At 72.5% G+C, this 112,203-nt stretch carries 83 protein-coding genes, 1 tRNA gene, 1 rRNA gene and 1 other RNA gene (1 of these 86 only partly in view); 54 read left to right on the top strand and 32 right to left on the bottom strand.

Annotated features, from left to right (window positions below; all coding sequences use genetic code 11):
- Positions 1 to 93, top strand: a 5S ribosomal RNA gene (gene rrf / locus ACIPPM_RS12640); the annotation flags it as partial.
- A gap of 93 nt (positions 94 to 186) precedes the next feature.
- Here the strand turns inward: rrf and ACIPPM_RS12635 are convergent.
- The 5 genes from ACIPPM_RS12635 to ACIPPM_RS12615 are packed head-to-tail and all read right to left on the bottom strand — an operon-like array spanning position 187 to position 5,722.
- Complete coding sequence (locus ACIPPM_RS12635; protein WP_401446350.1) at positions 187 to 1,497, bottom strand: DUF58 domain-containing protein; 1,311 nt, start codon at positions 1,495 to 1,497, stop codon at positions 187 to 189.
- Positions 1,497 to 2,486, bottom strand: a complete 990-nt coding sequence (locus ACIPPM_RS12630) for an AAA family ATPase (protein ID WP_401446347.1) — start codon at positions 2,484 to 2,486, stop codon at positions 1,497 to 1,499. Before ACIPPM_RS12630 ends, ACIPPM_RS12635 begins: the two co-directional genes overlap by 1 nt.
- A complete protein-coding gene (locus ACIPPM_RS12625) occupies positions 2,486 to 3,664 on the bottom strand; it encodes a DUF4350 domain-containing protein (RefSeq protein WP_401446344.1) in 1,179 nt (392 codons plus the stop codon). The genes ACIPPM_RS12630 and ACIPPM_RS12625 overlap by 1 nt, the downstream gene beginning before the upstream one ends.
- Positions 3,661 to 4,401 (bottom strand): DUF4129 domain-containing protein, encoded by a 741-nt coding sequence (locus ACIPPM_RS12620; protein WP_401446341.1) that lies wholly within the window; start codon positions 4,399 to 4,401, stop codon positions 3,661 to 3,663. The genes ACIPPM_RS12625 and ACIPPM_RS12620 overlap by 4 nt, the downstream gene beginning before the upstream one ends.
- A 4-nt stretch (positions 4,402 to 4,405) precedes the next feature.
- Complete coding sequence (locus tag ACIPPM_RS12615) at positions 4,406 to 5,722, bottom strand: hypothetical protein (RefSeq protein WP_401446338.1); 1,317 nt, start codon at positions 5,720 to 5,722, stop codon at positions 4,406 to 4,408.
- Positions 5,723 to 5,862: 140 nt separating this feature from the next.
- On the opposite strand from ACIPPM_RS12615, the gene mtnA reads away from it, so the two are divergent.
- From mtnA to ACIPPM_RS12580, 7 genes are all read left to right on the top strand, one after another.
- Positions 5,863 to 7,008, top strand: coding sequence for an S-methyl-5-thioribose-1-phosphate isomerase (gene mtnA, locus ACIPPM_RS12610; RefSeq protein WP_401446335.1), 1,146 nt, complete (start codon positions 5,863 to 5,865; stop codon positions 7,006 to 7,008).
- A 153-nt stretch (positions 7,009 to 7,161) separates the two neighbouring features.
- Positions 7,162 to 7,851, top strand: coding sequence for a two-component system response regulator MtrA (gene mtrA / locus ACIPPM_RS12605; protein WP_202449105.1), 690 nt, complete (start codon positions 7,162 to 7,164; stop codon positions 7,849 to 7,851).
- A 1-nt stretch (position 7,852) separates the two neighbouring features.
- The gene (gene mtrB / locus ACIPPM_RS12600) at positions 7,853 to 9,934 is read left to right on the top strand and encodes an MtrAB system histidine kinase MtrB (RefSeq protein WP_401446331.1); all 2,082 of its coding nucleotides are present in this window, start codon (positions 7,853 to 7,855) and stop codon (positions 9,932 to 9,934) included.
- The gene (locus ACIPPM_RS12595; RefSeq protein WP_401446328.1) at positions 9,924 to 11,813 is read left to right on the top strand and encodes an LpqB family beta-propeller domain-containing protein; all 1,890 of its coding nucleotides are present in this window, start codon (positions 9,924 to 9,926) and stop codon (positions 11,811 to 11,813) included. Before mtrB ends, ACIPPM_RS12595 begins: the two co-directional genes overlap by 11 nt.
- A 140-nt stretch (positions 11,814 to 11,953) precedes the next feature.
- A complete protein-coding gene (locus tag ACIPPM_RS12590; protein WP_401446325.1) occupies positions 11,954 to 12,817 on the top strand; it encodes a ComF family protein in 864 nt (287 codons plus the stop codon).
- A gap of 326 nt (positions 12,818 to 13,143) precedes the next feature.
- Positions 13,144 to 13,836 (top strand): ribosome hibernation-promoting factor, HPF/YfiA family, encoded by a 693-nt coding sequence (hpf, locus tag ACIPPM_RS12585; protein WP_401446480.1) that lies wholly within the window; start codon positions 13,144 to 13,146, stop codon positions 13,834 to 13,836.
- A 203-nt stretch (positions 13,837 to 14,039) separates the two neighbouring features.
- Positions 14,040 to 14,786: a response regulator gene (locus ACIPPM_RS12580; protein ID WP_393596581.1), complete on the top strand. Its 747-nt coding sequence runs from the start codon at positions 14,040 to 14,042 to the stop codon at positions 14,784 to 14,786.
- Between the two features lie 30 nt (positions 14,787 to 14,816).
- Here the strand turns inward: ACIPPM_RS12580 and ACIPPM_RS12575 are convergent, their stop codons facing one another.
- Complete coding sequence (locus ACIPPM_RS12575) at positions 14,817 to 16,007, bottom strand: winged helix-turn-helix domain-containing protein (RefSeq protein WP_401446322.1); 1,191 nt, start codon at positions 16,005 to 16,007, stop codon at positions 14,817 to 14,819.
- Between the two features lie 78 nt (positions 16,008 to 16,085).
- A complete protein-coding gene (locus ACIPPM_RS12570; protein ID WP_401446319.1) occupies positions 16,086 to 16,664 on the bottom strand; it encodes a GNAT family N-acetyltransferase in 579 nt (192 codons plus the stop codon).
- A gap of 253 nt (positions 16,665 to 16,917) precedes the next feature.
- On the opposite strand from ACIPPM_RS12570, the gene secA reads away from it, so the two are divergent.
- Positions 16,918 to 19,767, top strand: coding sequence for a preprotein translocase subunit SecA (secA, locus tag ACIPPM_RS12565; RefSeq protein ID WP_401446316.1), 2,850 nt, complete (start codon positions 16,918 to 16,920; stop codon positions 19,765 to 19,767).
- Between the two features lie 96 nt (positions 19,768 to 19,863).
- Here the strand turns inward: secA and ACIPPM_RS12560 are convergent, their stop codons facing one another.
- Positions 19,864 to 20,346 carry an Rv3235 family protein gene (locus ACIPPM_RS12560; protein ID WP_401446313.1) on the bottom strand — a complete coding sequence of 161 codons (483 nt, stop codon included), beginning with the start codon at positions 20,344 to 20,346 and terminating at the stop codon, positions 19,864 to 19,866.
- Positions 20,347 to 20,635: 289 nt separating this feature from the next.
- On the opposite strand from ACIPPM_RS12560, the gene ACIPPM_RS12555 reads away from it, so the two are divergent.
- The 4 genes from ACIPPM_RS12555 to ACIPPM_RS12540 all read left to right on the top strand — a co-directional run bounded on the left by ACIPPM_RS12555 (position 20,636) and on the right by ACIPPM_RS12540 (position 28,978).
- Positions 20,636 to 21,130, top strand: coding sequence for a DUF6912 family protein (locus ACIPPM_RS12555; protein ID WP_401446310.1), 495 nt, complete (start codon positions 20,636 to 20,638; stop codon positions 21,128 to 21,130).
- Between the two features lie 58 nt (positions 21,131 to 21,188).
- Positions 21,189 to 21,857, top strand: a complete 669-nt coding sequence (locus tag ACIPPM_RS12550; RefSeq protein ID WP_401446307.1) for an HAD family hydrolase — start codon at positions 21,189 to 21,191, stop codon at positions 21,855 to 21,857.
- A gap of 573 nt (positions 21,858 to 22,430) precedes the next feature.
- Positions 22,431 to 27,371, top strand: a complete 4,941-nt coding sequence (locus ACIPPM_RS12545; RefSeq protein WP_401446304.1) for an NAD-glutamate dehydrogenase — start codon at positions 22,431 to 22,433, stop codon at positions 27,369 to 27,371.
- 158 nt (positions 27,372 to 27,529) lie between these two features.
- Positions 27,530 to 28,978 carry a hypothetical protein gene (locus ACIPPM_RS12540; RefSeq protein WP_401446477.1) on the top strand — a complete coding sequence of 483 codons (1,449 nt, stop codon included), beginning with the start codon at positions 27,530 to 27,532 and terminating at the stop codon, positions 28,976 to 28,978.
- Positions 28,979 to 28,985: 7 nt separating this feature from the next.
- Here ACIPPM_RS12540 and ACIPPM_RS12535 read toward each other — a convergent pair whose 3' ends face one another.
- The 4 genes from ACIPPM_RS12535 to ACIPPM_RS12520 form a co-directional block, all read right to left on the bottom strand.
- Positions 28,986 to 30,644, bottom strand: a complete 1,659-nt coding sequence (locus ACIPPM_RS12535; protein WP_401446301.1) for a glycosyltransferase family 2 protein — start codon at positions 30,642 to 30,644, stop codon at positions 28,986 to 28,988.
- Positions 30,641 to 32,839, bottom strand: coding sequence for a CDP-glycerol glycerophosphotransferase family protein (locus ACIPPM_RS12530; RefSeq protein WP_401446298.1), 2,199 nt, complete (start codon positions 32,837 to 32,839; stop codon positions 30,641 to 30,643). Before ACIPPM_RS12530 ends, ACIPPM_RS12535 begins: the two co-directional genes overlap by 4 nt.
- Positions 32,840 to 32,943: 104 nt before the next feature.
- Positions 32,944 to 33,777 (bottom strand): ABC transporter ATP-binding protein, encoded by an 834-nt coding sequence (locus ACIPPM_RS12525; RefSeq protein ID WP_401446295.1) that lies wholly within the window; start codon positions 33,775 to 33,777, stop codon positions 32,944 to 32,946.
- On the bottom strand, positions 33,770 to 34,678 hold the full coding sequence (locus tag ACIPPM_RS12520; RefSeq protein ID WP_401446292.1) for an ABC transporter permease: 909 nt from the start codon (positions 34,676 to 34,678) through the stop codon (positions 33,770 to 33,772). Before ACIPPM_RS12520 ends, ACIPPM_RS12525 begins: the two co-directional genes overlap by 8 nt.
- A gap of 177 nt (positions 34,679 to 34,855) precedes the next feature.
- Between ACIPPM_RS12520 and ACIPPM_RS12515 the strand changes: the two genes are divergently transcribed.
- Positions 34,856 to 35,479, top strand: a complete 624-nt coding sequence (locus ACIPPM_RS12515) for a TetR/AcrR family transcriptional regulator (RefSeq protein WP_401446289.1) — start codon at positions 34,856 to 34,858, stop codon at positions 35,477 to 35,479.
- 7 nt (positions 35,480 to 35,486) lie between these two features.
- Here ACIPPM_RS12515 and ACIPPM_RS12510 read toward each other — a convergent pair whose 3' ends face one another.
- A complete protein-coding gene (locus tag ACIPPM_RS12510; RefSeq protein ID WP_401446286.1) occupies positions 35,487 to 37,082 on the bottom strand; it encodes a glycosyltransferase family 2 protein in 1,596 nt (531 codons plus the stop codon).
- 25 nt (positions 37,083 to 37,107) lie between these two features.
- Positions 37,108 to 38,373 (bottom strand): glycosyltransferase 87 family protein, encoded by a 1,266-nt coding sequence (locus ACIPPM_RS12505; RefSeq protein ID WP_401446283.1) that lies wholly within the window; start codon positions 38,371 to 38,373, stop codon positions 37,108 to 37,110.
- Positions 38,374 to 38,503: 130 nt separating this feature from the next.
- Here ACIPPM_RS12505 and ACIPPM_RS12500 point away from each other — a divergent pair, with 130 nt between their 5' ends.
- Positions 38,504 to 40,096, top strand: a complete 1,593-nt coding sequence (locus ACIPPM_RS12500; protein ID WP_401446280.1) for a hypothetical protein — start codon at positions 38,504 to 38,506, stop codon at positions 40,094 to 40,096.
- Here the strand turns inward: ACIPPM_RS12500 and ACIPPM_RS12495 are convergent.
- Positions 40,038 to 40,562, bottom strand: a complete 525-nt coding sequence (locus ACIPPM_RS12495) for a MarR family winged helix-turn-helix transcriptional regulator (RefSeq protein ID WP_401446277.1) — start codon at positions 40,560 to 40,562, stop codon at positions 40,038 to 40,040. The two genes, ACIPPM_RS12500 and ACIPPM_RS12495, sit on opposite strands and share 59 nt — an antisense overlap.
- Before the next feature lie 128 nt (positions 40,563 to 40,690).
- Here ACIPPM_RS12495 and ACIPPM_RS12490 point away from each other — a divergent pair, with 128 nt between their 5' ends.
- Positions 40,691 to 41,104 carry an organic hydroperoxide resistance protein gene (locus ACIPPM_RS12490; RefSeq protein ID WP_401446274.1) on the top strand — a complete coding sequence of 138 codons (414 nt, stop codon included), beginning with the start codon at positions 40,691 to 40,693 and terminating at the stop codon, positions 41,102 to 41,104.
- A 9-nt stretch (positions 41,105 to 41,113) separates the two neighbouring features.
- Here the strand turns inward: ACIPPM_RS12490 and ACIPPM_RS12485 are convergent, their stop codons facing one another.
- The 7 genes from ACIPPM_RS12485 to ACIPPM_RS12455 form a co-directional block, all read right to left on the bottom strand.
- Complete coding sequence (locus ACIPPM_RS12485; RefSeq protein ID WP_401446271.1) at positions 41,114 to 43,330, bottom strand: CDP-glycerol glycerophosphotransferase family protein; 2,217 nt, start codon at positions 43,328 to 43,330, stop codon at positions 41,114 to 41,116.
- A gap of 6 nt (positions 43,331 to 43,336) precedes the next feature.
- A complete protein-coding gene (locus ACIPPM_RS12480) occupies positions 43,337 to 45,538 on the bottom strand; it encodes a CDP-glycerol glycerophosphotransferase family protein (RefSeq protein WP_401446268.1) in 2,202 nt (733 codons plus the stop codon).
- A gap of 125 nt (positions 45,539 to 45,663) precedes the next feature.
- A complete protein-coding gene (locus tag ACIPPM_RS12475; protein ID WP_401446265.1) occupies positions 45,664 to 47,871 on the bottom strand; it encodes a CDP-glycerol glycerophosphotransferase family protein in 2,208 nt (735 codons plus the stop codon).
- A gap of 140 nt (positions 47,872 to 48,011) precedes the next feature.
- Positions 48,012 to 48,929 (bottom strand): carbohydrate ABC transporter permease, encoded by a 918-nt coding sequence (locus ACIPPM_RS12470; RefSeq protein ID WP_401446262.1) that lies wholly within the window; start codon positions 48,927 to 48,929, stop codon positions 48,012 to 48,014.
- A complete protein-coding gene (locus tag ACIPPM_RS12465) occupies positions 48,926 to 50,269 on the bottom strand; it encodes a carbohydrate ABC transporter permease (protein WP_401446259.1) in 1,344 nt (447 codons plus the stop codon). The genes ACIPPM_RS12470 and ACIPPM_RS12465 overlap by 4 nt, the downstream gene beginning before the upstream one ends.
- Positions 50,270 to 50,276: 7 nt before the next feature.
- A complete protein-coding gene (locus ACIPPM_RS12460) occupies positions 50,277 to 51,653 on the bottom strand; it encodes an ABC transporter substrate-binding protein (protein WP_401446256.1) in 1,377 nt (458 codons plus the stop codon).
- A gap of 174 nt (positions 51,654 to 51,827) precedes the next feature.
- A complete protein-coding gene (locus tag ACIPPM_RS12455; RefSeq protein ID WP_401446253.1) occupies positions 51,828 to 55,004 on the bottom strand; it encodes an FtsK/SpoIIIE domain-containing protein in 3,177 nt (1,058 codons plus the stop codon).
- Positions 55,005 to 55,378: 374 nt separating this feature from the next.
- On the opposite strand from ACIPPM_RS12455, the gene ACIPPM_RS12450 reads away from it, so the two are divergent.
- The 4 genes from ACIPPM_RS12450 (at position 55,379) to ACIPPM_RS12435 (ending at position 60,947) form a co-directional block, all read left to right on the top strand.
- On the top strand, positions 55,379 to 57,094 hold the full coding sequence (locus ACIPPM_RS12450) for a serine/threonine-protein kinase (RefSeq protein ID WP_401446250.1): 1,716 nt from the start codon (positions 55,379 to 55,381) through the stop codon (positions 57,092 to 57,094).
- 131 nt (positions 57,095 to 57,225) lie between these two features.
- Positions 57,226 to 58,446 carry a serine/threonine-protein kinase gene (locus ACIPPM_RS12445; RefSeq protein ID WP_401446247.1) on the top strand — a complete coding sequence of 407 codons (1,221 nt, stop codon included), beginning with the start codon at positions 57,226 to 57,228 and terminating at the stop codon, positions 58,444 to 58,446.
- Between the two features lie 180 nt (positions 58,447 to 58,626).
- Positions 58,627 to 59,733 (top strand): peptide chain release factor 2, encoded by a 1,107-nt coding sequence (prfB, locus tag ACIPPM_RS12440; protein WP_401446244.1) that lies wholly within the window; start codon positions 58,627 to 58,629, stop codon positions 59,731 to 59,733.
- A 329-nt stretch (positions 59,734 to 60,062) separates the two neighbouring features.
- Positions 60,063 to 60,947 (top strand): LPXTG cell wall anchor domain-containing protein, encoded by an 885-nt coding sequence (locus tag ACIPPM_RS12435; protein ID WP_401446241.1) that lies wholly within the window; start codon positions 60,063 to 60,065, stop codon positions 60,945 to 60,947.
- Positions 60,948 to 61,060: 113 nt separating this feature from the next.
- On the opposite strand, the gene ACIPPM_RS12430 is transcribed toward ACIPPM_RS12435, so the two are convergent.
- Positions 61,061 to 61,255: a hypothetical protein gene (locus tag ACIPPM_RS12430; protein WP_030810994.1), complete on the bottom strand. Its 195-nt coding sequence runs from the start codon at positions 61,253 to 61,255 to the stop codon at positions 61,061 to 61,063.
- A gap of 234 nt (positions 61,256 to 61,489) precedes the next feature.
- On the opposite strand from ACIPPM_RS12430, the gene ftsE reads away from it, so the two are divergent.
- The 5 genes from ftsE (at position 61,490) to ssrA (ending at position 65,489) form a co-directional block, all read left to right on the top strand.
- Positions 61,490 to 62,179 (top strand): cell division ATP-binding protein FtsE, encoded by a 690-nt coding sequence (gene ftsE, locus ACIPPM_RS12425; protein WP_388994276.1) that lies wholly within the window; start codon positions 61,490 to 61,492, stop codon positions 62,177 to 62,179.
- A 35-nt stretch (positions 62,180 to 62,214) separates the two neighbouring features.
- A complete protein-coding gene (ftsX, locus tag ACIPPM_RS12420) occupies positions 62,215 to 63,135 on the top strand; it encodes a permease-like cell division protein FtsX (protein ID WP_030810990.1) in 921 nt (306 codons plus the stop codon).
- Between the two features lie 67 nt (positions 63,136 to 63,202).
- The gene (locus tag ACIPPM_RS12415) at positions 63,203 to 64,408 is read left to right on the top strand and encodes a S41 family peptidase (RefSeq protein ID WP_401446235.1); all 1,206 of its coding nucleotides are present in this window, start codon (positions 63,203 to 63,205) and stop codon (positions 64,406 to 64,408) included.
- 57 nt (positions 64,409 to 64,465) lie between these two features.
- Entirely contained in the window at positions 64,466 to 65,029 is a 564-nt protein-coding gene (smpB, locus tag ACIPPM_RS12410) for an SsrA-binding protein SmpB (RefSeq protein ID WP_388994270.1), read from the top strand.
- A 91-nt stretch (positions 65,030 to 65,120) separates the two neighbouring features.
- Positions 65,121 to 65,489, top strand: a transfer-messenger RNA (tmRNA) gene (gene ssrA / locus ACIPPM_RS12405).
- Here the strand turns inward: ssrA and ACIPPM_RS12400 are convergent.
- On the bottom strand, positions 65,490 to 66,764 hold the full coding sequence (locus ACIPPM_RS12400; protein ID WP_401446232.1) for an MFS transporter: 1,275 nt from the start codon (positions 66,762 to 66,764) through the stop codon (positions 65,490 to 65,492). It abuts the tmRNA gene before it with no gap.
- A gap of 85 nt (positions 66,765 to 66,849) precedes the next feature.
- On the opposite strand from ACIPPM_RS12400, the gene ACIPPM_RS12395 reads away from it, so the two are divergent.
- The 10 genes from ACIPPM_RS12395 to ACIPPM_RS12350 all read left to right on the top strand — a co-directional run bounded on the left by ACIPPM_RS12395 (position 66,850) and on the right by ACIPPM_RS12350 (position 79,431).
- Positions 66,850 to 67,845, top strand: coding sequence for a LysR family transcriptional regulator (locus tag ACIPPM_RS12395; RefSeq protein WP_401446229.1), 996 nt, complete (start codon positions 66,850 to 66,852; stop codon positions 67,843 to 67,845).
- A 202-nt stretch (positions 67,846 to 68,047) separates the two neighbouring features.
- Positions 68,048 to 69,004, top strand: a complete 957-nt coding sequence (locus tag ACIPPM_RS12390; RefSeq protein ID WP_401446226.1) for a hypothetical protein — start codon at positions 68,048 to 68,050, stop codon at positions 69,002 to 69,004.
- 49 nt (positions 69,005 to 69,053) lie between these two features.
- Positions 69,054 to 71,201, top strand: a complete 2,148-nt coding sequence (locus ACIPPM_RS12385; RefSeq protein ID WP_401446223.1) for a bifunctional polysaccharide deacetylase/glycosyltransferase family 2 protein — start codon at positions 69,054 to 69,056, stop codon at positions 71,199 to 71,201.
- The gene (locus tag ACIPPM_RS12380) at positions 71,198 to 72,382 is read left to right on the top strand and encodes an acyltransferase (RefSeq protein ID WP_401446220.1); all 1,185 of its coding nucleotides are present in this window, start codon (positions 71,198 to 71,200) and stop codon (positions 72,380 to 72,382) included. The genes ACIPPM_RS12385 and ACIPPM_RS12380 overlap by 4 nt, the downstream gene beginning before the upstream one ends.
- A 97-nt stretch (positions 72,383 to 72,479) precedes the next feature.
- A complete protein-coding gene (locus ACIPPM_RS12375; protein ID WP_401446217.1) occupies positions 72,480 to 73,046 on the top strand; it encodes a CGNR zinc finger domain-containing protein in 567 nt (188 codons plus the stop codon).
- A gap of 270 nt (positions 73,047 to 73,316) precedes the next feature.
- Entirely contained in the window at positions 73,317 to 73,910 is a 594-nt protein-coding gene (locus tag ACIPPM_RS12370; protein WP_393596616.1) for a sigma-70 family RNA polymerase sigma factor, read from the top strand.
- Complete coding sequence (locus ACIPPM_RS12365) at positions 73,910 to 74,731, top strand: anti-sigma factor family protein (protein ID WP_401446214.1); 822 nt, start codon at positions 73,910 to 73,912, stop codon at positions 74,729 to 74,731. Before ACIPPM_RS12370 ends, ACIPPM_RS12365 begins: the two co-directional genes overlap by 1 nt.
- Before the next feature lie 87 nt (positions 74,732 to 74,818).
- Entirely contained in the window at positions 74,819 to 77,134 is a 2,316-nt protein-coding gene (locus tag ACIPPM_RS12360) for a HelD family protein (protein WP_401446211.1), read from the top strand.
- A gap of 323 nt (positions 77,135 to 77,457) precedes the next feature.
- A complete protein-coding gene (locus tag ACIPPM_RS12355; RefSeq protein ID WP_401446208.1) occupies positions 77,458 to 78,882 on the top strand; it encodes an NAD-dependent malic enzyme in 1,425 nt (474 codons plus the stop codon).
- Between the two features lie 267 nt (positions 78,883 to 79,149).
- The gene (locus ACIPPM_RS12350; protein ID WP_018549700.1) at positions 79,150 to 79,431 is read left to right on the top strand and encodes an HU family DNA-binding protein; all 282 of its coding nucleotides are present in this window, start codon (positions 79,150 to 79,152) and stop codon (positions 79,429 to 79,431) included.
- 65 nt (positions 79,432 to 79,496) lie between these two features.
- Here ACIPPM_RS12350 and murA read toward each other — a convergent pair whose 3' ends face one another.
- A complete protein-coding gene (gene murA / locus ACIPPM_RS12345; protein ID WP_031182632.1) occupies positions 79,497 to 80,837 on the bottom strand; it encodes a UDP-N-acetylglucosamine 1-carboxyvinyltransferase in 1,341 nt (446 codons plus the stop codon).
- Positions 80,838 to 81,083: 246 nt separating this feature from the next.
- Between murA and ACIPPM_RS12340 the strand changes: the two genes are divergently transcribed.
- The 7 genes from ACIPPM_RS12340 to ACIPPM_RS12310 all read left to right on the top strand — a co-directional run bounded on the left by ACIPPM_RS12340 (position 81,084) and on the right by ACIPPM_RS12310 (position 90,017).
- Positions 81,084 to 81,659: a YqgE/AlgH family protein gene (locus ACIPPM_RS12340; protein WP_388994241.1), complete on the top strand. Its 576-nt coding sequence runs from the start codon at positions 81,084 to 81,086 to the stop codon at positions 81,657 to 81,659.
- Positions 81,660 to 81,688: 29 nt separating this feature from the next.
- Positions 81,689 to 81,973 carry a DUF3039 domain-containing protein gene (locus ACIPPM_RS12335; protein WP_030810948.1) on the top strand — a complete coding sequence of 95 codons (285 nt, stop codon included), beginning with the start codon at positions 81,689 to 81,691 and terminating at the stop codon, positions 81,971 to 81,973.
- A 151-nt stretch (positions 81,974 to 82,124) separates the two neighbouring features.
- The gene (locus ACIPPM_RS12330) at positions 82,125 to 83,783 is read left to right on the top strand and encodes a beta-N-acetylhexosaminidase (protein ID WP_401446474.1); all 1,659 of its coding nucleotides are present in this window, start codon (positions 82,125 to 82,127) and stop codon (positions 83,781 to 83,783) included.
- 225 nt (positions 83,784 to 84,008) lie between these two features.
- Complete coding sequence (locus ACIPPM_RS12325; RefSeq protein ID WP_401446201.1) at positions 84,009 to 84,902, top strand: FAD binding domain-containing protein; 894 nt, start codon at positions 84,009 to 84,011, stop codon at positions 84,900 to 84,902.
- Entirely contained in the window at positions 84,899 to 86,404 is a 1,506-nt protein-coding gene (locus tag ACIPPM_RS12320; RefSeq protein ID WP_401446198.1) for a 2Fe-2S iron-sulfur cluster-binding protein, read from the top strand. The genes ACIPPM_RS12325 and ACIPPM_RS12320 overlap by 4 nt, the downstream gene beginning before the upstream one ends.
- The gene (locus ACIPPM_RS12315; RefSeq protein WP_401446195.1) at positions 86,401 to 88,707 is read left to right on the top strand and encodes a xanthine dehydrogenase family protein molybdopterin-binding subunit; all 2,307 of its coding nucleotides are present in this window, start codon (positions 86,401 to 86,403) and stop codon (positions 88,705 to 88,707) included. The genes ACIPPM_RS12320 and ACIPPM_RS12315 overlap by 4 nt, the downstream gene beginning before the upstream one ends.
- A 188-nt stretch (positions 88,708 to 88,895) precedes the next feature.
- Positions 88,896 to 90,017, top strand: a complete 1,122-nt coding sequence (locus tag ACIPPM_RS12310; RefSeq protein WP_401446192.1) for an SUKH-4 family immunity protein — start codon at positions 88,896 to 88,898, stop codon at positions 90,015 to 90,017.
- 110 nt (positions 90,018 to 90,127) lie between these two features.
- Here the strand turns inward: ACIPPM_RS12310 and ACIPPM_RS12305 are convergent, their stop codons facing one another.
- The 3 genes from ACIPPM_RS12305 to ACIPPM_RS12295 form a co-directional block, all read right to left on the bottom strand.
- Entirely contained in the window at positions 90,128 to 90,577 is a 450-nt protein-coding gene (locus ACIPPM_RS12305) for a hypothetical protein (RefSeq protein WP_401446189.1), read from the bottom strand.
- Position 90,578: 1 nt separating this feature from the next.
- Positions 90,579 to 95,195, bottom strand: coding sequence for a DNRLRE domain-containing protein (locus ACIPPM_RS12300; protein WP_401446186.1), 4,617 nt, complete (start codon positions 95,193 to 95,195; stop codon positions 90,579 to 90,581).
- A 224-nt stretch (positions 95,196 to 95,419) separates the two neighbouring features.
- A tRNA-Cys gene (locus ACIPPM_RS12295) sits at positions 95,420 to 95,491 on the bottom strand.
- Between the two features lie 177 nt (positions 95,492 to 95,668).
- Here ACIPPM_RS12295 and ACIPPM_RS12290 point away from each other — a divergent pair.
- From ACIPPM_RS12290 to ACIPPM_RS12265, 6 genes are all read left to right on the top strand, one after another.
- Positions 95,669 to 97,072: an MFS transporter gene (locus tag ACIPPM_RS12290; RefSeq protein WP_401446183.1), complete on the top strand. Its 1,404-nt coding sequence runs from the start codon at positions 95,669 to 95,671 to the stop codon at positions 97,070 to 97,072.
- Between the two features lie 41 nt (positions 97,073 to 97,113).
- Positions 97,114 to 97,314: a ribbon-helix-helix protein, CopG family gene (locus ACIPPM_RS12285; protein WP_016826066.1), complete on the top strand. Its 201-nt coding sequence runs from the start codon at positions 97,114 to 97,116 to the stop codon at positions 97,312 to 97,314.
- Complete coding sequence (locus ACIPPM_RS12280; RefSeq protein ID WP_401446180.1) at positions 97,311 to 97,700, top strand: type II toxin-antitoxin system death-on-curing family toxin; 390 nt, start codon at positions 97,311 to 97,313, stop codon at positions 97,698 to 97,700. Before ACIPPM_RS12285 ends, ACIPPM_RS12280 begins: the two co-directional genes overlap by 4 nt.
- A 120-nt stretch (positions 97,701 to 97,820) precedes the next feature.
- The gene (locus ACIPPM_RS12275; RefSeq protein WP_401446177.1) at positions 97,821 to 99,614 is read left to right on the top strand and encodes a DEAD/DEAH box helicase; all 1,794 of its coding nucleotides are present in this window, start codon (positions 97,821 to 97,823) and stop codon (positions 99,612 to 99,614) included.
- Between the two features lie 280 nt (positions 99,615 to 99,894).
- Positions 99,895 to 100,536 (top strand): IclR family transcriptional regulator, encoded by a 642-nt coding sequence (locus tag ACIPPM_RS12270; protein ID WP_401446174.1) that lies wholly within the window; start codon positions 99,895 to 99,897, stop codon positions 100,534 to 100,536.
- A gap of 48 nt (positions 100,537 to 100,584) precedes the next feature.
- Positions 100,585 to 101,376: a S16 family serine protease gene (locus ACIPPM_RS12265; protein ID WP_401446171.1), complete on the top strand. Its 792-nt coding sequence runs from the start codon at positions 100,585 to 100,587 to the stop codon at positions 101,374 to 101,376.
- On the opposite strand, the gene ACIPPM_RS12260 is transcribed toward ACIPPM_RS12265, so the two are convergent.
- Positions 101,373 to 101,849, bottom strand: coding sequence for an Lrp/AsnC family transcriptional regulator (locus tag ACIPPM_RS12260; protein WP_401446168.1), 477 nt, complete (start codon positions 101,847 to 101,849; stop codon positions 101,373 to 101,375). The genes ACIPPM_RS12265 and ACIPPM_RS12260 overlap by 4 nt on opposite strands.
- Before the next feature lie 123 nt (positions 101,850 to 101,972).
- On the opposite strand from ACIPPM_RS12260, the gene hppD reads away from it, so the two are divergent.
- Complete coding sequence (gene hppD, locus ACIPPM_RS12255) at positions 101,973 to 103,118, top strand: 4-hydroxyphenylpyruvate dioxygenase (RefSeq protein WP_401446164.1); 1,146 nt, start codon at positions 101,973 to 101,975, stop codon at positions 103,116 to 103,118.
- A 53-nt stretch (positions 103,119 to 103,171) separates the two neighbouring features.
- Here the strand turns inward: hppD and ACIPPM_RS12250 are convergent, their stop codons facing one another.
- Positions 103,172 to 104,650: a tetratricopeptide repeat protein gene (locus ACIPPM_RS12250; RefSeq protein ID WP_401446161.1), complete on the bottom strand. Its 1,479-nt coding sequence runs from the start codon at positions 104,648 to 104,650 to the stop codon at positions 103,172 to 103,174.
- Between the two features lie 92 nt (positions 104,651 to 104,742).
- On the opposite strand from ACIPPM_RS12250, the gene ACIPPM_RS12245 reads away from it, so the two are divergent.
- The gene (locus ACIPPM_RS12245) at positions 104,743 to 106,158 is read left to right on the top strand and encodes an FAD-binding oxidoreductase (RefSeq protein WP_401446471.1); all 1,416 of its coding nucleotides are present in this window, start codon (positions 104,743 to 104,745) and stop codon (positions 106,156 to 106,158) included.
- A 26-nt stretch (positions 106,159 to 106,184) separates the two neighbouring features.
- Here the strand turns inward: ACIPPM_RS12245 and ACIPPM_RS12240 are convergent, their stop codons facing one another.
- On the bottom strand, positions 106,185 to 106,598 hold the full coding sequence (locus ACIPPM_RS12240) for an SsgA family sporulation/cell division regulator (protein WP_401446158.1): 414 nt from the start codon (positions 106,596 to 106,598) through the stop codon (positions 106,185 to 106,187).
- 234 nt (positions 106,599 to 106,832) lie between these two features.
- Here ACIPPM_RS12240 and ACIPPM_RS12235 point away from each other — a divergent pair, with 234 nt between their 5' ends.
- Together ACIPPM_RS12235 and ACIPPM_RS12230 are read left to right on the top strand one after the other, a co-directional pair.
- Entirely contained in the window at positions 106,833 to 108,089 is a 1,257-nt protein-coding gene (locus tag ACIPPM_RS12235) for an RDD family protein (protein ID WP_401446155.1), read from the top strand.
- Positions 108,090 to 108,150: 61 nt separating this feature from the next.
- Entirely contained in the window at positions 108,151 to 108,894 is a 744-nt protein-coding gene (locus ACIPPM_RS12230; protein ID WP_401446152.1) for an RDD family protein, read from the top strand.
- Between the two features lie 82 nt (positions 108,895 to 108,976).
- On the opposite strand, the gene ACIPPM_RS12225 is transcribed toward ACIPPM_RS12230, so the two are convergent.
- Complete coding sequence (locus ACIPPM_RS12225) at positions 108,977 to 109,267, bottom strand: hypothetical protein (RefSeq protein ID WP_401446149.1); 291 nt, start codon at positions 109,265 to 109,267, stop codon at positions 108,977 to 108,979.
- A 373-nt stretch (positions 109,268 to 109,640) separates the two neighbouring features.
- Here ACIPPM_RS12225 and ACIPPM_RS12220 point away from each other — a divergent pair, with 373 nt between their 5' ends.
- Together ACIPPM_RS12220 and ACIPPM_RS12215 are read left to right on the top strand one after the other, a co-directional pair.
- The gene (locus tag ACIPPM_RS12220) at positions 109,641 to 111,998 is read left to right on the top strand and encodes an immune inhibitor A domain-containing protein (protein ID WP_401446146.1); all 2,358 of its coding nucleotides are present in this window, start codon (positions 109,641 to 109,643) and stop codon (positions 111,996 to 111,998) included.
- Positions 111,999 to 112,119: 121 nt separating this feature from the next.
- A protein-coding gene (locus ACIPPM_RS12215; RefSeq protein ID WP_401446144.1) for a hypothetical protein crosses the window boundary here: on the top strand, positions 112,120 to 112,203 show its start. Its footprint extends 222 nt past the window's final position; only the first 84 of its 306 coding nucleotides appear in the window; its start codon is at positions 112,120 to 112,122; the stop codon falls past the right edge of the window.

Genomic DNA, 112,203 nt, shown 5'->3' with positions numbered 1-112,203 from the left:
ACGCCCGGTTACATATCGAACCCGGAAGCTAAGCCTCACAGCGCCGATGGTACTGCAGGGGGGACCCTGTGGGAGAGTAGGACGCCGCCGAACAATTTTTAGGGAAAACCCCCGCACCATTGGTGCGGGGGTTTTCTGCGTTCCGGGCAGGTTTTCCCTCCGAAGGGTTCCGGACGGATATCTGCCTCAAAGACGCCCCGCCGCCTTCAGCGCCAGATAGGCGTCCGCCAATGCTGGGGCCAGTTCCTCCGGCGTCGCGTCCACCACTGTTACTCCATGACGGCGGAGCTGCTCGGCGGTGTGCTGCCGTTCGTGCTGGGCCTGGGCCGCCGCCGCAGCCCCATAGACCGCGTCGATGTCCCCTCTGCCCCGAGCCATGCGTGCGATGTGCGGGTCGGCCACGGAGGCCACGAGCACCGTGTGGCGTTGGGTGAGCTGAGGGAGCATCGGCAGCAGGCCCTCCTCCACCGGTGCGGCGTCGAGCGAGGTGAGAAGGACGATCAGCGAGCGGCGCGGTGCCGTGCGCAGAGCGGCCGCCGTGAGGCCGCGAGCATCGGTCTCGACGAGCTCTGGCTCCAGCATGGCCAGGGCGTTGACGAGGGACGGCAGGAGCTGTCCTGCGGACTTCCCCTGGACCAGGGCGCGTACCTGCCGGTCGTAGGCGAGCAGGTCCACGCGGTCACCGGCGCGGGAGGCGAGGACCGCCATGAGGAGCGCCGCGTCCATGGCGGCGTCCAGGCGGGGCACATCGTCCACGCGGCCGGCCGAGGTACGGCCGGTGTCGAGGACCAGGAGAATGCGCCGGTCGCGTTCCGGGCGCCAGGTGCGTACGGCTACCGCGGACTGCCTCGCGGTGGCTCGCCAGTCGATCGAGCGGGTGTCGTCGCCGGGGACGTACTCCCGCAGGCTGTCGAACTCGGTGCCCTCACCTCGGGTCAGAACACTGGTCCGGCCGTCGAGTTCACGCAATCGAGCGAGTTTTGACGGGAGATGCTTTCGGCTGGTGAAAGGGGGCAAAACCCGTAGTGTCCAGGGCACTCGGTGGGTGCCCTGACGGGAGAACAGGCCGAGGGGGCCGTAGGAACGGATCGTGATGCGGTCGGCCTGGTGGTCGCCGCGGCGGGTTGGGGTCAACCGGGTCGTTGTACGGCGGCGTTCACCGGGCGGGATGTCCAGGTGGTGCCGTGACTCCTCGACCTCGCTGCCCGGTTCCCAACTGCTGGGTGGCCAGGCGTCCCGCAGCCGCGCTCGCAGCGGGCGGCGGGAGGGATTGGCGACGGTCAAGGTGATGTCGGCGGATTCGCCGAGACGAGTGGAGGTGTCGCCGGAGCGAGTCAGGACCAGGCGTCGTACGGGCGCCGCGAGCGCGAAGTCACAGGCGCAGGCCAGTGCCAGGGAGCCGTTGACCGCGAGGACGCCCGTCCAGCCGGGCTCCAACAGGCCGACGGGGAGGGAGCCGAGGGCCGCGATGAGGGCGGTGCGTCCAGTGAGCGGCATCAGCGGGGTACCGGGACCTGGGCCAGGACGGAGTTGATGACCGAGTCGGCGGTCACGCCCTCCATCTCCGCCTCCGGGCGCAGTTGGACCCGGTGCCGCAGGGCGGGCAGCGCCAGGGCCTTCACGTCGTCAGGGGTGACATAGTCACGGCCCGTCAGCCACGCCCAGGCGCGGGCGGTGCTGAGCAGGGCGGTGGCGCCTCGGGGAGAGACGCCCAGGGTGAGCGAGGGGGACTGACGGGTGGCACGACAGATATCCACGACGTAGGCCGTGATCTCGGGGGAGACGGTCGTTTTGGCCACGGCGGCGCGGGCGGTCTCCAGGTCGGCCGGCCCGGCGACGGGGCGTACGCCTGCGGCGCGCAGATCGCGGGGGTCGAAGCCCGCGGCATGGCGGGTGAGGACGTCGATCTCGTCCTCACGGGTGGGCAGCGGGATCGTCAGCTTGAGCAGGAAGCGGTCCAGTTGGGCCTCGGGCAGGGGATAGGTGCCCTCGTACTCGACCGGGTTCTGGGTGGCCGCGACCAGGAATGGTTCGGGGAGGGGGCGTGGGGTGCCGTCGACCGTGACCTGGCGTTCCTCCATGGCCTCGAGCAGGGAGGACTGGGTCTTCGGTGGGGTGCGGTTGATCTCGTCCGCGAGAAGGAGGTTGGTGAAGACAGGACCGGGCTGGAAGGAGAACTCCGCGGTGCGGGTGTCGTAGACGAGGGAGCCGGTGACATCGCTCGGCATCAGGTCGGGCGTGAACTGGACGCGCTTGGTGTCGAGTTCGAGTGCCGATGCCAGGGTGCGGACCAAGAGGGTCTTAGCGACTCCGGGGACTCCCTCGAGGAGGACGTGGCCTCGGCACAGCAGGGCGACGACGAGGCCGGTCACGGCGGGGTCCTGGCCGACCACGGCTTTGGCGATCTCGGTGCGCAGGGTCTCCAGGGAGGCACGGGCGGCGGCCGCGTCCTCGGTGTTCCCGGCGCTGTCAGTGGTCGGGGCCATCATGAACGGCGTACCTCTCTTTCGAGGGCGTCGAGTCGGTCGGTGAGTGCGATGAGGGCCGCGTCGTCGCGGGGCGGCGCTCCGAAGAGGAGGGCGTGCAGGTCCTGTTCGCCGCTGTCGGGGAGACGGGCGGACAGGGCGGGGAGCAGGGCTTCCGGGGTGTGTGCCTGGGCGGCGGGGACACCGACGAGCGGGGCCAGGCGGGTTCTGGTCGTGGAGCGCAGGCCGGTGGCGGCGCGGTCGCGGGCGTCGGCCTTGCGGTAGAGGCGGGCGCGGCCCTCGGTCGTCTCGGAGGCGCGAATGGCGACGGGCAGCCTTTCCGGCACCAGTGGGCCGAACCGGCGGCCGCGCCAGAAGGCGGCCACGAGCGCTGCGGCGAAGAGTTGGAGGGTGGCCCAGAGCCAGCCCGAGGGGAGCAGGTCCAAGAGGCTTCGGCGGCCGTCGGTGTCGGCGGCGGAGGAGTCGGCGAGCGAGGGGAGGTACCAGACCAGATGAGGCCGGGAGCCGAGGAGTTGCAGGGCGAGCGAGGCGTTGCCCTGCTTGTCGAGACGGTTGTTCAGGAGGATGTCGGGCGCGCCCAGGACGACGGTGTCGCCCCTGCCCGAGGCTGCCGGGACGCGGAGCAGGGTGGCGCGCCGCTCGCTGGGGTAGCAGGACTCGGCGTCGCGGGCGGTGGTGCGGTAGCGGATGCCGCCGGTCTCGGCGCTGCCCGCCCGCCGGGCCTCGGGGAGCGCGCAGTCGGGATCGAGCGTGGAGTCGACGCTGTTGACCGGGCTCGCGCTGACACCGGGGACGAGGCGTTCGACGGACCAGCCGCTCGGGGCGACGAGCACGGTGCGGCCGCCGGAGGACACCGTGGCCGCGGCGATCCGGGTCTGCTGTCGGTGGGTCAGCAGGTCCGGTACGGCGACCAAGAGGGTGGTGTCCGGGCCGGTGGCCGCGCGCGCGGCGTCGAATGTGCTGACCACGCGGGTGTCGACCCCGCGGTCGGCGAGGAGTTCGGCGACGGCGCGGCTGCCGCTGGGATCGGCGGAACGCGGGTCCAGGTCGCCGTGCTTGGTCTGGGAGCGGACGACGGCGATGGCGACGGCGCCGATCAGCAGCAGGACGACGGCGAGGGCGATGCCCCGGGTGCGGGTCCACAGCTGACGGGTGGTGAGTGCGGACGACGTCGTCATCCGGCCTTCCCGTCACGGGCGGTGTCGGCGGCGCTGGTCACCAGGGCGGGGCGGGCGCGTTCGAGGTCGCTGTCGAGTTGGGCGATGCGTTGGTACGTCCGCTGGTCGGCGGTGCGGCCGCCGTACGTGACGTCGTCGAAGTGGCGGGCGGCGGTGCGCAGTCCGTCCGCGTGTCCGGGGAGGGTGCGGCCCGCTTCGGCGGCGGCTTCGTCGGCGGTACGGCCGGGGCGGACGTCGAGCAGGGCCCGCTCCTCCAGCGCGCGAACGATGGCTCGCATGCGTTCCTGGACCGCCTGGCTCCAGTGGCCCTGGGCGGCGTGCGCCTCGGCGGCGGACCGGTGTTCGGCGGCGGTGTGCGGCCGCTCGTCGAACAACGGTGCGGCCGAGACGGGGCTGCGGCGTGGGGAGCCCAGCCGCCACCACAGGGCGGCCAGTACGGCGATGACGCACAGGATCACGACGAGGAGGCCGAGCGAGCCGCCCGGTGCCGTCGAGGCGGCCTTGGCGAGGAGTCGGCCGAGCCACTCCCAGAACGTGTTGAGGGCGCGTTGGAGCAGGCTGGGGTCGTTCTCGTGGTACATCCGCTTGGCCAGTTCACGGCGTGCCGCCTCGCGCGCGGGATCGCGCGGGACGGTCACGGGCGGCTCGTCGCCGGAGCTGCCCAGCGCGAAAGCCGTGCGGCGGGCGGCGCCGGACAATCCCGACGCCGCCGTGAGAACTCCCCCCGTCATGCTCACCGCATCAGCTTCCCGGCACCGGGCCGGGCGTGGCGCCGTGGGCGTGGCCCTGGACACCGGCGGCGCGGGCCAGTTCGAGGTCGAGGGCCTCGCGGCGGATGCGCTGGTCGATGTAGAGGAGCACGGTGACACCGGCCTTGACCGGCAGGGTGAGCATGCCGCCGATCACCGAGCCGATGCCGGTGATGAGCAGGAACGACCAGCCGGTCGGCTGGGCGCTGGTGCCGATCAGGGAGGTCATGTTCTCGCCGCTCACGACGAACGCGATCATGGTGAAGGGGATCACCGTCATCCAGGAGACCACGTTGGCAATGATCCCGGCGAGCAACTGCACGCCGAGGACGCGCCACCAGGAGCCCTGGACCAGCTTGGCCGAGCGGGTCATCGACTTCCAGACGCCCTGCCGCTCAAGCATCAGCGCGGGCGAGGCGAGGGAGAAGCGGATCGTCAGCCAGATCACGACGACGACGGCCGCCAGGAGGCCCAGGACGATCAGGGCGACGGCCGGTGCGTCGAAGCCCGTGACGGCCCCCAGTACGAGACCCGGCAGCAGCCCGGCGAGCAGGACGCCGACGGTGATGAGGGCCAGCAGCATGAGGAGGCCGAGCAGCTTGAGGAGCTGGCCGCGGGATTCGCGCCAAGCCTCACCGATGCCCACCGGCTTGCCGAGGACGGCGCGGCTGGTCACGGTCGTCAGCAGCGCGGTGGCCACGATGGTGCCGATCACGGAGACCAGGCCGACGAGCAGCGCCCCGGCGGAGACCGAGCCGAGGGAGCGGAGCACCTCGCTCGGGGACACATCGGGATCGCTGAGCGTACTGGCCGTGTCCTTCAGGATGACGCCCTGGAGGAGGAGCGCGCACAGCTGGATGACGACCGACACCGTCAGCGAGATCCCGAGGACGGTGCGCCAGTAGGCGCGCATGGTGGAGATGGCGCCGTCGAGTATCTCGCCGATGCCGAGCGGGCGCAGCGGGATCACGCCGGGCTTGGCGGCGGGCGGGGGACCGCCCCAGCCGTTGCCCCAGCCCGCGGGGCCCCCGTGAGCGCCGGGTCCGCTCCAGCCCGCGCCCGAGGGCGGGGGCGGAGGTGCCTGGCCCGGGGCGGGCGCGCCGGTGGGCGCCGACCACTGTCCGGGAGGCGGCTGACCCTTGGCCCACTTCGTGTCGGGGCCCTGCGGAGCGTCGTCCGGCTGTGCGCCCGGCTCGGCGGGAGCGGGCGGGTCGGCGGGGGTGGGCTCGGCGGCGCCGGCCGCGCCGGTCTTCCGTTCCTCGGACGACGGGTCGGGTCCGGGCGAAGCCCAGCCCGGCGAGTCACTCATCGAAGCTCCTTCACGGTGCCCGTCCGCGGTCGCGGCGGCAGCTTGGCAGCCATCGTGCCATGGCCGGGTCACCGTGTGACCTGGCGCGGTGGACGCCGTACTCCATCAATTCTCCGGCGGATACGGGGCAGACTCACCGCATGGCTGATCAGCAGGCGCGACCTGGCGAGGACAAGCGGCCGACCGGGATACCGGTGATCCGATGGGAGGAACCGCCCGAAGGGCCCGTACTCATCCTTCTCGACCAGACGAGGCTTCCGTCCGAGGAAGTCGAGCTGGTGTGCACGGACGCGTCGGCGCTGGTGGAGGCGATCCGTTCGCTCGCCGTGCGCGGGGCGCCGGTGCTCGGTGTGGCGGGCGCGTACGGCGTCGCCCTGGCCGCGGCGCGGGGCTTCGACGTGGACGAGGCCGCCGACGCACTGGAGAGCGCCCGGCCCACCGCGGTGAACCTGTCCGTCGGGGTCCGCCGGGCCCTGGCCGCGTACCGGGAGGAGCTGGCCGCGACCGGCGACCCCACGGCGGCGGCGACGGCGACGCTCGCGGCGGCGCGGGCACTGCACCAGGAGGACGCGGAGGCGAGCTCCCGGATGGCCGCGCACGGTCTGGCGCTGCTGGACGAGCTGATGCCGGGCGGCAGCCACCGGGTCCTGACCCACTGCAACACCGGTTCGCTGGTGTCGGGCGGGGAGGGGACCGCGTTCGCGGTGGCACTGGCCGCGCACCGGGTGGGGCGGCTGCGGCGGCTCTGGGTGGACGAGACGCGCCCGCTGTTGCAGGGGGCGCGGCTGACGGCGTACGAGGCGGCGCGCAGCGGGATGGCGTACACGCTGCTGACCGACAGCGCGGCCGGTTCGCTGTTCGCGGCCGGAGAGGTGGACGCGGTGCTGATCGGCGCGGACCGGATCGCGGCCGACGGCTCGGTGGCGAACAAGGTGGGCAGCTATCCGCTGGCGGTGCTGGCGCGCTACCACCATGTGCCGTTCATCGTGGTGGCGCCGGTGACGACGGTGGACCTGGAGACCCCGGACGGCGCGTCGATCGAGGTCGAGCAGCGTCCGGGCTTCGAGGTGACCGAGATCGTCACGCCCCAGGCGTCGGCGGCGGGCGGAGGTGGCGGGGTCCCGCTGGCTCCGCTGGGCACGCAGGCGTACAACCCGGCGTTCGACGTGACGCCGCCCGAACTGGTGACGGCGATCGTCACCGAGGAGGGCGTCGTCTCCCCGGTGACCCCCGAGGCGCTGGCGGCCCTGTGCACGGGGGCCGGGACCGCGTCGATCACCGGCTGACACCCGCACCCCTGCCGGGGCCGCCCGCCCGACCGGCCCCGGCAGGCGTTCCTTCCCCGTGTGCCGGGGGCAGACAGTGACCGGTCGGTACGACTATCGTCACAGGCCAGTGACGTGCCTCACCTGCGGCTCTGTCGTCGTTATGAGAATGGGATGATGTCGTTTATGAAGGGACGAGTCCTTGTCGTCGACGACGACACCGCACTGGCCGAGATGCTCGGCATCGTGCTGCGTGGTGAAGGTTTTGAGCCGTCTTTCGTAGCCGACGGGGACAAGGCGCTGGCCGCTTTCCGGGAGGCCAAGCCCGATCTGGTGCTGCTGGACCTGATGCTGCCCGGCCGGGACGGCATCGAGGTGTGCCGCCTGATCAGGGCGGAGTCCGGTGTGCCCATCGTGATGCTCACGGCCAAGAGCGACACCGTGGATGTCGTGGTGGGCCTGGAGTCGGGCGCGGACGACTACATCGTGAAGCCGTTCAAGCCGAAGGAGCTGGTGGCCCGTATCCGGGCGCGGCTGCGGAGGTCGGAGGAGCCGGCGCCGGAGCAGCTCACCATCGGTGACCTGGTGATCGACGTGGCCGGGCACTCCGTGAAGCGGAACGGGCAGTCGATCGCGCTGACCCCGCTGGAGTTCGATCTGCTCGTCGCGCTCGCGCGCAAGCCGTGGCAGGTGTTCACCCGCGAGGTGCTGCTGGAGCAGGTCTGGGGTTACCGGCACGCCGCCGACACCCGGCTGGTCAACGTGCATGTGCAGCGGCTGCGTTCCAAGGTCGAGAAGGACCCGGAGCGGCCGGAGATCGTGGTGACCGTCCGAGGCGTCGGCTACAAGGCCGGACCGAGCTGACATGTCCGGGGACAGCGCCGCTTCGGCTCCCGGCCGGCCCGGCGCCGGTCCGGCACACGCGTCCGGCCCCGGTGCGGGGACCCCGCGCCGGGGCCGCCTCTTCACCGTCGCCCTGCTGAGCGGCGGTGTCCAGGGCAGTCCGGTCGTCCGGCTGTTCATCCGCTGGGTGCGCCGTCCGCTGCTGCCCGTCATGCGGCTGTGGCGGCGCAACATCCAGCTGCGGGTCGTCGCCACCACCCTGCTGATGTCGCTGGGCGTCGTCCTGCTGCTGGGCTTCGTCGTCATCGGCCAGGTGCGCAACGGGCTGCTGGACGCGAAGGTGAAGGCGTCGCAGAGCCAGGCCACCGGCGGTTTCGCCGTGGCCCGGCAGAGCGCCGACGAGACCGCGGCCGCCACCCACGGCACCACGGGCGTCAACGGCTCCGACGGCCAGCGGTCCCAGAACGTCATCCAGTGGATGAGCGACCTCGTGGAGTCGCTCTCCAGCGGCGGTTCGGGCGCCTTCGACGTGGTCACGCTGCCCGTCGGCGACGACAGCGGCGAGGGCCGCAGCCCGCGTGGTTCCGGGTACGTCAGCCCGGCCGACAGCGTGCCCGCGAGCCTGCGCGACCGGGTCAACAGCAGCACCAGCACCGCCGCCGCCCAGAGCTACACCCGCATCGTCTACAGCAACCGCAAGGAATCCCAGCCCGCGCTGGTCATCGGCAAGCAGGTCAACGACCCCAACGGCCACCCCTACGAGCTGTACTACCTCTTCCCGCTCACGCAGGAGGAGAAGTCGCTGAGCCTGGTCAAGGGCACCCTGGCGACGGCCGGCCTGTTCGTCGTCGTACTCCTCGGGGCCATCGCCTGGCTCGTGGTGCGGCAGGTCGTCACACCGGTGCGGATGGCGGCCGGGATCGCCGAACGGCTGTCCGCCGGTCGCCTCCAGGAGCGGATGAAGGTCACCGGCGAGGACGACATCGCGCGCCTCGGTGAAGCGTTCAACAAGATGGCGCAGAACCTCCAGCTCAAGATCCAGCAGCTCGAGGACCTCTCGCGGATGCAGCGGCGGTTCGTCTCCGACGTCTCGCACGAGCTGCGCACCCCGCTGACCACCGTACGGATGGCCGCGGACGTCATCCACGACGCCCGCGTGGACTTCGACCCGATGACCGCGCGGTCCGCGGAACTCCTCGCGGACCAGCTCGACCGGTTCGAGTCGCTGCTCGCCGACCTGCTGGAGATCAGCCGGTTCGACGCGGGCGCGGCCGCGCTGGAGGCCGAGCCGATCGATCTGCGAGAGGTCGTACGGCGGGTCGTCGGCGGTGCCGAGCCGCTCGCCGAGCGCAAGGGCAGCCGTATCCGCGTGGTCGGCGATCTGCAGCCCGTCGTCGCCGAGGCGGACGCCCGGCGGGTGGAGCGGGTGCTGCGCAACCTCGTCGTCAACGCCGTCGAGCACGGCGACGGCAAGGACGTCGTGGTCAAGCTCGCCAGTGCGGGCGGCGCCGTCGCCGTCGCGGTGCGCGACTACGGCGTCGGGCTCAAGCCCGGCGAGGCGACCCGGGTCTTCAGCCGCTTCTGGCGTGCCGACCCGGCACGCGCGCGTACTACCGGCGGCACCGGACTCGGGCTGTCGATCGCGCTGGAGGACGCCCGGCTGCACGGCGGCTGGCTCCAGGCGTGGGGCGAGCCGGGCGGCGGTTCGCAGTTCCGGCTGACCCTGCCGCGCACCGCCGACGAGCCGCTGCGGGGCTCGCCGATACCGCTGGAGCCCAAGGACTCGCGTCGCAACCGGGGCCTGGACGTCGGCGGGACGCCGCGCGGGGGAGCGGAGAAGCTGGCTACGGTCCCGGTGCAGCCGAACGGTGGCAACGCGTCCCCGCTTCCGCCGCGTCAGGGTGCCGCGTCGGCGGTGGCCGACCCGACGGCGCTGCCCGGCAACGGAAACGGCGGCGCGCGGGTCGTGCCTCGGCCGGCGAACGGTGGACGGCGGCCCGACGACAGAACCGGCACCCAGGTACCCGAACCGCGAGCGGCGGCTCGCCCGGAACCGGCCGGACAGGAATCGACCGAGGCAGGGGAGGCGTTCCGTGGTCGCTGACCGCGAGGGGGGCGCCCGGCGTACGCCGGGGCGCGCGGTGACATACGCGGTCTGCGGGGCCGTACTGCTCGGCGGATGCGCCTCGATGCCCGACAGCGGGGATCTGCGCAATGTGGAGTCCACGCCGCGCCAGGACACGGGGGTACGGGTCTTCGCCGTGCCGCCCGCCGAGGGCGCCACGGTCAACGACATCATGCAGGGCTTCCTGGAGGCGCTGACCAGCGACGATCCGCACTACGACACGGCGCGCAAGTACCTGACCGCCGAGGCGGCGCGTGCGTGGCGGCCGGAGGATTCGGCCACCGTCCTCGCCGACAGCCCCGGCGCCCTCCCCGATACCCCGCCGCCCGGCCGGGAACCGAACCCGGGACGCACCTATGTCCTGTCGGGCAGCCGGGTGGCCACGGTCGACGCGCGGCAGGCGTACGCCCCGGCGCACGGCGACTTCCGGGCCAAGGTGCATCTGACGCAGGACGCCAAGAGCAGGCAGTGGCGGATCGACGCGCCGCCCGAGGGTGTCGTGATGGGTAAGTCGGATTTCCAGCGCAATTACACGTCCGTCGACAAGTACTACTTCGCCACCCGCACCAGGGCCGGGACGTCGGAGGACCCGGTGGCGGTCGCCGACCCGGTGTTCGTGCGCAGCAAGGTCGACCCGATGACCCAGCTGGTGCGGTCGCTGCTGATCGGGCCGACCCGCTGGCTCGGCCCGGTGGTCAGGTCCAGCTTCCCGACCGGTACGGCGCTGCGGAACGGCACGACCGGGCTGGCCCCGGACGACAAGAACCGGCTGACCGTGCCGCTGAACGCCAAGGCGGCCCGCGTCGGTCGGGCCCGGTGCAGGGAGATGGCGACCCAGTTGCTGTTCACGCTGCGGAACCTGGCGCCGACCTTGGAGTCGGTCGACCTGCGCGGACCCGGCGACGACCAGCTGTGCGACCTGACCGAGAGCAGCGCGGACTCGGTCGCCTGGCGCGCCTCCGCCCAGAGCCCGGACTACCTCTACTTCCTGGACGGCAAGCACCGGCTGATCCGGCTGCCCGCCGCGGGCGCGGGCACCGGCGGCACCCCGGTGCCGGGCGCGTTCGGCGAGGGCGTCAGGCAGTTCGGTTCGGTCGCCGTCTCGCGGGACGAGCGCACGGCGGCCGGAGTCGGCGCGGACGGCAGGTCGCTGTACGTGACCCCGCTGGCCGCCGACGCGCCGCTGGAGCAGCCCGTGCTGACCAGCCAGGGCCCCACCGAGGACACCCGGCTGACCCGGCCCGGCTGGGACGCCCGGGGTGATCTGTGGGTGGCCGACATGAACCCGGCCCGGCCGCGGCTGTACGTCGTCCCGCGGGGCACCGGCAAGCCGGTGGCGGTGACGCTGCCGGAGCTGCCCGGCCCGATCCGGGACGTGCGGGTGGCCGCGGACGGGGCGCGGGTCGCGCTGGTCGTGGCGGTCGAGGGTGGCAAGCAGTCTCTGCTGATCGGCAGGATCGAGGGTGGCGACAGCGTGAGCGCAGACGGGAACGACGGCACCGGTGGGAACGGCGGGAGCGGGGACGGCTCGGCCGAGGCCCCCGCCGTCGTCGCCGCTCGTCCGGCGGCGCCCGACATGGAGCTGGTCACCGCGATGTCCTGGGCCGGTGACAGCCGCCTCGTCGTGGTCGGTCGTGAGCAGGGCGGTGTGCACCAGATGCGCTATGTGCAGGTGGACGGCTCGGTGCTGGAGGGACCGGCGCCGGCCGCGCTCTCCCGGGTGAAGGCGATCGCCTCCGCCGAGGACGACCGGGTGCCGCTGGTGGCTTGCTCGGAGGACGGGATCGTCCGGCTGCCGTCCGGCGCGCAGTGGCAGAAGGTGGACAAGGACGGTACGGCGCCGGTCTATCCGGGATAACCGTCGACCCGCCTGACCTGCGGTTTCCCGGCCGCGCTCACTCGTGCGGGTGAGCGGCGCCGGACGTCTGCCGGGGTTGTCCACAGGGGCGTTGTCCACAGGGGTGGCCGGGCCGCCCGGGCCTGGGCACAGTGGTGGACATGCGGGGATGGTGGCAGGACCTCACCGACCTGGCGCTGCCGACCGAGTGCGGCGGTTGCGGGTCACCACCGGCGGTGCTCTGCGCACGGTGCCGGACGTCACTGGAGCGTGCGGAGCCGCGCCGGGTGCGGCCGGTGCCCGAGCCACCGGGGCTTCCGGCGGTGTACGCCGCCGCTCCTTACGCACGGGAGGTCCGGGCACTCCTCCTCGCGCATAAGGAGCGGGGCGCGCTGGCGCTCACCGGGGCGCTGGGCGCGGCCCTGGCGGGAGCCGTGCGCGCCGGGCTCGGACCGGAACCCGGCCGGGCCGGGGCGGAGCCGGACGGCGGGCCGGTGATCCTCGTGCCCGTCCCCTCCGCCCGCTGGGCCGTGCGGCGGCGCGGGCACGACCCGGTGCGGCGGATGGCGCTCGTGGCGGCCGGGCGGCTGCGGCGCACCGGCACCCCGGCGCGGGTGGCCGCCGTGCTGCGGCAGCGGCGACCCGTGGTCGACCAGGCGGGGCTGGACGCGCGGCGCCGCCGGGAGAACCTGGCGGGCGCGCTGGAGGTGCGGGCGGGCGGCGCGCGTCTGCTCGCCGGGGGCCGGGTCGTGCTCGTGGACGACCTGATCACCACCGGCGCGAGCCTGGCCGAGGCGGCGCGCGCCGTGCGCGCGTCGGCCGGAACCCGGTGCGAGGCAGACAGGGCTGTGTATCGCGCCGCAACTCGGGAAGGTAGGGAGGAACGACGGATCGGGCCGAGATCACGGACGAGATCACAGGAAGGAAAGTCGGTGCATGGGGCACTGGAAAAGGAGCCGGTGAACATCACCGGAGAAGCCGTCCGGGCAGCGGTGATCGCCGCACCCCGTGATTCCTTCGAATAAACAGGGAACCGACCAAGAACTTGCGTCGTTGCAGGTAGCGAGGGGAGTAATTCACCTGAACGGAGGTACGCCTCAGTAGAGGGTGACGACATCCGTCCGGGCGAGATATGTTCGGTTGTGAGGAAAGGCCCAGGCCACACCTCTCATATCCGATTGCCGCGCCGTGGGTTTTGCACAATCACCCGCGCGTGACGGGATGGAGATCTCGCCCATGGGGGAGGAGGAGGTGGGAGTCACCGAGTCCGAGGTTCCGGGGCTCACCGGGACCTGGTGCGAAAGGGAGACGCTCCGCCTAGGGCGTGAGCGATCCGGGAACGGAGTTCTGCGTGGACATCGTCGTCAAGGGCCGCAAGACCGAAGTACCTGAGCGGTTCCGCAAGCACGTGGCCGAGAAGCTGAAGCTGGAGAAGATCCAGAAGCTCGACGGCAAGGTGATCAGCCTCGACGTCGAGGTGTCCAAGGAGCCCAACCCCCGACAGGCCGACCGCTGTGACCGGGTGGAGATCACGCTCCACTCCCGCGGTCCGGTGATCCGGGCGGAGGCATCGGCCAGCGACCCGTACGCGGCCCTCGACATGGCCGCGGAGAAGCTGGACGCCCGGCTGCGCAAGCAGCACGACAAGCGAGTCGTGCGCCGGGGCGCACGACGCACCCCGGCCGCCGAAGTACCCGACGTCGTCCCCGGCGTGGCGACGCTCTACCCCGACGGTGAGCCCGTCCCGACCGCCGAGTCCGACGGAGTGCCCACCAGGAAGATCGGCTCGCTGGAGGTCAAGGGCGACGGCCCGCTGATCGTCCGCGAGAAGACCCACGTCGCCTCCCCGATGAGCCTCGACCAGGCCCTCTACGAGATGGAACTGGTCGGCCACGACTTCTACTTGTTCGTCGACTCCGAGACCAAGGAGCCGAGCGTCGTCTACCGGCGACACGCATACGACTACGGCGTCATCCACCTCAACACGGACCCGATGGTGGCGGAGGCGCAGCCGCCCGCGGCGGGTGACACGCTGGGCGGCTGACCTGCCCGGCGGGAGCGGAGACGGTGCCCCTGGGACGCGCGTGCGCCCCCAGGGGCACCGGTGTGCGACCACTTCGCCCCCTGTGCGTCACCGTTCGGGCGCCGGAGCATGAAATCATGACCGCAGCGGCCCAACCGGTGGGCCGCTGCCTTGGGTTGGCGATGGCACGGAATCACGGGCCACGGCCTTCAGGGGGAGGAACGATGGCGGACACCTTCGGACCGATGCGCGACGCGGGCGCCGACGACGGCGTCATCGGCGCGGACCCGGACCTGGACCCTCCACGCGACGAGCCGATCCGGGTGCTGGTGGTGGACGACCACGCGCTCTTCCGCCGCGGCCTGGAGATCGTGCTCGCCGCCGAGGAGGACATCCAGGTCGTCGGCGAGGCGGGCGACGGCGCCGAGGCGGTGGACAAGGCGGCCGATCTGCTGCCCGACATCGTGCTGATGGACGTGCGGATGCCCAGACGGGGCGGGATCGAGGCATGCACCTCCATCAAGGAGGTCGCTCCCAGCGCGAAGATCATCATGCTGACGATCAGCGACGAGGAGGCCGACCTCTACGACGCCATCAAGGCGGGCGCGACCGGCTACCTCCTCAAGGAGATCTCCACGGACGAGGTGGCCACCGCCATCCGTGCCGTCGCGGACGGACAGTCGCAGATCAGCCCCTCCATGGCGTCCAAGCTCCTCACCGAGTTCAAGTCGATGATCCAGCGCACCGACGAGCGGCGGCTCGTGCCCGCCCCCCGGCTGACCGACCGGGAGCTGGAGGTGCTCAAGCTCGTCGCCACCGGGATGAACAACCGGGACATCGCCAAGGAGTTGTTCATCTCCGAGAACACCGTGAAGAACCACGTCCGCAACATCCTGGAGAAGCTGCAGCTGCACTCCCGGATGGAGGCGGTCGTCTACGCGATGCGCGAGAAGATCCTGGAGATCCGCTAGCGGCATCCCGACGCCCGCCCCCCCCAGCGGCTAGGAGAGGACGCGGGCGAGTTCCAGCGTGAGCGGGACGCGGAGTTCGGGGGCGTCCACCCGTTCCACGCGCACGTCCGTGCAGCCCACCCAGGACGCCGCCTCCACCAGGGCCTGCGCCACCCCCGGCACCGCCTTCGGACCGTCCAGCGTGACCTGCCTGGCCACCAGCGTGACGCCCTCGCGCGCGGGGTCGACCCGGCCGATCAGCCGCCCGCCGGACAGCACCGGCATGGCGAAGTAGCCGTACACCCGTTTCGGCTTGGGGACGTAAGCCTCCAGGCGGTGGGTGAAGCCGAAGATCCGCTCCGTGCGCGCCCGTTCCCAGATCAGCGAGTCGAACGGGGAGAGCAGCGTGGTGCGGTGCCGTCCGCGCGGGGGCGCCGCCAGCGCGGTCGGGTCCGCCCAGGCGGGCCTGCCCCAGCCCTCGACCTCGACCGGCACCAGCCCCGACTCGGCGATCACCGCGTCGACCTGCTCGCCCCGGAGACGGTGGTAGTCGGCGATGTCCGCGCGGGTGCCCACGCCCAGCGCCTCACCGGCCAGCCGGACCAGGCGGCGCAGGCACTCGGCGTCGTCCAGGTCGTCGTGCAGCAGGTCGGCCGGGATGGCGCGCTCGGCGAGGTCGTAGACCCGCTTCCAGCCGCGGCGCTCCACACAGACCACCTCGCCATACATCAGCGCGCGCTCCACGGCGACCTTGGCGCCGGACCAGTCCCACCAGTCGCTGGTGCGCTTCGCGCCGCCCAACTCCGTCGCGGTGAGCGGGCCTTCGGTGCGGAGCTGCTTGATCACCTGGTCGTAGGCGCCCTCGGGCAGCTGGTGGTTCCAGTGCGGGCGGTCGCGGTAGGCGCGGCGGCGGAAGGCGAAGTGCGGCCACTCCTCGACCGGGAGGATGCACGCGGCGTGCGACCAGTACTCGAAGGCGTGGGGCGCGCCGGAGGACGGGGTGTGCCAGTAGGCCGACTCCACGTCTTTGCGGCCGACCGCGCCCAGGCGCGCGTACGGGATCAGCTCATGGGACCGGGCCAGTACGGAGATGGTGTCGAGCTGGACCGCGCCGAGTGCCCGGAGCACCCCGCGCGCGCCGGAGCGGCGGTCGGGCGCGCCGAGGAAGCCCTGGGCCCGCAGGGCGAGGCGGCGGGCGTCGTCCGCGGTGAGGACGAGAGCGGGGCGCGGCAGGGTCGTCATGCCGGGGACGATAGAGGGTGCCACTGACAGCCCCCGCCGACCTGCGCATTCGTCACCCGCAGGTCCCCCGCGGGTCGCCTAGGGCCGGGCGGGGGCGGGCAGATAGGGCGCCGTCGACGGCAGTCCGAGGTCCGAGGGGAGCAGCGATCCCACCCAGGAGTCCCGTCGCACCCCCCTGCTGTCCACGCCCGCGCGCAGGACGCCCTCGACGGTGAAGCCGACCCGTTCGGCCACCGCGCGGGAGGCGGCGTTGCCGACCTCGGCGCGCCACTCCAGCCGGTCCATCGCGAGCGCCGTGAAGGCCCACCGGGCGACGGCCGAGACGGCCTCGGTGACGTATCCCCGGCCGCGGTGCTCCCTGGCGGCCCAGTAGCCGATCTCGCCGTGGCCGGGCCCGTGCGGCACGACGCTGAGCATGCCCGCCAGTCGTCCCGAGGGCGGGAAGGCGCCGAAGGTGTACATCGAGTCGGCCGCCCAGCCCTCGGGGACCGTGCCGCCGACGAACGTCTCGGCGTGCTCGCGCAGGTAGGGCGACGGGAAGGAGGAGATCCAGCGCTGGATGGCGGGGTCCTGGGCCGCCGCGAGCACCGCCTCGGTGTCGTCCGGGCGGACGGCGCGCAGCCGCAGGCGTTCGGTGGTCAGAACGACGGGGTCCATCCGGCGAGTGTGCGCGGACCGGACATCACGTGCCAAGGTATTTCGCCCTGCGTGAGCGACGTATCACCATTCGCGCAAATCATCGGCGTGGCGCGGCACCATCCGTGGTCCCCGGACGTTGTCCGGAGTGAAGGGACCACTGCGCCGCCGGGCCTCCCGGCGCGGCGGGGTCCTCGCATACGATGGCCGTTGCTTCATCAAGTCACATGGAAACCGACCGTCCCAGGCCCGACCGGCAAGGAGACCACCCCCCGTGTCCGTCCTCTCGAAGATCATGCGTGCAGGCGAAGGCAAGATCCTGCGCAAGCTGCACCGCATCGCGGACCAGGTCAACTCCATCGAAGAGGACTTCGCCGACCTCTCCGACGCCGAGCTGCGGGCTCTCACCGAGGAGTACAAGCAGCGGTACGCGGACGGCGAGAGCCTGGACGACCTGCTCCCCGAGGCGTTCGCCACCGTTCGCGAGGCCGCCAAGCGCGTCCTCGGCCAGCGTCACTACGACGTGCAGATCATGGGCGGCGCCGCGCTCCACCTCGGCTACGTGGCCGAGATGAAGACCGGTGAGGGCAAGACCCTCGTCGGCACCCTGCCCGCGTACCTGAACGCCCTCTCCGGTGACGGCGTCCACCTGATCACGGTCAACGACTACCTGGCCGAGCGCGACTCCGAGATGATGGGCCGCGTCCACAAGTTCCTCGGCCTCGAAGTCGGCTGCATCCTGGCCAACATGACGCCGGCCGAGCGCCGCGAGCAGTACGCGTGCGACATCACCTACGGCACGAACAACGAGTTCGGCTTCGACTACCTCCGCGACAACATGGCGTGGTCGCGGGACGAGCTGGTGCAGCGCGGCCACAACTTCGCCATCGTCGACGAGGTGGACTCCATCCTCGTCGACGAGGCCCGTACGCCGCTGATCATCTCCGGCCCCGCCGACCAGGCCACCAAGTGGTACGGCGACTTCTCCAAGCTGGTCACCCGCCTCAAGCGCGGCGAGGCCGGCAACCCCCTCAAGGGCATCGAGGAGACCGGTGACTACGAGGTCGACGAGAAGAAGCGCACCGTCGCCATCCACGAGACCGGTGTCTCCAAGGTCGAGGACTGGCTGGGCATCGAGAACCTCTACGAGTCGGTGAACACCCCGCTCGTCGGCTACCTGAACAACGCCATCAAGGCGAAGGAGTTGTTCAAGAAGGACAAGGACTACGTCGTCATGGACGGCGAAGTCATGATCGTCGACGAGCACACCGGCCGTATCCTCGCCGGTCGCCGCTACAACGAGGGCATGCACCAGGCGATCGAGGCGAAGGAAGGGGTGGACATCAAGGACGAGAACCAGACGCTCGCCACGATCACCCTGCAGAACTTCTTCCGCCTCTACAAGCGGCACGACCACGACGGCAAGGACGTGCCCGGTCTCTCCGGCATGACCGGTACGGCGATGACCGAGGCCGCCGAGTTCCACCAGATCTACAAGCTCGGCGTCGTCCCGATCCCGACCAACCGGCCGATGGTCCGCAAGGACCAGTCGGACCTGATCTACCGCACCGAGGTCGCCAAGTTCGAGGCGGTCGTCGACGACATCGCCGAGAAGCACGAGAAGGGCCAGCCGATCCTGGTCGGCACCACCTCGGTGGAGAAGTCGGAGTACCTCTCCCAGCAGCTCAGCAAGCGCGGCATCCAGCACGAGGTGCTGAACGCCAAGCACCACGAGCGTGAGGCGTCGATCGTCGCGCAGGCGGGCCGCAAGGGCGCCGTGACGGTGGCCACCAACATGGCCGGCCGCGGTACGGACATCAAGCTCGGCGGCAACCCCGAGGACCTCGCCGAGGCGGAGCTGCGTCAGCACGGCCTCGACCCCGAGGAGCACATCGAGGAGTGGGCGGCCGCGCTGCCCGCCGCGCTGGGCCGGGCCGAGCAGGCGGTGAAGGCCGAGAAGGAGGAGGTCGAGGTCAGCGGCGGCCTCTACGTCCTCGGCACCGAGCGGCACGAGTCGCGCCGTATCGACAACCAGCTGCGCGGTCGTTCCGGCCGTCAGGGCGACCCCGGCGAGTCCCGGTTCTACCTCTCGCTCGGTGACGACCTGATGCGGCTGTTCAAGGCGCAGATGGTCGAGCGCGTGATGGCGATGGCCAACGTCCCCGACGACGTGCCGATCGAGAACAAGATGGTCACCCGCGCGATCGCGTCCGCGCAGTCGCAGGTCGAGACCCAGAACTTCGAGACGCGCAAGAACGTCCTGAAGTACGACGAGGTGCTCAACCGGCAGCGCGAGGTCATCTACGGCGAGCGCCGTCGCGTCCTGGAGGGCGAGGACCTGCAGGAGCAGGTGCAGCACTTCATGAACGACACGATCGACGAGTACATCGCCGCCGAGACCGCCGACGGCTTCCCCGAGGACTGGGACCTGGACCGTCTGTGGGGCGCCTTCCGGCAGCTCTACCCGGTGAAGGTCACCATCGAGGAGCTGGAGGACGCCGCGGGCGACCGGGCCGGTCTGACCGCGGAGTTCATCTCCGAGTCCATCAAGGACGACATCTACGAGCAGTACGCGGCGCGCGAGACGCAGCTCGGCTCCGAGATCATGCGTGAGCTGGAGCGCCGGGTCGTGCTGTCGGTGCTGGACCGCAAGTGGCGCGAGCACCTCTACGAGATGGACTACCTCCAGGAGGGCATCGGCCTGCGCGCGATGGCGCAGAAGGACCCGCTGGTGGAGTACCAGCGCGAGGGCTTCGACATGTTCACCGCCATGATGGAGGGCATCAAGGAGGAGTCCGTCGGCTACCTGTTCAACCTGGAGGTCCAGGTCGAGCAGCAGGTCGAGGAGGTTCCGGTCGAGGCCGGGCCGCTCGGCGAGGGTCCGCAGGACATGGTGCCCGCGCAGGTTCCCGCCGGGCCGCGTCCGGAGATCCGGGCCAAGGGCCTGGACGTGCCGCAGCGCCGGGAGCTCCACTTCTCCGCGCCCACCGTGGACGGCGAGGGCGGGGTCATCGAGCGCGACCTGGAGGACGAGGAGCCCATGCGCTACGAGTCCGAGTCCGACGGTCTGACCCGCGCGGAGCGCCGCCGCCAGGCCAAGGGCGGCCGACGCCGTAAGAAGTAACGCCCGCGCGGTGTGCGCGGTGACTCGGGGCCGGACCTCCTTCGCGGGGGACCGGCCCCGAGCCGTGTCCGGGGCCCAGACCCCCTCAGTCGCCGCTCAGGGCCCTGCTGGGCGGCGGCCCGGGGGAGTGGCCAGCTCCACCGCCGTGCAGCGCCAGCGGAGGTCCTCGGACTGTTCCAGCCGGAACGCCAGGGCGCGCAGGTGGTCGCCCGCGGCGATGCGGGCGAAGACCTCCAGGGCGCCGGCGCGGGGGACGAACCAGCCGAGGTCGTGGACGGTGGGACGGGCGCCCCGGGCGCGGAGCGGGGCGCGTTCGGCGAGGCGGACCAGGTCGTCGTAGGCGGCGCCCGCGGTGTGGCGGAGCATCCAGTGGACGGGGCGCTGGCCGCTCAGCACGGCCAGCAGGCGGTCCGCGAAGAGATCCGTGGGGCGCGCCGTGCCGCTGGGATGCGCCGTGCCGGTGGGGCGTGCCGTGCCGGTGCGGCCGCGTGCGGGGGTGCCGGGGCGGCGGGTGTCGTGGCGGGTCGGCGGGCGGTGGTGCGGCCGTGTCTGCGGCTTACGGCTCATGACCTTGTTCATGGAAGTCCCCGTTCTCACCGCCCGGCGGATACCGGGCGGTAACTCAAGTCGGTGGGGACCTTGTACGGGGGCGGGGGCAGGCCCGGCAAGGACGTCCGGCCGGTGTCGCGGGCCACGCGGGCTTCACTTATCCGGATGACGGAGGGCCCCGGAAGCCTTGTGGCCCCGTGTGCGGTGGGGTGAGATCCGGTGCGCGGGGTGGACGCCGTACGGGGGTCGGGTGGGGACTCGAAAGGGGACGGCCGCACGTATTCTGGAGGCCCTCCTCTGACCAGGAAAGAGCGGCCCGATGCGCGTCTACGTACCCCTGACCCTCCCCGGTCTCGCCGAGGCCCATGAGACGGGCGTGCTGGCAGCGGAACCGTTCGCCGCCTACGCCGTGACGCCCGCGCTGCGCGAGTGGTGCGGCACCGACGACCTGGAGGAGCTGGAGTACGCGGCGCTCGGCGAGGCCGCGCACGCCTCGCTGCGGCTGCTGGCCGGTGACTCCGGCGCGGCCCCGCGCCGGATCGTCGTCGCGCTCGACGTCGCGGACGGCGCCGTCACCCCGGACGCGGACGGCCTCGGCGAGGTGACCGTCGCCGCGTCGGCCCGGCTCGCCAAGGCCGCGGCGGTGCACGCCGACGCCGACGACGCCGAGGCGGACGTGACGGCGGCGGCGCGGGCGCTGAAGGCCGCCGACGGCGGGGACGAGGCGGCCGGCGCCACCGTGGACGGCGCCGAGCACCACGAGCTGCTGTGGTTCGCCACGCAGGAGATCCCCACTCTGCTCGCACCCCGCTGACCTGCGCAGATCCCCTCGCCCCCGGTGATTGTCAGTGGTGCCGGGTACGGTTTTCGGCATGGGGAATCAGCACAGCGCGCACATCGTCTGGGACTGGAACGGCACCCTGTTCCACGACAACGACGCGATCATCGGGGCGACCAACGCGGCCTTCGCCGAGCTGGGCCTGGAGCCGATCACGCTCGAGCGGTACCGCGCGCTGTACTGCGTCCCCGTGCCGAGGTTCTACGAGCGCCTGATCGGCCGGATGCCCAGTGACCTCGAGTGGGAGGTCATGGACGGCGCCTTCCACCGGCACTACCTCGAGCACCGCGCCCGCTGCGGGCTGACCGAGGGCGCGGCCGAGCTGCTGGCCGACTGGGGGACGGCCGGGCACAGCCAGTCCCTGCTGAGCATGTACGGCCACGAGGACCTGGTCCCGCTGGTGCGCGGCTTCGGCATCGAGTCGCACTTCCTGCGCGTCGACGGGCGCACCGGCCCCTCGGGCGGCAGCAAGGCCGAGCACATGGTCCGCCACCTTCAGGCGCTGAACACCCTGGTCGACCCCGAGCGGACCGTGGTCATCGGCGACGCGGCCGACGACGCGCTGGCCGCCCACCACGTCGGCGCCCACGCCGTGCTCTACACGGGCGGCTCGCACGGCCCGGAGAGCCTGCGCGGGACCGGCGCCCCGGTGGTGGACAGCCTGGCCGAGGCGGTCGCCGAGGCCCGCCGAATAGCGGCCTAGCCGCAGCACACCCATCCCACCCGGGCCGCAGCACACCACCCCACCCGAGGGGAACGCCCGCACGGCCGTGCGCCGGACGTGCGAGCCGGAGCCGCCCGGCGCGTTCCGGGAGCGCGTCCGGATACGGCACCGGGCGCCCCGCCGCCGCTGTGCAGAACGTCAAACTTCACCCCCCGGTTTTGTACACATACGGCTCATGACGGGGCCCCCGTCGGGAGCGATAGCCTTGTGGCGTGATCAGCGCGATAGCTCGCGGGGACGAGACCGTCCCTGCCCCGCGCCCGGGCCGCACGGACAACCTCCGTGACCGGGCGGCGGTCGCTGGTCCGCTCGGGCGGGACAGGGGCGCCATGCCGCCCCGGACCCCGGGGACGGCCTCCGGCACGACGGTGCGGAGAGCAGCGTCGCTTCCGACAAGTCTGTCGACAATGGCCGAAATCCCTCCGCCCATCTCACCTCGCGGCATAGCGTCGGAACGGACCGGACACCTCGGGCCGTGGCGTCATGCCGGAGGGGGAGAGACCGTACTTCCTTCTACGTCACGCAACGGCGCGCGACAGGAGCCAGAGGACAATGCAGACCAAGCTGGACGAAGCCAAGGCCGAGCTGCTCGATCGGGCCGCCCGGGTAGCTGAGAACAGCCCGGCCGGGGGGCACCTACCGACCGGGACCACGAACGAGGGCACCCCCGGCACCCCGGACAGCGAAGCCGTGCTCGCGTTCCTCCAGCGCTACTACCTGCACACCGCCCCGGAAGACCTCGCCGACCGCGACCCGGTCGACGTCTTCGGTGCCGCGGTCTCGCACTACCGCCTCGCCGAGACGCGCCCCCAGGGCACGGCCAACGTGCGGGTGCACACCCCCTCCGTGGAGGAGAACGGGTGGACGTGCAGCCACACCGTGGTGGAGGTCGTCACCGACGACATGCCCTTCCTGGTCGACTCGGTGACCAACGAGCTGACCCGCCAGGGACGCGGCATCCACGTCGTGATCCACCCGCAGGTCGTCGTCCGCCGGGACCTGACCGGCAAGCTGATCGAGGTCCTGCCCACCGGCCCGCACGGCGAGCTTCCGCACGACGGGCACGTCGAGTCCTGGATCCACGTCGAGATCGACCGCGAGACCGACCGCGCCGACCTCAAGCAGATCTCCGCCGACCTGCTGCGCGTCCTGTCCGACGCCCGCGAGGCCGTCGAGGACTGGGAGAAGATGCGCGACGCGGCCGTCCGGATCGCGGACGGCCTGGCGGACGAGCCCCGCCCCGCCGACCTGCCCGCCGCCGAGGTGGAGGAGGCCCGCGAGCTGCTGCGCTGGCTCTCCGCCGACCACTTCACCTTCCTCGGCTACCGCGAGTACGAGCTGCGCGGTGACGACTCCCTGAGCGCCAAGGCGGGCACCGGTCTCGGCATACTGCGCTCCGACCCGCACCACACCGAGGACGACGAGCACCCCGTCAGCCCCTCCTTCGAGCGGCTCCCGGCCGACGCCCGCGCCAAGGCCCGCGAGCACAAGCTGCTGGTGCTGACCAAGGCCAACAGCCGGTCCACCGTGCACCGGCCGTCGTACCTGGACTACATCGGCGTCAAGAAGTTCGACGCGGACGGCAACGTCGTCGGTGAGCGCCGCTTCCTCGGGCTGTTCTCCTCCGCCGCGTACACCGAGTCGGTGCGCCGGGTCCCGGTGATCCGCCGCAAGGTCGCCGAGGTGCTGGAGCGCGCCGGGTTCTCGCCCAACAGCCACGACGGCCGCGACCTGCTCCAGATCCTGGAGACCTACCCGCGCGACGAGCTGTTCCAGACGCCGCCCGCCGAGCTCCAGTCGATCGCCACCAGCGTCCTCTACCTCCAGGAACGCCGACGGCTCCGGCTCTACCTCCGCCAGGACGAGTACGGCCGCTACTACTCGGCCCTCGTCTACCTGCCGCGCGACCGGTACACCACCGGGGTCCGGCTGCGGATCATCGACATCCTCAAGGAGGAACTGGGCGGCACCAGCGTCGACTTCACCGCCTGGAACACCGAGTCGATCCTGTCCCGGCTGCACTTCGTCGTCCGCGTCCAGCCCGGCACCGAGCTGCCCCAGCTGTCCGACGCCGACAAGGAGCGCATCGAGGCCCGCCTGGTCGAGGCCACCCGCTCCTGGTCCGACGGCTTCGCCGAGGCGCTCAACGCCGAGTGCGGCGAGGAGCGCGCCGCCGAGCTGCTGCGCCGTTACAGCAACGCCTTCACCGAGGGCTACAAGGCCGACCACTCCCCGCGCGCGGCCGTCGCCGACCTGGTCCACCTGGAGCGGCTCAGCAACGACAAGGGCAACGACTTCTCGCTCAGCCTGTACGAGCCGGTCGGCGCCGCCCCCGGCGAGCGCCGGTTCAAGATCTACCGCAAGGGCGACGCGGTCTCCCTCTCCGCCGTGCTGCCGGTCCTCAACCGGCTCGGCGTCGAGGTCGTCGACGAGCGCCCCTACGAGCTGCGCCGCACCGACCGCAGCGCCGCCTGGATCTACGACTTCGGCCTCCGGCTGCCCCAGACGGCCGGCGGCGACCACCTCGGCGAGGACGGCCGCGAGCGGTTCCAGGAGGCGTTCGCCGCGACCTGGACCGGCCAGGCGGAGAACGACGGCTTCAACGCCCTCGTGCTGAGCGCCGGTCTCACCTGGCGTCAGGCGACGGTGCTGCGCGCCTACGCCAAGTACCTGCGCCAGGCGGGCTCCACCTTCAGCCAGGACTACATGGAGGACACCCTCCGCAACAACGTCCACACCACCCGGCTGCTGGTCTCCCTGTTCGAGGCCCGGATGTCCCCGGACCGGCAGAAGGCCGGGCTGGAGATCACCGACGCCCTGCTGGAGGAGCTGGACGCCGCGCTGGACCAGGTGGCGAGCCTGGACGAGGACCGCATCCTGCGCTCCTTCCTGACCGTCATCAAGGCCACCCTGCGCACCAACTTCTTCCAGGAGGCCCGCGACGGCGGTCCGCACGCCTATGTGTCGATGAAGTTCGACCCGCAGGCCATCCCGGACCTGCCCGCGCCGCGCCCGGCGTACGAGATCTGGGTGTACTCGCCGCGGGTCGAGGGTGTGCACCTGCGCTTCGGCAAGGTCGCGCGCGGCGGTCTGCGCTGGTCGGACCGGCGCGAGGACTTCCGTACCGAGATCCTCGGCCTCGTCAAGGCGCAGATGGTGAAGAACACCGTCATCGTGCCGGTCGGCGCCAAGGGCGGCTTCGTCGCCAAGCAGCTGCCCGACCCGGCCGTGGACCGGGACGCGTGGCTCACCGAGGGCATCGAGAGCTACAAGACGTTCATCTCGGCGCTGCTCGACATCACCGACAACATGGTGGCCGGTGAGGTCGTCCCGCCGCAGGACGTGGTCCGGCACGACGGCGACGACACCTACCTGGTGGTCGCGGCCGACAAGGGCACGGCGACGTTCTCCGACATCGCCAACGAGGTCGCGGAGTCCTACGACTTCTGGCTCGGGGACGCCTTCGCCTCCGGCGGCAGCGCGGGCTACGACCACAAGGGCATGGGCATCACCGCCCGCGGCGCCTGGGAGTCGGTGAAGCGGCACTTCCGCGAGCTGGACCTGGACACCCAGTCCGAGGACTTCACGGTCGTCGGCATTGGTGACATGTCCGGTGACGTGTTCGGCAACGGCATGCTGCTCTCCGAGCACATCCGTCTGGTCGCCGCCTTCGACCACCGGCACATCTTCATCGACCCGGTCCCGGACGCGGCCACCGGCTACGCCGAGCGCCGCCGCCTGTTCGAGCTGCCCCGCTCCAGCTGGGCCGACTACGACACCTCGCTGCTGTCGGCGGGCGGCGGGATCTTCCCGCGCAGCGCCAAGTCGATCCCGCTCAACAGCCACATCCGGGAGGCGCTGGGCATCGAGGAGAAGATCTCCAAGATGACCCCGGCCGACCTGATGAAGACGATCCTGAAGGCGCCGGTCGACCTGCTGTGGAACGGCGGCATCGGCACCTACGTCAAGTCCTCGGCGGAGACCGACGCCGACGTCGGTGACAAGGCCAACGACGCCATCCGCGTCGACGGCGCCGACCTGCGCGTCAAGGTCGTCGGCGAGGGCGGCAACCTGGGCCTGACCCAGCTCGGCCGGATCGAGTTCGCCCTCCAGGGCGGCCGGATCAACACCGACGCCATCGACAACAGCGCCGGTGTGGACACCTCCGACCACGAGGTGAACATCAAGATCCTGCTGAACAGCGTGGTCGCCGACGGCGACATGACCGTCAAGCAGCGCAACAAGCTGCTCGCGGAGATGACCGACGAGGTCGGCGCGCTCGTCCTGCGCAACAACTACGCGCAGAACACCGCGCTGGCCAACGCGCTCGCCCAGTCCAAGGACATGCTGCACGCGCAGGCCCGGTTCATCCGGCACCTGGTCCGCGAGGGCCACCTCAACCGGGCGCTGGAGTTCCTGCCCACCGACCGCCAGATCCGGGAGCGGCTGAACCAGGGCCAGGGCCTCACCAGCCCGGAGACCGCGGTGCTGCTGGCGTACACGAAGATCACGGTCGCCGAGGAGCTGCTGCACACCTCGCTGCCGGACGACGAGTACCTGCGCGGTCTGCTGCACGCCTACTTCCCGAGCGCCCTGCGCGAGCGGTTCGCGGAGGCCGTCGACAGCCACCCGCTGCGCCGTGAGATCACCACGACCGTGCTGGTCAACGACACGGTGAACACGGGCGGCACCACGTATCTGCACCGGCTGCGCGAGGAGACCGGCGCCTCGCTGGAGGAGATCGTCCGCGCCCAGACCGCGGCCCGCGCGATCTTCTGCTCGTCCCCGGTGTGGGACGCGGTGGAGGCGCTGGACAACCAGGTGGAAGCGGCCGTCCAGACCCGTATCCGGCTGCACTCGCGGCGGCTGGTCGAGCGGGGCACCCGCTGGCTGCTGAACAACCGGCCGCAGCCGCTCCAGCTCGCCGAGACCGTGGAGTTCTTCGCGGACCGGGTCGAGCAGGTCTGGCAGCAGATGCCGAAGCTGCTGCGCGGCGCGGACCTCGAGTGGTACCAGCACGTCTACGACGAGCTGACCGACGCCGGTGTCCCGGCCGAACTCGCCACCCGCGTGGCCGGGTTCTCCTCCGCCTTCCCGGCGCTGGACATCGTCTCGGTGGCCGACCGCATGGGCAAGGAGCCGCTGGACGTGGCCGAGGTGTACTACGACCTCGGCGACCGGCTGCACATCTCCCAGCTGATGGACCGCATCATCGAGCTGCCCCGCGCGGACCGCTGGCAGTCGATGGCCCGCGCCTCCATCCGCGAGGACCTGTACGCGGCCCACGCCGCCCTCACCGCGGACGTGCTCGCGGCGGGCAACGGCACCTCCACGCCGGAGCAGCGGTTCAAGGCGTGGGAGGAGAAGAACGCGCCCATCCTGAGCCGGGCACGCGCCACGCTGGAGGAGATCCGGGGCTCGGACGCGTTCGACCTCGCCAACCTGTCGGTGGCGATGCGCACGATGCGGACGCTGCTGCGCACCCACGCGTGACACCGCGCGGCACCGCCTGAAGCGAGGGCGCCCCGGACCGGAGAACCCGGCCGGGGCGCCCTCGTCGATATCCGGATGATCTGCCCGTTTCGGATAGGGTCTGGCCCGTGACAGCGAACCTCACCGGGTCCCGCGCGCGGCGCGGCCGTCCGTCGACGGTGGCCCCGTCACTGGTGGCCGTCGCCCTCGCCGCGCTCGTCCTGCTGCTGACGCTGCTGGCCGTCGTCCGGCTGCCCTGGGCCGGTGACCTCGGCATGCACGCGGCGACCGTGCAACGGCTGCGGCACAGCCTGCTCGACCCCGGCAACCCGCTGGTCGACGCGGACACGCCGAGCCCGTACTACTCGCCGTGGATGCTGGTGCTGGGCTGCCTGGCCCGGCTCACCGGGCTGTCGGTGTTCACGGTGCTGCGGATCGGCGCGCTCGTCGGGCTCGGCCTGCTGTTCAGCGGGGTGTGGCGGTACGTCCGCACGCTCAGCGCGCACCGGGCGGCGCCCGCGCTCGCGATCCTGTGCCTGGTCTTCCTGTGGGGCCCGGACCTGCTCAACTGGAGCGGTTTCCTCGGCCTGAACTCCCTGGCGCTGACGGTGGCGTACCCCAGCGTGTTCGCGCTCGGGCTGTCCTTCCACTTCTGGGCGTGGCTCACGATCACGCTGCGCACGTCCGACGGCTGGGTCCGCTGGCTCGGCCTCGGGGCGCTGTGGGCGCTGATCCTGCTGTGCCACCAGTTCACCGGCGTGGTGGCCACCCTGGGCGCGCTCGCCACGGTGCTCGCCGCCCGCCCCGGCCGCCGGGTCCTGCTCCGGGCGGGCGCCGCGCTCGTCGTGGGCGTGGTCCTGCTGGGGCTGTGGCCGTACTACGACTTCTTCGCGCTGTTCTCCGCCGGGGCCGGTCTGGAGGCGATCCACCGCTCGCTCTACTCCGACCTGCCCGGCCGGTTCGGGCTGGCGCTGCTGGGGGTGGCGGCGCTCGTCCTGCGCTGGCGGCGCGATCACCGCGATCCGCTGGTGCTGTTCTTCGTGCTGGGCGTGCTGCTGTTCGCGGCCGGGGGCCTCACCGGGCACTACTCCTGGGGCCGGGCCGCGCCCGCCGCGCTGATCCCGGCCCAGCTCGCGGCCGCGCTGGAGACCGTGTCGGCCGGGCGGCGGGCGGTCCGGCTCGGCTGGGCCTGCGTGCTGGCGGCCGCGCTGGCCGTGGGCGCCTGGGGCCAGGCGGGCATGCTCGGCTATGTCGTCCCGCGCGACGCGCTGCCCGCCCCGCTCGCCGCCAAGTACCGCCCGCCGTGGACCGGTTACCACTGGATCACGCCCTGGGTCGGCTACGGGGACGTGGTGATGGCCCGTACGATGCCCGCCCGGCAGATCCCGGCGTACGGGCCGTACACCGTGGCGCCCGGCTACCCGGACGTGTTCCTGCCGGACCAGGGCGGCCGGGACGCGGCGGTGGAGCGGTACTTCGACGCCGGTACCTCCTCCGACGCCCGGCGGGCCATAGCGCGCCGGTACGGGGTGCGCTGGGTGATCGGCCCGGCTGCCGACGCCGAGCCGTGGCTGCGCCCGGTGACCACCGGCCCGGCCGGACAGGTGCTCTACGAGGTCCGCGGCTGACCGGGGTTCACTTCAGCGCGCTCGTCACCAGCCGGAACGCGTTGCGCACCCGGGGCCGGTCCACCTTGCGCACCACCGGCCGCAGTAGCCGGGCGGTGATCCCCACCGGCTGCCAGCGGATCTGCAGGCGGCCGGGGTTGCGGCCCTCGGGCTCGACCGTGATCCGGTGCGCCACGCCCCCCGACTCCACCCGCGCGGTCAGCGCCGGGAAGAACAGCGGGGCCAGCAGCAGCCCCGAGTGGGCGAGGCCCTGCTGCTGGAGCCGGATCTGCGGATGCCGTACCCCCTCGAAGCCCTGGAGGGGGAGTCGGGCCTTCGTCAGGTCCAGGTGGAGGCGGCCCTCGAAGACGCCGGGCCGGACCGGGTCCAGCCGGAACGGCACCGTGAGCCGCCGTCGGCCGGGGGAGAGCAGCAGCGCGGCCCGTTGCGGGCCCACCGGGAGTCGCAGTCCCGGGTCGTAGGTGCGCACCGTCAGGGTCAGCGCGGCGCCGGGGCCGGGCCGCAGGCCGGTGATCTCGTGCCGGAAGTAGGCGGTGGAGAAGGGGCGGGTCTCCAGCTCCAGGTCGGCCAGGTCCAGTTCGCGGCGCCCTCGCTCGGTCGCGGGCACCGTGTCGCCCCAGTAGGCCGTGCCGGACGCGTCGGTGGTGACCTCGCGGGGTGCCACCGGGTGGCCCAGGCCGCGGGCGGCGAGCCGGAGCCCGTCGAGGTCGCCTTCGCGCAGCAGCTCCAGCACCACCCGCTCCGGGCGGGGCAGCCGGGCGTAGGCGCCCTCGGCGAGGGTGTCCAGGTAGGGGTTCATGATCTCGGCGAACTCCGCCAGCCAGGCGTCGTCCCGGTAGGGCAGGTCGCCCGCGTACATCCGGAAGTCGTGCTTGAGGAACTTGAAGTCCTTGTCCTCGCGCAACCCCGCCTGCCCGTTCTCCGCCAGGAAGTCGTCGATCAGGCGCTGGACGTGCACCCGGTCCGCGACGTTGGAGATCTTGTGCCGTTGGTTGGAGATGGAGGCGCTGGACTCGGCCGCGTACGGCTCGATGTACCAGGTGTAGACCGGGTCCGGGATGATCGTGAACGCCCGCGCGAGTCCGTACGCCCGTGCCGAGAAGAGCTGGTCCTCGTAGTGGATGCCCTCGGGGAAGCGCAGTTGGTGGCGGTCGAGGAAGGCGCGGGAGTACATCTTGCTGGTCGACAGGTGCTCGAACAGCAGCCGGGGGTCGGCGGCGATGCCGTCCAGGGTGCGGCGCTCGCGGACCAGGTGGGGCATCCAGGTGGTGCGGCGGCCGTTGTCCACCCGGACCCGGCGCACCGCGCCCATGGCGAAGTCGATCTCCCGCTCCCGGTGCGCGGCGAGCAGCAACTCGACCGCACGCGGCGGCAGTTCGTCGTCGCTGTCGAGGAACATCAGGTACGGGGCGCGGGCGATGTCGATGGCCCGGTTGCGCGGTGCGCTGCACCCGCCGCTGTTCTCCGGCAGCCGTAGATAGCGCACCCGGCCGTCCTCGGCGGCCAGCCGCCGGGCCACCTCGGGGGTGTCGTCGGTCGAGTGGTCGTCGCTGATGACGATCTCGATGTTCCGGTGGGTCTGCGCGCGCAGCGAGGCCACCGCGCGGGGCAGCCGGGCCGCGTCGTTGTAGCCGATGACGGTGACCGTGACGTCGGGGGTCGTCATCCTTGCAGCTCCTCGGGCGTCGGGGCGGGGATACGTTCCTCCAGCTCAAGCACGGGGGGCAGCGCCTCCTCGGGTTCGCCGAGGAACACCCGCCGTACGACCCGTTCGGCGGCCCGGCCGTCGTCGAACTCGCAGAAGCGGCGCCGGAACGCGGTGCGGGCCTTCGTCGCGGTCTCGTCCCGCCAGGCGCCCGAGGTGAGGATCTCGGTCAGCTCCTCCTGGGTGCGGGCGACCCGGCCGGGGGCCTCGGCCATCAGGTCGAAGTAGACGCCGCGCGTGGTGCGGTAGGTCTCCCAGTCGTCGGCGTGCACGACGATCGGGCGGTCCAGGTTGGCGTAGTCGAACATGATCGACGAGTAGTCCGTGACCAGCACGTCGGCGGCCAGGCAGAGTTCCTCGACCGGGTCGTAGGCGGAGACGTCGATGAGGCGGCCGGTGCGGCGCAGGCCGGTCAGCGGGGAGGCGGCGCCGCCGCCGTAGAAGTAGTGGGCGCGCACCAGCAGCACGGTGTCCTCGCCGAGGCGGTCGGCGAGGGTGGCGAGGTCCAGCCGGGGGGTGAACCCGGCCTCGTAGTCGCGGTGGGTGGGCGCGTAGAGGACGGCGATGCGGCCGGGGGCGATGCCGAGGCGCTCACGGGTGGCGCGGACGTCGGCGGCGGTGGCGGTGTAGAAGACGTCGTTGCGCGGATAGCCGTGGTCCAGGGAGGTGTAGCGGGCCGGGTAGGCGCGCTCCCACATCCGGGTGGTGTGGCTGTTGGCGCTGACGCTGTAGTCCCACTTGTCGATCCGGGACAGCAGCGCCGCGAAGTCCAGCCCCTGCGCGGCGGCCGGATGGTCCCGCTGGTCCAGGCCCATGCGCTTGAGCGGGGTGCCGTGGTGGGTCTGGAGGTGGACCGAGCCGGGGCGCTTGACCACCGCGTTGGGGAAGTTGACGTTGTTGACCAGGTACTTCGCGGTGGCCAGCGTCTCCCAGTAGCGGCGGGTGCCGGGGATCACGTGGTCGGTGCCGTGGGGGAGGAGGGCCGCGTTCTCCCTGGTCACCACCCACACCGGGTGGATGTGCGGGGCGAGTTCGGCGAGCTTGGCGGCGATGGCGGCCGGATTGCAGGCCACCCCCCGGTCCCAGTAGGCCGCGAACACGGCCAGGTGCGGGTCGAGCGGCCGGGTGAGCGCCCTGCGGTACTGCTGCTCGCGCAGCCGTACCCCGAGCCGCCGTTTTCGGGCGCGGACCGCCTTCCGGGCCGAGCGCCGGGTGCGGTTGGCGGTCTGCAGCGCCCGGTACCGGGTGTACGCGCCCTCTTCGAGCAGGGCGTGCCGGACGCCCTCCAGGCCCGCCGGGCGCTGATGGCCCTCGGGGCGCCAGCGGACGGCGGCGGCGGAGGCGCGGCGGAAGAACTCGCGGGCAACCGGCTCGGGGAGGTCCTCGCGGGCGAAGACCCGCACCAGGTCGCGCACCATCAGCCCGTACAGCACGGTACGCACCGCGCGGCGGCCCTCGGTGAGCGCGAGCAGCCGCTCGTAGCGCTCGATGAGGGCGTAGCGGTCCTCCGGGGTGCGCGGGGGCAGGCTCTCCGGGCGCAGTCTGCGGTCGTCGTACGCCGTCTGGTCGAGGCAGGCCACGCGGTCGGCGCGCAGCAGGGCGGCCTGGGCGGTGAAGTTCTCGTCGTCGCCGGAGAACTCCTCCTCGTGCGCCCGCCAGAATTCCGCGCGCACCGCACGGGTGCCGAGCAGCGGGGTGAGGCGGAGCAGGTTGGGGGAGTCGTCCAGGGTGACGTCGGCGCGGCCCACCCCGGCGAGCAGGCGGCCGTCGCGGGAGGGGGCGGCGGTCGTGCGCCAGGTGGTGGTGACGTGGTCCAGCAGGACGACGTCGGTGCGCTCGTCCAGTTCGGCGGTGCGCTCGGCGAGCAGCCGGGGGGCTCCGGCGGGCAGGCCGTCCTTGGCGTGCACGAAGTGCAGCCAGCGGCCGGAGGCCCGCGCGGCCCCCGCCGCCCGGGCCGCCGCGTCCGGCGTGCCGTCGGGCAGCGGCACGGTGACCGTCTCCGGGGCGTGGCCCTCGGCCGTCTCCCGCGCCCAGTCGCCGACCGCCGCGACGATCACCTCGGTGTCCGGGAGCGGATGGGCGTCCAGCGAGTCGAGGAGTTCGGTCAGATGCCCCTGGGCGTTGGGTCCGTAGACGATGACGCTGAGTTGGGGCATCTGAAGGGGCTCCTTCGGCTCGTCGTCCCGGCGGTCACCTTTCATAACATACTGTCATTACATGACTGAAAGGGATATCCACGCGTGAAGTGGAAGCCCCTTTCCTACTTCTTCTTGCCCTTGTCGCCCGTGAACGCCTCGTACTCCTTCAGCACGTCCTCGGTGGCGCCGTCCATGCGCAGCTCGCCGCGCTCCAGCCACAGCACCCGCTCGCAGGTGTCCCGGATGGAGGTGTTGTTGTGGCTGACCAGGAAGACCGTGCCCGCGTGCTTGCGCAGCTCGCGGATGCGGGCCTCGGAGCGCTTCTGGAAGGAGCGGTCGCCGGTCGCCAGCGCCTCGTCGATCAGCAGCACGTCGTGGTCCTTGGCGGCGGCGATGGAGAACCGCAGCCGGGCCGCCATGCCCGAGGAGTACGTGCGCATCGGCAGGGTGATGAAATCGCCCTTCTCGTTGATGCCGGAGAAGTCGACGATCTCCTGGTAGCGCTCCTTGACCTGCTCGCGGGACATCCCCATGGCGAGGCCGCCGAGGTGGACGTTGCGCTCGCCGGTCAGGTCGCTCATCAGGGCGGCGTTCACGCCCAGCAGGGAGGGCTGGCCGTCGGTGTAGATGTGGCCGTTCTCCACCGGGAGCAGTCCGGCCACCGCCTTGAGCAGGGTGGACTTGCCGGAGCCGTTGGTGCCGATCAGGCCGATGGCCTCGCCGCGGTAGGCGACGAAGGACACGTTCTTCACGGCGTGCACCCGGCGCACCCCGGCCGCCTTCTCCGCCTTTTCGCGGCGCACGATGCGGTTGAGGGCGGCGGTGGCCGAGCCCCGGCCCGCGCCGGTGCCGTGGACCCGGTAGACGATGTCGACGCCGTCGGCGACGACGGTGGGGACCGGCTCGGCGCTCTGGCCGTGCGGGGTCGGGACGGGGGAGGTGGTCTGCTCAGCCACGGCCGTAGGTCTCCTCAGCCTTCCAGAAGTAGATGAAGCCGCCGATCCCGGCGACGAGCGCCCAGGCGACCGCGGCCGGCCACACGTGCGGGGGCAGCTTGTCGGCGCCGAAGGTGTCGATCAGCGCGAACCGCATGAGGTCGATGTACAGCGCCGCCGGGTTGTACTCCAGCAGGACCGAGAGCACCCGCGGCTGGTCCTTGGTGTGCTGGTCGATGCTCCACATCACGCCGGACACGTACATCCAGGTGCGCAGCAGGAACGGCATCAGCTGGGCGATGTCCGGGGTCTTGGCGCCCATCCGGGCCAGCACCATCGACACGCCCGCGTTGAACACGAACTGCAGCGCCAGCGCGGGCAGCGCCAGCAGCCAGGACGCGGCGACCGGCACCCCCACGCAGAGGATGATCACGATCAGCGCCAGCATCGAGAACAGCAACTGCTGGAGCTGCTGGAGGCAGAACGAGATCGGCAGCGCGGCGCGCGGGAAGTGCAGCGCCCGCACCAGGCCGAGGTTGCCGGAGATGGCCCGGGTGCCCGCCATGATCGAGCTCTGCGTGAACGTCCACACGAACACGCCCGTCACCAGGAACGGGATGAAGTCGGAGACCCCGCGCTTGGTGCCCAGCAGCACGCCGAAGATGAAGTAGTAGACGGCCGCGTTCAGCAGCGGGGTCATCACCTGCCAGAGCTGGCCGAGCTTCGCCTGGCTGTACTGGGCGGTCAGCTTGGCGGTGGCGAAGGCGGTGATGAAGTGCCGCCGGTCCCAGAGCTGCCGGACGTACGCCGGGAGGGAGGGGCGGGCGCCGCTGACGGTCAGGCCGTGCCGGGCGGCGAGTGCCGCCATGTCGCCGGCGGCCGGAATCTGCTTCGGGGGCGGTGCGTCGAGGACCTGGCTCACATCCGCTGCTTTCGATCGGGTGGTGGGGGAAGCGCGGTCCGGCCGTTGCCCGCCCTTTCCGCACGCTTTCCCGTACGTTTACTTACGTCGGGACGGGACCGTATCGTCGCAACGGGAGAGTAGGCCCATCCGGCGACGGAACGCAACCGTTGCGTCGTCCCGCCTATGCTGGTGCGCATGACGACCAACGCCGACGAACCCCCGGCGCGCCCGCGCCGTGCCCCGGCCGGGGCGGCCGTGCTCCGGGAGGACGTGACGGAGGCGATCCGCGCGGCCGTCTTCGAGGAACTGGCCGCGGTCGGGTACGCGCGGATGTCCATCGAGGGCATCGCGCGCCGGGCCGGGGTCGGCAAGACGGCGGTGTACCGGCGCTGGCGTTCCAAGCTGAACCTGGTGCTGGACGTGGTCTCCGCGATGGCGGTCCTCGGCCTCCCGGCCCCGGACACCGGCTCCCTGGAGGGCGACCTCCGGCTGCTGTACGAGGTGATGTCGCGCGCCCTGCGCCACCCCGTCGCCTCGCAGATCATCCCCGACCTCCAGGCGGAGGCCGCCCGCAACCCGGAGATGGCCGAGACCCTTCAGAAGGCCGTGCGGGACGGGCAGGACGGCGTCGCGTCCCGGATCGTGGCGGCGGCGCGGGAGCGCGGCGAGGTCAGCGCCGACCTCGACCCGGACGTCGCCCTCGACCTGATCTCCGGCCCCCTCTACTGGCGCGCGGTGATCATCCGCAGCCCCAAGCTCCCCAAGGGCTACCTGGCGAACCTGGCCAGGGCGACGGCGGGCGCGCTGAAGGCGCTCTAGCCCCCGATCAGCCCCCGATCAGCCTCCGTAGCCGTCCCCGCGCCACCCGTGCCGCCCCCGCCGGTCCCGTCGCCACGCGCAGGGAGAGGGCGCCGGAGTGGGTGGCGTACGGGTGGGCCAGCAGGACGAGGTGGCGGGGGCTGGGCAGGGCCCGTCGGCGCAGGTGGGGGCTGTCGGTGCGGGCGTGGGCCGTGATGTCCCGCCAGGCGCCGTTCTTGAAGTGGACGGTGAGGCACAGGTCCCAGACGCCCGGCCCCAGCGCGTTCAGGTCGACGGCCGCCTCGGCGGTCCAGGTGCCGGGGTGCACCGGGACCAGGGGCAGGGTGATGCGCCGGACCGGGCGGCCGGTCCGGCGGTCGTGCCACCGGGCCGTCACCGCCAGCGGGCCCGCATCGGCGAGGCGGCCGTACAGCTCGTGCAGGCGCAGCCGGAGCCGGGAGGCGCGGGCGTGGGGGAGCAGTTCGGCGTCCATGGCGCAGGGCAGCGCCTCGGTGGGGCAGGTCAGCAGCGGGGTCAGGTCGACGCCGGGACACGCGTCCGACCAGACGGGGGTGCCTTCGGGGGTGCGGGCGTAGGGCGGCAACAGGCGGGCCGGGCGGGCGGCCAGCTCGCGCAGCCGGGGCAGGTCGCGCGGCTCGGGCGACTCCCGCACGAACCGGCCCAGCAGGGTGCCGGGCGCGGCGGGGTCCCGCTCCCAGTCCTCGGCGTCGTACCCGGCGAGGTACTCCCGGGTGTGCGCCCACCAGGCGCGCCGGTACTCCGCGTCCCGTAGGTGCAACTCGCGCAGGTACATGCGCAGTTCGTGGTCGAGGAACTTCGCCCTGGCCGCCCGCGCCAGCTCCGCCGCACCGGCGTCCCGCAGGATCTCGTACGCCTGCGCGCACGCCCGGGTGCGGGAGTGCCAGTTGTCGACGCGCTCCCGGTCCAGTGAGAGCGACAGCCGCTCGGCGGCCCGGCGTACGTGCCACAGGTAGACGCGGTCCGGGACGAGGGCGAGCCGCGGGGCGGCGGCCAGGACGCGGGCGGTGAAGACGAAGTCCTCGTAGAGGAAGCGGCCTTCGGGGAAGCGGATGCCGTGCGCGCGCAGGAAGCCGGTGCGGTACAGCTTGTTGACGCACAGGGTGTCGTGGACGAGGTGCGTGCGGTCGGCGGGGTGCTCGATCAGCGCCGCCTCCGCGTACAGGGACCGCTGCCAGAGGTGTTCGCGGCCCGAGGGCAGCTCCCGGCGCACACACAGCCCGGCCGCCACCTCGGCGCCCGTCTCCGTCGCCGCCCGCAGCAGCGCGTCCACCGCGCCGGGCGGCAGCAGGTCGTCGCTGTCCAGGAACATGACATGGGGCAGGGTCGCCGCGTCGATGCCGGTGTTGCGCGGGGTGCCGCAGCCGCCGCTGTTGACGGAGTGCCGGATCACCCGCAGCCGGGGCTCGGTGGCCGCGAGCCGCTCCAGGAGGGCGGCGCTGTCGTCCGTGGAGCAGTCGTCCACGGCGATCACCTCGCCCACGGCGGGGCCCTGGTCCAGCGCCGAGCGCACGGCGTCGGTCACATGGGCGGCGTCGTCGTGGCCGATGACGACGACGGAGACCTGGGGCAGGGCTTCGGGCATGGGGTCCATGATCGGTGGCGGGCCGTCAGGAACGGGTCAGGGCGCGGTCCTGGACCCGGCCGGTGTCCGGGAGGGCGCGGGTCGCGGGCACCCTGGCCGGGGACCGGGTGGACCGCCACAGCCGGACGAAGGACAGCACGGCGGCCGCCAGCAGCAGCCCGTTGCGGGCCAGGGTGAGCAGACAGCCCGGCCAGGTCCCGTCGATGACCGCGCCGTAGCTCACCGGGAAGATCAGGGTGCTCAGCCCGGTCGAGACCAGGATCAGCACGGCCACCGGGCGCTGGACGGTGTGCCGCGACGTCAGGCAGACGGCGGCCAGCCCCAGCAGCCAGATCAGGTACTGCGGGCTGATGACCCGGCTGGTCACGGTGAACAGCAGCACCGCGGTGAGCGCCGCGTCGTACGGCGTCGCCGGGGAGAAGTGCCGGGCCCGCAGTCGCCACACCACCAGCAGCGCGAACGCGACCGCCGTCAGCGCGAGCGAGACGGTGGCGACCGTGTGCACCTGCGGGCCGACCAGCTCCATCGAGCCGTACTGGTAGCGGACCCGCCCCGGCCAGCCCGCGTGCCGGGCCAGGTTGAGCGCCGTGCCGCCGAGCGACTCGATCTGCACCCCCCGGTCGCCCTGTTCGCGCAGGAAGCCGAAGGGGTTGGCGAACAGCAGCGCCAGCACCGCCAGGGACGCGCATCCGGCCGCCGTCGCCCAGGACCACGCCGAGCGTGTCGCCCGTCCGCGTGACACGCCGAGCAGCACCAGCGCGGGCCAGACCTTCACCACCGCGCCCAGCGCCCCGAACACCCCGGCCGCGCGCGGCGACCGGCCGAGCGCGAGGAGGGCGGCGACGCCGAGCGCGGTGACCTGGACGTCGTAGCGGGCCAGCGGCAGATGCAGCAGCAGCGGCAGCCCGCCCACCCACAGCGCGGCCCCGCGCAGACTGCGCCCGGTGCGTCGCCCGGCGACGGCCAGCGCCACCGTGACGGCGACGTCCGCCACCAGCGTCAGCAGCACGAACGCCTCGAAGTACGACAGCCACGGCAGCAGCCCCGGCGCCAGCAGCACCAGCCCCGCGCCCGGCGGGTACTGCCACAGCGTGTCGTGTGTGGGGAACGTGCCCTGCGACAGGACGCCGTACCAGTGGAAGTACAGCCGCCACACCTCGCGCGACACCGAGCCGCCGCCCAGCACGTGCGCCGAGCCGAAGGCGAGGAGCCCCAGCATCAGCGCGCGGGTGGCCAGCCAGCCGGCGACGAGGGCGAGGACCGGACCGGAGGTGACACGGAGACGGTTCATCGCGTGGGAGCCTAATCCGCGCGGATGGTGTATCCATGCTGATACGCCGTCAATGATCGGAAAAGACTGACTCATCGCAAAAGATCGGGCCGTGGTGGACGTCGGGCCTCTGATGGAAGCGCAGTCGCCCGTGGCGGCTGGAACAACGGTGGTCGTGCCGGGCGGCGCGAGCGCGGAGCGGACCCGCCGGGTGCCCTGGCGCGTCCGGTGGGGCGCCCCCGTGTGCCTGCCCGCGCTGGTGATGCTCGGGCTCGGGCTGTGGGGGGTGGACCGCGGTGGGATGTGGCGCGACGAGGCCGTCACCTTCCAGGTCGCCCGCCGCTCGGTGCCGCAGATCTGGCAGCTCCTGCACGGCGTCGACGCGGTGCACGGCCTGTACTACCTGCTGATGCACGCCCTCCTCGCCCTTCACCCGAACGAGGTAATGCTCCGGCTGCCCTCGGTGTGCGCGGCGGCCGTCACCGCGGCCCTCGTCGGCGAGCTGGGCGTCCGCCTCGCCGGACCGCGCGTCGGCCTGTGGGCCGGACTGCTGTACGCCGTCTCGCCGCTGGCCGGCCACTACGCCCAGGAAGGCCGCTCGTACGCGCTCGTCGCCGCGGGCGCCACGGGCGCGACCCTGCTGTTCGTCCGGGGCGTGCGCACCGGCGCCTGGCGGGCCTACGGCGCCGTCCTCGCGGTCACCTGCTGGCTGCACGAGTTCGCCGTGCTGCTGCTCCTCGCCCACGCGGTGTCCCTCGCGCTCACCCGGATCGGCGCGCGGATCTGGCGGGGCTGGGGAAGCGCGGCCGGGGTCGTGGGACTCACCCTGCTGCCGATGATCCTTGTCTCGCACGCCCAGTCCGCCCAGCTGGCCTGGGTGCGGCCGCCGACCTGGGCGACCGCGCAGAGCCTGCTGCGCTGGTTCCTGGGGCCGGGCGACGGCGTGTTCTGGACCTGCCTGGTGCTCGCCGTCCTGGGGCTGGCCGGACTGGCGGCGCCGCCGGGGCGGCTGACCTGCGCGCGGGTGGGCCTGCCGCTCGCCCTGGTGCCGCCCGCCGCCCTGATGCTGGCCTCCCAGCTCTCCCCGCTCTACGTCGACCGCTACGTCCTCTACGCCCTCTCCGGCGCCCCCCTGCTGGTCGCCGCCGGGGCCGACACGGTGGCGCGGGCCGGTGCCCGGCTGCGGCTGCGGGTGCCCCGGCCGCCGGTGCTCGCCCTCACGGGGGCCGCGCTGGCCGCCCTGGCGCTCTGCCTCCAGCTGCCGCTGATGAGCGAGGACCGCGACCCGGCCCACCGCCCGGACGACCTGGCCGCCGCGGCACGCGTGGTGGCGCGCGAGGTGCGGCCCGGCGAGCCGGTGCTGTTCCTGCCGACCCAGGCCCGCAACGCCGCCCTCACCTATCCGGCCGCCTTCGCGGGCGTCCGCGACGTGGCCCTCGACGAGCCGGGCCCCGAGTCCGGGACGCTGTACGGGCGGGAGGCCGACGCGGCCGAACTGCGGCGGCGGCTGTCCGGTCTCGACCGGGTGTGGGTGGTGGCCGACCGGGATCTGCTGGCCGGTCGCTGGAGCCCGAGCGGCCCCGCCGAGCGGGCCAAGATGGCCGTACTGGCCCAGGAGTTCCTGCCCGCCGAGGAGTCGGCCGAGGGGTACGCGGGGGTACGGCTCTACGTCCGCCGGGTCGCGCTCAGTGCTCTGCCGGGCCTTGCTCCAGTTCCCGGACCGCCGCGTCCAGCGCCCCGGTGAGCCGGTCGAGGCGCTCGCGCAGCTCACCGATCTCGGCCGGGTCCGCGCCGGTCGCGGCCGCGATGCGCCGGGGCACCTCCAGCGCCCGTTCGCGCAGCGCGACGCCCTCGCCGGTGAGCGACACCCGGACCGAACGCTCGTCGCTCGCGTCGCGCTCCCGGCGCACCAGACCGGCGCCCTCCAGCCGCTTGAGCAGCGGGGACAGCGTGCCGGAGTCCAGGCGCAGACGCTCGCCGAGCCGCTTCACCGGCAGGCCGCCGCGCTCCCAGAGCACCAGCATCACCAGGTACTGCGGATAGGTGAGCCCGAGGTCCTTGAGCAGCACCCGGTAGACGCCGTTGAAGGCGCGGGAGGCGGCGTTCAGGGAGAAGCAGATCTGCCGGTCCAGGCGGAGCCAGTCCGGGTCGGCGGCGAGGTCGCTGACGTCGGTGACGGGGCCGGCCGGCGGGGTGGGCGAGGCGCTCATGACACCCAGGATAGCCGGACGGCCGCGATTTGGTTGTGCACAATTTAATTGTGTGCTCTACTCGTGATCGAGGGCGGCGGTCCTCCCGGTCCGCCGCCACCGACTTCTCCGAGAGGACCGGTCCCCCCATGGACGCGCTCTACACCGCCGTCGCCACCGCCACCCACGGCCGAGAGGGCCGCGCCGTCTCCTCCGACGGCCGCATCGACCTCCCGCTCGCCATGCCGACCGAGATGGGCGGCGACGGCCAGGGCACCAACCCCGAGCAGCTCTTCGCCGCCGGTTACGCCGCCTGCTTCGGCAGCGCCCTCGGCCTGGTCGGCCGCCAGGCCAAGGTGGACGTCTCCGACGCCGCCGTCACCGCCGAGGTCGGCATCGGCAAGGAGGGCGAGGGCTTCGGCCTCAAGGTGACGCTGCGCGTCGAGCTGCCCGACACGGTGGACGAGGAGACCGGCCGCAAGCTGGTCGAGACCGCTCACCAGGTCTGCCCGTACTCCAACGCCACCCGCGGCAACGTCGAGGTCACCCTCGTCGTCGAGTGACCCGGCCCCTCACGAGGACCGGGTGAGCTGATCGGCTCCCACGGCCGGGCCGGGGATGCGCGCCGCAGCGGTGGCGGGCATCGCCTCGCCGAGCAGCAGGGTGCGCACCACCCGCTCGGCGGCCCGGCCGTCCTCGAACTCGCAGAACCGCGCCCGGAAGTCGGCCCGCAACGCCGCCGACTCCCGGTCCCGCCACGCCCCCGACTCGAACAGCCGCGTCAACTCGCCCTGTGAATAGGTGACATGACCCGGCGGGCGGGCGGTGATGTCCAGATAGGCGCCCCGGCTCGCCCGGAAGGTGTCCCAGTCGTCGGCGTGGACCACGATCGGACGGTCCAGCACGGCGTAGTCGAACATGATCGACGAGTAGTCCGTGACCAGCGCGTCCGAGGCGAGCAGCACCTCCGCCGCGTCCGGCTCGTCCGTCGCGTCGACCACCACTCCGCGCCGGGCCAGCTCCGCCAGCCCCGCCCCGCGCGCCGGGCCGTTCGCCAGCGACGGGTGCAGCCGCACCACCAGCGTGTGCCCCTCGCCCAGGTCCGCCGCGAACGCCGCCAGGTCGATCCGGTCCACATGGCCGCCCCGGACGTGGTCACGCCGGGTCGGGGCGTACAGCACCACCGTGTGGTCCTCGGGGATGCCGTGCGCGCGGCGGAACTCCCGGCCCCGCGAGGCGCCCGCGCCCACCAGGACGTCGTTGCGCGGGCTGCCGGTGCGGACCGAGGTGAAGTGGCAGGGGAAGGCCCGCTCCCACACCAGCTCCGCGTACCGGCCCGCGACCAGGCCGTAGTCCCAGCGGTCCGCCCGGCGCAGCATCCGGGGCACGTCGAAACCGAGCCGGGCGCCGGGCTTGTCCAGCAGATCGGCACCCACGTGCTTCAGCGGGGTGCCCTGGTGGGTCTGGATGTGCGTGACACCGGGGCGCTTGACCAAAGCGCCGGGCCAGTTGACGTCGTTGACGAAGTACGAGGCCCGTGCGGTGACCTCCAGATAGCGCCGCGAGCCCAGCAGCACGTACTCGGTGTCCGGGGGCAGGGTCGCCGCGGTCTCCTCGTCCCGCACCACCCACACACCGCGCAGCCGGGGCGCGATCAGCTCGGCCGCCCGGTACACCGCCGCCGGGTCGCCGAGCATGCCCCGGTGCGAGGACGCCGAGTACACCACCAGGTCCGGGTCGAGCGGGCGGCGCGACTGCACCGCCGACCAGCCGCGCCGGGCCCGCGTCCCGGCCGCCGTCCGCAGCCGCGCCGCGCGCCGTCCGGCCACCCGGCCCGCCTGCGCGGCCCGGCGCCGCAGCAGGTACGCCCCGTAGCCGCCCTCCAGCACACGGGTCTCGCCCTCGGCGCGGACGCCCTCCGGCCGGTGGGTACGGAACATCTCCGCCGTGCGCCGGAAGAACTCGGCCTTGTCACCCGGCGGCAGCCGGTCCGGCTTGGCCAGGATGTCCAGGCAGTGCTCGCCCATCTTGCGGTGCAGGTAGGGCCGCCACCGCCACAGCTCCGGGTTGCCCTCGACGAACGCGAAGACCCGCTCGTACTGGTCGTGCACGTCGAAGTGCTTGCGGCTGGTGGTGGAGAGGATGTTGCCCTGCCTGCGCTGGCGGTAGTGCAGACAGATCCGGTCCAGGGTGGCGATCCGCCCGGCGCTCAGCATCACCGGGAACGTCCACGGGGTGTCCTCGTAGTAGCCCGGCGGGAACGCGAAGCCGTGTCCCGTCACGAAGTCGCGGCGGTAGACCTTGTTCCACACCACCATCAGCAGGTCGAGGATCTCGGGCCGCTCGGCCGCCGTGAAGGTGCCGTCCTCGGCCGCCAGCACGTGGGCCAGGACGTTGCGGCGGGTGCCGCCCCACCAGTAGGTGCGGGCGTAGTCGAAGACCAGCACGTCCGGGTCGTCCGCCTCCGCCAGCCGGTCGGCGACGGCGGCCAGCGCGCCCGGGGTCAGGGTGTCGTCGCTGTCGAGGAAGAACAGGTAGTCGCCGGTGGCGTGCGGCATCCCGGCGTTGCGGGCCCGGCCGAGCCCGACGTTCTCCGGCAGGTGCAGCACCTTCACCCGGGGGTCGCGGGCGGCGTACTCGTCGAGGATCGCGCCGCAGCCGTCCGGTGAGCGGTCGTCCACGGCGATCACCTCCAGATCGCCGAAGGACTGCCCGAGCACCGAGTCCAGGCACTCGCGCAGGAAGCCCTGCACCTTGAAGCAGGGGACGATGACACTGAAGCGGGGCACGGCGGATCAGCTCCTCACGAGGGACGCGGCGGCGGGGGCGGGCACACGCTCGGCGAGCGGCACCACCGGCGGCAGCGCCTCCGGCGGCTCACCGAGCAGCACCCGGCGCACGACCCGCTCGGCGGCGCGCCCGTCGTCGAACTCGCAGAACCGCTCCCGGAACACGGCCCGGCGCGCGGCGGACTCCTCACCCCGGTACGCGCCCTCGCGGAACACCCGCGCCAGCTCCTCGGGCGTACGGGCCACCGGGCCCGGCGCCTCGGCCATCAGGTCGAAGTACACGCCCCGCGTCTCGCGGTAGACCTCCCAGTCGTCCGCGAACACCACGATCGGGCGGTCCAGGTTGGCGTAGTCGAACATGATCGAGGAGTAGTCCGTGATCAGCGCGTCCGCCGCCAGGCACACGTCCTCGGCCGAGCGGTGCGCGGTGACGTCGATGATCCGGTCCGAACTCCGGGCCGCGCCCCGGTCGTAGAAGTAGTGGGCGCGCAGCAGCACCACCACGTCGTCCCCGGCCGCCGCGCAGAACGCGGCCAGGTCCAGGCCGGGTTCGAAGCCGGTGGCGTGGTCGCGGTGGGTGGGCGCGTACAGCACCGCCGTGGCTCCCTCGGGGACGCCCAGTTCGCGGCGCACGCGGGCCACGTCGTCGGCGGTCGCCGTCGCGTACACGTCGTTGCGCGGGTAGCCGTACTCCAACTGCTCGTAGGAGCCGGGGAAGGCGCGCTCCCACATCTGGGTGGAGTGCCGGTTGGAGGAGAGGTTGAAGTCCCAGCGGTCCACCCGGCTCAGCAGCTTGGTGAAGCTGCCCGACCGGGCGGCCACCACCGGGTACGTCGACTGGTCCACGCCCATCTTCTTCAGCGGGGTGCCGTGCTGGGTCTGCAGATGCGTGCTGCCGGGCCGCTTGACGACACCCTCGGCGAAGTTGGCGTTGTTGATCAGGTACGTGGCGCGGGCCAGCACCTCCCAGTACCGGCGCGAGCCGATCACCGCGTACTCCACGCCCTCGGGGACGGTGTGCGCCTGGTCGGCCTCCACCAGGAACACCGAGCGGATGTGCGGGGCGAGTTCGCGGGCCTTGGCGTGGATCGCGGCCGGGTTGCAGGTGTAGCCCCGGCCCCAATAGGCGCAGTACACCGCCAGGTTGGGGTCGAGCGGACGGCGCAGCGCGCGGGCGTAGCGCAGCCGGGTACGCAGCATGCGCGGCTTCGGCAGCCTGCGCAGCACCCCGGCGGCCACCCGGTTGACCCCGCGCAGCGCGCGGAACGGGGTGTACGCGCCCGCCGCCAGCAGCCGGTGCTGCACCCCGAGGCTCCCGCCGGGCACCCGGTGCCCGGCCGGGCGGTGCCTGCGGTACAGCCGTCCGGCGCGGCGGAAGAACGCCCGGTGGCCCTCGGTGAGCCGCTCGGGGCGGGACGCGGTCTTCAGGACCTGGGTGAAGAGCTGCTCGAACAGGGCTCTGGCCCGCTCCACCGGGAGACCGGACTCGGCGGCCCGGCGCAGTACCCGGTCCACCTGGTCCAGCAGGTCGCGCTGGTGCGGTCCGGGCGCGTTCAGCCTGCTGCCCTGGCGGCGGGCCCGGTGCCGGACGACGGCCCGGCGCAGCACCGCGATCCGCCCGGCGGCGACGGTGACCAGGCCGCCCCAGCCGAGGTCGGTGAAGTGGCCTTCGGGGAAGACGAGTTCGTGCTCGGCGAGGAAGGTGCGCCGGTAGCACGCGCTCCAGGCCGGGAGCTGCACACCGGTGAGCCAGGGGGCCGCGCCGGGCGCGAAGGCGCCGCCGGGGGCCTTCGCCAGCAGCGGGGCGGCCGGGTTGGCGGGCTCGCCCTCCCACCAGGGGACGCGCTCGTACTCGGCGTACAGCACGTCGACGCCCGCGGTCCCGGTCAGCCGCTCGTCCAGCGCGGCCAGCGCGCCGGGCAGCAGCAGGTCGTCGCCGTCCAGGAACAGCACGTACCCGCCGCGCGCGGCCCGCAGCCCGGCGTTGCGCGCCCCGCTCGGTCCGGCCGACGGCGGCGAGTTCACCGGGCGCACCCGCCGGTCGCGCTCGGCGTGTCCGGCGGCCACCGCGGCGGCCGGGGCGTCGGGGGAGTCGCAGACCGGGATCAGTTCCAGGTCGCCGAAGGACTGGGCGAGGACCGAGTCCAGGGCCTGCGACAGCCGGCCCGGGACCCCGTGGGAGGGGACGATGATGCTGAAGCGGGGCATGCTGTTCTTTCTGTCGTCTTGCGGGCGCGGCCCGGCCGCCCGGCGGGACGCCAGGTGGACGGCCGGGTCGGCGTGGGCCGCGTCGTGCCGTGGGGCATGGAGACTCCCGGAAGGTCCAACGGTGTTCAGCGGTCCCCGGTGACGGGGAGCGGGCCGGAAGGTTGCGGCACGGACGCGAGCGGCGCCCGGACCGGCGCCTCGGCGGCCGGTCGCGCCGGTCCGCGCGCGCCGGGCGGCACCGCCGCGAGCGGTCCCGCCGCCTGCCCCAGCACCACATGGCGGACGACACGCTCTGCGGCATTGCCGTCGTCGTACGGGCAGAAGCGGTCGCGGAACGCGGCCCGCAGCCGGGCGGAGCGCACCCCGCGCCAGTGACCGGAGGCGAACACGTCGGCGACCTCCTCCTCGGTGCGGGCGAGCGGGCCGGGCGGGCAGGCGAGCAGGTCGACGTAGGCGCCCCGGACCGTGCGGAAGACGTCCCAGTCGCCGGTGTGCACCACCATCGGGCGGTCCAGCCCCGCGTAGTCGAACAGCAGCGGCGAGAAGTCGCTGAGCAGCGCGTCCGAGGCCAGGCACAGGGACGGCAGGTCGGGATGGGCGGAGACGTCGACGAGGCGGGCCCCGGCCCCCGCCACCGGTTCGCCGAGCGGGGCACGGGTCAGCAGGGTGAACCGGGGTCCGAGCAGGCCGAGCAGCCGTCCGGGGTCCAGCGGCGGGGTCTGGGTGCGCAGGTGGTCGCGGTGCGCGGGCACGTACAGCACGGCGACCGCCCCCTCCGGCACGCCCAGCGCCGCGCGCAGCCCGGCCACGTCGGCCGGGGTGGCCCGCTGGAGGCGGTCGTTGCGCGGGCTGCCGTACTCCAGCGTGGTGTAGGCGCCGGGGTGGACCCGCTCCCAGGTGAGGGTGGAGTGCCGGTTGCCGGAGAGCACGTAGTCCCACTGGTCGACCTCGCGCAGCTGCCCGGCGAAGTCCGCGCCGGGGGCCAGTGCCGGGCGTTCCTGGAGGTCGAGGCCGGTGTGGCCGAGCGGGGTGCCGTGCCGGGTCTGTACGAAGACCTGGCCGGGGCGCTTGACCAGGCCGGGCCCGAAACCGGCGTTGTGCACCAGGTACGTGGAGCGGGCCAGCGCGGTGAAGTGGGCGGCGGTGCCGGGTCGGCCGAGCCAGGCGGTGCGGATGTGCGGGGCGTGCGCGTGGAAGGCCGCCTCCAGGGCGCTCGGGTCGCAGCCGTGGTCGGGGGCCGGGTCGGCGGCGAAGAGGGCGCGGTCGGCACGCAGGGGGAGGAGCCGCTGCACCTGGTAGTGCAGGCGCAGCAGGGCCGCCCGCAGTTTCCGCGTCCCGCGTCCGGCCGAGGCGCGTGCCTGGCGGCGGAGCGCGGCGGCGAGGCGCAGGGTGCGGAAGGTGCGGTGCAGGCCGTGCCGGACCAGGGCGCGGCGCAGGCCGGGCGGTACCGGGGTGCCGGGGGCGCGGTGGCGGCGGCAGTGGGCGCGGGCCCGGCGCAGGAACGCGGGGTGGCTGCCGCGCGGGAGGCGGTCCCGGCGGGTGGCGATCGTGGTGAGGTGGTCGAGCATGCGGGCGTACAACTCCGGCCGCCAGAGCTCCAGTTCGGGCCTGCTCGCGAGATACGCGAAGACCCGGTCGTACTGGTCGAACACGTCGAAGTGGCGGGGGCTGGTGGTGCGCAGGATGCTGCCCCGGCGGCGCTGGCGGTAGTGCACGCAGACCCGGTCCAGGGTGGCGATCGACCCGGCCGCCATCAGCACCGGGAAGGTCCAGGGGGTGTCCTCGTAGTAGCCCGGCGGGAAGGTGAAGCCCTCGCGGGTGACGAACTCCCTGCGGTACGCCTTGTTCCACGCCACCATCAGCACCCGCAGCAGCCCCGGCCGGTCGGCCAGGGTGAAGGGGGCCGGGCCGTCCTCGGTGAGCCGGTCCGCGAGCCGGTTGCGCAGAGTGGTGCCGTCCCAGTGGGTGCGGGCGTAGTCGAAGACCAGGACGTCCGGCTGTCCGGTCGCCGCGACGCGGTCCGCGACGGCGCGCAGGGTGTGCGGGGTGAGGGTGTCGTCGCCGTCGAGGAAGAGCAGGTAGTCGCCGCTCGCCTCCGCGACACCGGCGTTGCGGGCCCCGCCGAGCCCGGCGTTCTCCGGCAGGTGCACGGCCCGTACGCGGGGGTCGCGGGCCGCGTACTCGTCGATGATCGCGCCGCAGCCGTCCGGCGAGCGGTCGTCCACCGCGATCAGTTCGAGGTCCGGGTACGACTGCGAGAGCACCGAGTCCAGGCACTCGGCGAGGTACGCCTGCACCTCGTACGCGGGGACGATGACGCTGAACCTGGGCAAGGCACATCCATGGGTCGGTCGGCACGGGCCTTCTGCCCGGCAACGGCCGTCCGGTGGACTTGGTTACGGCTCCTACGGCATACGGGGGACGCCCGGGGGAACCGTCCCGATTCCCCCGGGCAACACCTGTGCGGTAACGGCTACTTGACCGCTCCCGCCATCACCCCGGACACGAACTGCCGCTGGAAGGCGAAGAACACGGCCAGCGGGATCACCATCGACAGGAACGCGCCGGGCGCGAGCACGTCGATGTTGTTGCCGAACTGCCGTACCTGCGTCTGGAGGGCCACCGTGACCGGCTGGGAGCCGGACTTGGTGAACACCAGCGCCACCAGCATGTCGTTCCACACCCACAGGAACTGGAAGATGCCGAGGCTCGCGATGGCGGGCGCGCCGAGCGGCATCACCACCCGCGCGAACAGCCGGAGTTCGCCCGCCCCGTCCAGCCGGGCCGCCTCCAGCAGCTCGCGCGGGATCTCCGCGAAGAAGTTCCGCAGCAGGAACACCGCGAACGGCAGCCCGAACCCGATGTGGAACAGCACCACGCCGAGGATCGAGCCGAACAGCCCGATCTCGCCGAAGAGTTCCGCGATCGGGATCAGCGCCACCTGCACCGGCACCACCAGCAGCGCGACCACGCCGAGGAACCACCAGTCGCGGCCCGGGAACTCCATCCACGCGAACGCGTAGGCCGCCAGCGAGCCGATCACCACCACGCCCACCGTGGCCGGGACCGTGATCAGCACGGTGTTGATCAGCGAGTGGGTGATGTCGCCGTTCTCCAGCAGCTTGCCGTAGCTCTCGAAGGTGAGCTTGGACGGCTCGGTGAACACCGTCCACCAGCCGCTCGCGTTCATGTCCTCCGGCGAGCGCAGCGAGGAGATCAGCAGCCCGATCGTCGGCACCAGCCAGAACAGGCCGACGACGACGAGGACGAAGCGGACCAGTCCGCCGCCGAGGCCCTCCACCAGCCGGGCGCCCAGCGAGCGCCTGCCCCGTACCGTGCCCTCGGCGGGCAGCTCGCGCACCCGTCCCGCGCTCTCGGTGTGCGTGCTCATCGCCTGCCCTCCCGCCGCAGCCTGCGGATGTTGAACAGCATCACCGGGATCACCAGCAGCAGCAGGAACACCGCGATGGCGCTGGCCACACCGGGCCGCCCCTCGGAGAAGCCCTTGCGGTACAGCTCCAGCGCCAGCACGTTCGCGTCGTCCTGGGACGAGCCCGGCGCGATGATGTAGACGAGGTCGAACACCTTCAGCACGTTGATCATCAGCGTGACGGCGACGACCGCGAGCACCGGCGCCAGCAGCGGCACGGTCACCTTGCGGAACACCTGCCACTCACTCGCGCCGTCCACCCGCGCCTGCTCCAGCAGCTCCCTCGGCACCCCGGCGAGCCCCGCCGCGATCAGCACCATGGCGAAGCCCGCCCACATCCAGACGTAGGAGCCGATGATCGCCGGGGTGACCAGGGTCGGGCCGAGCCAGTCGACGCCGTTGTACGCCTCCTTGAAGTTGGCTGCCGGAAGCCGCAGTTGGGCCCCGTCCGCCGCGGCGGGCAGGGTGAAGGTGCCGTCACCGGCCGCCTTCGCCGAGGCCACCACCTTGCCGTCCTTCACGGCCTCGATCCGCATCCCGGCGTAACCCCGCTCGGCCGGGTCCGGGGCGCCGAGCTTCCCGACGCCCTTGCCGCGGGTGAAGTCCTGCCAGACGGTGCCGGTGACCTTCCCCGGCTCCGGCCGGGCGGTGACGGCCCGCTTGGCGTCGTCCGGGAACTGGTCCGGGGCCACGCCGACCATCGGCAGCGCGACCGGGGTGCCCGCCTTCACCGGGTCCTTGGTGACGAACCCACCGCCCTGCCCGACCAGCGGCGACTGGCGGCCGGGGTGCGCCTTCGGGAACGCCGACGCCTGGGCGAAGGAGTCGTGCACGCCGACCCACACCGCGTTGGCGACCCCCTTGTCCGGGTCCTGGTCGTACACCAGCCGGAAGATGATCCCGGCGGCCAGCATCGAGATCGCCATCGGCATGAAGACGACCAGCTTGAACGCCGTTCCCCAGCGCACCCGTTCGGTCAGCACCGCGAAGACCAGACCCAGCGCGGTGGAGACCGTGGGCGCGAACACCACCCAGATGATGTTGTTCTTCAGCGCGGTGCGGATGCCGTCGTCGGTGAACAGCGCCTGGTAGTTGTCGAATCCGGCGAAGTGGTCGCCCGAGGAGTCGTAGAGACTGCGGACGACCGAGTACCCGATCGGGTAGAGCACGAGCGCGCCGAGCAGCACCAGGGCGGGCAGCAGGAACAGCGCCGCCACCGCCTTGCGGGTCCCGGTCACGCTCCTGCGGCTCCTCGGCGCGGCCGGGCCCGGAGGGGACCCGGCCGCCGCTGCCGATGCCATGACCGGATCAGCCCCCGTTCCCGTACGCGGCCGCCGCGTCCTTCTCCAGCCTCGCCTGGGTGCCCGCGACGTCCTTCGGGTTCTTCAGGAAGTCCTGGAGGTCCTTCCACTCGCCCTTGCCGGGCGTGCCGCCGAACGCCTGCGGCGCTTGGTCGGACATGTCGAAGCGGAAGTCGTCGCCGGACGCGATCAGCGCCTTGGCGATGGTGCGCTGGGTGTCGTTCGGGTACGCCGAGAGCGGCACGTTCTTGTTCGGCGAGAGGTAGCCGCCGAGCTTCGCCTGCACCGTCGCCGCGTCCGGGGACGCCAGGAAGGTCGCCAGCGCCTGGGCGCCCTTGGAGTCCTTCAGGATCACCGCCGCGTCACCACCGGAGACCACCGGCGCGGTCGAGCCGACCGACGGGAACGGGAACACCTTGGCGTCCGCGCCCACCTTCGCCTTGGTCTCACCGATGTTGACCTGCGCGAAGTCGCCCTCGTAGACCATCGCCGCCTTCGGCTGGTCGCCGCCGGTGAAGGTCTGCGTGACCGAGGCCGGGAACTCGGTCTGGAGCGCGCCGTCCGGGCCGCCCGCCACATAGTCCTTCTTGCCCCAGACCTGGGCCAGCGTGGTGAGCGCCTGCTTCACCGAGGGGTCGGTCCACTTGATCTCGTGCTTGGCGAGCTGGTCGTACTTCTCCGGGCCCGCCTGGGAGAGATAGACGTTCTCGAACCAGTCGGTCAGCGTCCAGCCGTCCGCGCCGCCCACCGAGAAGGGGGTGACCCCGGAGTCGTACACCGCCTGCGCGGCGGTCAGCAGCTCGGCCCAGGTCTTGGGCTCCTTGGCCCCCGCGTTCTCCAGGACGGGCGCGTTGTACCAGATCAGCGACTTGTTGGCGGCCTTGTAGTAGACGCCGTACGGCTTGCCGTCGACCTTGCCGATGTCCTGCCAGCCCGCCGAGTAGTTCTTCTGCAGCTCCTTCACCGCGTCCGGGCCGAGCGGCTTGGCCCACTTCTTCTCGACCGCCTGCTTGATGGCGCCCGGCTGCGGCAGCAGCGCCACGTCCGGCGGCTGCCCGCCCGCGATCTTCGAGCCGAGGAAGTTGATGATCGGGTCCTGCGCGGGCACGAACGTCACCTTCGCGCCCGTGCGCTTCTCGAACTCCGCGAGGACCTTCTTGAAGTTGGCCTGCTCGGTGCCGGTCCAGACGGCGGCGACCTCGAGTTCCGTGCCGTTCAGCTTCGGCAGGGTCACCGTGGAGCCGGTGGCCCCGCCGCCGCCCTCGTCGGCGTCCTTCTTCCCGTCACCGCCGGAGCAGGCGGTGAGCGTCAGGGCCCCCGCCAGCAGCGCGGCGAGGGCGGCGCCCGTCCGGTGCCCTCGGATGGTGTCGCTCGGCTTGCGCATCACTTCCCCGTTCGTCGTTCTCCGTTGAACGCCTGAACTCTGCTTGTGCGCTCCGGTGTACGCCGGGCCGCCCCGCCGCGGCAAGAGCACCCGCACGGTCCGGCCACGCATTGTGACCGGCTCGTGATCATCGAGGTATGCGCACCGGGCACGGGGAATCCTGGTGCCCTCCGGTCAGAGCAGCGAGGGCACCTGACCGGCCGACACCTGCCGGGCCGCCCGCTCCACCGCGCTCGCCAGCAGGGCCAGGTCGGTGGGGCCGTTGCCCAGCTCGCGCACCGGGCGCCGGGTCGGGGGGTCGCCCATCCGCTGCCAGTCCAGCGGCAGTACGGTCGGCCGCTGGGTCGCGGTGCGCGGGATACGGCCCGTCACCCGGCCGCCCTGCACCCCGGTGACCCGGCCGTCCGGGTACGCCAACACCCCGCGCCCCGGCGCCGGTTCGCCCTCCGCGCTCCGCTCGGCCGCGCTCGTGCCGCGTCCGCCGGACGGCGCGTCCAGCGTCACCCGCAGGGTGGCCCGCCGCGCCGGTTCCGTCTCCGCCGTACGGCCGCCCGCGCCGGTCGCGGCCACCAGGTGCACGCCGAGCCGCTCGCCCTCGCGGGCCACCGCCTCCAGCGCCCGCACGACCGACCCGGCGGCGGGCCTGCCCGGCGAACCCAGCGCTGGGGAGACCAGCGCGTCCAGGTCGTCGACGACCACCACCAGCCGGGGCAACGGGGGTGCCGCCTCGGTGTGCTGCCGGGCGGCGCCGGGCCGCAGCCGCAGCGTGGAGCTGGGCGGAGCCTCCAGGTCACCGGTGCCGGTGTCGCGGCCGCGCTGGGCGACCATCCGGCCCGACACCTCGTGCGCGGTGTGCCAGTGCGCGAAGTCGGTCAGCCCGACCAGCTCCGCCCGCCGCTTCAGCTCGGCGCTCAGCGACTGCGCGAACTCCCGCATGCGCACCGGGTCGTTGGCGATCAGATGGGTGGTCACATGCGGGATGTCGGTGCAGGACCGCAGCCCCTCGCCGACCCCGGCCGCCGTGCCGACACCGTCCCGGCCGTCGATCAGCACCATGCCGAGCCGGTCCGGGCGCTCGGCGGCGGCCAGCGACGCCACCACCGCCCGCAGCAGCTCCGTACGGCCGCTGCCGGGCGGCCCCTCGACCAGCAGGTGCGGGCCGTCGGCCACCAGGTCGGCGGTGACCGGGCCGCGCGGACCGGCGCCCAGCACCGCGCGGGCCCGGCCGCCCAGCGACTCGGCGTCGTCGGCCGCGTCGGCCCAGCGGGCCATCAGCGAGGCCGGGGTGGCACGGGCCAGCCCGAGTTCGTCCAGCAGCCGGGCCGACAGCGGCAGCGGCACCGCGACGCGCGCGTGCCGGGCGTCGTCCGGGGCGTCCGGGCGCAGCGGGGCCAGCGCCCGCGCGAACCGCTCCGCCCAGGCCGCCGACACCGCGTCCACGGCGGCGAGGGTGCCCGGACCCACCGGGCCGGTCGGCGCGACTCGCATCAGCCGCAGCGCGGTCGCCACGTCCCCGCTGAGCAGCGCGACCGCCCCGCACTCACGGAAGGTGGGCGTCACCGCGCAGGCCGCCCCGTAGGTCTCCATCAGCGGCGAGGCGGGGGAGGCGGGCGCGGTCTCGGCGAGGCACACCACGTGCACCCCGGCGCGCGGCCCGCTCATCGCCAGCCGCGCCACGTCCTCCCGCAGCGCCGAGCCGCCGGGGTCGCCGTCCACCACGACCACCGTGTACGGCCCCGGATGCCCGTCCGGGCCCGGACGGAAGGAGGCGGGGTCGGTGTGGGACTCGACGCGGCGCAGCAGCTCGCCGGTGCGGGCGGCCGCCTGTTCGCGGTCGTAGGCCAGCAGCAGCCTGCAGTCCTGGCCGTGGCCCGGCCGGACGTGCGGCAGCCAGCCCAGCCAGGACCACTCGGCGGTGCGCTCCTCCACCGAGCGGGCCCGGTCCGCGCTGATCAGCACGATCTCCAGCAGGTCCGGCGAGTGCAGCGCGGCCAGCTGCGCCAGCACCGCGCGGGCCAGCCCCGCGAGCCGGGGGCGCGGACCGGCCAGGCCCAGGGCGCCCACCTCGCGTAGCGCGGCCGTCACCGGCACGGCGGGCAGCGCCGAGCCGTCGGGCGCGGTCCGGTCGGCGGTGCCGAGCCGCACCGCCAGCGCCTCGTGGTGTCCCGGACCCCGCTCCCAGAGCCGGGGGCCCGGACCGAGCGCGGTCAGCAGCAGCGCGGCCGGGTCCGGCCAGGTCTCCGGGCGCCGGAACGCCTCGGGCAGCGTGACGGGGGCCGCCTCGGCGTACGGCGCCTCCTCGGCGGCGATGTCCTCGCCCCGGCCGCCGGTCAGCTTGCGCGCCCAGGCGCCGATGCCACCCCGGCGCCGGGCGGCGGGGAGGTCGGTGCCCCGGACGGGGGTGCCCTTACGGGTGGGGGAGTCCAACTCGTCGGGGTGGGCGAGGTCGGGCCGGTGGCCCGGGTGGGTGTCGTGCTCCTGGTACCGGCCGGTGCGGTGGTCCGGGGCGCGGCTCTCGATGCGGGGCGCCCCGCCCTGCTCGGGTACGGCGGCCCGCTCCACGCGTTCCGCGCCGACCCGCTCGGCGGTGCCGTACCCGTGCCCGGTCGGACCGTTCGGCGCGCCCGTGTCCGGAGCGGTGTCCGGGGTCTCCCAGGGGCAGGCGTCCGGGGCGTCCCCGAGGGGCACCCGCACACAGCCCTCCCCGTCCGGCACCGTGCGCACCCGCGCCCCCGGGCCCCCTGACGGGGTCACCCTGAGCGCGGATTCACCCAGGCGCAGCAGACCGCCCGACGGAAAGCGCAGCGGACGGTCGGTGACACGGGCGCCGTCCAGCGTGGTGCCGTTGGTGGAGTCCAGGTCGGTCACCGAGACCCGGCCCTCGGCGGTGACGTTGACCGCGCAGTGCAGCCGGGACACGTCCGGGTCGTCCAGGGGGACGTCGGCGTCGGCGGAGCGGCCCACCGTTATCCGGCCGCCGTGCAGCAGATGGACCCCGCCCGCGTCCGGGCCCGCGACCACATGGAGCTGGGTCGGGGCGTCGTCCAGCTCGGGATGCGGCTCCGGGGCCGCGGGGGCGCCCAGCGACAGCACCGCGCCGTCGACCAGCGGGGGTTCACCGAGGGTGTGGCGGCGCGGGTCCAGACGGTCCGCGCCCGCGTACAGCGCCACGGAGACACCGCTGCCGTCCCGGCCGGCCCCGCTCTCCCCGGTGACCGCCGAGGCCAGCGCGGGCGCCACCGACGCCAGCTCGGTACCCGTGGGCGCCGTGACCAGCACGTCACGCGTCGCGGCGGCACCCCGCCTCGGGGACGCGCCCAGCGGATCTACGACGGTCAGCCGGATCTGCATCGCCGTCAGCGGTCCCTTCTGCCCGGCCGCGGAGGTGCCCCACTCCGCACGGGCACGTAGGCCAGTACTGCACGCATCCTCGCACCTGTCACGGCTCTCCCGCCCGCGTCCCGGTACGAAGTGATCTTGATTGGTCAGCTCTGCCCCCAAAAGTGCCTGACCAGTAACGCGGCGGCGATCACTTGAGATCGGTCACGTACCGGAACCGGCAACCGGTGGACCCGAGGTGAGCGTCTTTCCTCCGAACACGGACCGGAGGCCGCACGTAGTACTCAGGGGGCGGCTCCGGGACAGGCCACTACAGTGGTCGGAACGCCGGAACACCGGTGGCAATCGGCGAGCAAGCAGCCAAGAGCTAGCAGGGAGCGCGTGACGTGCGGCCAGTCGGCAGCAAGTACCTGCTCGAGGAGCCGCTCGGACGCGGCGCCACGGGCACCGTCTGGCGCGCCAGCCAGCGGGAGACGGCGGGCGCCGAGGCGGCCGTGGCCGGGCAGCCCGGCGAGACGGTCGCCATCAAGGTCCTCAAGGAGGAACTGGCGAGCGACCCGGACATCGTGATGCGCTTCCTGCGCGAGCGCTCCGTCCTGCTCCGGCTCACCCACCCCAACATCGTCCGGGTCCGCGACCTGGTCGTCGAGGGCGACCTGCTGGCGCTCGTCATGGACCTCGTCGACGGCCCCGACCTGCACCGCTACCTGCGGGAGAACGGCACCTTCTCGCCCGTCGCCGCCTCCCTGCTCACCGCCCAGGTCGCCGACGCGCTCGCCGCCAGCCACGCCGACGGCGTCGTCCACCGCGACCTGAAGCCCGCCAACGTGCTGCTGCGCCAGTACGACGGGCAGATGTACCCGATGCTGACCGACTTCGGCATCGCCCGGCTGGCCGACTCACCCGGCCTGACCCGCACCCACGAGTTCGTCGGCACCCCCGCCTACGTCGCCCCGGAGTCCGCCGAGGGCCGCCCGCAGACCTCCGCCGTCGACGTCTACGGCGCCGGAATCCTGCTGTACGAGCTGGTCACCGGCCGTCCGCCGTTCTCCGGCGCCACCGCACTCGAGGTCCTGCACCAGCACCTCAGCGCCGAGCCGCGCCGCCCCTCCACCATCCCCGACCCGCTGTGGACGGTGATAGAGCGCTGCCTGCGCAAGAGCCCGGAGCAGCGGCCCAGCGCCGAGAACCTCGCCCGCGCCCTGCGCGTCGTCGCCGAGGGCGTCGGGGTGCACGCCAGTCCGGCGCAGATCGCCGCCGCCGAGGGCGTCGGCGCCCTCCTCGCCCCCGACCCGGACCCGGCCCCCGTACCGGGCGTGCCCGGCGCCCCCGACGCCAATGCCGCCACCCAGGTGCTGCCCCCGAACGCCGCCCAGGGCGCCTACGACCCCAACGCGGCCACCAGCTTCCTGCCGCACACCGGCGGCCCGCACGGCGCCGCCGACCCGACCACCGTGCTCCCGAGCACCGGCGCGGGCCCCGGTACCGGTGACCCCACCACGGTCATGCCGCCGATGCCGCAGGGCCGGCCGGGCCAGTACGGCCCGCAGGACCCCTACGGGCAGAACCCGCAGAATCCGCAGAACCCCGACCAGCCGCACCCCTGGCAGACCCAGCTCCGCGCCGCCCGCGACCGCAACGAGCAGACCCAGGTCCAGTACCTCGACCCGGACGAGGACCCGCTGCGCCGCCGCCCCCAGCGGCAGGCCGCCCGCCCGCAGCACCAGCCCCAGCAGTCGCGCCCCCAGGAGCCGCAGCAGCGTCCGCAGCCCCGGCGCTCGACCCCGCAGCCGCAGCAGTACGCCCCGCCGCCGCAGCCCCAGCGGTACGCCCCGCCGGAGCCGCAGCGGCCCGCGCGCGAGCCCCGTCCGCCCCGGCAGCGCAGCGCCAACCCGATGAAGATCCCCGGCCTGGGCTGCCTCAAGGGCTGCCTCTTCACGATCGTCATCCTCGTCGTGGCGAGCTGGCTGATCTGGGAGCTGACCCCGCTGCACACCTGGGTCGGCCAGGGCAAGGGCTACTGGGACCAGCTCAGCGACTGGGTCGGCTCCGTCAGCGACTGGTTCAAGAACCTCGACAGCTCCTCGGGCGGCGGCAACTGAACAGCCGCTCCCGGAGCCGGTTCTGTGGACTTGTCGACACCCAGCGGGTGATTTCCGGCTCCGCGGTGAAGGCGGCCCCGACAGGCGCGTAGCTTTGTCGACCAGGGCAACACGCGTCTGTAGGAGCAGTCTTGGCACGGAAGATCGGCAGCCGGTACACCGCCAACCAGATCCTGGGGCGGGGCAGCGCCGGAACGGTGTGGCTGGGCGAGGGACCGGGCGGACCCGTCGCCATCAAGATGCTGCGCGAGGACCTCGCCTCCGACCAGGAGCTGGTCGGCCGCTTCGTCCAGGAGCGCACCGCGCTGCTCGGCCTGGAGCATCCGCACATCGTCACCGTGCGCGACCTCGTCGTCGACGGCAACGACCTCGCCCTCGTCATGGACATCGTGCGCGGCACCGACCTGCGCACCCGCCTGGAGCGCGAGCGCCGACTCGCGCCCGAGGCCGCCGTGGCGATCGTCGCCGACGTCGCGGACGGCCTCGCCGCCGCGCACGCCGCGGGCGTCGTCCACCGGGACGTCAAGCCCGAGAACATCCTCCTCGACATGCGCGGCCCGCTCGGCCCCGGCGGCGCCCATCCGGCGCTGCTCACCGACTTCGGTGTGGCCAAGCTCATCGACTCGCCCCGCCGCACCCGCGCCACGAAGATCATCGGCACCCCCGACTACCTCGCCCCCGAGATCGTCGAGGGCCTGCCCCCGCGCGCCGCCGTCGACATCTACGCCCTCGCCACGGTCCTCTACGAGCTGCTCGCGGGCTTCACCCCCTTCGGCGGCGGCCACCCCGGCGCGGTCCTGCGCAGACACGTCACCGAGACCGTCGTCCCGCTGCCCGGCATCCCCGAGGAGCTGTGGCAGCTCATCGTCCAGTGCCTCGCCAAGGGCCCCGCCTCCCGGCTGCGTGCCTCCGAACTCGCCACCCGCCTGCGCGAACAGCTGCCGACCCTCGCGGGCATCCCCCCGCTGGAGGTCGACGAGCCCGATCCCGAGGCCGCCCCGGAGAGCCCCCCGGCACCGCTGCCCGCCGACGAACCGGTCCGCCGCCGGGGCGCGGTCTCCCTGGTCCCCGGCGCCAAGCCCGACTCCAACCGCGACACCCACACCTCCATGCGCGTCCCGGCCCCCGACGAACTCGCGGGCGGCGCCCACGGCACGGCCCGCGCCCCCCGCACCCCCGGCGCCCCCCGCCCCGGCTCAGCCCGCCACCGGGCAGCGGCCCGGCGCCGCAGAATCACGCTGACGATCGCTGGCACCCTCGTGGTGGCGGCGGTCGGCTACGGACTCTGGACCACCTCCACCGACGACACCCCACCCCAGGACACCCGGACGACGTCGACCCCGTCTCGGTAGGCAGAGAGGCGAGGTCAGCCATATTCAGCCCGTCCGGCGTTTGAGGACGAGGCCCCGCAGGGGCCGACAGCGGGGGTCCGGGGGCGGCAGCCCCTGGTACGCCGCGAGTAACACCCCGCACCCCGGTGGTACCGGCCGCCGGGGACCGACCGCACCCGGCGGAGCCGTTACGCTGGGGGCGTGGCAGTCGTCGATGTATCCGAAGAGCTGAAGTCCCTCTCCTCGACCATGGAGTCGATCGAGGCCGTCCTGGACCTCGACAAGCTGAGGGCAGACATCGCCGTGCTCGAGGAGCAGGCGGCCGTGCCGTCCCTCTGGGACAACCCGGACGAGGCGCAGAAGATCACCAGCAAGCTCTCCCACCTCCAGGCCGAGGTCAGGAAGGCGGAGGCGCTGCGCGGCCGGATCGACGATCTCGCCGTCCTCTTCGAGATGGCCGAGGAGGAGGACGACCCGGACACCCGCGCCGAGGCCGAGTCCGAGCTGGTCGCGGTGAAGAAGGCGCTGGACGAGATGGAGGTCCGTACCCTCCTGTCCGGCGAGTACGACTCCCGTGAGGCGCTGGTCAACATCCGCGCCGAGGCGGGCGGCGTCGACGCCGCCGACTTCGCCGAGCAGCTGCAGCGCATGTACCTGCGCTGGGCCGAGCGCCACGGCTACAAGACCGAGATCTACGAGACGTCGTACGCCGAAGAGGCCGGCATCAAGTCGACCACCTTCGCCGTCCAGATCCCGTACGCCTACGGCACGCTCTCCGTCGAGCAGGGCACGCACCGTCTGGTGCGCATCTCGCCCTTCGACAACCAGGGCCGCCGCCAGACGTCCTTCGCGGGCGTCGAGGTGCTCCCGGTGGTGGAGCAGACCGACCACGTCGAGATCGACGAGTCGGACCTGCGCATCGACGTCTACCGCTCCTCGGGCCCCGGCGGCCAGGGCGTGAACACGACGGACTCCGCGGTCCGGCTCACCCACCTGCCCACCGGCATCGTGGTCTCCTGCCAGAACGAGCGCTCCCAGATCCAGAACAAGGCCACGGCGATGAACGTGCTGCAGGCCAAGCTGCTGGAGCGCCAGCGCCAGGAGGAGCGCGCCAAGATGGACGCCCTCAAGGGCGACGGCGGCAGCTCCTGGGGCAACCAGATGCGCTCGTACGTCCTGCACCCGTACCAGATGGTCAAGGACCTGCGCACCGAGTTCGAGGTCGGCAACCCGCAGTCCGTGCTCGACGGTGAGATCGACGGCTTCCTGGAGGCCGGAATTCGCTGGCGCAAGCAGCAGGAGAAGTAAGTTTGTCGACATGACAACCTTTGACAACTGCCGTCCTCGGGGCGGCAGTTGTCTTGTTTCTGGGCTTCAGGTCACAATCACGTCAGCCAACTCCCGGCAAACGCCCTCCCATAGGACATTGCGCCCGCAACGGCCTTGACGCTGCTTAAAAAAATGGGAAAGGTGAAACGCGGCATGCGCATGTCTGGGGCGCATGTGCACCGGGGGAACAAGAGACGGTCCGGGACACGACGCCTATGTCGGTTCCGCACATGTCAGCTGCCTCCGTCGAGCACGGCAAGCCCCACTGCGCCGCCTCATCGACAACAGCTACTGGGGGTAGCAGACATATGACGAAGAAGACGCGTGTGCGCGTCGCACGTATAGCCGCCGGTGCGGTGATGGCCGCGGGCGCCTCGCTGATGGTGGCGGGCGTGGCCTCCGCCGACCCGGGCCAGCCCGAGCCCGACCCGTCCTGCGGCGTTCTCAGCACCTGCGCCGACCCGGACCCCGGCACGGACGGCGGCACCGAGGGCACCACCGGCGGCGACTCGTCCGGTGGCGACACGACCGGCGGCACCGAGGGCGGTGACGCGAGCATCGGCGGAGTCATCGGCGGCGTGATCGGTGGCGGCGACTCTTCCGGTGGCAACACCACGGGCGGCAACACCACCGGTGGTAACACCACGGGCGGTGACGCGACCGGTGGTAACACCACGGGTGGCGACACGACCGGCGGCAACACCACGGGTGGCGACACCACCGGCGGCTCGACCACGACCGGCGGCGGCTCCACGACCGGCGGCGGCGACAGCACGGGTGGCTCGACCACGACCGGCGGCGGCTCCACGACCGGCGGCGGCTCCACGGGCGGCTCCTCCACCACGGGCGGCTCCACCACCGGTGGGTCCACCACGGGCGGCGGCGGCACCACCGGCGGTACGTCCGGAGGTTCCGCCACCGGCGGCTCCACCACGGGCGGCGGCGGCACCACCGGCGGCACCACCCCCGACGGCGGCAACGACAACGTCTCCCAGGAGGAGGGCACCTCCGCCCTCACCGACACCGGCTCGGACACCACCGCGCAGCAGAACGGGAACGGCAAGCAGCTCGCCGAGACCGGTGCGGGGGAGACCACATTCCTGCTGGTCGGCGCCGCGACGATGATCGCGGGCGGCGTCGCCTTCCGCGTCCTGCCGCGCCTGGCGGGCAACCGCGGCGGCACGGCCGCCTGAAGGTAGCCGAAACGTCACTCCGCGTAGCGTGAGCGGAGAAAGAGAAGGGCCCGGAGCATCCGCTCCGGGCCCTTCCTCGTGTCCTGAGATGCCCTGAGATGTCCTGGGGGGACCTAGACGGTCTGGTGCGCCAGCAGCGCCGTCAGCGCGATCAGCACCACCAGCAGCGCGACCAGCGCCGCCGGGCTCACCCCGCCCAGGAACCCCGCCTGCTGCTGGAGCCGCTCACGGCTCGCACGGCACACCGGGCACCGGCCCTCGCTCACGGGGGCCGCGCAGTTCGCGCACACCAACCGGTCGTACGTCATGCGCTCGCCCTCCTCGTGCCAGGCCCTCAACCCCGTACAACGCCGACGGGAACGAGAACGTTCCCCCTCCACTCTGCCAGGTTCCCCCCGAAAGAGCGCGGGCGCCCGGGAAAGCGGAAAGTGCCGCCGTACAAAAACGCACAAGTCTGTCGCAACGGCGACCGGGCCCTGCGTAGGCACTCCCGGTTCGCGTATGGTCACGCTCATCATCCCCCGGCGACCCGTGGTGCATCCGTGATCCGATTCGACAGTGTCTCCAAGGTCTACCCCAAGCAGACCCGGCCCGCCCTCAGGGAGGTGTCCCTGGAGGTGGACAAGGGCGAGTTCGTCTTCCTCGTGGGGTCCTCCGGCTCCGGCAAGTCGACCTTCCTCAGGCTGGTGCTCCGCGAGGAGCGGTGCAGCCACGGCCAGGTGCACGTCCTGGGCAAGGACCTCGCCCGGCTGTCCAACTGGAAGGTGCCGCAGATGCGCCGCCAGCTCGGGACGGTCTTCCAGGACTTCCGCCTGCTGCCCAACAAGACGGTCGCGGAGAACGTGGCCTTCGCGCAGGAGGTCATCGGCAAGTCCCGCGGCGAGATCCGCAAGTCCGTGCCCCAGGTGCTCGACCTCGTCGGGCTCGGCGGCAAGGAGGACCGTATGCCGGGCGAGCTGTCCGGTGGTGAGCAGCAACGCGTGGCCATCGCGCGGGCGTTCGTCAATCGCCCCAAGCTGCTGATCGCCGACGAGCCCACCGGAAACCTCGACCCGCAGACCTCCGTCGGCATCATGAAGCTGCTCGACCGCATCAACCGGACGGGCACCACCGTCATCATGGCGACGCACGACCAGAACATCGTGGACCAGATGCGCAAGCGCGTCATCGAGCTGGAGAAGGGCCGCCTCGTGCGCGACCAGGCCCGCGGCGTCTACGGCTACCAGCACTGAAGCAAGTTCACGACGGAAAGGCTTGACCAGACGCCATGCGCGCCCAGTTCGTCATGTCGGAGATCGGTGTCGGTCTCCGCCGCAACCTGACGATGACCTTCGCCGTCATCGTCTCCGTCGCCCTGTCCCTGGCCCTCTTCGGCGGCTCCCTGATGATGAGCGACCAGGTGAGCACCATGAAGGGCTACTGGTACGACAAGGTCAACGTCTCGATCTTCCTCTGCAACAAGAGCGACGCCCAGTCGGACGTCAACTGCGCCAAGGGCGCGGCCACCGAGGACCAGAAGAAGCAGATCCAGGCCGACCTCGGCAAGATGTCCTCCATCGTGGAGAAGGTCACCTATGAGTCGCAGGACACGGCCTACAAGCACTACAAGGAGCAGTTCGGCAACTCCCCGCTGGCCAGCTCGCTGACGCCGGACCAGATGCAGGAGTCGTACCGGATCAAGCTCAAGGACCCGCAGAAGTACCAGGTGATCGCCACCGCGTTCAACGGGCGTGCGGGCGTGCAGTCGGTGCAGGACCAGCGGAGCATCCTCGACAACCTGTTCCAGCTCCTCAACCTGATGAACCGGGCGGCGCTGTTCCTGATGGCGCTGATGCTGTTCGTCGCGCTGCTGCTGATCGTCAACACGGTGCGGGTGTCGGCGTTCAGCCGCCGCCGGGAGACCGGGATCATGCGGCTGGTCGGCGCCTCCGGGTTCTACATCCAGGCGCCGTTCATCATGGAGGCCGCGGTCGCCGGACTCATCGGCGGCAGCCTCGCCTGTGTCTTCCTGGTGCTGGGCCGGTACTTCACCATCGACCACGGCATGGCCCTCTCCAGCAAGCTGACGCTCATCAACTTCATCGGCTGGGACTCGGTGTTGACCAAGCTGCCGCTGATCCTCGCGACCAGCGTGCTGATGCCTTCCCTGGCGGCGTTCTTCGCGTTGCGCAAGTATCTGAAGGTGTGACACATGCCAAGAGGGCCGTACAGGCATCCGTCTGTACGGCCCTTCGTGTTGTCCTAGACTCACCGCCATGTCAGGCCGTGCCCTGTTCCGTCAGCCCCGCCGCAAACGCCGCGGGGCCGCCCTGAGCTTGGTGTTCGCCGGAGCGATCACCGCGGGGGCCGTCACGGGCTCCCTGCCGGACACCGCCCAGGCCCGCCGCCTCGACGCCAACGCCCGGTCGACCGAGGGGATTCAGGCCACCGGCAGGCCCCGCCCCGAGGACGTGCGCCGGGCCGCCGCCGAGGCCATGGCGAAGGGCGAGTCGCCCACCGAGGCCGCCGAACAGGCCGTCAGCCGCAGCGGGGACCGCTGGGCCGCCGTCTACTCCGAGGACGAGTACCAGGAGTTCCGCGACGCCCTGGACGGCGAGTACACCGGCGTCGGACTGTGGGCGAAGCGCGCCCGCGACGGGCAGGTCACCGTGAGCCGGGTGCGGTCCGGCTCGCCCGCCGCCGACGCCGGCATCCGCGAGGGCGACCGGCTGCGCAGCGTCGACGGCCGCGAGGTCGACGGCCGCCCGGTCACCGAGGTGGTCTCCCTGCTCCGCGGCGACGCCGAGGACGCGGCAGCGGGCACCCCGGTCACCGTCGGCATCCAGCGCGGCGCCGACTCCTGGTCCCGGACCCTGCACCGGGCCCGGCTCTCCACCGACCCGGTGACCGTCAGCGACCCGGTCGCCGGGGTCGTCGTGGTCCGGGTGTCCGCCTTCACCAAGGGCTCCGCCAAGGCCGTACGGACCGCCGTCCGGCGCGCCCCGGCGGGCAGCGGGGTCGTGCTCGACCTGCGCGGCAACTCCGGCGGCCTGGTCACCGAGGCAGTCGCCACCGCCTCCTGCTTCCTCGACGGCGGCCTGGTCGCCACCTACGACGTGGACGGCGCCCAGCGCGCCCTGCACGCCGCCTCCGGCGGCGACACCGCCCGCCCGCTGGTCACCCTGGTCGACGGGGGCACGATGAGCGCGGCCGAGCTGCTCACCGGCGCCCTGCAGGACCGGGGCCGGGCCGTGGTGATCGGCTCGCGCACCTTCGGCAAGGGCTCGGTGCAGATGCCGACCGCGCTGCCGGACGGTTCGGTGGCCGAACTCACCGTCGGCCACTACCGCACCCCCTCCGGTCACGCGGTCGACGGCCGGGGCATCACCCCCGACCTGGACGCGGGCGAGGGCGCGCTGAAGCGGGCGGAGACGGTCCTGACCGGCCTGGGCGACCCCCGGGAGCCCCTGACCGCACCCTGACCTCACCCCTAATCCGCTTCCCTTCGCCCCCCTCGATGGTGCGAAAATGGCGGCACTATGAGTAAGGGAATGTACGTACCGAAGGAGTCCCAGCCCAAGCAGGGCGGGGCGGCCTCCGCCAAGGCCAAGGACGGCAAGCGCAAGCTCGTCGCCCAGAACAAGAAGGCGCGGCACGACTACGCGATCATCGACACCTTCGAGGCCGGGATCGTGCTGTCCGGCACCGAGGTGAAGTCGCTGCGCCAGGGGCGGGCCTCGCTGGCCGACGGCTTCGTCCAGATCGACGGGAACGAGGCGTGGCTGCACAACGCCCACATCCCCGAGTACAGCCAGGGCACCTGGACCAACCACTCCGTGCGCCGCAAGCGCAAGCTGCTCCTGCACCGCGAGGAGATCGACAAGTTGGAGGTGAAGTCCCAGGAGACGGGCCACACCATCGTGCCCCTCGCCCTGTACTTCAAGGACGGCCGGGCGAAGGCGGAGATCGCGCTGGCCCGAGGCAAGAAGGAGTACGACAAGCGGCAGACCCTGCGCGAGAAGCAGGACCGGCGCGAGTCGGACCGCGCGATCGCGGCCGCCAAGCGCAAGCAGCGCGGCGCCAAGACCGACCGCCGGGAATAAGCTGGCACACTCCCGCGTTGGTCACGTACGATGGCACAGCACTCCATCGAGGGTGCGCCGCCTCCTGCGGGGGGCATTGAAAAAACAACATGGGGATGATCGGTTTCGACAGCGGATGTCGAAGCAGGGGAAGCGTGTCGAGGAAGCGGCAATGATCTCGTAAACCATATGTCGCAACCAATAATCGCCAACACCAAGCGCGATTCCTTCGCCCTCGCTGCCTAAGTAGCGACTTGCGAAGTGTCAGCCCGGGGCTGTTCCCGACCCGGATCCTGGCATCAGCTAGGGAACTAAACCTTGATCCCGGTCACGGGGTGAAGAGGGAAATCTAACAGTGACTGAGCCCGTCGGAGACTTGTCCGCGTGATCTCCGGGGCCGAGAAAATCGAAGCGGACTGCACACGGAGAAGCCCTGTTTCTGCACCGGTGGACGCGGGTTCGATTCCCGCCATCTCCACGATCAGGAGGCCCTCGGGCCTTCCGAACCCATGTGGGCCAAGGCCCCGTCGCTAGCCGCGGCGGGGCCTTCGTCTTTGTACCGGGAGCCTTTGTACCGGGACCCGCGCAGCGCCCAGCCGAGAAGGCACGCGGTGCTCGCGGACAGCGCCGGGATCGCGTACGCCGTGCCCGCGCCGAGGTGGTCCGCCGCCCAGCCGCCGGCCGCCGAACCGCAGGCGATACCGGTGAGCAGCGCGGTCACGACCAGGCTCATGCCCTCGTTCAGACGGCCGTCCGGGGTGCGCTCCTGGACCAGCGTCATCGCGGTCACCATGGTCGGCGCGGTCGCGGTGCCCGCCACCAGCAGGGCCCCCGCCAGCACCCACAGTGAGCCGGTGGTGGCGGCGAGCCAGGGGAGCGTCATCAGCGCGGCCATCGCGGGCAGGCACCGCCCGAGCCGCCGCGCCGCCGGGCCCGGCGGCAGCGCCCCGTACAGCAGGCCCGCCGCGCACGACCCGGCCGCCTGGAGCGCGAGCACGACCCCGGCCACCGCACGCTGCCCCTGGGCGTCGGCGTACGCCACGGTGACCACCTCCATCGACCCGAACACCGCCCCGGTCGCCGTGAAGCAGACCAGCAGGGGCCGGATTCCGGGGGCGCGCAGCGGGGACGGCGTCCTGGTGCCGGGGCTCGGCGGGGGCTCGGTCGCGCGCTGGGCGGTGAACAGCAGCATCCCGGCCGCGAGCAGCACCGCCCCGGCGAGCGTGCCCGCCTCGGGGAAGAGAGCGCCGGTCAGGAAGGACGCCAGCGCCGGGCCCAGCATGAAGCACAGCTCGTCGGCCGCCTGCTCGAACGAGTTCGCGGTGTGCCGGGCTTCGGGATCGTTCCGCAGCAGATGCGCCCAGCGGGCGCGGGACAGCCCGCCGACGTTGGGCGTGGCCGCCCAGGAGGCGTACGCCGCGAACAGCGTCCAGTCGGGGGCGTCGTACCGCACGCACAACAGCAGGGCGAGGGCGCCGAGCACCGCCACCAGGGTCGCTGGCCGGGCCACCCTGGCCTGCCCGTACCGGTCCACCAGCCGGGCCAGCCAGGGGCCCGCCAGCCCGCTCGCCACCAGCCCGGTCGCGCTGACCGCTCCGGCGAGCGCGTACGAGCCTCGCGCACCGGCGATCATCACCACCGCGCTCACCCCGGCCATGCCCACCGGCAGGCGGGCGAGCAGGTTGCCCGCGGTGAAGGCGAGGGCGCCGGGACGGGCGAAGAGACGACGGTAGGCGACTGCGGTGCGCGGTGACATGCCGCTCACGCTCTCCCGTGCGGCGGGCGCCGGTCCAACACCTGTTCGGCGCCGATTCACGCGCCCGCGTTGTAAGTTCGCCGCCATGCCCGCCGCCATGCCTCCCGCGATCGAACCCCGCCTGCTGCGCGCCTTCGTGGCCGTCGCCGAGGAACTGCACTTCACCCGCGCCGCCGCCCGGCTCTACGTCGCCCAGCAGGCGCTGAGCCGGGACGTACGGCGGCTCGAACGGGAGCTGGGGGCCGAGCTGTTCCTCCGTACCACCCGGCAGGTGACGCTCACCGCGGACGGCGAGCGGCTGCTGCCGTATGCCCGGCGGGTGCTCGCCGCCCAGGACGACCTCCTCGCCGCTTTCGGCGCCGCCCGCCCGCTGCTGGTCGACGTCAACTCCGAAGGCCCCCTCACCGCCCGCCGGGTGCTGCTCCGGGCACGCGAACTGGCGCCTGATCACGAGCTGTTGGCCCGCTACGAGCGCGGTCTCACCGGGGCGGCGGCGGCCCTGCTCGCCGGGCGCCTGGACGTCTCCTTCGGCCGCTTCGCCGGTCTGGACCCGGTGTTGCGCTCCGGCCTCGCCCAACAGCCCGTGCGCTACGAGCCGATGGCGGTACTGCTGCCCGAGGACCACCCGCTGGCCGCGCTGCCCGAGGTGCCGCTCGGCGCGCTCGCCGGGGAGACGGTGTACGCCGGGGCGGGGAACCCCGGCACGCGGGAGTGGACCGAGCTGGCCCGTCAGCTCTTCGAGGGACGCGGCATCCGGCCGGCGCCACCCCATCCGGTGGTTCTCGGCGCCGAGGAGTTCGCCCGCGTGATGGCGGCGAGCCGGATGCCGGTGCTCGCGGTGGTGGATTTTCCGGCCATGTCGGGCGCGGCGCTGCGACCCCTGGTCGATCCGGTTCCACTTTCGCCCGTCTCGCTGGTGTGGCGGAAGGGGCTGGTCCATCCCGCGCTGGACGCGCTGAAGGCGGCGGCGGCCGAGCTGGCCCGCGCCGAGAAGTGGCTTTCGCCGCCCGGTGACCGATGGATTCCAGCCATGGATGTCGAGGTGATGAACGGCCCTTTCCGCCACTCCGAGCACATGTGAACTCACCTTGCGCTACATTCGGGGACCCGAGCACTGGGGTAGAGGGGGGCGTTCGGACCGGGTGGGGGCCTGGTCCGGCCGGCGCGTGCTCGGTGTCGCCGGCGCACCCCGGATCAGTCCCGTGGGGGGATGTGCGCACATGGAACAGTGGCGGGAAGAACGCCGACCGGAATGGCCCGAAGTGGCTCCGACGGCACGAGACATGCAGGTGGCAGGGGGTTCCACTCAAGCTTTCCCGGAAACCGGAACCGTCGCGGAGGCCGATCTGGGCCGGGACGGCACGGCCTCGCCGGGCGGTGGACGCCCCGCGTTCCCGCGTGTCGTACGTCCGTCCGATGCCGGGGCGCTCGCGGCGGCGGCCATACTCCGGGGCGGTCCGGCCGCCCTCGCCGGAACCGACGCGACGGCCCTGCTGCCCCGCTCCGGGACCCCGCGCACGGCGGCCGACTTCCGCCCCTCGGGCGACCGGTCCGGAACCGAGCGCACGGCGATGCTGCCCGGCGTGTCCGGCTCAAGCTCCGGGGCCCATGATCCGCACGAGGTGACCGTCCAGCTCGACTCCGTCCAGGCCGCGGGCCCCGAGCCCGCCGACGCCTCGGACCGCCCGGTGTTCGTGGACGAGTCCGGCCGCCGCAGCCGTACCTTCCGCCGCCTCGGGCTGCTGGTCGCGGGCCTCTGCGCGGGCTACGCCGCCGTCATCGGGATCACCCTGCTCTCCGGCAGCTCCGACGCGCCCTGGCTGCCGGTGCCGCAGAAGGAGGACAAGCCCGCGAGCCGGGTCGACTCCTCGCCCGTGCCCAGCGCCTCGGCCCCGGCCGCGCCCGGCAGGCGCGGCCGCACCGGCGCCGGCACGGAACCCGCGGCGCCGGACACCGCACCGGTCACCGTCGCCGCCGTACCCGTACCGGGACGGGCGAGCCCCAGCTCCCGGGCCACCACGGCGGCCCGGCCGCCCGCCGCGGCGAGCCCGACACCGGGCAGGTCCGCGCCGCCCGCCCCCGGCGGGGGCAGCCCGAAGCCGACGCCCACCGCGACCGCGTCCACCGAGGCGTCCCCGGCGCCGAGCACCACCGCGCCCAGCCCGGTCGCCACCGAGTCCCCGGCAGGCGGCGGAGGCCCGCAGCCCCAGGGCTCGGCCGCCCGGCCCGCCGCCGGATGACCCGCCGCGTCCTCGACCGGAAGAACCGGAAGAACCGGAAGAACCCCTGATGACTCCGCGAACCGCCCGCCGGGCGCTGCCCCGGCGCCGTCGGCTGCCGCTGCGCCCGCTGCTGGCCTTCCTGGTGCTGCTCGCCACGCTGGCCATGCTCATGCTGCACGGCTACGTCCACAACGAGATCCTCGCCGACCACCGCGTCCGGCCCGAGGCGCCCGATCAACGAGTGCCCGCGAAGATCACCGACGGCGGCCCCGTCATCGACACCCGGGGCGGGCGCACCGACAGCCTCCGGGTGCCGGAGCGCCGTATCGTCCTCACCTTCGACGACGGCCCCGACCCGACCTGGACACCCCAGGTGCTGGACGCGCTCAGGCGGAACCACGCGCGGGCCACGTTCTTCGTGACCGGCACGATGACCTCCCGCTACCCGGAGCTGGTCCGGCGCATGGTGGACGAGGGCCACGAGGTCGGCCTGCACACCTTCAACCACCCCGACCTCTCCTACCAGTCCAAGCGCCGTGTCGACTGGGAGCTGTCCCAGGGGCAGCTGGCCCTCGCGGGCGCGGCGGGCATCCGCAGCTCGCTGTTCCGGCCCCCGTACTCCTCGTTCGCCTCCGCGATGGACGACCGGTCCTGGCCGGTGGCCGAGTACGTCGGCGGGCGCGGCTATCTCATCGTGCTCAACGACCGGGACAGCGAGGACTGGCGCAGGCCCGGCGCCGAGGAGATCATCCGCCGGGCCACGCCCGCGCAGGGCAAGGGCGCGGTCGTCCTCATGCACGACTCCGGCGGCGACCGGAGCCAGACGGTCCAGGCGATCGACACCCTGCTGCCCCGGCTCCAGCAGCAGGGCTACCGCTTCCAGACGCTCACCGAGGCACTGGACGCGCCGAGCGCCGACACCCCCGTCACCGGGCTCGGGCTGTGGACCGGAAAGGCGTGGATCGCGCTGGTCAAGGCGTCGGACGGCATCACCACCGGGCTCGTCGTGGGCCTCGCCGTCATCGGTGTGCTGGTCTTCGGGCGGTTCGGGCTGATGCTGCTGCTGTCCGCCGCGCACGCCCGCCGCACCCGCCGCCGCGGCTTTCGCTGGGGCCCGGCGCCGGTCACCGAACCGGCGACCGTGCTGGTCCCGGCGTACAACGAGGCCAAGTGCATCGAGAACACGGTGCGTTCGCTGGTCGGCGGGGAGCATCCGGTGGAGGTCATCGTCGTCGACGACGGCTCCGCCGACGGCACCGCGCGCATCGTGGAGGGGCTCGGACTGCCCGGCGTCCGGGTCGTCCGGCAGCACAACGCGGGCAAGCCCGCCGCCCTCAACCGGGGCCTGGCGAACGCCAGTCACGACCTGATCGTGATGATGGACGGCGACACCGTCTTCGAGTCGTCCACCGTCCGCGAGCTGGTGCAGCCCTTCGCCGACCCGCGCGTCGGCGCCGTCGCGGGCAACGCCAAGGTCGGCAACAAGGACACCCTCATCGGGGCCTGGCAGCACATCGAGTACGTGATGGGCTTCAACCTCGACCGCCGTATGTACGACGTGCTGCGCTGCATGCCGACCATCCCCGGCGCCGTCGGCGCGTTCCGCCGTACCGCGCTGGAACGGGTCGGCGGGATGAGCGACGACACCCTCGCCGAGGACACCGACATCACCATGGCCCTGCACCGCGACGGCTGGCGGGTGGTCTACGCGGAGAGGGCCCGCGCCTGGACCGAGGCGCCGGAATCCGTGCAACAGCTCTGGTCCCAGCGCTACCGCTGGTCCTACGGCACCATGCAGGCCATCTGGAAACACCGCCGGGCCGTGCTGGAACGCGGGCCCTCGGGACGGTTCGGCCGGGTCGGGCTGCCGCTGGTCGCCCTGTTCATGGTCGTCGCGCCGCTGCTCGCCCCGCTGATCGACATCTTCCTCGTCTACGGCCTGGTCTTCGGCCCGACGGAGAAGACGATCGCGTCCTGGTTCGCCGTCCTGGCCGTCCAGGCCGTCTGCGCGGCCTACGCCTTCGCACTGGACCGGGAGCGGCTCACCCCGCTGATCTCCCTCCCGCTCCAGCAACTCCTGTACCGCCAGCTGATGTACGTCGTGCTGCTCCAGTCCTGGATCACGGCACTCACCGGCGGCCGGCTGCGCTGGCAGAAGCTCCGCCGCAAGGGCGGGATGTCGGCCCCGGTCCCGGCGGAAGGAGCGCTGCGATGACGACGGCCCTCACCCCCGAGGTGGCTCCCGAGCCGGTGAAGCGGCGGGCCCCGGTCCGGGACCGCTACTTCGACCTGCTCCGCGCGGTCGCCCTCTTCCGCGTCGTCTTCTACCACCTGATGGGCTGGGCCTGGCTGCCCGTCGTCTTCCCGTCCATGGGCGTGATGTTCGCCCTCGCGGGCAACCTGATGGCCCGCTCCCTGAAGCGCCCCGCGGTGGACGTCGTACGGGGCCGGCTGCGCCGACTGCTGCCGCCGCTCTGGCTGCTGGGCGCGCTCGGGGTGTCCGGCATGGTGCTCCAGGGCTGGCGGCCCGGCGCCGAGGGGCATCCCGGCTGGTGGTTCGCCCACCTGGGCTTCTGGGTGCTGCCGCTGAGCGACCCCCCGTACGCGGGCACGCTGCCCGGTGTCCACGGGGTGCTCGGCCCGGACTGGGCGGCCGAACTGGCCGGACCGCTCTGGTACATCCGCGCCTACCTGTGGTTCGTCCTGCTCTCCCCGGTCCTGCTGCGGGCGCTGAAGGCGATCCCCTGGATCACCGTGCTGTCCCCGGTCGCACTGGCCGCCGCCTTCGAGTTCGGCCACCTCCAACTCCCCGGCGAACGCTTCCCGTCGGCGCTGACCGACTTCAGCACCTTCGGCGCCTGCTGGATTCTCGGCATGGCCCACCAGCAGGGGGTCCTGAAACGCGTCCCGCGCTACGTCGTGCCCTCCGTCGCCCCGCTCGTCGCCGGACTCGGCCTCTGGTACGCGCTCACGCACGGCTTCCGCGCGGGACACGACCTGGACGACATCCCGTTCGCCCAGTCCCTCTACTCCCTCGCCACCGTGCTGCTCCTGCTGCACATCAGCCCGGTCTGGACCGAGTGGCCCCGGCTGCTGCGCCCCTTCGACCGCCTGATCACCCTGCTCAACTCCCGGGCGGTGACCATCTATCTCTGGCACAACCTCTGCATCCTCGTCGCCTCCACCCTCTGGGACCAGCTCTGGCGCTACGACGTCCTGGACGAGCACTGCCCCTGGCTCCTGGAGAGCTCCTGGCCCGTCCTCGCCCTCACCTGGACCCTGATCTGCGCCTGCGTCCTCACCTTCGGCTGGGCGGAGGACCTGGCGGCGAAACGCAGACCCCAGCTCTGGCCGGACGGGCGCCCGCGCTCGGCCAGCCGTCACCGCGCGGCCTGACCGGGCCGGGGCGCGGGGGGTTCCGGCCGCCGGGCGGGAGGGGCACTGTGGAGGGGAGCGAGAAGACGCCCTCCTGCCTAGGCGGTGACCGAAGCGCATGGCACGCGGTACGCCACGATTCGAAGCCGGGCGAAGCTGCCTGGACCTGCTGGCCACCGCGCATCCGGAGGAACGGATCGGCACACCCCAGGAGTTGGCGGAGTGGATCGTCGAGGCCGGGCTGGTGCCCGTCGGGGCACCCCTCCAAGGGGTCGACGGGCGCTGGGTCGCCGAGTTCCTCGAACTGCGCCTGCACGCCGACCGGTTGATCCGGGCACGTACCGCGCACCCCGGTGACTCGCTCGACCGGATCAACCGCGCCGCCCGCGCCGCCGCACCCCCGGCCGTCCGTGCCGTGCCCGGTGAAAAGGGTTGTCTGGTCGGGGAGCTGGCCGAGCCGGTCCGGTGTGCCGCCCTGCTCTCCCTCCTCGCCCGTGACACCGTCGACCTCCTCACCGACCCCCTCGCGCGGGCGGCCGTGCGTGAATGCGAGGCGTGCGGGTGCCCGTTGCTGTATCTCGACACCTCGCGCGGGCGCCGCAGGCGATGGTGTTCCAGCGAGGTGTGCGGCAACCGCGAGCGGGTCGCCCGGCACCGCAGGCGGGTCGCGCTCGCCCGGTCCTGAACGTCCGGGTACGGCCCAAGTGCCGGAAACACACATCCACTTGATGTGTGTGATCTGTGCTACACCATGTTTGCCTGACCATAAGTCAGGGCAGCCCGAGCGGACTTGACGCCGTGTCGGAAATGTAAAGATCGCGCGGTGAGAATGTGCGCGCATGTCCCGCTCGTCACACCGCCCCTGAGAAAAAGACCACCTCACCTTGAACAACCGCGCCTCCCGCCCCGTACGAAGGGGCGAGCGACCGACGGGGGCAAGCCCCGGACACCGGAGGTGGGCGTGCGCAAGGATGCGGCCGTGGCCAATGAACCTGGATCGAGGGCCCGACATCGCATGTCCTCGCAGCCCTCACAGTCGTCGGAACCCGACGAGGAGTTGATGCGTGCCCTGTACCGGGAGCACGCCGGACCGCTCCTCGCCTATGTCCTCCGGCTGGTCGCCGGTGACCGGCAGCGAGCCGAGGACGTCGTACAGGAAACACTCATCCGTGCCTGGAAGAACGCCGGTCAGCTCAATCGGGCGACCGGTTCGGTACGCCCCTGGCTGGTGACGGTCGCCCGGCGCATCGTCATCGACGGCCACCGCAGCCGGCAGGCCCGGCCGCAGGAGGTCGATCCGTCGCCGCTGGAGGTCATCCCCGCGGAGGACGAGATCGACAAGGCGCTGTGGCTGATGACGCTGACGGACGCGCTCGACGACCTGACCCCGGCCCACCGTGAGGTCCTCGTCGAGACCTACTTCAAGGGGCGTACCGTCAACGAGGCGGCACAGACCCTCGGGATACCCAGCGGCACGGTCCGCTCACGGGTGTTCTACGCCCTGCGATCGATGAAGCTGGCTCTGGAGGAGCGGGGGGTGACGGCGTGATGAGCGTGTACGGGGGAATGCGAGGATTCGGCGCGGGGGGTACGGGTATGTCTGGCCCCATGCAGGGATCTCCGGTGCCGAACGAACACGAGACCGTCGGCGCCTACGCCCTCGGGATTCTCGACGACACCGAGGCGACCGCGTTCGAGATGCATCTCGCGGGCTGCGAGTGGTGCGCCCAGCAGCTCGACGAACTCGCGGGGATGGAGCCCATGCTGGCCGCCCTCGCGGACCTGCCGGGCACCGGCAGCACACCCGTCATCGGCGAGTCGCTGTCCGCGCGGCCGAGCCCGAGGCTGGTCGAGAAGCTGGTCGACGAGGTCGCCGAGCGACGCGCGAGCAAGCGGCGCCGCGGCTTCTACCTGGTCGCGGCCGCGGCCGCGCTGATCATCGGCGGCCCGGTGGCCGTCATGTCGGTGAGCGGCGGTGGCACGAGCCAGACCGCGACCCCGCTGGCCGCCTCCGCCAAGGACCACTTCGACCAGCTGCCCACCAAGGTCACCGGCGCGGACGCCGGTACCGGCATCACGGCGACCGTCGCCCTGCAGGCCAAGACCTGGGGCACCGACGCCGTACTGCGCCTCGGCGGTGTCAAGGGCGAGCAGAAGTGCTCCCTGATCGCGGTCGGCAAGAACGGCGAGCGGCAGACCCTCGGCTCCTGGAGCGTGCCCAAGGACGGCTACGGCCTCCCCGACGGCAAGACCGAGCAGTCCCGCAACCCCCTGTTCATCGGGGGTGGCACCGCGCTCCAGCCGGACGAGATCGCCCACTTCGACGTGATGACCCTCGACGGGAAGAAGCTCGTCCAAGTGGACGCATAGGAAGCGTCCAGAACCACGCCCGCGTAGCTTTGCCGGGTCCTCTTCGCGTACGGTTGACGGCTGCCCAGCACGTCAGAAGGGGGCCCGGTGGCCGCTCAGGTTCAGCATTCCGCGGTCGGCTCGGTACACGGCGCAAGCGACTCCGTACGGGACCGAGAGATCAGCGTCGAACAGGAACACCTGGACCGGGTGTACCAGCGGCTCGAGGAGAAGATCCACGAGGCCGAGTTCCTGATGCACGACGCCGCCCAGCGCGGCCATGTGGGGACACCGGGGGCGCTGGCCGAGCGGGACGCGCAGGTCTTCCGGGCCGGTATCCATCTCAACCGGCTCAACAACGAGTTCGAGGACTTCCTCTTCGGCCGGGTCGACCTGCTCCAGGGCAAGGACGGCAAGAAGGGCCCGGACGGCGCGTACACCGCCGTGGAGCCCGCCGAGGGCGCCGTCCGGCCCGACAACACCGCCGACATCGCCGAGACCCTGCACATCGGGCGGATCGGCGTCCTCGACCAGGACTACTCGCCGCTGGTCATCGACTGGCGGGCGCCCGCCGCCGCGCCGTTCTACCGCTCCACCCCCGTCGACCCCGGCCGGGTCGTGCGGCGCCGGGTCATCCGCTCCAAGGGCCGCCGCGTCCTCGGCGTCGAGGACGACCTGATGCGCCCCGAGCTGAAGGCCACCCTGGACGGCGGAGAACTGCCCGTCATCGGCGACGGCGCCCTGATGGCCGCCCTCGGCCAGGCGCGCTCGCACACCATGCGGGACATCGTCTCCTCGATCCAGGCCGAGCAGGACCAGGTCATCCGCGCTCCCGCCGCCTCCGTCACCTACGTGGAGGGCGGCCCCGGCACCGGCAAGACCGCCGTCGCCCTGCACCGCGCGGCCTACCTGCTCTACCAGGACCGCAGACGCTACGCGGGGGGCATCCTGATCGTCTCGCCGACCCCGCTGCTGGTGGCCTACACCGAGGGCGTGCTGCCCTCCCTCGGCGAGGAGGGCCAGGTCGCCATCCGCGCGATCGGCTCACTCGTCGACGGTGCCGAGGCCACGCTCCACGACTCACCCGCCGTCGCCCGCGCCAAGGGCTCGTACCGGATGCTGAAGGTGCTGCGCCGGGCCGCGCGCGGCGCCCTCGAACTCGGTGCCGGGGACGGCACCCCGCCCGAGCGGCTGCGCGTGGTGGCCTTCGGGCGCCGCCTCGAACTGGAGGCCCAGGAACTGGAGTCCGTCCGGCGCACCGCGCTCGGCGGCACCGCCCCGGTCAACCTGCTGCGCCCCCGCGCCCGCAAGCTGCTGCTGGACGCCCTGTGGGCCAGGTCCGGCGCCGCCTCCCGGCACACCGACCCCGAACTGGCCGCCGAACTGCGCGCCTCCTTCGACGAGGACGTGGCCGACGAGGACGCCTTCATCGCCTTCCTCGACGCCTGGTGGCCCGAGCTGACCCCGCAGGGCGTCCTCACGGCCATGGCCGACGAGCGGCGGCTCGGCCGCTGGGCCCGCCGCGTGCTCAACCCCGGCGAGGTCCGCAAGGTCGCCCGCGCGCTGAAGCGGGACGGCCTCTCCGTGCACGACATCGCCATGCTGGACGAACTCCAGGCGATCCTGGGCGCCCCCGCCCGCCCCCGCAAGAAGCGCGAACTCGACCCGCTGGACCAGCTCACCGGCCTGGACGAGCTGATGCCGGTCCGCGAGGAGACCCAGCGCGAGCGGGCCGAACGCCTCGCCCAGGAACGCACCGAGTACGCCCACGTCATCGTGGACGAGGCCCAGGACCTCACCCCGATGCAGTGGCGCATGGTCGGCCGCCGCGGCCGGCACGCCACCTGGACGGTCGTCGGCGACCCCGCCCAGTCCTCCTGGTCCGACCCGGACGAGGCGGCCGAGGCCCGCGACGAGGCCCTGGGCTCCCGGCCCCGGCGCCGCTTCGAGCTGACCGTCAACTACCGCAACCCGGCCGAGATCGCCGAGCTGGCCGCCAAGGTCCTCGCCCTCGCCATGCCCGGCTCCGAGTCCCCCCGCGCCGTACGCTCCACCGGCGTCCAGCCGCGTTTCGAGGTCGCCGGGGACTCCCTGGCCGACACCGTCCGCGCGGAGGCCGAGCGGCTGCTCGGGACGGTCGACGGCACCGTCGGCGTCGTCGTCGCCATGAACCGGCGCGAGGAGGCCCGCCGCTGGCTCGCCGGGCTCGGGGACCGCGTGGTCGCCCTCGGCAGCCTGGAGGCCAAGGGCCTGGAGTACGACGCGACCGTGGTCGTCTCCCCGGCCGAGATCGCCGACGAGTCCCCGGCCGGACTGCGTGTGCTGTACGTCGCCCTCACCCGCGCGACCCAGCAGCTCACCGTCGTCTCCGGTGACCGCGACGAGCCGGACGCGGCCCGCGTCCCGGACCTGCTGCGGGACTGAACGGGCCGGTTTCCGAGAACCCCGCGCACGGGGGAATGCCCCCCGGCGTCCGTTTGTTAGCCTTGTCGTGGCACCGGCCCGATCCAAGCCCCCGGGCCCAACCATCGTCGCTACGAGCGACCACTTGCCGCGAGGCGAGCATGGCGGGTCGGTGTCATGAATGTGAGCGAGAGGCCCACGTCCCTGTGACGTGGGCCTCTCGTCTTGGGCACGGGCCCGAGAACACAACGTCCGCAATCGGAGCCGACTACCACGTACTCGGCGGTAGGTGCGACGATCGGACGGCACAACACGCGTCACGGTGAAAGCAGAGGAAGTCGGCCATGGCAACGGCGCCCAGCGTCTCCTACTCGATGACGGTCCGGTTGGAGGTGCCCGCGAGCGGAACCGCCGTATCGCAGCTCACCACCGCCGTCGAGTCCTCCGGAGGCTCGGTCACCGGCCTCGACGTCACCGCGTCCGGGCACGAGAAGCTCCGGATCGACGTCACGATCGCCGCGAGCTCCACCGCGCACGCCGACGAGATCGTCGAAGAGCTGCGCGGGATCGACGGCGTCACGCTCGGGAAGGTCTCCGACCGTACGTTCCTGATGCACCTCGGCGGCAAGATCGAGATGCAGTCCAAGCACCCCATCCGCAACCGTGACGACCTCTCCATGGTCTACACGCCCGGTGTGGCCCGCGTCTGCATGGCCATCGCGGAGAACCCCGAGGACGCCCGGCGCCTCACCATCAAGCGCAACTCCGTTGCGGTCGTGACGGACGGCTCCGCCGTGCTGGGCCTCGGCAACATCGGCCCCAAGGCCGCGCTGCCGGTCATGGAGGGCAAGGCGGCCCTGTTCAAGCGGTTCGCCGGGATCGACGCCTGGCCGCTGTGCCTGGACACCCAGGACACCGACGCCATCGTGGAGATCGTCAAGGCCATCGCCCCCGGCTTCGCGGGCATCAACCTGGAGGACATCTCCGCGCCCCGCTGCTTCGAGATCGAGGCCCGGCTGCGCGAGGCCCTGGACATCCCGGTCTTCCACGACGACCAGCACGGCACCGCCATCGTCGTGCTCGCCGCGCTCACCAACGCGCTGCGCGTCACCGGCCGTTCGATGGAGTCCATCCGGGTGGTCATGTCCGGCGCCGGAGCGGCCGGTACGGCCATCCTGAAGCTGCTGCTCGCCGCGGGCGTCAAGAACGCCGTCGTCGCCGACATCCACGGCGTGGTGCACGCGGGCCGCGAGGACCTGGTGGACGCCCCGGCGGACTCCGCGCTGCGCTGGATCGCGGACAACACCAACCCCGAGGGCCTCACCGGCACCCTCAAGGAGGCCGTGCGCGGCGCCGACGTCTTCATCGGCGTCTCCGCCCCGAACGTCCTGGACGGCACCGACGTGGCCGCGATGGCGGACGGTGCGATCGTCTTCGCACTGGCGAACCCGGACCCCGAGGTCGACCCCACCGTGGCCCGGCAGACGGCCGCCGTGGTGGCCACCGGCCGCTCGGACTTCCCCAACCAGATCAACAACGTGCTGGTCTTCCCCGGTGTCTTCCGGGGCCTGCTGGACGCCCAGTCCCGCACCGTCAACACCGAGATGATGCTCGCCGCCGCGCAGGCCCTGGCCAACGTGGTGACCGAGGACGAGCTGAACGCCAACTACATCGTCCCCAGCGTCTTCAACGACAAGGTCGCGGGCGCGGTGGCCGGGGCCGTCCGGGAGGCCGCCAAGGCGGCCGGAGCGGCTGCCGCGACGTCTTAGCGGCGCTTGCCGTAGGGTCGGGGAGGTTGTGTGGACCGGCGCTGCCTCCCCTACGGCGAGTCGTCGGTTCCCCGGTCGTGACGCCCTCTAGGGTGTCGGCGGGGCAGGCGCTTTTCGTGTGACTCCCCAGGGTGGTCTCATGACTCCTACGGGTGCCGGATTGGCTTTCCCGCCGCAGGTAGGGGCAGGATGCGTCTCTGGGCGCGAGCGCATCGGCATCGATCTCACCTCACGCCTCATTGGCAAGAAGAACACGGGAGTAAGAACATGAACCGCAGTGAGCTGGTGGCCGCGCTGGCCGACCGCGCCGAGGTGACCCGCAAGGACGCCGACGCCGTGCTGGCCGCGTTCGCCGAGGTCGTCGGCGACATCGTCTCTAAGGGCGACGAGAAGGTCACCATCCCCGGCTTCCTGACCTTCGAGCGCACCCACCGTGCCGCTCGTACCGCGCGCAACCCGCAGACCGGTGAGCCCATCAACATCCCGGCCGGCTTCAGCGTGAAGGTCTCCGCGGGCTCGAAGCTCAAGGAAGCCGCGAAGGGCAAGTAACCCCCATAACGCAAAGTGGGCGGCTCCCCGAAAGGGGGCCGCCCATTCTGCGTATCCGGGACCGGTCAGCCGAGTGCCTTGCCCGGCAGCTCGACCTTCGCGCCCAGTTCCACGAGCTTCTCCATGAAGTTCTCGTAGCCGCGGTTGATCAGGTCGATGCCGTGGACCCGCGAGGTGCCCTCGGCGGCCAGGGCCGCGATCAGGTACGAGAAGCCGCCGCGGAGGTCGGGGATGACCAGGTCGGCGCCCTGCAGCTTGGTCGGTCCGGAGACGACCGCCGAGTGCAGGAAGTTCCGCGCGCCGAAGCGGCAGTCCGAGCCGCCCAGGCACTCCCGGTAGAGCTGGATGTGCGCGCCCATCTGGTTCAGCGCGGAGGTGAAGCCGAGGCGGGACTCGTACACCGTCTCGTGGACGATGGACAGGCCCGTGGCCTGGGTGAGGGCCACCACCAGCGGCTGCTGCCAGTCGGTCTGGAAACCGGGGTGTACGTCCGTCTCCAGCGCGATCGACTTGAGCTGGCCGCCGGGGTGCCAGAAGCGGATGCCCTCGTCGTCGATCTCGAAGGCGCCGCCGACCTTGCGGTAGGTGTTCAGGAACGTCATCATCGAGCGCTGCTGGGCGCCCCGGACGTAGATGTTGCCGCCGGTCGCCAGCGCCGCGGACGCCCAGGAGGCGGCCTCCAGGCGGTCCGGGAGGGCGCGGTGGTTGTAGCCGCCGAGCGAGTCCACACCGGTGATGCGGATCGTCCGGTCGGTGTCCATGGCGATGATCGCGCCCATCTTCTGCAGTACGCAGATGAGGTCCTCGATCTCGGGCTCCACGGCCGCGTTGGACAGCTCGGTGACGCCCTCGGCCAGCACGGCCGTCAGCAGCACCTGCTCGGTGGCGCCCACCGACGGGTACGGCAGGTCGATCTTCGTGCCGCGCAGCCGCTGCGGGGCCTCCAGGTACTGGCCGTCCGCCCGCTTCTCGATGGTCGCGCCGAACTGGCGGAGCACGTCGAAGTGGAAGTCGATCGGCCGGCCGCCGATGTCGCAGCCGCCGAGGCCGGGGATGAAGGCGTGGCCCAGGCGGTGCAGCAGCGGGCCGCAGAACAGGATCGGGATACGGCTGGAACCCGCGTGGGCGTCGATGTCGGCGACGTTCGCGCTCTCGACGTAGGTCGGGTCCAGGATCAGCTCGCCCGGCTCCTCGCCCGGCCGCACCGTCACACCGTGCAGCTGGAGCAGGCCGCGCACGACCCGCACGTCACGGATGTCCGGGACGTTGCGCAGGCGGCTGGGCGCGCTGCCCAGGAGGGCGGCGACCATGGCCTTCGGCACGAGGTTCTTCGCACCGCGGACACGGATCTCGCCCTCCAGCGGGGTTCCGCCGTGGACAAGCAGGACATCGTCGTTGACGGTCATGAATCTCGCGTTCCGATGAGTCGGGCAGGGGTCGGCCGATCACTTTGCGCAGGGGCCGGAGAGACAGGGTAATGGCGGATCACCCTTCGCCCATAAGCCCGAGGACCGGCCAGCCGTGTCACAACACGAACGGTTCTCCCGCGGGCACGTCGGGTCACCGGGCCGCACGGCTCCCCGGAGGGCGTGCTCGCTGTTCATGTGCCTTTCGGCTCCCCACGCGGGGCGGGATGCGGGATCATGTCTGGCATGACCGAGGTGTCCTCGCTCACAGGGCGGCTGCTCGTGGCAACCCCCGCCCTGGCGGACCCGAACTTCGACCGCGCGGTGGTGCTCCTCCTCGACCACGACGAGGAGGGCTCCCTGGGGGTGGTCCTCAACCGCCCCACCCCGGTCGACGTGCGCGACGTGCTGGCCGGCTGGGCGGCCCTGACGGGCGAGCCCGGGGTGGTCTTCCAGGGCGGCCCCGTCTCGCTGGACTCCGCGCTCGGCATCGCCGTGGTCCCCGGCGGCGGCGAGGGGGAGAGCGCCGCCCCGCTCGGCTGGCGCCAGGTGCACGGCGCGATCGGCCTGGTCGACCTGGAGACCCCGCCCGAGCTGGTCGCCTCCGCCCTCGGCGCGCTGCGCATCTTCGCCGGGTACGCGGGCTGGGGGCCGGGCCAGCTCCAGGACGAGCTGGACCAGGGCGCCTGGTACGTGGTCGAGTCCGAGCCCGGCGACATCTCCTCCCCGGCCCCCGAACGGCTGTGGCGCGAGGTGCTCCGACGGCAGCGCGGCGACCTGGCGATGGTGGCCACGTATCCGGACGACCCATCGCTCAACTGATGCCTGTGAGCTTCAGTACCCTTGGCGGTATGAGCACTCTTGAGCCCGAGCGCGGGACTGGTACGGGGACCCTCGTAGAGCCGACGCCACAGGTGTCCCACGGCGACGGCGACCATGAGCGCTTCGCCCACTACGTCCAGAAGGACAAGATCATGGCGAGCGCCCTGGACGGCACGCCCGTCGTGGCGCTGTGCGGCAAGGTCTGGGTGCCGGGCCGCGACCCGAAGAAGTACCCCGTCTGCCCCATGTGCAAGGAGATCTACGAGTCCATGAGCAGCGGTGGCGACAAGGGCGGGGACAAGGACAAGAAGTAACCCCGCCTCCCGCGCGGATTGCCCCCGGCGCGTTTCCCGGTGTTTTCCGCGCGTGTTTCACCGGGCGCCGGGGCAGCGTCCCCGTGACACGGATTCCGGGCCGTGCGCCGGGGTATGCCGAGGTATTTCGGGGGCTGAAGTGACCGGTGGGATTCCTGAGGTGATTCCGGCGCCGATCGAGGCGCACGGAGGCTCGGGCGAGGGATTCCCGCTCGGTCCCGGCACCGGCCTGGCGGCCCTGGGGGAGGGCGCCGAGGGCACCGCCCGCTGGCTGCGCGCCACCCTGGGCGCGGCCACCGGCTTCGCCCTCGCCCCGGCCGACGGCACCGGCGAGAACGTCGTACGGCTCGGCGTCGACCCGCGCGTCACCGCCGAACTCGGCGCCGAGGGCTACCGGCTCGACACCACGCCGACCTGCGCCGACCTGCGCGGCGGCGGTCCGGCCGGGCTGTTCTGGGGCGCCCAGACGCTACGGCAGCTGCTCGGCCCCGACGCCTTCCGGCGGGCCCCGCTGCCCGGCCGTACCTGGCGGCTGCCCGAGGTGCGGATCGCCGACGCGCCCCGCTTCGGCTGGCGCGGCCTGCTGCTCGACGTGGCCCGGCACTTCATGCCCAAGGAAGGCGTGCTGCGCTATCTGGATCTGCTGGCCGCGCACAAACTCAACGTCCTCCACCTGCATCTGACGGACGATCAGGGCTGGCGGATCGAGATCGAACGCCATCCGAGGCTCACGGAGATCGGCTCCTGGCGCGCGCGGACCAAATTCGGCCACCGCTCGTCCCCGCTCTGGGAGGCGAAACCGCACGGCGGCCACTACACCCGGGACGACATCCGGGAGATCGTCTCCTACGCCGCCGAACGGCATATCACCGTCGTCCCGGAAATCGATCTTCCCGGCCACTCCCAGGCCGCCATCGCCGCCTACCCGGAACTCGGCAACACCGACGCCGTCGACACCCGCGGCCTCACCGTCCGGGACGACTGGGGGATCTCCCCGTACGTGCTCGCCCCCACCGAGGTCGTGCTGCGGTTCTACGAGGGCGTGCTCGAAGAGGTGCTGGAGCTGTTCCCGTCGCCCTACGTGCACCTCGGCGGCGACGAATGCCCGCCGGACCAGTGGCGGAAGTCGCCCGCCGCGCGGGCCCGCGCGGCGGAACTCGGGCTCGCGGACGTGGACGGGCTGCGCTCCTGGTTCGCCGGGCACTTCGGCGCCTGGCTCGCCGCGCGCGGGCGCAGGCTCGTCGGCTGGGACGAGATCCTCGACGGCCCGCTGCCGCCCGGCTCGGCCGTCTCCTCCTGGCGCGGCCACCGGGGCGGCCGGATCGCCGCGCGGGCCGGGCACGACGTGGTCATGTGCCCCGAGCAGCACGTCTACCTCGACCACCGGCAGGCGCCCGGCGAGGACGAACCGGTGCCCATCGGCTACGTCCGCACCCTGGCCGACGTCTACCGGTTCGAGCCCGTACCGGACGGCCTCACCGCCGACGAGGAACGCCATGTGCTGGGCGCCCAGGCCAATGTGTGGACCGAGGTGACCGAGGACGCCGGACGCGTCGACTACCAGGTCTTCCCCCGGCTCGCCGCGTTCGGCGAGGTGGTCTGGAGCCCGCCGCCCGCGTCCGGCGAGCGGGACCTCGCGGACTTCGAGCGCCGGATGGGCGCCCACTACCGGCGACTTGACGCGCTCGGCGTCGCCTACCGCCCGCCCGGCGGCCCCCACCCCTGGCAGCGGCGCCCCGGAGTGCCGGGACGGCCGTTCACGGGACCGCCCGTGGAGCCCGAGCCGTCGAACGGCAGCCCGAACGCGTAACGGGAGAACCATCCGGGACACCACCGAAGAGGGTCAATCGGACCCACCCGAAGATGCTGGTGTAAACGGGACCATCCGCCCGATGGAGTGGGTCAACACCCCTTGGCCGACCCGCGCGTCCGAGCCTTGCGAAGATGTGCCAGAGTTGCCACGTCCGCCCTGTCGGCACGTACCGTACGGCAGCACAGGCGCGACCAGGTGGGGCAGCGGGAAGGGGCAGCCGGTTTGACCACGCACGCACCGCAGGCGGCACAGGCCGTCACGCTGCCCACGACGCTGGACGAGGCGGTGGCGGCTCTGACCGCCATGCCCGCCGCGGTCCCCGTCGCAGGCGGCACCGACCTCATGGCCGCCGTCAACTCCGGGCAGCTCAGGCCCGCCGCGCTGGTCGGCCTCGGCCGGATCAGCGAGATCCGCGGCTGGCAGTACCAGGACGGCCACGCCCTGCTCGGCGCGGGCCTCACCCACGCCCGCATGGGCCGCCCCGACTTCGCCGCGCTGATCCCCGCGCTCGCCGCCGCCGCGCGCGCCGCCGGACCGCCGCACATCCGCAACGCGGGCACCCTCGGCGGCAACGTCGCCTCCGCCGCGCCCACCGGCGACGCGCTGCCGGTGCTGGCCGCGCTGGAGGCCACCCTGATCGTCGCCGGACCGGACGGCGCCCGCCGCGAGGTCCCCGTCTCGCATCTGCTGGCCGGGGTCGAGATGCTCCGCGGCGGCGAACTCATCGGGTACGTCCGGGTTCCGCTGCTGCACGCCCCCCAGGTCTTCCTCAAGGCCACCGGACGTACCGGGCCCGGCCGTTCGGTCGCCTCCGTGGCCCTCGTCCTCGACCCCGCCCGGCGCGGAGTGCGGTGCGCGGTGGGCGCCATAGCGCCGATGCCGCTGCGTCCGCTGGACGCCGAGCAGTGGGTCGCGCAGCTCATCGACTGGGACAACGACCGCACCCTCGTCCCCGAAGCCCTCCAGGCGTTCGGCGAGTACGTCGCCGCGGCCTGCATCCCCGACCCGGCGCCGGAGCCGGACGGCACGGTCGTCCCGCTGCCGCCCGCCGTACTGCACCTGCGGCGCACCGTCGCCGCGCTGGCCCGACGAGCACTGGGGAGGGCGCTGTCGTGACCGACGACCAGCGCGGACACGAGGACGACACGTCCCAGGGCGGCGGCCGCTGGGACCCGCTGCCCCAGGGCGAGTACGACGACGGCGCCACCGCCTTCGTCCAGCTCCCCGAGGGCGGCATCGACGCCCTGCTGGCCGGTGACAGCCCGCTGGCCGCGCCGGGCCACAGCTATGTGCCGCCCCGGATAACGACCCCGCCGGAGGGCGAGGACGAGGGCCAGGGCCATGGTCAGGGCCACGGCCAGGGTGCCTGGGACGTGCCCCGGGACCAGTGGGCCGCCCAGGACACCGCCCCGGCCCAGCAGCCGCACGGTGACGACCGGTTCACCTACCAGCCCGGCGCGCAGGGGCACTGGACCGCCGAGGAGTCCGCCGCCCCGCCCGGCCACGACGTCACCGGGCAGTGGTCCGTGCCGGTCGCCGGGGGCGACCTGCCCGACGAGTCCGGCGAGTTCACCACCTCCGCGCTGGCCGAGCAGTGGGGCGCCGCCCCGCCGGTCCTCCCCGGCGGCGCGGCCGCGCCCTGGGTCACCGACACCATCGGCGGGGCGTGGGGGCCCCAGGAGCCCGCTGAGGTCACTCAGCACGCGGAGCGCGCGCCCGAAGAGGCCCACCGCGGTTACGAGCACGAGCCCGCCGAGTCCGCAGAGGCCACCGAGCCTGCCGAGAGCCCCGTAGAGGCCCCTGAGGGCGCCTCTGACGGCTCGTCGGACGAGAGTGCGACCGAGGAGCCCGAAGCGGCCCCGGAGGCCGTGGAGGAGCCCGTAGCGGCCGACGAGGCGGACACCGCCGTCGTCGACGCCGTCCAGGAGGACGCCGGGGAGGCCGAGGACGAGGCCCCGCCGCCGCCCCAGGACGAACACCCCCTCGCCTCCTACGTGCTGCGCGTCAACGGTGCCGACCGGCCCGTCACCGACGCCTGGATCGGCGAGTCGCTGCTCTACGTGCTGCGCGAACGGCTCGGCCTCGCGGGCGCCAAGGACGGCTGCTCACAGGGCGAGTGCGGGGCGTGCAACGTCCAGGTCGACGGACGGCTCGTGGCCTCCTGCCTGGTCCCCGCGGTCACCGCCGCGGGCAGCGAGGTCCGCACCGTCGAGGGCCTGGCCAGCGGCGGCCACCCCTCCGACGTACAGCGGGCGCTCGCCCGGTGCGGCGCCGTGCAGTGCGGCTTCTGCGTACCCGGCATCGCCATGACCCTGCACGACCTGCTGGAGGGCAACCCCGCCCCCACCGAGCTGGAGACCCGCCAGGCGCTCTGCGGCAACCTGTGCCGCTGCTCCGGCTACCGGGGCGTCCTGGACGCCGTCCGCGAGGTCGTCGACGAGCGCGAGGCGGGCATCGGCGCCGACCTCGAACCGGACGACGGCACCGCGCGCATCCCGCACCAGGCGGGCCCCGGCTCCGGGAGCGTCAACCCCTCGGCGTTCGAAGCACCCGGCGCCTTCGGCGCGTTCGGCGCCCCGCACGACCCGCACCACGGCCAGGACGGAGGCCAGGCGTGAGCGACGAAGCCGCCACCGCGACCACGGCGGCGGAAGCCCCCCCGGCCGAACCGCTGCCGCACGGCCTGGGCGCCTCCCTGCCCCACGCCGACGCCCGCGCCAAGACCGAGGGCACCTTCCCCTACGCGGCCGACCTGTGGGCCGAGGGCCTGCTGTGGGCCGCCGTGCTGCGCTCCCCGCACGCACACGCGCGCATCGTCTCCATCGACACCACGCACGCGCTGGCCATGCCCGGTGTACGGGCCGTCATCACCCACGAGGACGTGCCCGGCACCTCCCGGCACGGCCGGGGCACCCCCGACCGGCCGGTGTTCGCCTCCGAGGTCGTACGCCACCACGGCGAGCCCCTCGCCGCCGTCGCCGCCGACCACCCCGACACCGCGCGGATGGCCGCCGCCGCCGTCATCGTCGAGTACGAGCCCCTCGACCCGGTCACCGACCCCGAGCGCGCCTTCGAGGCCGAGCCGCTGCACCCGGACGGCAACCTGATCCGGCACATCCCGCTGCGCCACGGCGACCCCGAAGCGGCCGGCGAGATCGTCGTCGAGGGCCTGTACCGCATCGGCCGCCAGGACCCCGCGCCCATCGGCGCCGAGGCCGGGCTCGCCGTACCCCGCCCGGACGGCGGGGTGGAGCTGTACCTCGCGTCCACCGACCCGCACAGCGACCGCAACACCGCCGCGGCCTGCTTCGGGCTGTCCGCCGACCGGGTGAAGATCGTCGTCACCGGGGTGCCCGGCGCCACCGCCGACCGCGAGGACCAGGGCTTCCAGCTGCCCCTCGGCCTGCTCGCGCTGAAGACCGGCTGCCCGGTGAAGCTGACCGCGAGCCGCGAGGAGTCCTTCCTCGGGCACGCCCACCGCCACCCCACCCTGCTGCGCTACCGCCACCACGCCGACGCCGAGGGCAGACTCGTCAAGGTCGAGGCGCAGATCCTGCTCGACGCGGGCGCCTACGCCGACACCTCCGCCGACGCCCTGGCCGCCGCTGTCTCCTTCGCGTGCGGCCCCTACGTCGTGCCGAACGCCTTCATCGAGGGCTGGGCCGTACGCACCAACAACCCGCCGTCGGGCCATGTCCGCGGCGAGGGCGCCATGCAGGTGTGCGCCGCCTACGAGGCGCAGATGGACAAGCTGGCCAAGAAGCTGGGCCTGGACCCGGCCGAGGTGCGCCTGCGCAACGTCCTGGCCACCGGCGACGTGCTCCCCATCGGCCAGACCGTGACCTGCCCGGCCCCGGTCGCCGAACTCCTCACGGCGGTACGGGACTTCCCGCTGCCGACGCTGCCCAAGGACGGCCCGGAGGAGGACTGGCTGCTGCCCGGCGGCCTCGAGGGCGCGGGCGAGCCGGGCGCGGTGCGCCGGGGCGTCGGCTACGGCCTCGGCATGGTGCACATGCTCGGCGCCGAGGGCACGGACGAGGTGTCCACGGCGACCGTCCGGGTGCACGACGGCGTGGCCACCGTGCTGTGCGCGGCGGTGGAGTCCGGTCAGGGCTTCACCACGCTGGCCCGGCAGATCGTGCAGGAGACGCTCGGCATCGACGAGGTGCACGTGGCGCCGGTCGACACCGACCAGCCCCCGGCCGGACCCGGCTGCCGGGGCCGCCACACCTGGGTGTCCGGCGGGGCGGTGGAGCGGGCGGCCAAGATGGTCCGCACCCAGCTCCTCCAGCCGCTGGCGCACAAGTTCGGCATGTCCACCGAGCTGCTCCAGATCACCGACGGCAAGATCACCTCGTACGACGGGGTGCTCTCCACCACCGTCACCGAGGCGCTGGAGGGCAAGGAACTCTGGGCCACCGCCCAGTGCCGCCCCCATCCGACCGAGCCGCTGGACGGCGCCGGTCAGGGTGACGCCTTCGTCGGCCTCGCCTTCTGCGCGATCCGCGCGGTGGTCGACGTCGACGTGGAGCTGGGCTCGGTACGGGTGGTGGAGCTGGCGATCGCGCAGGACGTGGGCCGGGTGCTCAACCCCGCGCAGCTGGCGGCGCGGATCGAGGGCGGGGTCACGCAGGGCGTGGGCATCGCGCTCACCGAGAACCTCCGCACGCCGCGCGGACTGATCCGTCATCCCGACCTCACCGGGTACGCGCTGCCGACCGCGCTGGACGCGCCGGACATCAAGATCGTGAAGCTGGTCGAGGAGCGGGACGTGGTGGCGCCGTTCGGCGCGAAGCCGGTCAGCGCCGTGCCGGTGGTGACCTCGCCCGCGGCGATCGCGTCGGCGGTGCGGGCGGCCACCGGACGCCCGGTGAACCGGCTGCCGATCCGGCCGCAGGCCGCGGTGGTCAACGCGCGGTGAGCTGGGGTTTGTTCGGCTGAGGTCGCCTGTTCGGCTGAACCCCGGTCCGGCGAGGCAACGCGAACGCGGTCCGGGGCGTCTTCACGCTCGGGGCGTTGTCAGTGGTGCGGTCTAGAGTCCTTGGAGTCGGGGGACGGCCGCCGCACGCGGAGCCCGCCGTACCGAGGAAGATCGCGGGGGAGCGAGCCATGAGCATGACCGACGCCGAGGTCACGGCGATCACGCTGACCGAGGCCGAGCTGGACCGCTGGGTCACGCACGCGCCGACGCGCGGCCTGCTCACCGGCCCCGGACTGCCCCCGGACACCGGCCTGCTGACCTTTGCCCCGCTGCGCACGCACGGGCTGCGCAGGCTGGCCGAGGCGACCGAGGGCCCGTGTCGCCTCGCGGACGAGCTGCGGGACCGGCTGGTCATCGGGGAGTTGCTCAACCCGGCCGGGCTGCAGCGCGAGTCGATACTGCTCGACGGCGCGACGGGGGAGATCACGACGGCGTACCTCGCCACCCCGTCGTGCACGCGCCCCTTCGCCCCCTCCCTCACCACCATGCTCCGCTTCGCCGCCGTCACCGAGGAACTGGCGGGCCTGCGCGGCCGGTTCGCCTCCCTGGCGGGACAGTACGGCCAGGGTGTGGCCGCCGAGGCATCCCGGCGGCTGCTGGCCCTCTTCGACGAGGGCACGGACGGGGCGGTCCCGGCCTACTGGAAGGCGGCGGCGCTGATCCGCCCGCTGTCCCTGGTCGCGGCGCCGGGGGCGGCCGGGCTGGCGCTGGAGATGCCGGGGCGGCTGCTGGACCAGGAGTTCGGGCACGGGCGCGTGGCCCGCTTCGAGGAGGTCGACTTCCCGGCCACGCTCACCCATGAGCCGACCCGCCGCTTCCTGCGCGAGACGGGGCTGCCGGAGGAGGCGCTCGACACGGAGTTGCCGCTGCCGACGCTCACGGAGTACCACGCCGGGGACCGCACGGCCCTCCCGGCCCACGCCGACCACCTGATCCGCCTCGGCCCCCTCACCCCGGACACCTGCCTCGTCCTCGACGGCCGCACCGGCGCGATCCTCACCCACTCCGAGGCCACCCTCCACCCCCTCAACACCGACATCTCCACCCTGGCCTTCACCCTCTGGCTCCTCCACCACGAGCGCACCATCGACACCCACCTGTCCGGCGAGCTGACGACACGGGCGTACGACCAGCTGGCGGCGGCGATGCTGGACACCCTGGCGGCGCTGGACCCTACGGGGGTGTCGGGCGGGGGGTCTTGGCACTACTGGACGGAGCTGCTGCGGGGGGAGGCGGGCGGGGTGCTCTGAGGGCGTGGTGACCCGCCCCTAGCCCCTAGCCCTCGCCTCTCGCGCCTCTCGGCAACGAAAGCGCCCGCCCTCCCGGCGGTGACAGGAGGACGGGCGCTCGCACAGCGGAATCAGCCCTGGAGCTTCATGCCCTCGGGCGAGATGAGGCCCTTGACGGGGTGGACACGGAACGTGGCCGTCCACGTGGTGGGCGGACAGGACGTGCCGTTGGGATGCTCCTCCGTCAGCCTGGCCCGGGTGCTGTCCTCGACGACCCTGTCACCGCTCTTCGCGGAGGTCACGGTGACCCGTACCGGCGTGGCCGACGCACCGACGCCGTCCGGGAGCCGGACCGGCAGCGAGGCGAACGGATCGTCGGGGCGGCCCGACAGCCGCTCCTCGCAGGTGCTGTCCACGCACACCCGGACCCGTACCGCGTCCCGGCCACCGAAGTCGGCGGGCCGCCATACGACAGAGACCTGCGAGTCCGCGTCGGCCTGGGGACACGGCGAGTCGGGGCCGAGGAACGAGCATCCGGTCAGGGACGCAGCCAGCAGCACGACGTGAAGGCCGCGGCGCATGTCACGCCACCGTTCCGGGGAAGGCGCTGTTGGCCAGCCCGATGTCGGTGAAGTACAGCCAGCACGGGTCGAAGAACCCGCCGCTGTTGTCGCTTCCACCACCGCCGCCGCCGGAGATGATGCCCTTGGCGCGCGCGTCTCCGTTGCCGTCGACGGTGTACACGGGGCCACCGGAGTCACCCTTGATGGTGCAGGAGCCCGACGTCTTCTTGGCGGCGACCATGTTCCTGGCGGTCGTGCCGCCGGTGTAGTGGATGGTCACCTGGGTGTCGGTCACCTTCCAGCCGCACTTCTCGCCCGTCATCATGCCTCCCGTGCAGACCTGGTCACCCTCCTGTGCCCAGCGTCGCCAGTAGTCCGTGACGTACCTGGACGAGCTGGATTTCTGGCCGCCCTTGTAGATCCGGGGCGTCGCGGAGCTGTCGCTGTTGATCCGGTACAACGCCAGGTCGCCGGAGTAGTAGCTCTGGCCGGCGAGTTTCACCGAGCCGTGTCCGTTCTTCCAGTTGTCCCGGACGACGGGGCCGATGTAGTCGCTCTGACTGGGGTTCAGGATGGCTCCGTTGCCGGAGGTGCAGTGGCCCGCGGTCACCATGTACCACTTGCCGCTGTACCGCCACGGGAAGCCCGCCGTGCACCAGACGGCCGAGTTGGTGCTCAGCTGCGAGTAGATGCGCGCCCCGCCGTAGTAGGGAGAGGTGTCGTTGTAGCGGTTCGCCTGGGGGTCCAGCGCGTCGGTCCCGGGGGTGATCCGCACCGCCACCGTGTCGGTGCCGTACCGCTCGCCCAGGGCGGTGACCAGCGCCGGGGCAGCGGTCTCGGTCCACACCTCGACACGGTTCTCCGCGGCGTCCACGGACGCGGCATGCAGGTTGCCCACTCCGGGCAGTTCCGCCTCCGACAGCTGGAGGACCTCGTCACGCACCGACTCGAGCGCCGTGACGCTGTGCTCCACCACTTCGGTGCGGGGAGTGACCTGCTCGGTCACGGTCGGTCCGGAGGGCGCGGGAGTGGTCTCCGTGGTGTCCTCCGGCATGGCGAAGGACTCCTCGCCGGTGGTCTCCACGGACCCGTCGGCAGGCGGTGTCGGAGTCTCCGCCTCGCTGGTCACGGTGTCCGGCTTGGTGCCGTCCTCCACGTCCTCGGCGGGCAGACCGCTGCCCTCGTCGGCCGGTACCTGCGTCACCCGGATCGGGGCGGACGCCTCACCGGCCGTGACCGACTCCACGACCGGCGCGACCAGTTCACCCGACGTCGGGTCGACGTAGGGCGGGGCGAAGGCGTCGGGGCGCGCCGCCGCGCGGGCCTTGGCCTGTTCCAGGGCGTAGGCCCGGGCCGGGTCCGGCTCCTGGGTGTCGTCGCCCGTGCCGTCCTCGATGATCTCGACGCGGTCGACGATCGCCGAGACGGGTTCGGCCTCCGGCGGAGCGTACGGGCCGCCGAAGCGGGCCCCGATCTGACGGCTGCCGCTGCCGGAGAGGGACGAGGTGTTCCACAGCAGCTTCGGCGCCGCGCCGCCGCTGAGCGGCACCGGCCAGGTGACCGCGGTGCCATCACCGGCACGGGAGACCTGGGCGGCCGGAATGACCTGCCACGGGTCGGCCGACGAGGCTCGCTGCAGGAAGGTGACGTCCGTCAGCGACGTCGGCGCGCTGACCGAGAGGTCGACGGAGCCGACGAGCACCTCACCGTTGGCGGGCGCGGTCACGGCCGCCCGTCCGACGTGGAGTGCGCGCGAGGTGGCGGTGGAGACGTTGCCGGCCCAGTCGGTGGCGGTGACGGAGAGCCGGTGGCTGCCCACCGTGGCCGGAGTGATCGGCACCACCACCGCGCCGCCGGTGGTGGTGACGGTCTGAGCGGTGCCACCGTCCAGCGCATACGTCAGGGCGCGGGTGTCGGTGCCGACGGGCGTCAGCGTGAACGGCCCGGTCACCTGGGCGTCCCCGGCCCAGGCGTCCGACGGGTACGCCGTGGAGGCCACGGCTGGGGCGCCGGGAGAGGTGGTGTCGACGGTGAAGCGGTAGTGGGAAGTCGTCCCGCCGGTGCCGTTGCTGTCGATGCCGCGCACATGCAGGTACCAGGTGCCCTCGGTGCGTGTCGTCGTGTACGAGGTGCCGCTCGTCTCGGCCGTGCTGTCGGGCACGGTGTCGGCGGCGGTGTCGACGACGATGCTGTAGCCGGACGACGCGCCGGAGGGGGCGGTCCAGGTCGCGCCGAAGGAGCCGCTCTTGTACGCGCTCGTCTGGTCCGGATGCGTCGAGGAGCTGATCACCGGGCTCGGCGGACGCGTCATGTCGACCCGGAACGGCAGATGCGCGGCGGTGGAGGACCAGTTGCCCGCCTGGTCCTTGGCCCGCACGTGCAGGTACCAGGTGCCGTCGGCGTCGACGGTGGTGGTGAACTTCGTCGAGGTCTGCAGGGTGCCGGTGGTGGCAGGCAGGGTGTCCGCGACACGGTCCACGCCGACCACGTAACCGGCCACGCCGGACAGGTCGGTGGGTGCCGACCAGCTGAAGGACGCCGTGCGGTCGGCGTACGTGCTGCTCGTCACCGGATGCGTGGAGGAGAGCAGTCCGCCGGGCGCGCCCGGGGCCGTGCTGTCGACGTTGAGGCGACGGTGCTGGGTCGCGGACCACAGCCCCGCCCTGTCCTTGGCGGCCGCGTGCACCCACCAGGTGCCGTCGGCGCGCCCGGGCCAGTTCACCTCGGCACTCGTCTGCGTGACGGTGGTCCCGGCGACGGTCGTGGGGCTCTGGTCGAGCTTGACGGCGTACCCGGTCACGCCGGAGGCGTCCGTCGCGGCGAGGGCGCCCGTGAAGTTGGTGGCGCTGTACCAGGCCGATGCCGAGGGGTGGCTGGTGGAGGTGATGGTCGGCACGGCGGGGGCGGTGGTGTCGACGGTGAACGTCTGCCACGCGGACCAGGCCCCGGTGTCGGTGCCGTCGGACGCCCGGGACCGCCACTTGTAGTCGCCCGCGGCCAGGGTCCCGGCGGAGTGGGTCGCCACCGCCCCGGAGGCGATGGAGGCGGATGTGCCCGACTGCAGGGCCGCGGTGCCGTTCGCCGCCCAGATCTCGAAGGTCAGCGCGAGCTGCTGGGCGTCGGCGTCGGTGGCCTTCGCGGACAGGGTGGGCGTGGTGTCCGAGGTGTAGGTGCCGGACAGGGGGGAGACGGCCGTCGCGGTGCCGGGCGTGGAGTTGTAGGTGACTGTCAGGGAGGGCTCGTAGGTGGCGTTGTGCGAGCCGTCGGTCTGGTTCGCCGAGTAGTAGCGGCGCCAGGTCAGCGGGTCCGTCTCGTTGACGGCCGCGATGCGCACACCGTGGTTCGGCTGGCCATCGGCCCATGCCTGGACGATCCCGTCGACGTCCCAGGAGACGCTGCCTGCCGGGCAACTGGAGTTGTAGCCCTTGGCGGCGGTGGAGGTCACGGCGCCGGAGGTGGTCGTCGACGGCTGGTCGGACCAGGTGATGGCCGAGGGGTCCCAGGCCGAGGTGATCCGCCGCACCTGGTTGCCGGAGTTGCTGGTGCTGCACGTGGACGAGTACGTCGAATACAGGCGCAGGTCGGTGTCCAGCACGTGCTTGCCCGCGTACTTCGCCACATCGAACTTGAGGTACGACCGGGCCTTCTCGGTGCCGTTGTAGGTACCGGCCTTCAGTTCGGTCGAGCCGCGCTGCGAGGTGAGGTAGTCGTCGTACTGGATCCAGGTGTCGGTCACCGGACCGAGCAGGGAGTCGGTCGGATCGATGGTGACGGGGTATTCCACGGCGGGGTCGGCGAGGAAGTCCTCGTCGGGCTTCATGACCAGGACCTGGTCACCGGTGCCCGCGTCCTGTTCGATCGTGACGTCGACGGCGCTGAGGTCCTCGGGCTCGCCGGAGGCACGCTTCTCGGCCGAGCCCCACATCACCGGCAGCGGCGCGGTGGCCACCGTGCGGTCGGCGCTGTCGCTCCAGCGCAGCCGTTCGTCGGCGGTCTCGTGCAGGGTGAGGCCATCGGCCGAGACGGGCAGCCGGTAGGTGACCGGTCCGTCCGGTCGCTCGTGGAGGACGATGGAGTGGGAGAAGCCCTCCTTGAGGGCAGTCACCACGAGGTCGCCGCCCTCGACGGCGCCGGGGTAGACGGCGGTCGAGCCGTCCAGGCGCGGCTCGGGCAGGTTGCCGTGCCAGTCGAGGCCGAGGGTACGTCCGCCTCGGGAGACCTCGGCCAGCGGCTTGTCCGAACCGCCGTCGGAGAAGGCGATGTCGGCGGCCGTCGCCTTGGGCCGGACCACACCGTCCTCGGCCACGAGCGTGGTGTCGATCGGCCGCCAGCCGCCGTCGGGCTGCTTCACCCGGATCGGGCCGGTGTACGTCTCGACGGTGGTCGTGCCGTCGGCGTTGGCCCACGTGGTGGTCGAGTCGGTGCGCTCGGAGACCACCTCGGTCCGGGCGGCCGTCGCCTGGTCAGGCGCCGGGGCATCGGCGGCCGGGACGGCTTCCTCGGCGAACGAGGGTTTGTCGAGAAGGGACAGCGGAGTACAGGCGAGAGCGGCCACCAGGGCCGCCACCAGGACTGGTCGCTTCCGGCGGGATCTTCGTCGGCCCGTGGGCGGCACGATCGGTGCGGAGTGGTGCACGGAGAAGCCCTTCGATCATCGTGGCTAAATATCGGATGATCTTAGGTTCTTCACATGCTGCCCCATCAGGGGGAACGGCAACTCCACTTCCGGAGTGAGGCGTTCCGGTTGCTCTCGGTTGACTGGAGCTCAACCCGCATATGGCACTGGGGCGTTGACTTCGCGCCCCCGACGCGCCTCACGGCGACTGCATGCGTCAGCGCTTGCCCCGCTCGGACTTCCAGAGGCCGTGGCGGGAATCGAACCCGCGTAACTCGCTTTGCAGGCGAGTCCCTGAGCCACTCGGGCACACGGCCGTGTGTCGTGCAATGAACGTAGGGCGGGGTGGGGGAGGGGGGCAAGGGAGCGGGGCGGGGTGCAATGTGACTGCCATGCGGCGTTCATGAGGGGCGGGGGGCGTACGGCCAAGGTCGTAGGGCGGGTAGGGCTTCGGACAGGGGTCAATGTCGGGTACGGGCCTTACGCTGGCCCGTATGGCCGCCCTTGAACCCCCTGACACCGCTGTCGCCGATCTGACCCCCCTCGAAGAGGGCGGTGTGCTCGGGCGGGCGCATCGGGCGCTCAGTGTGGGGATCGTTTCCGTCGTGCTGCTGATCGCGTTCGAGGCGACGGCGATCGGGACCGTGATGCCGGTCGCGGCGCGGGAGCTGGACGGGGTGTCGCTGTACGCGTTCGCGTTCTCCGGGTACTTCACCACCAGCCTCACCGGCATGGTGCTCGCCGGGCAGTGGGCGGACCGGCGGGGACCGCTGGCCGCGCTGGCGACCGGGATCGGGGCGTTCGCGGGCGGGCTCGTGGTGTCCGGGACCGCGCAGGTGATGTGGGTGTTCATCCTGGGGCGGGCGGTGCAGGGGTTCGGCGGCGGGCTGGTGATCGTCGCCGTGTACGTGGTCGTCGGCCGGGCCTACCCCGAGCGGCTGCGGCCCGCGATCATGGCGAGCTTCGCCGCCGCGTGGGTCGTGCCGTCCATCATCGGGCCGCTCGCGTCCGGCGCCGTCGCGGAGCACCTCGGCTGGCGGTGGGTCTTCCTCGGCATCCCCCTCCTCGTGCTGCTGCCGCTGGGGCTCGCCCTGCCGCAGATCCGGCGCCGGGCGGGCGGACCCGTGGACCACGACGCCGGTACCCCCGCCTTCGACCGGCGCCGCATCCGGCTCGCGCTCGCCGTCTCGCTGGGCGCGGGGCTCGTGCAGTACGCGGCGCAGGATCTACGGCCGCTCTCGCTGGTGCCCGGTCTTCTCGGTGCCGCCCTGCTGGTGCCCGCCGTGCTGCGGCTGCTGCCCAAGGGGACGTACCGGGCGGTGCGCGGGCTGCCCTCCGTCGTGCTGCTGCGTGGGCTGTCGGCGGGGTCGTTCATCGCGGCCGAGTCCTTCGTACCGCTGATGCTCGTCACCCAGCGGGGGCTGTCGCCGACGCTCGCCGGGTTCTCGCTGGCCGCGGGCGGGCTGACCTGGGCGGCGGCGTCGTGGGTGCAGTCGCGGGACCGGATGGAGCCGTACCGGGAGCGGCTGATGACCTTCGGGATGGTGCTGGTGGCCGCCGCCGTCGCCGCCGCGCCCGCCGTGCTCGTGCCCGCCGTGCCGGTGTGGACCGTCGCCGTCGCGTGGGGGTTCGGCTGCTTCGGGATGGGCCTGGTGATCTCCTCCACCAGCGTCCTCCTGCTCAAGCTCTCCGCCCCCGCCGAGGCCGGGGCCAACTCCGCCGCCCTCCAGATCTCCGACGCCCTCTCCAACGTCGTCCTCCTCGCCGCGGCGGGCGCGGCCTTCGCGGCCCTGGGCAGCGACGGCACCACGGCCTTCGCGGCGGTCTTCCTGCCGATGGCAGTGGTCGCGCTGGTGGGTGCGTGGGTGACGACGCGGCTGGGGACGCGAGCGGGATAAGTGGTACCACTTAGACCCCATCCGGGTGGTACCGTTTTGGTATGGCTATGAACCTGCGTCTCCGTGACGACCAGACGGAAGCCCTGAAGCTGCGCGCGGAAGAGGAGGGAGTCAGCATGCACGCCATACTTCTGAGGGCCGTGGACGACTACCTGGCGCGGACGGCGCACGAGGCGCTGGTCCGCAAGGCGGCGAAAGAGCAGACCGCCAAGTGGGCCGAGCTGTTGGAGCGGCTCAAGTGACATGTATTTACCTGTCCGCCGAGGATGTCTTGTCCATCGCCGGGCACGCCGTCGACGACCAGGATGTCGTCGTTCGTGACGTGGGCCTGTTGGAGTCCGCCGTACACCGGCCCTCGGCATCGATGTTCGGGCAGGAGGCGTACACGGACCTGTTCGACAAGGCTGCGGCGCTCCTCCAGTCTCTGGCGATCAATCACCCTTTCATCGACGGGAACAAGCGCACGGCCTGGGTGTCCTGCATGGTCTTCCTGGCCATGAACGGGCAGCAGCTGCGGGCGGACATCGATGCGGGTGAGCGGCTCGTGATCGCTGTGGCGACCGGGAGCATGGACGAGATCAAGGCCATCGCGAAGGCGCTGCGGGACTTGGCCGAACCAGCCGTGTGACCTCAGTCCCACCCGCCCCGCCCCCCGCCCCGTCCGGCCCCGGCGGAGCCGTGCGCGCCGGTAGGGTGGCCCGGTTGTCATACGTAGCCGAGTTGCCCTACGCCCCCACCCCCGGAGACCGTGACTACCACCGCCGCTTCCGTCTCGAACCATCTGTCCCCCGCCTTTCCCGGCCGTGCCCCCTGGGGCACCGCCAGCAAGCTGCGCGCCTGGCAGCAGGGGGCGCTGGACAAGTACATCCAGGAGCAGCCGCGTGACTTCCTGGCCGTGGCCACGCCCGGTGCCGGAAAGACGACCTTCGCGCTGACGCTGGCCTCCTGGCTGCTGCACCACCACGTCGTGCAGCAGGTGACCGTCGTCGCGCCGACCGAGCACCTGAAGAAGCAGTGGGCGGAGGCCGCCGCGCGGATAGGGATCAAGCTGGACCCGGAGTACAGCGCGGGCCCGGTCGGCAAGGACTACCACGGGGTCGCGGTCACCTACGCCGGTGTCGGCGTACGCCCGATGCTGCACCGCAACCGCTCCGAGCAGCGCAAGACCCTGGTGATCCTGGACGAGATCCACCACGCCGGTGACTCCAAGTCCTGGGGCGAGGCGTGCCTGGAGGCGTTCGAGCCCGCGACCCGGCGGCTGACGCTGACCGGTACGCCGTTCCGCTCGGACACCAACCCGATCCCCTTCGTCACGTACGAGGAGGGAAACGACGGCATCCGGCGCTCCGCCGCCGACTACACCTACGGCTACGGCAACGCGCTCGCCGACCACGTCGTGCGCCCCGTCATCTTCCTCAGCTACAGCGGCCAGATGCGCTGGCGCACCAAGGCGGGCGACGAGATCGCCGCCCGGCTCGGCGAGCCGATGACCAAGGACGCGGTCAGCCAGGCGTGGCGCACCGCGCTCGACCCGCGCGGCGAGTGGATGCCGAGCGTGCTGCGCGCCGCCGATCAGCGGCTCACCGAGGTCAGGAAGGCCATCCCGGACGCCGGCGCCCTGGTCATCGCCTCCGACCAGGAGTCCGCCCGCGCCTACGCCAAGCTGATCCGCGAGCTGACCGGCACCAAGGCCACCCTCGTCCTCTCCGACGACACCGGCGCCTCCCAGCGCATCGACGACTTCAGCGCGAGCAACGACCGCTGGATGGTCGCGGTCCGCATGGTGTCCGAGGGCGTCGACGTGCCCCGGCTCGCCGTCGGCGTGTACGCCACCACCATCTCCACCCCGCTGTTCTTCGCCCAGGCCGTCGGCCGTTTCGTACGGTCCCGGCGGCGAGGCGAGACCGCGTCCGTGTTCCTGCCGACCGTCCCCGACCTGCTGACCTTCGCCAACGAGATGGAGAAGGAGCGGGACCACGCCCTCGACAAGCCGAAGAAGCAGGGCGAGGAGGACCCGTACGCCGAGTCCGAGAAGGAGATGGACGAGGCGAACCGGCAGGAGGACGAGGACACCGGCGAGCAGGAGCAGTTCTCCTTCGAGGCGCTGGAGTCCGAGGCCGTCTTCGACCGGGTCCTCTACGACGGCGCCGAGTTCGGCATGCAGGCCCACCCGGGAAGCGAGGAGGAGCAGGACTACCTCGGCATCCCCGGACTGCTGGAGCCCGATCAGGTGCAGATGCTGCTGCAGAAGCGGCAGGCCCGGCAGATCGCGCACAGCAAGAAGCGACCGGACAGCGAGGCCGACCTGCGGGAGCTGCCCGCCGAGCGGCGGCCGGTGGTCAGCCACAAGGAGATGATGGAGCTGCGCAAGCAGCTCAACACCATGGTCAGCGCCTACGTCCACCAGAGCGGCAAGCCGCACGGCGTGATCCACACCGAGCTGCGCCGGGTCTGCGGCGGACCCGCGAGCGCGGAGGCGACCGCCGGACAGCTCAAGCAGCGCATCGCCAAGATGGGGGAGTGGGCGACCCGGATGCGCTGACGGCGTGCGCCGGAGCGCGTATGCGGACGAACACTGGCAGGTCGCGACCGGTACTGACCGGATTCTGGACCGAGTCTTCCGCTGAGCGGACCGGCTCGCTACTGTCCCGCTACGCACACGCCCCGTGGCAGCGCCGCCGCGGAGCGCAGCCGTGAAGCGACGGGTCCGACAGCCGCCGGGCCGTCCTGCCGATCGGCGGCCTCTGGAACGCGTCGCCGACGGGGCTCGGTGACGCGCGCGCTCGGGGGACGCCGACCTCACCGCAGAAGGAGGGGGCGTCGTGACCGCGGAGACCTCCCAGACGCTCGACCGGGGACTGCGCGTCCTCAAGCTGCTCGCCGACACCGACCACGGGCTGACCGTCACCGAACTTTCCGGCAGGCTGGGCGTGAACCGGACCGTGGTCTACCGGTTGCTGGCCACGCTGGAGCAGCACGCGCTCGTCCGCCGCGACCTCGGCGGCCGCGCCCGCGTCGGACTGGGGGTGCTGCGGCTCGGCCGCCAGGTGCATCCGCTGGTACGCGAGGCGGCCCTGCCCGCGCTGCGCTCCCTGGCCGAGGACATCGGCGCCACGGCCCATCTGACCCTGGTGGACGGTACGGAGGCGCTCGCCGTCGCCGTGGTCGAGCCGACCTGGACGGACTACCACGTCGCCTACCGCGCGGGCTTCCGGCACCCCCTGGAACGCGGGGCCGCGGGCAAGGCCATCCTCGCCGCCCGCCACTCCCCGTCCGCCGACCCCGGCTACACCCTCACCCACGGCGAACTCGAGGCGGGCGCGAGCGGCGCCGCCGCCCCCCTCCTCGGCGTCACCGGCGTCGAGGGCAGCGTGGGAGTCGTCATGCTCACCGACGCGGTCCCGGAGCGGGTGGGCCCCCGCGTGCTGGAAGCGGCGCGCGAGGTCGCGGACGCGCTGAGGTAGCGCGTACCGGCACCGCTCGGCGCGGAGGCCGCGCGTTAGATTTACTCCGTGCTCTCACGTCTCTCGCGTTCCCGGACCATCGCCCTCTGCGCCCTGCCCGTCGTGGGGCTGGTCGCCGTCGCGGTGTTCGCGCCGCTGCCGTTCGCGGTGGCGCAGCCGGGGATGACGGCGAACGTGCTGGGCAAGAACGACGGCACCCCGGTGATCACCGTGGCGGGCGCGCGGTCCCGGACGACCTCCGGTCAGCTGCGGATGACGACCATCGAGGCGACCTCGCCGGGGACGCGCGTGTCGCTCGGGCAGGTGGTCGACAACTGGTTCCGCGAGGACCGCGCGGTCATGCCGTACGACGCGGTGTACCCGACCGGGGACACGATCAAGGAGATCGAGCAGCACAACACCGCCCAGATGCGGCAGTCCCAGGACGCGGCGACCAGCGCGGCGCTGGACCACCTGGGCAAGAGCCCCGACGACGTCAAGGTCACCCTGCGCCTCGCCGACGTGGGCGGGCCCAGCGCGGGCCTGCTGTTCAGCCTGGGCATCATCGACAAGCTGGACGGCGACGGCGCCGGGGGCGACCTCACCGGCGGCCGGACCATCGCCGGTACCGGCACGATCGACGCGGCGGGCAAGGTCGGCGCGGTCGGCGGGGTGGCCCTGAAGACGCAGGCCGCCCGGCGCGACGGCGCCACCGTCTTCCTGGTGCCGAAGGCCGAGTGCGCCGACGCCCACACCAACCTGCCCAAGGGCCTGCGCCTGATCCCGGTCACGAACCTGGACGGCGCCGTGGACTCCCTGGTCGCCCTGGAGAAGGGCACCGGAAAGATCCCGAGCTGCTAATCGAGGGCTTCCCCCGCCGCCTGCTCCACCAGCGGGATGATCCGCAGCGGTACCGGGTTCTCCATCACGATCGCCGTGGAGGCCCGCACGATGCCGTCGAAGCCCACCACCCGGTCGATGACCCGCTGCAGATCGGCGTTGGAGCGGGCCACCAGCCGGCACAGCATGTCCCCGGTGCCGGTCGTGGTGAGCAGCTCCAGCACCTCCGGCACCCCGTCCAGGTACGCCCGGACGTCCGCGCCCTGGCCCTGCCGGATCTGGAGGGTGGCGAACGCGGTCACCGGATAGCCGAGCGCGGAGGGGTCCACCTGCGGGCCGAAGCCCCGGATCACCCCACGCGAGCGCAGCCGGTCAAGGCGGGCCTGGGCGGTGCCGCGCGCCACCCCGAGCCGCCGGGACATCTCCAGCACCCCGATCCGCGGCTCCTCGGCCAGCAGCACGATGATCTGCCCGTCCAGCTCATCGATCGCCACGACGCCCTCCCGTGATGGTCATCCTGTACAGAAAGTCCGCCGGTACCGCCGTAAGGCTGAACAGGGTGACCAGCGAATACGCGAACTATTGCGCACCTTGCAGAGCGGGGCCACCCTTCGAACATGACGCAGACCACTCAGCACACTCCCGACACCGCCCGGCAGGCCGACCCCTTCCCGGTCAAGGGAATGGACGCGGTCGTCTTCGCCGTGGGCAACGCCAAGCAGGCCGCGCACTACTACTCCAGTGCCTTCGGCATGCGCCTGGTCGCCTACTCCGGACCGGAGAACGGCAGCCGCGAGACCGCGAGTTACGTCCTGGAGAACGGCGCCGCCCGGTTCGTGTTCACCTCGGTGATCCGGCCCACCACCCCCTGGGGCGAGTTCCTGGACCGGCATGTCGCCGAGCACGGCGACGGCGTGGTGGACCTGGCCATCGAGGTGCCGGACGTCCGCGCCGCGTTCGCGTACGCCGTCGAGCACGGCGCCCGCCCGCTCACCGAGCCGCACGAGGTGAAGGACGAGCACGGCACCGTCGTCCTCGCCGCCATCGCCACCTATGGCGAGACCCGGCACACCCTGGTCGAGCGCTCCGGCTACGACGGCCCCTACCTCCCCGGCTTCGTCGCCGCGGACCCGATCGTCGAGCCGCCCGCCCGCCGCACCTTCCAGGCGATCGACCACTGCGTCGGCAACGTCGAACTCGGCAAGATGGACGAGTGGGTGGGGTTCTACAACAACGTCCTCGGCTTCACGAACATGAAGGAGTTCGTGGGCGACGACATCGCCACCGAGTACAGCGCGCTGATGTCGAAGGTCGTCGCGGACGGCACCCTGAAGGTGAAGTTCCCGCTCAACGAGCCCGCCGTCGGCAAGAAGAAGTCCCAGATCGACGAGTACCTGGAGTTCTACGGCGGCCCCGGCGTGCAGCACATCGCGCTGGCCACCAACGACATCGTGCGCACGGTACGCACCATGCGCGCGGCCGGGGTCCAGTTCCTCGACACCCCGGACTCCTACTACGACACCCTCGGCGAGTGGGTCGGCGACACCCGGGTGCCGATCGAGACCCTGCGCGAGCTGAAGATCCTCGCCGACCGCGACGAGGACGGCTACCTGCTGCAGATCTTCACCAAGCCGGTCCAGGACCGGCCGACGGTGTTCTTCGAACTCATCGAGCGGCACGGCTCGATGGGCTTCGGCAAGGGCAACTTCAAGGCCCTCTTCGAGGCCATCGAGCGGGAGCAGGAGAAGCGGGGCAACCTGTAACCCGGCTCCGCACAGGCTGAGCCGGGGGCGCGAGGAGCGGTCGCGCCCCCGGCTCACAGCACGTCGGCGGGCAGCGGGCCCCCGGTCACCTCGCCCATGTCCTTCAGCGTCGCCCGCGCCTCGGCCGCCCACAGCGGGGAGAAGGCCGGGTTGACCAGCAGCGCGTCCTGAAGGTGGCGCCGGGCGGACCCGTACCGCTCCAGCTCGTACTCGATCATGCCCCGGTGGAAGGCGTGCGACGAGCTGCGCACCCCGCCGCCCTTCGTCCGGTCGGTGGCGACGGTGGCGTACTTCAGCGCCTCCTCCTCGTCGCCCGCCCGGTGCAGCGCCCAGCCCAGCGCGTCGGCCACCTCGATACCGGGCTGCCGCTCGTACTCCGCGCGCAGCCGGGTCACCGCCTCCTGCGGGTCCCCGTGGTCCGCCTCCAGCCGCCCGAGCACCAGCTCCTCGTCGACCCCGTCGGCCGCCGACCTCTCCGCCCGCTTCCGCACCAGCGCGTACTGCGCCTCGGCGTCCTGGGTGCGGTTCAGCGACTCGTACAACTCAGCCAGCTCCAGGGTGACTTCGGCGTCCGGCCGCTTCGAGAGGGCGGTGCGGTACGCGGTGAGCGCGTCGGCGGTACGCCCCTGGGCGGCGAGGGTACGGGCCCGGCCCGCGCCCGCCGTCGCCTCGGCCGGGTCCAGACGGAGGGCCTCGGTGAACTGGCGCAGCGCATCCGGGAGTTCACCGCGCTCCCACGCCAACTGGCCCATTCCGGCACGGTAGGCGGCCTGCTCGGCGGGCGTACCGGCGGCCGCGGCCGCGTCGGTCAGCTGGGCCGCCGCGTCCTCCCGCCAGCCCCGGTCCCGGTACACGGCCGACGCCCGCGCCATCACCGCCGGGCGGTCCGCGGGGGCGGTGCGCAGCGCCATCAGCTTGTCCAGGGTGCTCCGGGCGGCGGTGTAGTCACCGAGCCCGTTGTACGCGTCGATCAGCGGGGGATACGCCGACCAGCGCTTCGGGGTCAGCTTCAGCGCCTGCTCGCCGTACCGCTTGGCCGAGGCGAAGTCCCGGCGGGCGTTGGCCAGCGCGGTCAGCCCGGCCAGCGCCTCGGTGTTCGCGGCGGCCTTCGCCTTCAGGGAGGTGTCCAGGGCCCGCTCGGCGCGCGGGAGGTCGGTCGCGTCGGCCGTGCGCCCGGCCCGCGCCACGTAGGCGGTGCCGAGCACCGCCCAGGCGCGCGCGTCGGCGGGCCGGGCCCGTACCCCGTTCTCCTGCCGGGTGATCAGCTCCGTCAGGTCGGGCAGCGCCGCGGGGAGCCCGGCGGTGACCGCCGTCAGCGCCCGCGCCTGCGGTCCGGGCGCGGGTGCCGGGGGCCGGTGCGGGGCCCGCTGCGGCGCCTCCCGCGGCAGCAGCGTCAGCGCCGCGCTCGCCGCCGCCCCGCCCGCCACCAGGGTGAGCAGCGTGCGGCCCAGCCATCGCCGGGGCCGGTGCGGCGGAGGCTCGGCCACCAGGGACGTACCGGGCCGGGAGTCGCCGTACTGTCTCTTCGCCATGCCGCTCACTGTGCGTCAATATGACGACCACATCCGGTCGGCCCAAGCACGGCGCGTGCGGGGTTCACACCGATGGCCCCGAGTGCCACGCTGTGATCATGAGCCGTATCGAAGCACCCCGCGACGGCGACACCACGCCCGCCGAGAACCTCACCAAAGCGCTGCTGGCGGGGCTGCCCGCCGGGGCCGTGCTCACCGATCCCGACGTCACCGCCTCCTACGCCCACGACATGGCGAGCTTCTGCCCGGCCGGGGCCCCCGCCGCCGTGGTCCTGCCACGCACCGTCGAACAGGTCCAGCACGTGCTGCGCACCGCCACCGAGCTGCGCGTACCGGTCGTCCCGCAGGGCGCCCGCACCGGGCTGTCCGGCGGCGCCAACGCCTCCGAGGGCTGCATCGTGCTGTCCCTCACCAAGATGGACCGCATCCTGGAGATCAGCCCCGTCGACCGGATCGCCGTCGTCGAACCGGGCGTCGTCAACGCCGTGCTCTCCCGCGCGGTGGAGGAACACGGCCTGTACTACCCGCCGGACCCCTCCAGCTGGGAGACCTGCACCATCGGCGGCAACATCGGCACCGCCTCGGGCGGCCTGTGCTGCGTCAAGTACGGGGTGACCGCCGAGTACGTCCTCGGGCTGGACGTCGTGCTCGCCGACGGCCGCCTGATGTCCACCGGCCGCCGCACCGCGAAGGGCGTCGCCGGGTACGACCTGACGCGGCTGTTCGTCGGCTCCGAGGGCTCGCTCGGCATCGTGGTCCGCGCCGTGCTCGGGCTCCGGCCCAAGCCGCCCCGGCAACTGGTGCTGGCCGCCGAGTTCGCCACCGCCGCCGAGGCGTGCGACGCGGTGTGCTCGATCATGGCGGGCGGGCACGTGCCCTCGCTGCTGGAGATGATGGACCGCACCACCGTCAAGGCGGTCAACGACTTCGCCCGGATGGGGCTGCCGGAGACCACCGAGGCGCTGCTGCTGGCCGCCTTCGACACCCCCGAGCCCGCCGCCGACCTCGCCGCCGTCGGCGCCCTGTGCGAGGCGGCCGGGGCCACCGGGGTGGTCGCCGCCGACGACGCCGCCGAGTCCGAACTCCTGCTCCAGGCACGGCGGATGTCGCTGGTCGCGCTGGAGGCGGTCAAGGGCACCACGATGATCGACGACGTGTGCGTGCCCCGCTCGAAGCTCGGCGCGATGCTGGAGGGCGTCGAGCGGATCGCCGCCAAGTACGACCTGACCATCGGGCTGTGCGCCCACGCCGGGGACGGCAACACCCACCCCACCGTCTGCTTCGACGCCCTCGACGAGGACGAGTCCCGCCGTGCCTGCGAGTCCTTCGACGAGATCATGGCCCTCGGCCTCGAACTGGGCGGCACCATCACCGGCGAGCACGGGGTGGGGGTGCTGAAGAAGGAGTGGCTGGCGCGCGAACTCGGCCCCGTGGGGCTGGAGATGCAGCGGGCCGTGAAGGACGTCTTCGACCCGCTCGGCATCCTCAACCCCGGCAAGCTCTTCTGAGCCGAGCCCTTTCGAGCTGGGGCGCCTCACCGGGCCAGCAGCTGGTCGAGGGCGTCGTCGATGCCCAGCTGGGCGGCCTCGGCGCCCGGCGGCACCGCCCGCAGCGTCCGCTCCAGCCAGGCGGACACCTGCGGGGTGGGCGCCTCCAGCAGGGCGTCGCCGTCCGGCGAGCTGAGCGCCATCAGCACCGCGCTGCGGCCGTTCACCTTCGTCGGCCACACCCGCACGTCCCCGTGCCCGCACGGCCGGAACACGCCCTCCACCAGCAGTTCCCGGGCGAACGTCCAGTGCACGGGGAAGTCGGAGTTGACGTGGAAGGTGATGTGCACGGCGTAGGGGTCGTCGGACCGGTACGCGAGCCGGGCCGGGACCGGGATGCTCCGCTCGGGCGAAAGGATGAGCCTCAGCTCGAGTTCCCGCTCCACCACCGTGTGCTCCATGATCTGTCTCCTTCGGCTGACCGGGGGCCGCTCGGACGGGCCCGTGCCAGGAGAGAGGGGGCAGGGGCGCGGTCATTACGCGGGTTCCCGGAAATTTTTTTCCAACCGGCGTCGCGCGCCCCCACGGCATCGCCCGGAAGGGGTCGGCTCCGGCCGGAGCGGGGTATGGGGCGCCTCGGGTCTGATAGATGTGGAGGCTCCCTTCCACCCCCGAGCAGATACGGGACGACGGACATGAGCGCCCCTACGCCGGCCCACGGTGACGACAGGCCCCGTGAGGGCTACTACCCGGACCCGTCCATCCCCGGCTACGTCCGCTACTGGAACGGCGCCGCCTGGGTGCCGGGCACCAGCCGCCCCGCCCCCGCGGACGGCGAGCCGCTCACCGCGCCGTCAACCTCCGGCCCCGACACGCCCCCGGTGGAGGAGACGGGTCCGCATTTCTTCGAGGAGGGCTCCGCCGACGCTCCGGGGGCCCAGGGCGAGGCGCCTCCGGACACGTTCCTCTTCCGGCGCCCGACTCCGGGCCCGGCCGCGGGGGCTCTGCGGGACGACGGGACGATGACGTTCCGGCGGGTGCGGGCGGGGGACGCCCCGGAGGGCGGGGGTTCCGGGCGGACCGCGCCTCCGTCGGCCGCGGCTCAGGGGCCACTGGGCGGACCGGCGGGGTTCGGGACCGCCGCCGACGCCGCCGCCGGGCCCGCCGCCCGGGCGGCCGTCGCACCCCAGGTGCCGGGGCAGGGGACACCCGCCCCGGCCGACCCCCGCAGACAGCCCGGCGGGGACCGGCCCGGCTTCCCGCAAGCGGCCGCCCCTGCCTCCGCGCTCCCGCCCCAGGCCCAGCCTCAGCCCCGGCCTCAGGGCCCCCTTGCCCCCGGACCCGGTGGCGGTCAGGCTTCCTGGGCGCAGCAGGTGCACCACCTGGCCGGGTCCGGCGAGGAGCAGCCCGTCGTGCCGTGGAAGCCGCCGGTGGAGGACCCGTTCCTCGCGGCCGTGCGGCGCCAGGGGGAGGCCCGCCCGGCCGGTCTCGGCAAGCGCTTCGCCGCCCGTCTGATCGACAACGTGTTCATCGGCGCCGTGACGGCGGCCGCCGCGGTCCCGCTCGGGGTGCGTGCCGTCGACCATGTGCAGAGCAAGATCGAGGCGGCCCGGCTGTCCGGCCGCACCGTCACCGTCTGGCTGCTAGACGGCACCACCGGCACCTCGCTGGCCATCGTGTTCGGCGTCCTCCTCGTCTTCGGGGTGGTGTACGAGGTGCTGCCGACCGCCCGTTGGGGCCGCACCCTGGGCAAGCGGCTCTGCGGCATCCAGGTGCGGGACATCGAGGGGCACGAACCCCCGTCCTTCGGGGCCGCGCTGCGCCGCTGGCTGGTCTACAGCGTGCCCGGGGTCCTCGTCATCGGGGTCGTCGGGGTGCTGTGGGGGCTGTTCGACCGGCCGTGGCGCCAGTGCTGGCACGACAAGGCGGCGCACACCTTCGTGGCCGAATAGCGTCCCCCGTACGGCCGCCCGCCGGGTGCGGGGGCGGGGTGTTCGCGGTCGACTCGGTGCCATGAGCAGCGAACCGCCCCCCGGCTCCGGAGCGCAGCCCCCCGACGACGACCCGCTGCGGAAGCGGCCCCCGTCGGACCAGGGGTCGGGCTCACCGTACGACCGTCCGTACGGCGCCCAGCAGCCCCCGCCCCAGGGCGGCGACCCCTACGGCTCGGGCTCGGGCGGCCCTTACGGGGGTGGTGGCGGGCCCTACGGAGGCAGCGGCGGCCCCTACGGGGGTGGCCCTTACGGGGGCGGGCCTCAAGGGCCCGGCGGTCCCGGCGGTCCCGGTCGTCCCGGGGACCCCCTCGCGGGGATGCCCCCGCTCGCGGACAGCGGCAAGCGCACCGTCGCCCGCATCATCGACATGATCATCGTCGGTATCGCCGTATGGCTGCTGACCTGGGCGTTCGGGGTGCATCAGTACGACGTGAACGGTGACCGCATGGAGGTCGGCAAGTCGCTCGGCCAGTCCATCATCGCCGCCGTCCTCTACGTCGCCTACGACACCATCCTGATCGCCCGCACCGGGCAGACGCTCGGGATGCGCTGGTTCAAGATGCGGGTGGCCAACCTGCACGACGGCGCCACCCCCTCCCGGCAGTCCTCGCTGATCCGGGCGCTGGTGCTGTGGCTGCCGTTCGCCTTCTGCTGCGCCTGCGTCTGGACCGCGATCTGCGGCGGCTGGAGCTACTTCGACCGCCCGTACAAGCAGGGTCTGCACGACAAGGCGGCGAAGACGGTGGTGGTCGCCACCACCTGACCGGGCAGGGGCGCGGCACACCGGAGCGGCGGGCGGGGGAGGAGTCCCCGGCCCGCCGCTCCGGTGTGGTGCGTGCGCGGTGTCAGGAGGCCGCGCGGCCGCGTACCGACTCCGACGAGGCGCCGACGGGGCGGCGGCGCTCGGCCAGCCGCGCGGGCTCGGCCGGGGTCTGCCCGGCGGTGGTGGACCGGGCCGGTCGTGGCCTGGGCAGCGGCACCGTCATGGCCACGAGCAGCCCGAGGGCGAGCGCGGCCAGCGCGATGACGGTGACACCGAGGCCCGATTCGGTCTGGGACAGGGCCAGCATGGCGACGGTGGAGAGGACCACGGTGCAGGAACCGTAGACGAGCTGTGCGACGGTCGGACGAGGCATGGCAATCGTGTCCTCGGAAGACGGGGGTAGTGGGGTGAGCTGGGGCGCCATTTCGACTCTATTCGCGTGCATGCCCGAGTCCTGTGTCAGGTAAGCCCCACCTCACCCCAGGGGGCGGTGCACAGGGGGCGCACGGAGTCATGGTCCACGCCAACTGGGCTTATGTACGCGCCCGTTCGGCCAGCACGCGCGTTCGTAAAGCGGACGCCAACTCCGCATAGTGCACTTGTCCTGCACAAGTCAAGGTCTGTCTTTTCTGCTGAACCTCTAGTCAAATTACGGCACTTGACTACACGCGTTGATCGTGCGCGCACGGATCTTCCAAGGTCCGGAAACCCTCCTGCCGTGCGCGCGGCGCGGGGGAGGATCTCAAGTGACCAGCAGACCCTGGACGTTCAGAGCCGCAGCGATAGGTGTGGCCCTCGCGGCGTCGTCCGCCACCTTCGCCACGTTCGCCGTGGCGGAGGCAGGCACGATGGCCCGCCCGGCGGCCCAGAACCGGCACGACCCGGCCCCGGCCGGACAGCGGGAGCACGACCTCGACGGCCCGCTGAGCAAGACCCAGGACGCTCAGCGCCAGGAGGCCCTGAACCAGCTCATCGCGGGCAAGGCCACGGCGAAGGAGCGCAACGGTTCCAAGGTCGTCCAGCTCAAGAGCAAGAAGGGCGACGACAAGTACGTCGAGCTGAGCCGGGAGAAGACCGACAAGATCTTCACCATCCTGGTGGAGTTCGGGGACCAGACCGACCCCAAGTTCGGCGGCACCCCCGGCCCGCTGCACAACAAGATCGCCGCGCCGGACCGCAAGAAGGACAACTCCACGGCCTGGCAGGCGGATTACAACCAGAAGCACTACCAGGACCTCTACTTCGGCACCGGCGCCAAGACCGAGTCCCTGAAGAAGTACTACGAGAAGCAGTCCTCGGGCCGCTACTCGGTCGACGGCGAGGTCTCCGACTGGGTCAAGGTCCCCTACAACGAGGCCCGTTACGGCAACAACGCCTGCGGCCAGACCAACTGCACCAGCGTGTGGAACGTGGTCGGCGACGGCCTGAAGTCCTGGGTGGCCGGGCAGAAGGCGGCCGGCAAGTCCGACGCCGCCATCAAGGCCGACCTGGCCCAGTACGACCAGTGGGACCGCTACGACTACGACGGCGACGGCGACTTCAACGAGCCGGACGGCTACGTCGACCACTTCCAGATCGTGCACGCCGGTGAGGACGAGTCCGCGGGCGGCGGCGCCGAGGGCGAGAACGCCATCTGGGCGCACCGCTGGTACGCGTTCGGCACCGACGCGGGCGCGACCGGCCCCACGGGCAACAAGCTCGGCGGCGCCCCGGTCGGCGACACCGGCGTCTGGGTCGGCGACTACACCATCCAGCCGGAGAACGGCGGACTCGGCGTCTTCGCCCACGAGTACGGCCACGACCTCGGTCTGCCGGACGAGTACGACACCGCGGGCGGCGACAACTCCACCGGTTTCTGGACCCTGATGTCCTCCGGCTCCTGGCTCGGCACCGGCAAGGACGCCATCGGCGACCTGCCCGGCGACATGAACGCGTGGGACAAGCTCCAGCTCGGCTGGCTGACCTACGACACCGCCAAGGCGGGCGTCTCCTCCTGGCACAAGCTCGGCCTCGCGGAGTACAACACCAAGTACCGCCAGGCCCTGTTGGTCACGCTGCCGAAGAAGGCGGTCAAGACCGAGATCGTCACCCCGGCCCAAGGCGCGACCCAGTGGTGGAGCGGCAGCGGTGACAACCTCAAGAACACGCTGACCCGTTCGGTCGACCTGACCGGCAAGTCCTCGGCCACCCTGGGCCTGGACGGCTGGTACGAGATCGAGGCCGGCTACGACTACCTCTACGCCGAGGTCTCCACGGACGGTGCCAACTGGACCGCCCTGGACGGCACGGTGGACGGGAAGCCGATCCCGCGCGACGGCTCCGACAAGCCCGCGCTGACCGGCACGGTCGACGGCTACAAGAAGCTGTCGTACTCGCTGGACGCGTACGCGGGCAAGAAGATCCAGCTCCGCTTCCGCTACCAGACGGACGGCGGGGCCGCCCTCAAGGGCTTCGCGGCCGACGAGATCACGGTCACCGCGGACGGCACGCCGCTGTTCTCCGACAACGCCGAGACGGCTGACGCCGCTTGGGCCGCGACCGGGTTCTCCCGCATCGGCGCGTCCTTCACCAAGGACTACGCGCAGTACTACCTCGCGGAGAACCGCCAGTACGTGTCGTACGACAAGACGCTGAAGGTCGGCCCGTACAACTTCGGTTACACCGGCACCGACCGGCCCGACTGGGTGGAGCACTACCCGTACCAGGACGGCCTGTTGATCTGGAAGTGGGACACCTCCCAGGCGGACAACAACACCAACGCCGACGCGCACCCGGGCACCGGTCTGATCCTGCCGGTCGACGCCCACCCGAAGGCGCTGAAGTGGTCCGACGGGACGCTGCTCCGCAACCGGATGCAGGCGTACGACTCGCCGTTCTCGCTCGACCCGACGGACGGCATCACGCTGCACAAGGCGGGCGTGGTGACGAAGATCAAGGCGCAGAACGGGGTGGCGGTCTTCAACGACCGCACGAACACGTACTGGGACCCGTCGAACCCCACCGGTGGCGTGAAGGTCACTGACACCAACACCAAGATCAAGATCAAGAAGCAGGCGGACGACGGCTCCACGATCGAGCTGGAAGTCGGACCCGCGGCGAAGTAAGCGACATCTTCGCAGGTCAGAGACGTATCGGCGGTGACCCCCTAGCGGGTCGCCGCCGATCGTGTTTAGGTGCGTCCTGTGGATCGCTTATTGACACCTGACTGAACGGGGATGTGACCGCATGGCCGCAGGAGGCTTCTGCAAGCTGCCGAACGGGACGGTCGTGGTGGCGGTGAACCTGCCGCACGGCTCGGCCGGGGTACGG

It is taken from the genome of Streptomyces sp. NPDC090119 (genome assembly GCF_044747085.1).
Lineage (GTDB): Bacteria > Actinomycetota > Actinomycetes > Streptomycetales > Streptomycetaceae > Streptomyces.
The sequence above is the reverse complement of the archived record's forward strand: the minus strand, read 5'-3'. Positions and strand labels throughout refer to the sequence as shown.

Bases quoted from the DNA above. Each gene is read 5' to 3' on its own strand.
- murA (WP_031182632.1), bottom strand. From the start codon at position 80,837: ATGACCGTCAACGACGATGTCCTGCTTGTCCACGGCGGAACCCCGCTG.
- ACIPPM_RS12335 (WP_030810948.1), top strand. From the start codon at position 81,689: ATGAGCACTCTTGAGCCCGAGCGCGGGACTGGTACGGGGACCCTCGTA.
- ACIPPM_RS12310 (WP_401446192.1), top strand. From the start codon at position 88,896: ATGAGCATGACCGACGCCGAGGTCACGGCGATCACGCTGACCGAGGCC.
- ACIPPM_RS12505 (WP_401446283.1), bottom strand. From the start codon at position 38,373: ATGAACCGTCTCCGTGTCACCTCCGGTCCGGTCCTCGCCCTCGTCGCC.
- ACIPPM_RS12400 (WP_401446232.1), bottom strand. From the start codon at position 66,764: ATGTCACCGCGCACCGCAGTCGCCTACCGTCGTCTCTTCGCCCGTCCC.
- ACIPPM_RS12240 (WP_401446158.1), bottom strand. From the start codon at position 106,598: ATGGAGCACACGGTGGTGGAGCGGGAACTCGAGCTGAGGCTCATCCTT.
- mtnA (WP_401446335.1), top strand. From the start codon at position 5,863: ATGGCTGATCAGCAGGCGCGACCTGGCGAGGACAAGCGGCCGACCGGG.
- ACIPPM_RS12305 (WP_401446189.1), bottom strand. From the start codon at position 90,577: ATGCGCCGCGGCCTTCACGTCGTGCTGCTGGCTGCGTCCCTGACCGGA.
- mtrB (WP_401446331.1), top strand. From the start codon at position 7,853: ATGTCCGGGGACAGCGCCGCTTCGGCTCCCGGCCGGCCCGGCGCCGGT.
- smpB (WP_388994270.1), top strand. From the start codon at position 64,466: ATGAGTAAGGGAATGTACGTACCGAAGGAGTCCCAGCCCAAGCAGGGC.
- ACIPPM_RS12365 (WP_401446214.1), top strand. From the start codon at position 73,910: ATGAGCGTGTACGGGGGAATGCGAGGATTCGGCGCGGGGGGTACGGGT.
- ACIPPM_RS12480 (WP_401446268.1), bottom strand. From the start codon at position 45,538: ATGCCCCGCTTCAGCATCATCGTCCCCTCCCACGGGGTCCCGGGCCGG.
- ACIPPM_RS12395 (WP_401446229.1), top strand. From the start codon at position 66,850: ATGCCCGCCGCCATGCCTCCCGCGATCGAACCCCGCCTGCTGCGCGCC.
- ACIPPM_RS12590 (WP_401446325.1), top strand. From the start codon at position 11,954: ATGCGGGGATGGTGGCAGGACCTCACCGACCTGGCGCTGCCGACCGAG.
- ACIPPM_RS12465 (WP_401446259.1), bottom strand. From the start codon at position 50,269: ATGGCATCGGCAGCGGCGGCCGGGTCCCCTCCGGGCCCGGCCGCGCCG.
- ACIPPM_RS12225 (WP_401446149.1), bottom strand. From the start codon at position 109,267: ATGCCTCGTCCGACCGTCGCACAGCTCGTCTACGGTTCCTGCACCGTG.
- ACIPPM_RS12555 (WP_401446310.1), top strand. From the start codon at position 20,636: ATGCGCGTCTACGTACCCCTGACCCTCCCCGGTCTCGCCGAGGCCCAT.
- ACIPPM_RS12350 (WP_018549700.1), top strand. From the start codon at position 79,150: ATGAACCGCAGTGAGCTGGTGGCCGCGCTGGCCGACCGCGCCGAGGTG.
- ACIPPM_RS12630 (WP_401446347.1), bottom strand. From the start codon at position 2,486: ATGGCCCCGACCACTGACAGCGCCGGGAACACCGAGGACGCGGCCGCC.
- ACIPPM_RS12460 (WP_401446256.1), bottom strand. From the start codon at position 51,653: ATGCGCAAGCCGAGCGACACCATCCGAGGGCACCGGACGGGCGCCGCC.
- ACIPPM_RS12615 (WP_401446338.1), bottom strand. From the start codon at position 5,722: ATGAGTGACTCGCCGGGCTGGGCTTCGCCCGGACCCGACCCGTCGTCC.
- ACIPPM_RS12340 (WP_388994241.1), top strand. From the start codon at position 81,084: ATGACCGAGGTGTCCTCGCTCACAGGGCGGCTGCTCGTGGCAACCCCC.
- ACIPPM_RS12430 (WP_030810994.1), bottom strand. From the start codon at position 61,255: ATGACGTACGACCGGTTGGTGTGCGCGAACTGCGCGGCCCCCGTGAGC.
- ACIPPM_RS12290 (WP_401446183.1), top strand. From the start codon at position 95,669: ATGGCCGCCCTTGAACCCCCTGACACCGCTGTCGCCGATCTGACCCCC.
- ACIPPM_RS12550 (WP_401446307.1), top strand. From the start codon at position 21,189: ATGGGGAATCAGCACAGCGCGCACATCGTCTGGGACTGGAACGGCACC.
- ACIPPM_RS12380 (WP_401446220.1), top strand. From the start codon at position 71,198: ATGACGACGGCCCTCACCCCCGAGGTGGCTCCCGAGCCGGTGAAGCGG.
- ACIPPM_RS12375 (WP_401446217.1), top strand. From the start codon at position 72,480: ATGGCACGCGGTACGCCACGATTCGAAGCCGGGCGAAGCTGCCTGGAC.
- ACIPPM_RS12455 (WP_401446253.1), bottom strand. From the start codon at position 55,004: ATGCAGATCCGGCTGACCGTCGTAGATCCGCTGGGCGCGTCCCCGAGG.
- ACIPPM_RS12230 (WP_401446152.1), top strand. From the start codon at position 108,151: ATGAGCAGCGAACCGCCCCCCGGCTCCGGAGCGCAGCCCCCCGACGAC.
- ACIPPM_RS12560 (WP_401446313.1), bottom strand. From the start codon at position 20,346: ATGAACAAGGTCATGAGCCGTAAGCCGCAGACACGGCCGCACCACCGC.
- ACIPPM_RS12285 (WP_016826066.1), top strand. From the start codon at position 97,114: ATGGCTATGAACCTGCGTCTCCGTGACGACCAGACGGAAGCCCTGAAG.
- mtrA (WP_202449105.1), top strand. From the start codon at position 7,162: ATGATGTCGTTTATGAAGGGACGAGTCCTTGTCGTCGACGACGACACC.
- ACIPPM_RS12625 (WP_401446344.1), bottom strand. From the start codon at position 3,664: ATGACGACGTCGTCCGCACTCACCACCCGTCAGCTGTGGACCCGCACC.
- ftsX (WP_030810990.1), top strand. From the start codon at position 62,215: ATGCGCGCCCAGTTCGTCATGTCGGAGATCGGTGTCGGTCTCCGCCGC.
- ACIPPM_RS12515 (WP_401446289.1), top strand. From the start codon at position 34,856: ATGACGACCAACGCCGACGAACCCCCGGCGCGCCCGCGCCGTGCCCCG.
- ACIPPM_RS12355 (WP_401446208.1), top strand. From the start codon at position 77,458: ATGGCAACGGCGCCCAGCGTCTCCTACTCGATGACGGTCCGGTTGGAG.
- hppD (WP_401446164.1), top strand. From the start codon at position 101,973: ATGACGCAGACCACTCAGCACACTCCCGACACCGCCCGGCAGGCCGAC.
- ACIPPM_RS12545 (WP_401446304.1), top strand. From the start codon at position 22,431: ATGCAGACCAAGCTGGACGAAGCCAAGGCCGAGCTGCTCGATCGGGCC.
- ACIPPM_RS12530 (WP_401446298.1), bottom strand. From the start codon at position 32,839: ATGCCCCAACTCAGCGTCATCGTCTACGGACCCAACGCCCAGGGGCAT.
- ACIPPM_RS12250 (WP_401446161.1), bottom strand. From the start codon at position 104,650: ATGGCGAAGAGACAGTACGGCGACTCCCGGCCCGGTACGTCCCTGGTG.
- ACIPPM_RS12575 (WP_401446322.1), bottom strand. From the start codon at position 16,007: ATGACGACCCTGCCGCGCCCCGCTCTCGTCCTCACCGCGGACGACGCC.
- ACIPPM_RS12385 (WP_401446223.1), top strand. From the start codon at position 69,054: ATGACTCCGCGAACCGCCCGCCGGGCGCTGCCCCGGCGCCGTCGGCTG.
- ACIPPM_RS12510 (WP_401446286.1), bottom strand. From the start codon at position 37,082: ATGCCCGAAGCCCTGCCCCAGGTCTCCGTCGTCGTCATCGGCCACGAC.
- ACIPPM_RS12535 (WP_401446301.1), bottom strand. From the start codon at position 30,644: ATGACGACCCCCGACGTCACGGTCACCGTCATCGGCTACAACGACGCG.
- ACIPPM_RS12580 (WP_393596581.1), top strand. From the start codon at position 14,040: ATGGCGGACACCTTCGGACCGATGCGCGACGCGGGCGCCGACGACGGC.
- ACIPPM_RS12390 (WP_401446226.1), top strand. From the start codon at position 68,048: ATGCAGGTGGCAGGGGGTTCCACTCAAGCTTTCCCGGAAACCGGAACC.
- ACIPPM_RS12415 (WP_401446235.1), top strand. From the start codon at position 63,203: ATGTCAGGCCGTGCCCTGTTCCGTCAGCCCCGCCGCAAACGCCGCGGG.
- ACIPPM_RS12235 (WP_401446155.1), top strand. From the start codon at position 106,833: ATGAGCGCCCCTACGCCGGCCCACGGTGACGACAGGCCCCGTGAGGGC.
- ACIPPM_RS12495 (WP_401446277.1), bottom strand. From the start codon at position 40,562: ATGAGCGCCTCGCCCACCCCGCCGGCCGGCCCCGTCACCGACGTCAGC.
- ACIPPM_RS12435 (WP_401446241.1), top strand. From the start codon at position 60,063: ATGACGAAGAAGACGCGTGTGCGCGTCGCACGTATAGCCGCCGGTGCG.
- ACIPPM_RS12470 (WP_401446262.1), bottom strand. From the start codon at position 48,929: ATGAGCACGCACACCGAGAGCGCGGGACGGGTGCGCGAGCTGCCCGCC.
- ACIPPM_RS12490 (WP_401446274.1), top strand. From the start codon at position 40,691: ATGGACGCGCTCTACACCGCCGTCGCCACCGCCACCCACGGCCGAGAG.
- ACIPPM_RS12570 (WP_401446319.1), bottom strand. From the start codon at position 16,664: ATGGACCCCGTCGTTCTGACCACCGAACGCCTGCGGCTGCGCGCCGTC.
- ACIPPM_RS12635 (WP_401446350.1), bottom strand. From the start codon at position 1,497: ATGCCGCTCACTGGACGCACCGCCCTCATCGCGGCCCTCGGCTCCCTC.